Here is a 115,343-nt window from a genome sequence, read left to right as displayed (position 1 = left end):
CTTCACTGAGAGACAGTGATGTGGCGCGATGGCGTTTAAGCTGGTTATTTGCGATAAGCTGTTGCTCCCACATTGGCATAAATTTTTGGCAAAAATCATCGACGCAGCAGTAAAGTTCTTCTAAAGTAGTCATAGCCTGAGGATCCCCACGATTTTGTTTTCTAAGCAAAAACTTTGATCGTGCCTCAGGCACTTAGTTCCTTTTTTCTTTTCTTCCTTATCCAGAGTTCAGGTTACATAGTGAGAGCAGCATAATGACAGAACAAAAGTACTCTTTAGAACACGAAACAGCCGTATTGGGTAAAGACGGATTGGCTATTCAAACAGGCTGGATAAAGGTTTATCACTCGAATCAGATAACGAGAGAATTCACAATTTCAGACATTGAGTATGTCATGCTCGGTGTCAATCTATCAGCCGGTGCTTATCCCGATGCGCCACAACTTCCAGATTCTCACGATAAAGCTGTTTGTCGCAGTGAAGACGGTAAGTGCTGGCAAATCCTCCCGGATTACCGTGGCAAAACAGCTTACGACACGTTAACTCGCGCTCCGACTGAAATTACTGAAATCGGTGAACTGCCGGATACGCTAACCTTCAAGAAACCTCCCACAGATTTCGATAAGTGGGATGGTAAAGAATGGGTAGTTGATAAAGACCTTCTCAAATCTCATCAGATTAATGAAGCGAAGCAACAACAAGCAGCACTGTTACAACAAGCAAATGAAACACTCTCATTGCTACAAGACTCTGTTGACTTAGAAGTTGCTACTGACTCAGAGAAAGCCGCTCTACTCGAATGGAAGAAATACAGAGTATTGCTTACGCGTGTAGATGTGAATCAAGCGCCTGATGTGCAGTGGCCGGAAGTGCCGAAGTAAAAGACATGTTACATGTTACATGTTTGATGTTCACTGCCGTACAGGCAGAACGGAGCCGGAGATAATCCGGCTTTACGATCTCCTCCTCATCTCAGAACTGATCCCCGCATCTCCCGCTAATAGTATAAAATCAATCACTATGCTTCATATGAGTGCTTTTTCGGTTTGTACATATGTGTGTACATTCTGGTATTTTTTATTGGTTATTTTTTATTTAATTAATTGTTTTATATTAATATTTTAATTATTGAAGTATTTTTTTCTGGGATATGTTGGAATGGGTCCCCCAATTGGTGGAACTCTTGAATGGAAGGTATAATACAGTCGAGCAGCGCAATGTGGTGTTACGCTATATTTTACTAAATGGACATACTCTGGATCTCTCACACTTTGTCCATCAACTGATTGAACAATCTCCGGAGCATAAAACGAAAAAGGGCGCGAGCAAGGCCGAGAGGAAGGTAAACTGGAAACGGCTCGTGCCTTATTACGGCATGGCGTGAGTTTGGACATTATTGCCACCAGTACCGGACTGAGCCGGGATAAAATTGGAGCATTAAAGCATTAAATTAATCTTCTCTTTCATGGCAAAATGCCGATATTCAAGATCGGCATTTTTGTTATTAAACTCAGGTGGTCAGTAACTCAATATTATGTTTCAGATTCATTTTTCTCTTCAGCTAATTTATCAGGCACTTCTTTAGCAAACTAATTATCACTATCAGCATTTTTTAGTACCTGATCAATAATTTGTTTATGATCACCAATCCATATTTCTGTCATGAATGTGTACGATTAAAGGGGCATAAAAGGGGTTGATATCGTACTATTTATATGAGACAACTTCATTCGAGATCCAACCGCAGTGACGAAATTCATTTTTACTGTCCGGTCAGCGATCCTCATACGGACATGATTTGCATGGAATCAGGATGATGACTCATCATATAGACCAAACTGCCAATAAAAGTAAAAGACTCTCTGCCTTAACGGATGCGAAGCAATTCGCCCTGTATGCGCTTCCTGATTTTGATGAAGGCCTACAGTTGGAATTTCTGTCGCTGTCAGCAAGCGAACTGGAGCCTACTACAAACCGGTCGGCTCTGTATTCCCAAATTTACTGTGTCCTGCAAAGCGGTTATTTCAAAGTTAAACACGCTTTTTTCCGTTTCGCTTTGTCTGATGTGGAAAGCGATTATACATTTGTGATTAATCGCGACTTCCGTCATGCCGCCCCAGTTGCCAACCATGAGTATTACACTCAACGTAAACTAATCGCAGAATTGTTTGGATATTCTCTATGGTCTGAGAAATTTAGGCAGCAATTATCACAACGGCCTATCGCCAAATGTCTGAATACCACGCTATCGAAATGCCTGCGTCCGTTCCAGCGGACATTCGATACTGATAAAAAACCAGTCGGTCTACATTTTATTTTTAGAAGGATAAAAGTAAATGTCTTATATTCAATCGCATTTGAAGGGAGGGTGTTGGTTTACCCTCGGTGACAGTATAACTGAAAGAGGGTGGTATCAACCAATAGTGACTAAAAATTTAGATCTAAAAGAATGGAAAAACTACGGAATAGGGGGAACATGCATAGCCCAAAAAGATAAAAATGACAATTCAGCCATGTGTTTAAGATATGAAAAAATGGAAAGCAATCCAGATATTATTACAATATGGGGAGGGGTAAATGATTTTGGATTTGACTTTGGCTCCAATGGAGGAGTGGAAATAGGTGATTATAAAGACAAAACCCCTTTAACATTTATTGGCGGCATGAAATTATTAATGACTGGAATTACCAAAAAATACCCATCAACGAGAATAGGGTTTATTATAACAACGCCAATATCAGTACAAAGAGGCATGAACAGTAAAAACGCCAAAGGGTATTACTTGTCTGACTATTGCAGCGTTTGTCGGGAAATCTGCGAAAAACACTCCATCCCATATCTGGATTTGTTAAAACAATCTGGATTCAATGAAGGCAATATCGATATTATGACCAGCAATAGCTTGGGCACAGTGTCCGATGGTTTGCATCCATCAAAACTAGGTATGACCAGGCTTGCCCCAAAAATTTCAAACTTCATTTTATCTATTTAAGAGACAAAAAATGAGAATATTAGCCATAGATTTATTAAAGATAGTTTCTATATTTTTCGTTGTAATTTCTCACGTTACTTTATTTTTCTTGTTGCGCGATGATAATGACGTGGTTTTGTATTTTCTTAGGCAGGCCGGTCAGTTGGGGGTCTCGTTGTTTTTTATGTGCAGTGGCTATTTCTTACTAAACAACAAGCATGAAAAGCAGGTGGATTACATCATTAATAAATCCAAAGGGATATTAACTGTATTGTTGTTTTGGCTTATATTTTATTATCTGTATGACACATATTTTATCAGTAAATTTACAACAGTGCCTACTATTAATTTTTTAAATTATGTTAATGTTAGTATAACCACATCAGATGCTACCCATTTATGGTTTATATTTGCAATTGTCTCTCTATATATATTAACACCACTAATGCGTAACACATTTAATGAAACAAATGCAAAGGGGATTAAGAAAATACTCGTTATAATGCTTATAATTTCTAATCTTACATTGCTGAATGCACTAACAGATTACAAATTCTCTTTTTCCCTAATCCCATTCAATATTTTGTTTCCGTTCCAATCTGAGGGTTTGATTAGTTTCTTGATAGGTGGATATATAGGGCTAACGAAACCTAAAATAAAGGCTTTTTCCTGTAAGCATATAATATTTCTGGTATTTTTTATTATATCATTGATATCTTTATCAATCATTTCATCCAAGACGGGGATGACTTTCTTTTATGGGAAGTTTTATAATGTATTCCTTCAAGTTTCTTCGGTGTGCCTGTTTTTATTCTTGGTTAATTTGAATGTCAGAGAAATACCATTCTTAATAGATGACATTAGCAAGAATATACTAGGAATATATCTTGTTCACAATATTTTTGTTATTGAAATACATAACGAATTTATCCATAATTTCTTATTAAAAAAATTTAATTACATAAATATATATGTTTACATAATAGCCTATTCCTTGCTGGCTTTTATCCTGTCATATATATTATGCGCTTTGTTACGGAAATCAAAAATAACCTCAAAAATTATAACCCTATAACGTTATTGGCATGGAGAGCCGGTTTCTTCTAGCCATATTTTCTTGGTAGTAAAGTGTATTAGCTAAATGGAAGGCGTTTTACAATTATCACAGACCACAACAGTGGTTTGAAAGGTAAAACGCCTTATGAAACTCCCGTTGAAAAAATGAGAGCTTAAAAATGTTCTGTCAATCGAAGCCAGAGATCACACATCATATATTTTTATAATGAGTTCCAACACTATGAATCGTCATTGTACTGTCAGTGTTATTTAGATTGAAGGTTACCCTGTCTTTTTGGCTTAGCCTCACACTATATAAATTATTCGGCAGTTTTTCCAAGTTACTGCCGCTTGCTGTACCAATACTTTTTGCTGCTGTAAGTGGATCGTTACCCTTTTGCACCTCTTTTATAAATGAGCTATACTTTTGTTTTGCAGCACCTTCCATATTAGTAAATCCATTCCTGGATTTGTTATTTTTAAGTTCTTGTAAACTAACTCTCCATTTAGGCGGTTCTGTTGGGCCGGCCAAATAACCTATTCTGCCATCAGGTAATTTCTGCGGTGGTCGAAAGAAAGGTTTAGAAAGCTTTTTTCTCTCAATATAATTCTCTAATGATTTAGACTCTAATCCATTGTAAAAGTTTTTTGAAAAAATCCTCCTTCCTAAGGATGTCACAGCAGATAAGATAAATAAGAAATCAATTAATTTAAAAAATCTTGCGGCATTTGATTGTTGATTTTCCTCCAGTGGAATTTCCTGTGCAGAAAAAAAATATAGTGCTAATAATTTATCGTCATCTGAATAAGCACTCAATGGTTTATTTTCAAGATCAGGAATATTCCAAATATTTTGGGGATATTCACCTTCAAAATCCAGTTCATTCTTGTAAAAACCATCTGCCATATCTTTAGAAATTTGATCACCATTTTCACCTAATAGTGCAGATGAAAGATTAGACATATATTCTTGATAAATTATCTCAGCAGTCTCTTTATTCTTATAATAGTCACCAGGAAGATGAGATACATCATGAATACCACTTACAGCTAAAGCGTACGCTAATATTATTTTCTTAGCGCGATATTCAATTCCATGTGATGCAGTATAACCCTCATCTGTTTGCCTAAAGTTTAGTACACGTATTATATCTCCTGCTATTTGCTTTTCAACGGGTGGATATCCACTTCTATCATCAGGTGTTAATTGTATTAGACTAGAAGTTGTTACAGATTTTATATCCATTATATTTCTCCATCATGTTAGTGTTTATTGAACTATGAATCTTCTGGCAGATAGCTCCTAAATTTGTCGCTATTAATATAAATTGCAGCTTTAAATATAGGGTTTTCTCTGGCTCTTTAATCGTTAATTTCAATATAAAATTACTTTACATGATAATTATTAGCAAGATTTTATTTTCACATCTTATGTTGATATTTTTCTATTTAAATCATTACGTTAAGATTAGTTAAATAAATAATTTAATAAGTGAAATAAAAAAGAGAAAGCACTAAAGCCAAACGAACTTGGAGAATAGGATAACTTGATGTTAACAAAACGTTTTTAGATGGTCACGGCAGGTTGTATAAGTGTAAAATAATCATTAAACATGACAGGGAATAAAGCGCTTATTCTTTTAACCCTTGTCTGACCTAATTACCGATAAAAAGGTAGTTTTCGATTACCGAAAAAGGGAAACAAAAGTAACAAGAGAAAGTTAATTATGTGAAAAAATGATTAACCTGTAAAACGATTATCATTTACAAGATTCTATATTCTTTTAATTAAACTAACATATTAAGATCAACATCTATTTCTTTAATCATTTTTACTACTGCTAAATAAAGCCTCGTGTAAACGAGGCTATTTCTGATATACAAAGTCATATAGGTTTTCAATACACCACAAAGTGTAATATCTCAAGTCCTACGGCGCGATATGACTAGCTTATCCTTAGGACGGTCCACCCAATCGGAGGGATTATTGTTGAAGTTATCCGCAAGCAGATAAGACGGCGTTTTAGCTAACCAATCAGAAAGTGAAATATCTTGGTAGATACCGTTATCTAATACAATCAGTACCTTAAGATCATCATTGCCAATATTTTCGATATAGTGACCAAATCCCTGAGGAACGTAACCGGCGTCGGTCGGCCCATATTTTGCAGTTTGTGCGTGTCCATGAGAACTAAACACGGTCATACGTCCTTTACCTGAAATGTAGTATTGCCACTCGTTGGCATTAGGATGCCAATGTAGCTCACGTACTGCGCCGGGTTTGATGATCTCAATGAGACCAGTGATAGTTGTAGAAATGGGAAATTCCTTCGATGATGCCCGATAAATACTCCCTGAGTCGTTCTCGAAGAAAGGTTTATTTTTCAAGAGTTCATAACGGTGGGTGAGTGGAGCATCATTCAATCCGCCATCGTCAGCAGGTAGGGGAAGTTTTGGCGGGATAGCTCCACCGACGATGTAAGCTTCACCCTGTTTAATTTTAGAAAAAACGGATGCCGGCATGTTGACACTTTTCTCAAGCACTTCTTTCGGCATATGTGTTATCCAATCAGTGATGCTGAAAGTGCCAAATTCCGAGAAGTGCCCGTCATCAAAAGTCAGAATAAAATGTGCGCCATCTTCAAGCGCCTGAATGGAATGACCATGACCTTTGGGAAAATACCATACATCGCCGGGACCAAAATCAGCTACTTCACTTTTGCCCTCCGGATCGATAATGGTAATACGTGCATGGCCTTCAAGCATATATGCCCATTCAGCGGCAATAGCATGCCAATGAAGTTCACGCACACCACCCGGTTCAAGTAACATATCAACGCCCGCAATCCCTTCAGATATCGGGAATTGTTCTATCGTAGCTTCCCGCGCCCATCCATTTTCCAATACCCGTTTTTTACTATCTGTGAATTTATATTTATACAAACTTTTAGCATTTGTGGATGGTTTACTATTACCAGCGGCAATAGTATTGTGCTGTTCATCAGCAACAGCGGATTTAATCATACTACCCATACTAGCAGCCGCCGCGCCAATTGCGGATGCCCTCAAGATATCACGACGAGAAAACATATTTATTGCCTCCAAGTAAAATGGGCACCAGCAAGAATAGTTGCAAGCTGATATCTATTTGTTTGGTTTTTTTAAGTTACTGGTTGTCACAGAAGGAAAAATTAGAGGTGACTGATTAAGCATAGTAGAAAATGAGTCGTCTAGGGAAAACCAGAAACAATTCTGGTTTTCCCAGAGGTGTTATTACTTCATTTACTCTTTTTTCCGGGGTAGCGGCGAACGTATTTCATAATGCAGTCAAGTTTTTCACAAGTTTCCTGCCATTCTCTTTCTGGTTTTGAATCTCTGACCAACCCTGCGCCAGCCTGGAGCCAACAGCGACCTTGATACTGATAGAGAGAACGTAATACCAGCGCCGCATCTAGTTTACCTGAGCTATCTAATAACATGACACAACCGCTATAAAGCCGACGTGGTTCGCCTTCATAACGTGAAATTGCTTGTAAAGAAGGTTTTTTCGGTATCCCCGAAGCGGTGACTGCCGGGAACAGAGCGATGAACGCATCCCAACGATTTTTGTCTGTTTGTAGCAATCCTTTTACCCGTGATGCTAAATGTTGTACGGAACCCCGTTCACGAATCGCCATAAACTCTGATACACAAAGTGTGTCAGCCTGACAAATCGGTGCCAGTTCCTCTAATGCTAATTTAGCCGAAACAGCATGTTCAGAGATCTCCTTCGGGTCAGAAAGCAAATCTGCTCTCAATCGTTGATCCTGATCTTTATCATGTGTCAATGCTCTGGTACCAGCCAATGGTTGCGTGCTAACCCAGCCTGAACCATCCGCTTCAACCACAGTTTCCGGGCTAAAACCATAAACAGAGAAATCTTCATCACGTAAGAAGAAGGAGCGAGCAGGTGTGTTAGCTTGGCGGCCTAACCAATAACTGTGTGGCATATCAATATCCGAGCCAAGTTCAACTCGACGTGACAGGATCACTTTTTGGTAGTGACCTGCGGCAATATCCTTAACAGCATTGGCGACGTTATCTTGATAACGTTTCGCCGCATCTGACGTATTGATAATTTCCATATCTTCTGTACATGAGAAAGCAGGTGTGCCGAATTGATCAGCCCGTCTGATTTTCTCCCTCAATATGGCGAGTTGACTCTCTTCGAGAGTTCGTATCAGAACCTGTCCTTGAGTTATGCGTAATTCATGCTGTGGAATAGTGATTTTTATTAACGCTTCGTTTTGTTGTGCTAATAGCAACCCGTAGGTCATATGGGAGAATTCAAATAAAGTTCTTCCATAAGCCCGCCAATTCTGAATAGGAAGAGCATTGAGCGCCTGTTCAAGTTTTTGGCTTAACGTGTTGATATCGTATGGATGACGATTACCTTGTGGATCAATTAATTGTCCCGATGCATCTGCACTAATGGTTGCTGCACAGCCTATCCCAAGTGACCATTCACCTTTTGTTTCATAGAGCATATAAGGTTGTGCATCGTCGTCTGAAAGCAAATGTGTGATCAAATCTAACGGAGTGCTGGTAATAACAACAGTTTGTTCATGATATTGCTGCATTGGGCGACCATGTTCTGCTTGTGCCATCTGTACCAAGCGGCGTTTATCAATTTTTCCCACGGTGGTGAGTGGCCAATATGGGGCAAACAACCATTGGTCAGGAATTTTATGACGCTGAACCCCTTTCTGTTGTAGAAATGCCGCTATCTGCACCGGTTCCGGTTGATTGCCGTTGTTAGGTAAACAGGCGCAGGTTCGTTCACCCAACAGTTCATCAGGCACAGAAATGACAACGGCATCATCAATGTTAGGGTGTTGCAGCAGCAAGGTCTCAACTTCTTGGGTCGAAATTTTCTCACCACTGCGGTTAATCTGCTCTTTAATTCTGCCCTCAACGATCAGGTTGCCATCTGAGGTCATACGAACCAGATCGCCGGTGCGATAGAACCCATCGGCGGTGAAAGCCACGGTATTATGCAGCTCTGCACGGTAATATCCCGTAATAGTGTAGGGACCACGTGTAATCAGTTCTCCTACCTCGCCGGGTACTACAGGTTGTAAATTGGTATCAACAATTTTGATCTCATCTTCTTCTGATAACGGACGCCCTTGGGTATTAATGATGACCTCGTGGGGATCATCCAATCGGGTATAACAGAGTAATCCTTCCGCTGTACCAAACACCTGCTGCAAAGGCCCAAGGCGTGCTATTACTTGCTCCGCTAGTTCTGGTGTCAACCTGCCACCACCCACTTGCAAACAGCGTAAGGATGAAAGATCGCTTTGTTCCCAGTCGCGAGCCTGTTCCCAGAGCCGAGCCAGAGCTGGTACTAATGCCAGATGGGTCACTTTGTGTTGCTCGATTAGCGGCATGGCCTCATCAAAACTGGCGGTATCACTCAGAAGGACACTTCCGCCCTGGGAAAGGGTGCCCAAAATACCGGGACTGCCTAGTGTGAAGTTATGTGCCACAGGCAATACGGCTAGATAAACACTTTCTGTATTTACCGTACACAGACGGGCTGACAGCACAAAATCATAGGTATAAGCATCGTGAGTACGGGGAATGAGTTTCGGTGTACCGGTTGTTCCGCCAGAAAGCAGCAATACAGCAATATCACCATAACTTGGGCCGGGAATATTTACCGGTTCATCATCAATGGATGCCAATGCGGTAAATTCTTCCGCTTCTCCATCAACAATAATGTGTTTTAGATCGGGGCAAGATGCCACAATTTCTCGTGCCATTTTTCGGTAGTCAAAATCATGGAAGCAATCAGGGATAATGTAAGCAACCGGGAGTGCAATCTGGCAAAGAGCATGAACATCATGAGTCCGCTGTGTCGGCATTAATAACACCGGATGAGCACCGAGCCTGAACAGGGCAAAACAGGTAACGACAAAGGAGATACGGTTAGGCAGTTGTACCATAACGTTATCCCCACGACGGATCCCACGACGAAATAGTCCGCTGGCCAATCTCTCTGCGAATTGGTGCAATTCACGGTAAGTTAGTTGTTGTTCTTGATAGATCAGCGCTGTTTTATCACCCCAAATACCAGACCACCCGGCAAGTTGTTGGTCCAGCGTTTTGCCATTCCAAAGGTAGTCTGGCGCCATAGTAAGTGTTTTCCCTAGAATAGAAAAAGGTGCCATTATGCGAACTCCTGTAAACAAACATATTGTATAAATTGTGTAACGTGGCGAATAAAATTCTCAGGTTCTTGAGTAATATAAAAATGGTCGCCTACAATCTCCTTGTAGCGATATGAAAGGTGTTGCTCTCCGTCCGCAAGCCATTGTTGCCACTGCTGAACTTCTATCGCAGAAGCCTCTTTATCTTCACTGCCATAAAGCAGCAATGTTGGTGTTTGCAGTTTTATCGCGTCAGTCTGAACGAGCCGGTGATAATGTTCCGTAGCAAGAAAATCAGCCCGTAGCATCGGCAAGAACAGCGCAAGCAAGCCGGGATCTTCTCGCAAAATCGGGCTACAACCGCCGATATCAATCAATTGTTCAATAAACTCATGATCAGGTAATCCGCTAAGTTGGCGGCGGGATTGAAGATGAGGTGCATGGCACCCCGAAAGCACCAGCGCCTTGGGTAAACAATTTTGTTGCTCAAGGCGTTGGCAAGTTTCAAAAGCAACTTGGGCCCCCATACTGTGACCGACAAGTATCAGGTTCTCTCTTTGTGCGGAGGTGAATGACACCATCAGGTCAGAAAGTGATTGCGCCAATGTCGCAATACTGGTGGCTGCCTTTTCCGTCATACGACTGTCTCGTCCGGGGTAAATCACTAGTGAAACCGCTATATCTGAATTTTCTAGTGTGGACCAGTGGCGGAATGCACTGGTACTGCCCCCGGCAAAGGGGCAGATTAACAGCGTGTATTTGGGTTTGCCGTGAGTCGTCAGGCAAGGACGAATCATCGGGTGTGTAGGGAGTGACCACGTCATCAACATTCTTCCTTAGTTAACATCAATTTTGCTGGCTCAATCCAAACAGGGGACGATAAATCCTGAGTAACAGGCTCTCCCATAATACGCAAAATTTGTTGCCATAAACCTGCTAACCGCAGTTGGTAATCGTAAGCAAAAGCCGGTGGGCAGAGGGCACCGTTCAATACAGAACCTAAGGTATTGAGCAGAAATGCCACACCTTTAGCACCATCACATTCAAATGCTGTCATCCAGTTTTTGGTTGCCGGACAAAGAATTTGTGATGTTGCTTGGTACAGATAGTTATCATCCGGCTGGCTGGCATTCAGGTAGAGGCTTTGTTCGTTGTTCAGATGATCAGGTGCATGAAGAACGGGTGTCCAGATGACCGGCCCGTAACTGGCTTCCTGCGTAAGATAACCGACAGGCCAGATCAGCGTCATTTTATGCATTACCAGATTGTGCATATCGGGATCTCTCGGGTCCAGATAGGATTGCACGTTTAATGTTACTGTTGTCCCTGCGAAGCTAAGTTCAAAGCAATGAAATGCACTGCTTCGCTGACCGACATAGACTATCTCCATCTGTTCCGGACAGTGACATGCCTGTAACAACAGATCGAGCGCGGAAAATAGCAATTGGCGACTGGTTGTCAGATAACCACTTACCGGACGTTGCTGTGATAAGTGAGTGATTTGCCGCGCCGCATGTAACCAACTTCTTCCAGCATGACATTGGCTATAAAAGCTATTTACCCAAAACATTGCATCATGTTTGTTTGCGGTTAATTGATGTCTTTTAATGGCTTCGGCATCAAGGGGGTGTTCCTGAATGACAGAAATTCCATGCGCCAAAAGTGCCTGAGTGAGCTGATCGCCTTTGCCGCCAATAACCTCCGCCCGTATTACCACGCAGGCAATATCAATATCATCTGGTAGTTCATCCAGTGAGCGGAATAGGGGCACATTAAAATCACAGGCAAGTTGCTGCGAGCGAGCACTGCCCTGTGCCAAAATACCGGCTAATTCCAAACCAGACTGAGGTTGTAAGAACGCATTAAGATATAATTCGCCAAATTTCGAACCGGCAATCAGAACCCGCCGTGGCTTTATCATATGTTCTCCTTAACAAAATTAGTGGTTGGTACTGAATTCAAGATATCTTTCAGACAAGTAACCAATGAGCCAACATGTTCATGTTGGAACAAGGTGTAATGATCGCCCGCAAGTTGTGTCACATTGACTGGCCCAAAAGCCTGCCAGCCAAGATCGATTGAGGCGATAGTGGTTGGATCGAGATAATCCATAAAATCAGGTAGTGCCTGTGCTGCCCGTATAAGCCAGAAAGGCTGTGAAGTCTGCGGCGGACAGTAGTCAAGCAACGCATTCAGGTTATGACGCCACACGTCATAAAGTGCGGTCAGCGAGCTATCAATCTTGGCAGATTGCGGCAAGGCATCGTGCAACGCATTAAGGAAAGTCTTAGTATCAGCTGCGATAACATGATTATTCAACGTCAGACCAGGGAATTGCCCCTGCAAATCGAGCAAGAAATGACGATGACAAAATGTTTCATTCAGCGTCAAATCGGTGCGCACATTTGGCGCAAAGCAGTCAATCAGGATACATTGAGAAACACTTTCACCCACCGCACGTAATTGATGAGCCATTTCATAAGCCACCAATCCACCGAACGACCATCCTGCCAAGGCATAAGGTCCTTGTGGCTGGAAAGCTCGGATTTGACTGATATAGTCAGCCGCCAACGCTGCCACAGAAGGAGTATCTGTATTTAAATTATCTGGCGAAAATGCCAACCCAATCATGCGTTGGTCACCGAAATTGGCTGCTAAATGACGATACCCCAACAGATGCCCACCAATAGGATGGACGATAAACAGGACAGGTTGTTCAACGCTTCCCTCGTTCAATATCACCCCTTGGCAAGGGTTTTCTGGCTGATGTTCAATGAATTCAGCCAAAGAGTGTACGGTATCGTAAGTTTGTAACAGGCTGAGTGGATATTGACGGTCAAAAGTCTGATTGATTTTCACCATTAACCGTACCGCCGCCAGAGAGTCTCCACCTAACGTAAAGAAACTCTCATGCACACTGATAGCTTGTTGTTCCAATACTGATTGCCAAAGGTTCAACACAGCTTGTGCTGTCACACTGAGAGCAACCGACGATGCAAGATTGATTTCCTGTGCTGCCTCCTCAACCAAAACTGCCAATGCGCGTCTGTCAATTTTGCCGTTGTCGGATATAGGGATCGTATCAAGAATGATAAATCGCTGTGGACACATCCAGACGGGCAAGGTCTGTTGCAACCAATGAGGCAGAACCGGTAAAAGCTCTGTAGATAGCGGGGCTTCATCAGATAAACGTACACCCGCAACGAGTTGCAATGCACCGGTTGACGTAGTATGTGCAAACGCTAACGCTTGTTGTATATCCGGATGCTCGCATAAGCGGTGTTCGATCTCGCCTAACTCAATCCGATAGCCACGAATCTTAATCTGATGATCATTGCGTCCCAGAAACTCAATATTACCGTCTGGCCGCCAGCGCCCTAAATCACCAGTGCGGTATAACCGTTCACCGGTTTGAGGATGGGTAATAAAGGCTTGTGCAGTTTTTTCTAAATCAGCCCAGTAGCCTAGCGCTAACCCTTGTCCACCAATATAGAGTTCCCCCGTTACCCAAACCGGGCAGGGTGAAAGCGTTGCATTAAGCACATAGAAAGTCTGATTAGCCAGTGGTTTTCCATATGGAATGCTGTGCCAGTTTGGATCAACCTGAACGATAGGATAGGCAATAGACCAGATTGACGCTTCAGTTGCACCGCCCAAACTAAGAATATTCAGGGCAGGGTGAAGGGCAGATAATCTTTCTGGCAAACTGGTTGGTATCCAATCACCACTCATCAATATCCAGCGCAGACTCTCTAAGGAGTGCGGATAATCTCTGGCGTACTCCTCAAGCAGTTGTACAAATGCCGGAACAGAGTTCCAAACTGTGACTGATTCTTGTTGTAACCGCGTCAATAACTTGTCAGGTTGTCGGCTGTCACCAGGAGAAGGAATAACTAGTTTTGCCCCACAACTTAAAGTACCGAACAGATCATAAACTGAAAGATCGAATGTCAATTCTGATATTGCCAGTACGCTATCGTGTTCATTGAGAGCAATACGTTGGTTAATATCAAGAATGGTATTAACCGCACCTTGATGATCTATCATCACGCCTTTCGGTTTGCCAGTAGAACCTGATGTGAAAATCACATAAGCCAAATCCTCAGGATGGGCAGACAAACGCTGTTCACCGGTATTTTTCGGCAAGCGGTTAAGTAATATTTCATCCAGAGAGATAACCTGTACACCATCAGGCCAACTCAGCTGTTGAGCAAACTTAGGTTGAGTCAATACAATATCAACTTCTCCTGATGCCAATAGCTGATGGATGCGTTGTTGCGGGTAGCTGGCATCAATAGGTAGATAAGCCCGTCCCGCCAATAAAATCGCTATAACCGCGATAATCTGTTCCCAACCTTTTTCCATCACCACGCCAATCAGAGGCGAATGCTGATTTTCTTGTGCTTGTAGATGGGCAGCCAGCGTCAGGCTTTGTGACCACAAAGTGCGGTAATCGATTTGACGATAAGCATCGACTACAGCGGTACGTTGTGGGTAGCGATTTACCGACTGCTCAATTAACGAACAGAGTGTGTGGGGCGGAAACACATTCTTTGTCGCATTACTATCTTGGCACAAAATCCGATCACTTACCGGGAGCCACTCTGGAAGTAAGGTGCTCCATTGGTAATCGGGTTCAAGCAGGGCGACGACACTAGCCTGATAATGCGCAAACATGTTTTCTGCAACTTGTGGCTGGAACAGTTGCGGCAAAATTGCCCATTGAATGATAACGCCACCATCTGAACCGGAAATCAGCATACAGTCGAGATAAATATGCGGTGTTTGCGCACCAAAGAGATTCAGCGTTCCCAGCCCTGATGGCCCCTGGCCCGCAGTACCGGTTGTATCGTTGAACACAATCGGCATACCGGCGTTTAGATTGTGACGGTGCTGATTTTTCTCTCGGAGTACCAGTTGTCCGTCAAACAGAGCATGTTGCAGATCAGCTAACCACTGTTTCTGTATCCGACTTAGCGCGTCACTGAATCCTGTGCTATTGCGTAAATCCACTTCCAATAATGATGTAGTAGACAGATTTCCGACCAGCGTATCGCAATGTTGCGGCATTAACAGTCGGTTGCCATGCAGAACATTGATGGTGAAATGCTCGCTGTTGCTCCATACCGCTAGAATATGGGTGAATAACGTCAGCATAACCTGTGATGGTGAAGCTCGGTATTCTGCTGCACGTTGTTGCAAACGCTGCCATTGTTGCGGACTGATATATCCCGTCAGACATTGTTGATTAAGTTCTTGTGACTGATGATCTTTTAACGGTAACACAGGAGCATCAGGCAGATAAGGTAAGCGATTAAGCCAATATTGCTGGCTTTGTTGCCAGGCTTCCCCCGTTTTCTCATCCTCCAGTGCTTGAATATAGTCACTAATAGTCGCTGCCGGTGGTTCTGGCTGCCAGTTAAGTTCCTGATATCCGCGTTGCAAATCGCGTAGGATTAACGTCAGACTTTTGCCATCAGCAACCAGTAGGTCGATAGTCAAATGCAATAAACATACCCGGTCATCAGTACAATATAGCGTCAAATCAAACAGCGGCCAGTTATCGCTAGGAACACCTTTAGTGCGCAAGATATCGCGGGCATCAGCGAGTTTTGTCTCGCGTTGATCAGGCATCATGTTACGACAGTCAATTACCGTCGGGGTATAGCAGGGCACTTCCGGCAGAATATGATATTGCCCATCCTTCACATAGCCACGTAATTGCGCATGATGGCTCACCACACGGTTCCAAGCTGCGGTAAAACGTGGCAGATCAAGATCGTTGATAGCCAGTTCAGCGTAGAAATGCGCAATGCCGTTACCAAATTGGAATAGCTGGCTTTCGCCTAACCAATAGGCATATTGCAACGCAGTCAGTGGAAGCGTCTGCTCCGATGCTGGCTTAGCCTCAAGTGGAACAGCCTGTGTAGCGGGTGTTGTTTCAACTATTCGCAAGGTGCGACAAAACTCACTCAATTTAGGATGTTCAAAAAGCTGTTGCAGATTTGCCTGTTCGTAACCTTGACGACGCAATTGCACCACCATTCGGGTAGCAATTAAGCTGTCACCGCCACTTTGGAAAAAGTCACTGTGGCGCTGTATTGGCTGAGGAAGCAGTGAACACCAGAGCGCGATTACCTGCTGCTCTATATCATGGAGCTGGTTATCCGCTGTTTCCGATTGTACTGCTTCCAGAGTTGATCGCTGTGCTACTCTCTCTTTAGCGGTCATGATCAATGGTAATTGTTCTTGCTGTTGAACATGCAATGAATAAGGCAAAGTGGAAAATTGTGCCGCTATTTCACTGATATTGAGCCGTGTTTGCCGTTCAGCACGCGCCAGAATCAGTTGTTGATGCAGTTCTGGTCCATCTTGCCCCGGCCATTCCAATGAAACCCGATAGCCAGATTTCTCCAAGCACTTACGCCAGTCCGCAAGCGCCATCAATGCACTATCGCCGCGATCATCACTCCAGGCATTAATGCCTTCAATAAAACCAACACTGGCGAGTTGCATCGCACTTTCGCGTTTCGTCGATTCAATAATCAGCAACCATCCACCGGTTTTTAGTAACCGTGACAGGCGTTGCAAGGTGTTTCGCAGATGGGTTGCATCATGTAACACGTTAACCGCCATAATCAGATCATAACCGGACTCAGGATGCTGGCTAAAATCAATACGCTGATTAATATCGAACAGCGCAAATTTTACAGTTTCGCCATAATGATTGAGCAACTGGCGTGCATCATCCAGGAATAGCGGCGAAACATCGGTAAAGTGATAGCGTTCAATCGATTGTGCATTGTGCTTAAGCACCTTCGATGAGGTTGCTCCAGTTCCTGCACCGACTTCCAGTACAGTGAAATGATCAGATACTTGATTCAATTGCCGGACAATTTCAGCGGCAGTTTGGTTCAGGCATCGTAACGCTGGATTCTCACTATAGAGGCTGGCAGTGGTCTGTTTATCGGCAAACAGCAGTTCCAACGCATTACCTCGCCCGGCAAGCAGGGCATCATGTTGCTCGATACATGTTGCAACATAACGGCTAATCGTTTGACACCATACGGCATCGTCCAGTTTTGCTGTAGGAGCAAGAACATGAGTAAGCGGTTGCAGACAACGGTATCCATCAGCGGTTTTTTCAATCAATCCTTGGTTGTTTAATAACGTCAGCCATTGGGTAAGAAGACGCTGATACTGTGGTGCCAGTTGTAAACGTTGTTCAATCTCTGCACGAGAGTGACATTGCTGAGGATAAGTGAACAGATTATGACGCAGTAATGTCTGGCTCAGACCAAATAACGCTTGCTGTTCAATGTGTTGCCAGGAACGCTCAAATGACTGTTGTTCTGCCAACTCAGGCAGCGGTAACACATCGGTGTTTATTGACAATGGTTCTGGTAGCGATAATGGCAAATTATCTTCTGCCACCAGCCATAAGTTATAACCTTGCGTATCGTCCTGACGTGGCTGAATTTCTGCCAACCGTACTTCAGGTTTAGTACGCAAATATTGTTCAGCTTGATGCAATTCGGGTTGTTGCGGCCAGAAGTTATAACGGGTATGACCGGAAGGGGGGATATGAAGATCATAATGTTCTATGCAGTCAGTCTGATGGCAAATTTGCACTAACAGAGCATTATAAACGGCAAATAGTGCTTCAATAACCCCCGGTGCCAATACATCATCCATGCAGTACCAGTTAAACAGTAAATCACCATCCACTTCCATGACCTGATGATCCAGCCAGACTTGCGGGGTTTGACTCAGAACAAAGACTGGATCACCCAGTAACTGAGTGATGGATTGTTTAATGGCGACGCCTTCTTGTGCCATTCCCAACATGCTGGTGAAAACTACCGGCGTCAGCGGTTGCCTGCTTTGAGCTTCACCATTTTGTTGACGGCCAAGTTCTCGCAACACCTCAACACCATTGACATAGTTATGGCTCAGCCGTTGCCACAGCAAAGCTTGTGTTTTCTCCATGCTGGCACGCAAGGAGATTATTTTGCGCAAATCAAAATCCATCAACATGACTGAGGTAAAATCACCAATCAGATCTTGAACCTCTGGATGGAAAGGTTGCCGGTTAAAGAATGTCAGGTTGAGAGTAAACAGCGGATGACGGCTATACCATTCCAGAGTATGAGCAAACAGCGTCAGCAGACCGGCAGAAGGAGTCACGCCCCATTGTTGCCAGCGTTGTTTAAGCATTTGCCAATCAGATTGTGCTAATCGACCTTCATAAGTTGTGAATTGTGGCTGACTACGCTGGGGCAGTTGTGGATTCAGCGGTAATCTTGGCGCCGGAGGCAACGAAGGTAATTGTTCCTGCCAATATGCCCATGATGCCTGCCACTCTTTACTTGCCCGTTGAGCTTGTTCCGCCATCACATAGTCACGGAAAGTAAACACCTGCGGGATCAGGGGTTGCTGGTGGTAAGCGCGTTGCAAATCGTCCATCATGATCCGGAAACTCTGTACGTCAAACTGCAACAGATCCAGATTCATATGTAAGCGACAGCGTGCATTCGGTAGCAGAGAAACAGAAACTTCAAACAACGGCCACTGTTCTGCTGGCGGGACTTGGTAAGAAAGCGTATGACGACGCTGAACCAGCGCCTGTTGGCAAGCGATTTCATCCAACATCCGCAAATCATCTTGTGATAACACATACCAAGGCGTTTCAGGCAAAATTCTTTGTTGTCCGTCTTCATCCACGACCATGCGCAACATGCCATGACGCTGAATTAAAGCATTCCATGCCTGTTCAAAACGCGGAATATCAAAACTATCCAGTGTCAAATCCCATTCAAATAGGACGTGACACGCGACACCGCCGAAATCAATGGCCTGAGTACGACCAATCCAGTAAGCGTGCTGAATGGGTGTTAACGGGAATGGAGCATGACGTTGGGCGCTGTCAATAATGATCTCGGGCTGAGAACAGGTTACTGGTTGTTCAGGTAATGCGTCGCCAATAAGCCGATTAAGCCCCTCTAAAGTCATATTCTGATAAGCCAACTCGGCAGTTAATCTGAAACCAAATTGCTGGTGGATCACCGCATTTAGCTCCAGGAACAGCAGGGAATCCAAACCAAATTGCAGTAAGTCCTGTTGCGGTGCCAAACATTCAGGCTGTTCTAATCGTAGCAATGCAGCAATACGTTGACGCAACCAATTAAGCCGTTCTTCACTGTCCTGATACAGCGTGTTATCGACAGAGTATGAAGGAGCTGGGGTTGCCACTGGATGGATATGAGCAGTGTCAGCCTGTAAACGTCGCGAAATATCAGGATGATGCTCATCTAACCGTATTGCCAGATAGCAAGGAGATGCGGTACGCAGAGATTGATAAAAATGCCAGATACCTTCATTGACGCTGAACGGTAACATGCCATCTTGTGCCAATTTTTCCACTAATCGCCGCTCGCGGGCCATACCAACGCCACCCCAAACACCCCAAACCAGTGTTTTTACCATCAACGGACTCGGTGCTGTCAGCGCCAAAGATTCCAGGTAAGCATTGGCAACGGCATAAGCACCTTGCCCTTGAGCACCTAACATTGATGCGGCAGAAGAATGAAGCAACAGATAGTGTGCATTATGTTGCTTAAGAGCAATTTGCAATGCCGATGCACTTAGGGCTTTTATCGATAACATTTGTGACAGACGTTGAGGTTCAAGTTCTGCCAACTGGGTGTGATCAGCGATACCCGCCGCATGAATTGCCCCGGCGATACCATCCTCTTGTGCCAGCGTCTGCACTGCATTTAACAAAGCTGGCGTATCAGTAACATCAACGTTAATCCAGCGGATCTCACATTCAATATTCAGTGATAACTCTTGAACAAAAGCATCCCAATCCGCATGTTGACGACGGGCAAGTACCGCGATTCTACGTGCACCTTGAGCCAACAACCAACGGATGGAAATCTGACCAATTCCGCCCATTCCCCCAGTTACGATATGCCAACCCTGATGAGGAATCGACATCGGCTGTTGAGAAAGCAGTAAGGATTGACGTTGTAAAACGGGTACAGAGACTTGGTTGCCACGTATTCTCAGCCAACGGTTATGTTCACTTAAATATCCAAGCGCTAATGACAAAGCGTCAGCATCGTTGATATCAGTAATATCAATCGCTTGAATACGACGATGGGGATATTCTTCAACTGCGACACGTAACAATGCCCAGACAGCATATTGAGCTGGATTGATATTCTCTGGTGATAAAGTGGTTTCCGGTTGAGCGCCACAGGTGACAACGGTTAATGGTATTTCTTCATCACGTTTTAGTTCGGTAATAACTTGATTGCATAATTCAAGTACATCACTGCCAGTAAGCAGCAATAAGATATTTCCGCTTTCTGGCTGTAAATGAATACCCGCCTGACACCAATGATTAACTATCTCGTCATTCTCAGTTGAAGAACGGAGAGTATATGCCGTTGAAGATCTTGGGTTATCTGTGATGTTTATTGTACGCCAGTGTAGGGCATAGTGGGTATCGGGGCACGGTTGTGGTGCGGGAAGCCATGAGTTGGTTGCAGCTTGTGTTGATACAAACTGACGCGGCAGATCGCAACGATCGCTTAACAGGGCAAATAGACGCTCACCCGCATAAATCAAAGCAGGGAAAGCAGTGAGTAAACGTGCCTCTAATAATCTGCGTTTGGCATATGGCAGGGGACGATCAGGACGATACATTTTACTTGTTGTTGGCCCAAAAACTTCCCGGTAATAACCTTGCTGGACGCAATAGGTTAGCAATTGTTCCAACAAAGGGCGCCAACGAGGTTGCAGACGGCCAGCCCGAATAGTGTCGATAGCACTGAAACCTTGTTCAGTATCACGCCCATGACATTGATATACCAATGCATCGGTATACAACTCACGTAGTGTTGCAGCATCGGGGTTTTGCTCAATGGCAGGATCGAGCAGAGCATTGACATCAAGTCCAGTATTGATATTGGTTGTGGGCTGCACAGATTTGGTTGCAGGGAAGCGATAATGCTGCTCATCAAATGGATAGAGCGGAGCATGACATTTTTCCCCAGTAAGCGAGAAAAGATGCGGCCAGTCAAGATGCACACCAGCACAGTAAAGTTGCATAAGAGCCGTTTGCTGAGTTGTCTCTGGAGAGCCTTGGCGCTGTACGCTAGCAATCCAGGTTTCCTGTGGCAGACTGACACGCCGCCCGATGCCAGTTAATTGTGCATCAGCCCCCATCTCCATGAATAATGTCACCCCTTGCTGGCGAGCAAATTCAACCGCCGGGTAATAGCGTACGGTCTGACGCATATGGTTACGCCAGTAGTCTGGTGAACCCAATTGTTCAGCCGTTGCAATATTGGCTGTCAGGGTAGAAATCAGCGGGATTTCCCCCAATGTAGGTTGCAACTGGCTACAACGCAGAGAAAATGCCTCCAGTACGCCATCAAGCATGGCTGAATGTGCTGCACAGGCAACGTTTAGACGTTGGCAACGAATCTGCTGTTGTTCCAGACGTTGCGCCAAAGTAGCAATTTCCGTTGCTGTACCGGCCCAAACCCAGTGTTGTGGGCCATTGCAAACCGCCAAATCTAATGCCAGCGAACAAACGAACGGAAGTACTTCTTCTTCATTGGCAAAAACCGCCAGCATTGCGCCCCCTTGGGAGCAGCTTTGCATCAGTTTGCCTCGTACCGCAACGAGCGGCATCACCTGTTCAGGTGTGAGAATCCCGGCAACAACGGCAGCGGCAAATTCTCCAACCGAGTGCCCCAATACATAATCAGGCTTCAATCCAAGCGCCCGCCAATGTGCCGCCAGTGCAATCTGATGCGCCACAATTGCCGGTTGTGCGTATTCGGTGGTGGCTAATGCGGCATCATGCTCTCCGAACATCACGGCTTTTAATGGCAATGCCAACCCTGATGCACAGGCTGCACAGCAACGATCCAACATAGCGGAAAAAACAGGAGAGCTGGCATACATTGCTTTTCCCATGCCAGACCATTGGCAACCTTGGCCGCTAAATTGCCAAAGTTGCTTACTTTCGCTGTTGATTTGCCCACTGAAAACATTTTGTGTTGGTTTCTTGTTGGCAAAAGCGGATAAATTTGCAGCACTCTGTGGCGTTAGCGTCAACGCTAAACGCCAGGGTAATGAAAAATCACGCCCCTGTAATGCGGTCCATGCCAAATCTGCATGATGCTCTGGTGCACCATTGAGTGCAGCCGCATAACGTTGGGCCAATTGACGTAATGAAAATTCAGAAGCAGCAGAGAGCAATAAAGGCGAAGTCTGCGCATGATGGACACGGTGACGACGTAATTTCTCTGGCAATGATTGCACGACGACATGACAGTTAGTACCACCAATACCAAACGAAGAGACGCCCGCGGTACGTAATGCTTGTGTCCAGCGTTGCCCTTGTGTTGCCAGCTTGAATGGACTTTGTTCCAACCGTAAAGCTGGGTTGGGTTGCTGAACATTGATCGTCGGTGGAATATGTCCATGCCAAACAGACAGAACCGCTTTAATCAAGCTAGCAATGCCGGCAGCCGTATCAAGATGGCCCATATTGCTTTTCACTGAGCCAAGATAACAAGGCGGTACCGCCACACTACGGTCAGAAAATATGCTGTGTAACGCGTCAACTTCTATCGGATCGCCAAGAGGCGTTCCTGTGCCATGTGCCTCGATCATCCCAACATCATCAACACTGACATCCGCCAGTTGAAGTGCTTCGATAATAACGTTGCGCTGACCGTTAACCGAAGGGGCAGTAAAGCCAACTTTCTCATTGCCGTCATTATTAATTGCACTGCCACGTAGCACAGCCATGATGGGATCGCCATCGCGCAGAGCATCACTTAAGCGTTTTAGCGTGACAACACCAACGCCATTGCCACCATAGGTGCCATTTGCTTGGCTATCAAAAGGGCGGCAATGCCCATCAGGGGAGAAGATCATTCCCGGCTGATACAAGTAACCACTTTCTTGCGGGAAAGAAACTGCCACACCACCAGCCAACGCCATGTCACACTCACCGGCACGCAGGTTTTCACAAGCTATATGTACGGCAACCAGTGAACTTGAACACGCTGTTTGTACCGTCAGTGCCGGGCCTTTTAGGTTTAATTTATACGCGGTACGTGTCGCAAGATAATCTTTATCGTTACTGATTAACGCTTGAAGCCCTTTAACTTTGCCAACATCAGTCATGGAAAATTGTGACCATGAAGGCCAAGTACTGACTCGGCTACTACCAAAAACACCGGTTTTCAACGGGACATGGCGTGGCGCATAACCGGCATGCTCAAGGGCATGCCAGGCAGTCTGGAGAAAAAGACGCTGTTGAGGATCGAGCATCTCCGCTTCCTGACGTGAATAACCAAACAGCGAGGCGTCAAATTGCTCCGCCTTCTCTAATATCGCTGCCCGATTGACAAAATTTTCACTCTCAATAACTTCAGGAGGAATACCTGCATCTAATAATGTTTGACGGGAGAGTGGAACAGTACACTCAACTCCGTGTTGCAGGTTATGCCAGAAAGTATCGCTATCTGGCGCCTGCGGAAAGTGGCAGGCAAGGCCAATCACTGCGATAGGATCGCAATTATCGTAGTGAGGTGTTAAATCAGTCATTATGCAGCTCCTTTATGACGTCTTTCCCGTTGTTGCAAACGCTTTTGTTGTTGACGCTGACGAGGGGTAATCGACTGGCGATTTCCGTCGTGGGGATCCTTCCGGCAGCGCAAACTGAGCGTCTCTGCTGTTGGATAAGCAAATAAATCAGTCACGGCAAGATGATAAAAACCCGCATGTTGTAATTTGCTATGCAATTGAATTAGCTGTAGCGAGCTGGCTCCTGCCTCAAAAAAGTTTTGTTGTGCGTTAATAGGATGATTTGTTATAGACAAGAACAGGCGTTGAATTTCGCTGCATATTTGTGGGTCATATCCCGCTGAACTCAGTGATGGCGCAATGGCAACAGCAGTATTTTCAACCATCACGGATTGCTGGCGTGGCATCAGTTGTTCCAGTGCTGCATGCCAACTTTCTGGCTGTGCCGCAAGGGTACGCAACAGCGTCATGTAGCTATTGAACATGTTTTGCAACTGACGCGGTTCAAACAATTCTTCGACAGCATCCCAATTTAGACAAAGTTCATTATCAGATTCATAAACCTGGTGATCCAACCAGATTTGTGGCGTTTGGGAAATACCCCAAACGGGTTTCATCCATGATGAATGCGAAAGAAATTGCCCTTGGTGTGTTCCCAATGCACTGGTGAAAACGACCGGCATAATGGCCGCATCGGGGCTACGGCTCTGTGCCAATTCACGCATCACTCTAATTGCTGAAATGTGACGGTGATCCAGATCCTGCCAGAGCTGTTGTTGCAATCTACGGGCACTTGATAACCAATTTTTCTTCGGGCGCCAGGCCAGTAATGACAGAGAAGTGAAATCACCCAGAATGTGATTAATATCTTCATGCCAGTGCGGACGATCGAAAAGGGTAAGGTTGAGCGTTAGCTCCGGTTTAGTACTGAATGCAGAAAGAACCGCTGCATAAGCCGCAATTAATAGCGCGGAAGGCGTTATCTGATAAGGCGCTGCATGTTGTTTTAACTGGCTCCATTCATATGCAGATAACCGATCGCTATAGCGCACAAAACGTGGGGATTGAACCTCTTCCGGGGCAATACGCAGTGGCAATTGTGGTGCCAGTGGTAATGTTTTCACTTGCTCCTGCCAATATTGCAGCGAATGCTGGTGCGTCGGCATTTGCTGCTGGCATAACACACAATCCCGGAATGTCACTTTCAATGGTGGCAATTCATGTTGCTCGTCGAGATAGAGCTGTTCTAATTCGGCCAGCAATATCTGCATGCTCAACCCGTCTAATAGCAGATTATCCAGACTGACAAATAGTCGGGAGATAATTCCATCATCTTGCGCAAGCTGGAAATCGAATACCGGCCAGTTGCCGGCATCTAATACCTGATGTGAAAGCTGTTCACGTAATGTGTCGGCCCGCTTAATATTGGTGAATTGATGTTGTTTGACGGAGAACTGCGGGACATTTTCTAATACCTGTTGCTGCCCATTAACAACCACGGTTCTGAGCATTGGATGACGCTGGATCAGACGATTTAGCACCCGATTTAAACGTTGAACATCTAATTGCTCTATCCGGTATTCAATAAAGAAATGCGCGCCAACACCACTTAAAGCGAAACCCGGATGGCGCCCGACCAAATAAGCCTGCTGAACTTCCGTGAGTGGGAAAGGGTGGTATTCATTTTGCTCTTTCGGCAGAGCACACGCTGCTGATGAGGTTTCAGCCAGAGGAACCAGCGTAGCCGCAAATGCAGCTAATTGTGGGTTACGGAAAAGATGGCCCAGTTCACCTTTGAAGCCTTGTTGTGTCAGTTCACCAACCAAGCGTGTAGCCAGAAGACTGTCTCCACCAAGTTGGAAAAAGTCACTGTCACGGCCCAGTTGCTCTGTATTGAGCAAACGTTGCCAAATGTCAGCAACGGTTTGTTCAACTGCATTTAACAAAACCACTTCATTCCGGCGTGATGATGTCTCTGTTTTTGTCGCAGACTGTAGTTCTTGCGACAACGCCTTACGATCAATTTTGCCGTTAGGTGTCAGTGGCAGGCGAGGAATGATATGCAAACTCTGTGGGATCATATATCCCGGCAGATGCTGTGCCAGCGCAGCCTTAATTTTTTCCCGATCAGGAATGGTGACACTGTCACTTGATCGCATCAATAACACATTAAGGTTACCGATGGTAATTGGCGTTTCAGCCTGTAATGGCAATTGTTGTGGTAATAGCGATAACCACTGTGACGCAGAACGTAATTGAATACCTTGAGGTGAAAGCAATTCAGTCGTAATCAGGGAAAGAGACGATGCCTGTTGCAACTCCATTACCAATATCAACGCGCCAGGTTGAGCAAGGGGTACCAATTCCTTGACACAACATGCGGGATCTTCTTCTCGATGTAATACGTTATTCAGCAGAATAATATCAGCCTGATGTTGCAGCGCTTCAGGAACTTGTTCAGGCCAACTTCGTTCAGACCAACATTGTACTGATGCATGAGCATAACCGCTCAGCCGTGTTTGCGCCTGATTGACCAATGCTTGAGAACGTTCAAAGCCGAGATAACAGAGGTGCTGATCAGTAATATGCTCAGCCAACCACTGCGCACAGCGACCGCTGCGAGCATCAAACTCCATCAAAGTCACGGGGCGTTGTAATCGCTGAGAAAGGGCAGTGATGACCTGTTGCAACCCTGCTAACCACTGCTGGGTTTCTGGCAATACAAACAGTTGTTGTTCCGGTGCGAATTGCGGATCGTCAAGTAATGCGATCGCCGTCTGTTGCCCGGTAAGAACATCATGTAGCACAGCATGCCAACGTTCCGGGATACCTATCGCCTCATTATTGGATGTAGCAGGTAACCATCCGGCCTGATATATATGCTGTGTAGATTCAACCAGTACCTTACATTGACAAAGATATGCCAACATACGGGCAAACAAGTCATGGTATTCCGGTTGGGGCTGATAGCGCTTCAAGCAATCCGTCAGTGACTGCGGTGAAGTAAAGGTAATACCGTGACGAGATAGATGTTCCAGCAGGAACATTGCAACTTGAGGTCCACTGCTATCTGCGGTTATTGCGTGCATTGCAGGGAACAGCTCACGATAGCCCGCGGGTAACTGAGGCGCACGATTTACCCGTTGGCATAAAGAATCACCTTCCAATTCAAGGAACGCCACTAGCGACTTCTCTTTTTCGCCACTGGCGAGTGCCACCCCTTTACTGATTCCGATTACCTGATTAAGGGCAGCATCAATTTCTCCCAACTCAATTCGGTAACCACCAATTTTTACCTGACTATCACGACGTCCCAGAAATTCAAGCCAGCCCTCAGGATGGTAACAACCTAGATCACCAGTGCGGTACCAGCGTTCCCCTTGATCGACAACAAATTGAGCGGAAGTGCGTTCTTCATCATTAAAGTAGCCTAATGCGACACCGGCACCACCAATCCAAAGCTCACCGACAACCCAGTCAGGACAATCACGGCCATCTTCACCTACGACACGGTAACGCTGGTTAGCTAAAGGATAACCATACGGAATGGAGCTCCACTGTGCTTCAACTTCTTTGACGATATATTCGTTTGACCAAATAGCCGCTTCTGTTGCACCACCCATTGCACCCAAAACACCATCAGGATTGAAGGCGCGGTAACGTTCAGGCAGTGACAAGCCAATCCAGTCCCCGGACAACATCACAGTACGAAGTGCTTTCGGCGCATCGACCTCCATGCCTTCGCAATAGGTCAGTAACATATCGAACAGTGCGGGCACACTATTCCACAACGTCACATGATGACGCGCGATCAACATTTCCCAGGTTGATGGGTCACGACGCTGTGCTTCATTAATTAATACCAGCGCACCTCCCGCGGTGAGAATACCGAAAATGTCATAAACGGAGAGGTCGAAATGTAGAGCAGAGAGTGCCAATAACCGGTCGCTACTTTGGACCTGATGACGGCGATTGATATCCAAACAGGTATTGAGTGCGCTCTGGTGGCTGATAACGACTCCTTTTGGCATACCGGTTGAACCAGAGGTATAGATGATATAAGCCGGATCAGTAACCGCACGCTTAACCATGTTTGCCAAAGGTGGCCATTGCTCATCCTGATGCCAGGAAACACAGTGTACATCTTGTGACCAGTCATCACTGTGTTTTTCAAGATCAATGTGTTGTTCAGGATCAATGATAACGATACGAATTCCAGCACTTTCGCAGATAGCACGACGTCGGTTTACTGGCTGATCAACAGGAACCGGTACATAAACGCCGCCGATATAAAGTATCGCCAATACCGCAACAATTTGTCCGACGCCTTTTTCCATGCTAATGGCAACCCGATCTCCCGGTATAACCGACATTTTTTGCAACACGGTTGCTAACCAGCGAGCGGCCAAACTTAATTCACCATAACTGATTTCCTTATTATTAGTCACCAAAGCAACAATATTTGGTGTACGTTCTGCCTGCAAAAACACACCTTCATGCAGAAGGGCATCCGGCAAAGGTTCAGTTGTGTCATTGATCTGATACCGAAGCTGGTATTGTGATTTAGGCAACAGATCCGGTAATTCTTTACTCCACTGTGTGGCGTTTTCCGTTAGATGTTCAATGAACCCCTGATAAGCGGTAAATAAGGTATCCATTAACCCATCAGGGAAGAGTTCATCGTTACTATCCCACTGAATATTCAGCGTGTTTTCATGTTCAAATGCAACGAAATCCAGCCATACCTGAGGTGTTTGCGATATTCCCCAACTTGGTTTTCCCAGAACATCACGGGTATTTTCACCATATAAAGGTCGGCCTAAATTGCTGGTAAACACAATTGGCGCACCATATGGATGACTACCGCGTTTTTTAAGTTCACGTAAAACTTCTACACCAGACCAATGGCGGTGTTCGTAAGCTTCGGCAAATGTTGCCTGCGCATCTTTAGCGAGTTGGCAGAACGGCAAATTATCAGCGGGAATATCTAATAGCAGAATATTAGTAAAGTCGGCCAGCAGGCTATCAACTGCGGTGTGCAACGGCGCTCTATCAAACAATGTCAGGTTAAACAACAGGCGGGGGGCATGATTCCAGCGACATAATAGACCAGCAAATGCGGTCGCCAATGCCATCGTTGGCGTAACACCATTTTGTTGAGCAAGTTGTTTAAAACGTTGCCAATGTTCAGGAGCCAAGCGGAAACATCTGCGCTGAATGCGGACGTTTTTTATTAGGGAAGGTTCCTTAGCCAAAGGGAGTTGCGGGGCAGGGGGAAGGATATCTAACCGGTTACGCCAGAATATCTCTGCTTCTTGTCGAGCCTGCGCAAATTGAGCCTGATATTGCGCTAAATAGCTGCAAAAATCATAGTCGGAAGGGATAACAGGCAGGTTACGTTTAACAATTAATGCTGCCAGTTCAGTAAAGAACAGGCTAAAACTGGCAGCATCCATGATCAGCAAATCAATATTAGCGTGCAACCGGTGCTGATTCTCACCAAACAGACTTAGCTGAATATCGAACGTCTCCCCTTGTTCAACCTGTAATACCCGATGGCTTAGTTGTTCACGTATATTATTCAGCGCTTGTTGCTGTTCTTCTGCTGTCAAGCTGCGCAGGTCATGAACCGTTAATTTTTTCCAATAAGCATCAGCCATCCCTTTCTGGCGACCATCGGGCAAAAACCGCACTCGTAACATCGGATGTCGCTGAATCAACCTATGAATTGCCGCTTCCAGTTGTTCAGGTTCCAACCCGATACCGTCAAATTCTTGATATAAATGGCAACCTACTCCTCCCAACGTCTGCTCTGGCGAACGCCCAACAAAATAAGCATGTTGTACTGCGGTCAGCGGGAACGGACGAGCATCTGTAATCAGTGGCTGCGCCGCATCAGGCTTAAGTGCTGTGTGAGTAACAGGCGCATGACGTTGCAGAAGCTGGCTCCAGGCATACAGTGTGGGTTTTTGATAAAGTTCACGAAGGGTGACGCGATATCCTTGACGCCTCAACTGGTTTAACAATGCCATCATTTGCATTGAGTCCAGCCCTTTGCGAATTAAATCGTCGTTATCATTCACCAGTGTATTTTTTTGAGTAAACAGGCCAGATATGATCTGACGCAGTGAATCTGGAAAGACAAGATCCTTGTGCATGAAGATATCCTATAAATAATGACGGTTATAAAACGGGGGGTTACACCTTATTTGGCTTATTTGGGTATAGATGCCAGTGCTCCTCTGAGCCAAGATGGTTTTCCCAAAGGGATTGATAAAGTGAACAACGTCCTAACAATTCGTCGTGAGTGCCACTATCACAAAGGGTTCCATGATCCATCACCAATATTTGGTCAGCGCGAGTTATCGTGCTCAACCGATGAGCGATAACAAAGACTGTTTTATTCTGGGTAAGAGAATCAAACGCCTGTTGTATCAACTGTTCATTTTCGGGATCGAGAGAAGCTGTTGCTTCGTCAAGGAATAAAACTGGAGATTGCTTTAAGATAGCCCGGGCAATAGCAAGGCGCTGACGCTCGCCACCAGACAGAGTACCGCCATCCACCCCTAGCGGTGTATCGTACCCTTGCGGTAATGCCATAATCGTATCGTGAATATTGGCAAGGCGAGCAGCCTGCTCCAGTTCTAACTGGGTTGCACCGGGATCACCCAACCGGAGATTGTTAGCGACGGTATCCTGAAATAGTGCGGTTTCCTGAAATACCATAGTAACGGTGTCATACAGTGCCTGGGTTTGGTAATGATGAATATCATTCCCACCCAGACGGATTTCTCCCTTATCCAGTTGATAGAAAGAGAGCAGCAGATAAGCCAGTGTGGATTTCCCACTGCCACTGGACCCGACAATAGCGGTCATACTGCCTTGCGGCGCATAAAATGACACATTTTGGATAGCGGGTTGATTCGTACCTGGATAGCTAAATGAGATGTTATTCACTTCAACATCATATTTGTCTGGCGCGGCTAGTGGCCCGGAAGCTTGCGTTGCAACGGCTTCTATCTCTGCAATATGGGTTTCACCTACTTGCGTTAAGGCCGTAATATTGAGTAAGGGGATGATCCCACGTAGAGGGGTCATCGTGGCAAACAACAACAGAATCGTGATAAGTATTTCTGAGAGTGTTAATGCTTCTGGTGAATTAAAGCGCAGAGCGCCAGCCAGAATGCCAACGACCACGCTGGTATCAATGATGATGTAAAACAGGCTCAGTAGCGGAATACTTCTGAATACCCCGCGGCGGAATGCGACACGTAATTGGTCGATTTCGCGGTCAAAACGCTGTTCTACCGTCGTGGTCGCTGCCGCAGCACGAATAAAGGACATACCTTGGGCGTACTCAACGATAGCTTCGGATACATCAGCCATCATAGTGGCACGCAAGCGCAATATTTCATCCAGTTTTTTACGGATAGCCCCCAAGATGAACATCCCAACCATCAGCACTAATAATGCACTACCGGCAACCACCCAATCGAACCAGAATAAAGCCAGGTAGATGAGAGTCAGCATCATCACCTGACAAGCGATTTGCGGTGTGGTATAGGCTGACTGATTTTCCTGCCATTGCACATCTTCAGATAACGTCAACGCTATTTTTCCAGCACTCAATCCCCGAATAGTGGCGACAGACATACTGACAAGGTGTTGTAGCAGAGAGCGACGAATTTCTATGCCTAAACCATAGGCGGCAATGGTGAGTTTACATAATGCGCGAGCCATAAAAGTAAACCGCAGCAACAGTAAAATAACCAGTAATCCCAAAGTGATAAGCGGCAACATAGGATTGTCACTTTCCCCTAGATGGGTAATAGCCCAAGCAGCAATAGCAAGTTGAGCCATAATCGCAACGGTATCAAACTGTTTATATAACAATCCTTTAAACCAAACTCTTTGCAGTTTTGGTGATAGATGTTGCTGGAGACGATTAAATAGCCCCATGATAATTTGCTCCGGCCCCGGTTTTTTCTCCCCGCCAAGCAGCCCACTGTCTGGCGTATGCGCCTTGCTGTGCGACCAGTTCTTCATGGGTTCCTTGTTCGATAATCTGTCCTTTATCTAAAACCATTATTTGATCAAGATGACGGATAGTCGGTAGACGATGGGCAATGACAATCACTGTCTTATTGCGGCATAGAGCATTGAGCGCTTGTTGCATCTCTTTTTCACATTCTGGATCGGCATAGGCTGTAGCTTCGTCCAATACAAGAATCGGGACGTTTTTTAGAATAGCGGCGGCAACGGCAATACGCTGTTTTTCACCTACCGATAAACTCACGCCACCGTTCAGTACGGTGTCGTAGCCTTGCGGTAATTGCTGAATAAATTGATGTGCTTGCGCTGCGATAGCAGCCGTTTCAACTTCGGCCTGTGAGGCATTAGGACGGGCTAATCGTATGTTATTAGCCACCGTATCGTTGAACAGAAACACACGCTGGAAAACAAAAGAGACGTTATTGCGTAGTGTCGGTTCATCCATATTACGGATATCAACACCGCCAATAGTAACCTGACCATGCTGAGGGTCCCAAAGACGTGCGATAAGACTCGCTACAGTAGATTTACCCGAACCACTGGCACCGACTAAAGCTAATGAACTGCCCGCCGGTATAGAAAATGAAATGTTATTTAATGCATTCTCCTGCTTATCTTGGTAGGAGAAACTGACATTGTGCAGAGCGACGCTGTGATCGGCTGGTGTTTGGCTTTGGGTACAAGGTGCCAGTTCAGGTTGATTCATTAACCAACGATAGCGTGTGATCAATGCCTCTTGCTGTTGCAAACGTGTCATCACAGCAAACATAGATGAGGCAATATTGCCGAATGCCATTGCCGCCAAAATAAAGAAAGTGAATTCGAATAAAGTGATCTCTTGTCGGTTCAATAACCAGACCGCCAAAGGGAGGACAAACAACAGGTTAGCACTGGATAACACGAAAAACCGGCTGGATTTGACCTGTACTTTCTCAACCCAAACATCAATAATCCGAGTCAGGGCAGTAAACGCTTTCTCAGCGCGTTGCAACGCAACCTTGCCGCCTGAATAGGTTTTGACCACAGGAATCGCATTAATAACTTCACCCATTGTTGAAGCAATACGGTTTTGGGCTGCATAAAAACGCTGAGTTGTCGCTTGAACTTTTATCTGAATATAGACGAATAACAGGCAGGCACCCAAAGTTGGCGCGAAGGCTGCTAAGGCTAACCGCCAATCAATGGCTAACATGACACTCAATGCAATCAATGGACCGAATAAGGTAGCAGACATCTCTGGAATGATATGGGCAATACCATCTTCAAGCTGTTCGACGTCATCTAGCATCATCTTTTTTATTTCAGTGCTGTCGGTCAGCATGAAAAAACCCAAAGGGACAGACTTCAACTTACTGCTGATATTGCGGCGAACATCAGCTTGCACATCGGCAGCGATCAAATGAGCAAAAAACGTTGAACCACTAAAGGTCAACATAGCGGCAAATGTAAATCCCAATAACATAGCGCCATAATTCAATAGCGTGTCATATTGCCCGTCATAGATAGATTGGGTGATGAGCCCGGCAACCGCCGCCGGCAACATTTGCAGGCCGGCGGAAAGAATGGCAAGTGCAATAGCAACGTAACTCAACGTGCGGTATGGGCGCATCATATACCATAATTCTTTAATAACGCCGGCATCAGCCGCACGCTGCTCCGGCGAACTCTGAACAGAAGTATCATGATTACGCATTCACGCTCTCCTTGTGGAAATTATGGAATTTACGCAATGTCCAGAACAAGGCAATGAAGGTGAAGAGAAGTGCAAGAACGAAAAGGGCAGAATAGCCTGCTTTAGTAACAATCAATCCACCCAACACTGAACAGATAATTGCAATACCCATATCTGCGGATTGCATCAACGCAAAATCCACACCGGACTGAGCACCCGCAGCGAGCGACATCATCTGGGTATACAGCGCAACAAATTTGGCGGCGGTGATTAAGGTGATGAAAACATATGCGGCTGAAAGCAGGGATAACGGCGCTTCTGGTTGCCGGGCAAGCCAGAAGATACAGGCTAATACGATAGATTCAAGCAGCATGACAGACAGTAAAGTCTGGATAGCACCGAATTTACGTACAATGATACCACCAAGCAGAACACCAGATAATCCAGCTAATGCACCACCACTGGCGGCAATGATACCAAGTTGAGTTAAATCCACACCGCGATCGATCAAAAACGGCGAAAGCATACCAAGTGAAAGACGCGTACCGATCATACATAGCAATATCAAAACCAGTGCTTGTCTAACCGGCGCCCGACGGAGTGCATTTTTGAGAGAAGGGGCAACCGGGGCTTTTAAAACCGTTGGTGCTTTTTCTACCTGTGTTTCCCGTAAAAACAGGGCAGGCAGTGACATCAATAGAATCACTATGGCTAACACCCCGGCGCCAATGTGCCAACCATACAGTGAAACAAGGTATAGAAACAGACCGCTGCCGATGATAGAACCCAAATAACCGCCGCCAACTTGCATAACATTGCACCAAGGGCGATGTTTTGGCGATAACCGGTCAATAGCGTGGCCATCGGTGGTGGTATCCACCACGGTCAAACAAATGGTGATCAGAAACAGACCGACGATAATCAGCGGCATATGTTCGGCAGGTTTTGCCAGTGACATTGAACAAAAAAGCAAGGTAATTAACAGATTTCCGCAAATCATGATACGACGGGGGTTTGTATCCCCCGAACCAGATTTACGATAGCGCTCTATAACAGGCGCCCAAAGGAATTTGAATGCCCAAGGCAGCATCAGCAAGTAGAGCAAGCCGATTTTATCCGGGGTTACGCCGTGGCTACGCAAAAACGCTGGCATACTTTGTAACGTTAACATGCCGATAGTACTTTGGAGGGTGTAAACCCCCGCCAACGTCAACAATAGTAACGATATATGACGGGGATGGGAGATATTGTGCGTCATAGCGAGACACTCACATCCAACCCAACATTCAAGCCCTTATTGATCATACTGAGCGTATTTGGCCCCACGGTGAAACTGGAGACACGATACTTTTTATCACCCAGATTTTCGCCATAGAGTTTTACATTAATCCCATGTGCCATTTCTAAACTTAATGAAGCGTCATAGAGGGTGTATCCTCCCTGTTCAAGGGTATTCGCTTCATTAAAGTAGCTTTTTGAATAGTAGCGGGCACCGGCATTTAAATAGAGGTTACCGGGTAACAACGTTTGATCAATCAAGTAGTCAAAACTTGCATTGAGCATGACATCTGGCGCATAAGGCAGACGTTTATCGTTATAACTTATGCCATTCTCTGTATCGGTTGCATCAATGAAGTTTGATTTGCCTACACTTCCCCCGAGAGAAAATTTCAGCCCTTTCATTGGTTTAATTTGGCTACTCAATTCAATGCCTTTGCTCTCTGCTTTACCCACATTGCGTATAAACTGTGCACCGATCGGACCAACATAAATTTGTTTATCTTTCGAACGAATGTAGTAAACAGCACTGTCTAACGTCACTGCGTTACCAAAGAACGAGGTATGCCAGCCAAACTCATAATTATCTGAGGTTTCGGTATCGTAGGGTTTTCTATCATTGGCGGAGTAGACAATGTTATTGAATCCACCGGGTTTATATCCTTTCGTAGCAGAGAGATAGAAACGGGTATCTGGCGTCAATTGCCAACCCAATGCGGCTTTAGGCGTAAATTCATTGCTGGAAACTTGGTTATCAAAAGCTTCGATTGCTGCCATGCCAGAACGGCCAGCATAGTCTATCTGCGATTTTTCATGGGACAAACGGCCACCCAAGGTCAGATCCCACTGAGAAGCAAAGGGCAATTTCACTTCACCAAACAGTGCCAGCGATTTTCCTTTTATTGTGTTAGCCGCATTGCCATAGTAACCGGGGTAACCACTGGTATGATGTTTATTCTTTTCATCTGAAAACCAACCACCGAGAACGCTGGTAATCCCATTTGAGAAATTGGAGTTCAAACGCAGCTCTTGCGTGGTGGCATGGTGTTTCTCTTTCCATTTACCACCAATGAAATCACGGTAAATATCGCGATCCTGATAAGAAGTCACACTGGTTAATACACTGTCGCCAAAATCATATTCAGCCTTGAATGCATAACTGTTAACCCGACGGGTTAAATCAGGGATAGGGCCATCATATTCTTTCCGACGAAATTGTTCGTCGTTTAAATAGACTTCTTCATGGGAATCGAGATCTTCATGAGCAAAGCTAAGTTCAGCACTGAACGAAGAATCTTCTGGTGCAAATGTCAGTTGCCCTCGTCCAAGCCAGGTTTTGCTGGAATCAATATTTTTATCGCCACGATTTGGTACATCAATTTGCCCAAGCTCTTTTACCCAACGCAGGCTGGTACTACCATAAAGGAGATCTTCAATAAGCGGTATTGATCCGCTGAAAGAACCACCTTGTTTCAGCTTGGAGTAATTACCAGAAAGATTAAGCCAAGGGCCTTCTTGCGGCGAACGAGTGATGATATTAATAACACCCGCTTGTGCATTTCCGCCATATAAAGTCCCTTGCGGACCGCGTAATAATTCTACACGTTCCACGTTGATTAATTCTTGTGTTAGGAATTGGTGATCTTGAGGAACGCCATCGACATAAATTCGAACAGAAGGCGAATAGAAATCCGGTGAACTAATACCGCGAATGGTGGTTGCTGAATAGGTTCTATTACCTCGTGAGCGGATTTGTAAACCAGGAAAAGCGCGTTCAAGATCTTGTACTTGAGTGATACCGGCCTGTACAAGTTCTTCGCCTGTTTTAACCAGAACGCTACCATCCACTTTATTTAACGCTTCTTCCCGTTTATTTGCCGTCACAATCAAAGCATCTTCTGTCGCGCCAGACGAATGTTCTGCCCATACCATAGGCGAAATTAAACAACATAAAACAGACGCCTTAGCGTATTTTTTTCTCATATAAATAACTCGTTATGCACTGTTTAAATCATGTTTTACAAAAATTAGGTGTGGTAAAACAAAAAACATAACGGGAGACTATCGATAGTATTCCATCAGGGCTAACGGAATAGGGACAAAAGTAGCGCATTACGTACTATTGATAATGATTATCATTAATGATAAATTGCGTGATATTTACAATACAATATATACACACAGTATATATATACAGTAAAAATATAATGTCTATAATATGTAAAAACTATTATTTTAAGTACGGAAATAATTTTTAACTGGTGTCTGATGCTAATTTTATAGGGGATCTCATGAAGACAATCTATAGCAAAAAATTAGAAGTTTTCACGGCTGACCATTGCAATTGCGTGCATTCACATGCAGATAAAAAGAATACAAATACTCCCTTATTGATTGAGGAATTATCTGACGGCATTCACATAAATCGGCTATGCTTTGAACTCAACAAAGATGTCACAGAATATTGTGAAGGACCGCCAACGGTGTCAATCGCGTTTATTTTAAACGGGAGAGGAAAAATGGCGATTGAAAATGGTGATGAATTAGATATTCATCCGGGAATGATGATATTTTTCTATTCACCGAAAATGACGCGAGGCATGAACTTCTTTGGCTGCGGATCATGGCATATACTCGACATTCGTTTTTCATTGAACGAAATTGCAGCTCAGGAATTGCCACCTTTTACTCAATTAGCGGCAGGTTTTGAAAAGAACGCCAGTCACAGTGATGTATTGATGATGGCATGTCCTATCTACCCACCATTTATGCAAATAGTGAACCAAATAGAAGAGTGCCAATTAAGTGGCAATGTAAGAAAGGTTTATTTAAAGGCAAAAGCGTTAGAAATACTCGCTTGTGTGGCGTCTCAAGTTTATGATTGTCAATATAATATGGTCAGTGGGTTACAACGCCGAGCCGTTTATAATGCAATAAAAATAATTAACAGTGATTATCATTACCCTTGGACAATAAAATCATTATCAAGAGCGGTTGGTTTAAATGAACGGAAATTAAAAGAGGGATTTCGTGCTGTTGTTTTTCGCACTTTCCATCAATATCTGGAAAATGTCCGCATGACGACCGCAGAAGATTTATTGAAAAAAGGTATGAGTGTCATTGATGTTTCTACCGCAGTAGGTTACGCCAGTCCAAGCCATTTTTCTAAACGCTTCCGGCAACATTATTTGATCAATCCTAAAGCATGGCAGGCGAAATATGCCGTTGGTCACACTTTATTAACAGAAAATATCGTGGTCGGAAAATAAATGAAAATCTCTGTTTTGCCATGTTGACTATTCAGTTGATTCTAAAAAAAGATGGCCATTTTGACATGGCCACTTCATGAATAGGGGTATCGCATGATTTATATGTTATGCCAGTATTATGTTATCTACCGATAAGCTATCCATGCTGACGCCAACCAGAGTGACTGAGTTTTGCCCGAAGGTAAACACCAGATCATTGTCCACCATAGAAGCATGATCCAGATAATTACTTTTATCACTGCTGCCTTCGGTACCCAAGAACACCAGTTTATCCGTCTTGTTGTAACCATAGATGATGTCTTGTCCAAAATCACCGCTGAACAGGAAGGTATTGTTATTACCCTGACTTTTCAGAACATCATTACCTTCACCACCGACGAAGACATTATTGTTGCCGAAACCGATCAACGTATCATCGCCATCCAGACCGAACAACCAGCTACCGGAGGTTTTAGAAGTCAGAGTATCATTCCCATCGTTGCCTGTGACTGAATTGGCGTATTTCGTCAATCCATTGCTAGAATACAAACCCTCGGCTCTGACTTGAGAATCCACCTGTTTAGTCAGAAACAGCCAGGTACTTTCCTTACTTCTTATAGCCGAGATATCCGTAGCAATGGTAATGCCGCCTTGTGCATCACGCATATACAATGTACCTGCCTGGTCATAGGCTATTTCTGCATTTTTTAGTGACTTCTGTAAGTCAAAGGTATTATGGCCTTTCCCGCCGGCAATAATGTTAAATCCGCCATCATCACGGAAGATATCATTGCCGTCGCGCCCTTCCAGATAATCGTTTCCTTTACCACCTTTAATTAGGTCGTTGCCGTCGGTACCGATAATAAAAGTACTACCAGTGTGTTTCTCAGCATTCCGGTTCAAATCCTGCACCCAAGTATTTTCACGGGTGACGTTGGAAAGATTACTGACAACAATAGTAGAGTCTCTATGAGTCAGATCGTAGAACGTTGACTCCATAATACGTTGCATGCCGCTCTGGTAAAATGGCGTCACATGCGAAACCCAGGTTGACGCATTAGCAATGGAGAAGGGCAACACATTCCACCAGTTTGATGCATAGTGATCGTTAAAATTAACAATATTATTTGTCGCAGAGTCCCTTGGTGTATCGTGAACTCCCGCGGATGATGAATCAATGCTAGTGCCGTTTAATACGCGGAATACGGGATCATTCTCGTATCCCACGTTCAGCACTTTGTTACCTTTCTCATACTGTGATGGCGAAGCGAAAGTGATATAGTTCGACTGGGAGTAAAATCCCCCCCATTTCGTATCGCTAGACTCCGCCATACTATTCACAGCTAACCCACCCAAACTATGGCCGCTGACCACAACGTCATTGCCCGTCAAACCGTGAGCTTTGGCATAATTGGCTACATGATCCAGCAGCCGGCCGAAAGCGTTTGGCGCGTAGTCATTCGAATAGTCTTTCTTACCTAACGCTACTAGCACATTATTCATAATGTCGCCAAATGTATCGGTAATAATTGACTCTCGAGGACCACTCGTACCGCGAAACGCAATGCCGATAGAAATCAAATTACCATCAGCATCATATTTTCCCATTACCTCTGCCTGAGCAGTGGAATGACTTGATTTTTCGCCGAAAAAAGTACCGCGGGCATCAGTTTTTCCCTGATAACCTAACTCATCAGCACTGATAGTAAACCATCCTGCGTCATTGAGTTTATCTTGTGCCTGTTTTTCTGCGTCCGGATTCCAAGGCAATTTAGGTGTGATGCCCTGCGATGTCGTGCTACCGAGAATTGCAGTCAACAACGTTAATGGCATCCCTAAACCAAAACCATAGTTGTAATACCCCTCGGCAAATCCGCTGCCCAGATTATGATAAGCATACCCGGCGATAGTTTTTGCGTCGGAAAATAACTCTTTGGAAGTAGTGTCATCAAAGTCTTTGTACTGAAAAACACCCATGATGCATATCCTTATTAAGTTAATATAAAGTTAAAAAAGTGTTCTAAAAATATTAACCAGCTAGGTAAGTATAGATTGATGGAGATAATTTAAAGAGTAATTATCTAAAAATTTATAAATTAGTGAGCCATCATGAAAATTTAATATTTTTACAAATTTAACATTGAAAAAATTAAGTTTATATGCTAAAGGATCTCACGGGTGAGAATAAACACATTGATATATTTATTATCATCGTTGATAGTTTTATAAGGTTACTAAATTGATGGGTAACTATATTACATGATGACATGATAAAGAGAGATTGATTTTATTTAATATTCTTGAAAAATATAGATATGTGAATTTTGGTAGAAAGTTTTTATCGCTGATTCACTTAATTGATTAAAGAAAGATAATTAAAACCATTATTCCCTATAAATAATTTCAATATGATTTTTTTAATAGGAAATTCATAAAAACAATGTATTGATTTTTCATTTAACAATAAAATTCAAAATAAGATTATTATTTTAATAATTTAATTCATTAAATTACAATGATGAATTTGCATTTATATTTTTGATGCTTACTATTTAAAACGAGTTTTCTTTGATAAAAGCTGAATTTTATATTCACACATCTCATTAAATAAAAATCATTTAAAATCAATAAAATATCACCAAATAAATAGAATAAGAATACCGCAAAAATAATATAACCTATTCACATAAGGTTATTGCATTCAATTTATCACACAGGATGTAAAATGAACCAAAAATAACTAAAAAAATTTTATAACCTTTTGATCATAATTACTACCTTATTAAATAAAGGATTATTTAACATTATATTTAAAATTAAAAGCAGCGCTTATTATGATTAAAATCACCATAATAAAATTTTATTAAAATAGTGCGATATCCCTTTTTTCTCTCTATAATGCACTTTTTCTACCATCTATTTACGAGATACAAATATGAAACATTCTCCGTTTCGGCGTTCGTTGTTATTAGCCGGTATTACCATTCCATTGGTCAATTTTGCTTTTCCTGCCTAGGCTGGTGCCATTCCCTCATCCCTACATAAACAACTTGCCGAACTGGAAAACAGCATAAAAGGCCGCTTAGGCGTGGCGCTGATTAATACAGCGAACGGTCAGGAAATTCAGTACCGAGGGGATGAGCGTTTTCCTTTCTGTAGTACTTTCAAGCTGATACTTGTTGCAGCAGTATTGCACAAAAGCATGTCCCAATCAGAATTGTTAGCAAAACATATTCATTATCGTGAGTCCGACTTACTCTCTTATGCTCCCATTGCGCGCAAAAATATACACCAAGGTATGAGCGTCACACAATTATGTGCAGCAACAGTGCAATACAGCGACAACACCGCAGCAAACCTATTGATTAAAGAATTGGGTGGATTAGAGGCTGTGAATCGCTTTGTTCAAGGTATTGGTGATCCTGCATTTCGACTCGATCGCTGTGAACCCGATTTGAACAGTGCCATTCCCGGTGACCTCAGAGATACCACAACACCTGCCGCAATGGCGGCCAGCGTGAAGAAAATCGTGCTTGGAGAGGTGCTTGCAGCTCCACAACGTGATTATCAAGTCGGGAGCTTAATCAGGATGTCAGCAGGGCAAAGAAAGCGGCTAAAAACGGCACTGTGTTCATCACAGATCGTGGCAAACCGGCTCATGTCCTGCTAACCATTGAGGAATATCAACGAATCACCAAGCAGCGTAGAAACATCGCTGATGCTTTAGCAATGCCCGGTGTTGAAGATATTGAATTCAATCCACCACGTGTCGCTATCAATAGCCGCCCAGCCAATTTCTCATGATGTTTGTTCTTGATACCAATGTTGTCTCCGAACCATAATCCAAGGCACATTATTGCGCTCATGGTTCAACCACCATGTAGTACCGGAATTTACTGGTCGGATCTTGCCGGTAGATACGGCTGTGGCACAGCGGTGTGCCCGGTTGCATGTTCCAGATCCACGCTCAGAGCGTGATGCCCTTATCGCCGCCGCCGCGCTGGTTCATGGTATGACTGTCGTCACACGAAATGTAATTGATTTTGAATTGACCGGTGTGCCAATACTAAATCCCTGGGTTTAAGGATGGTGAAATATTTAAATATGCATGCTGGGTAATGGGTGATAAAACCGGTAATGGTGATTATTTCTCATTAGCCGTCATTTGTCTGATTTTAATATCCGGCCTCTTTTTGATGTCGTACAGCAAAAATTGTTGCTGTTTCACCCTCAATCCGGTACAGGGCGACATAGCCACTACTTCCAAAATCAATAAGCCATTCTCGAAATGCCGGATCCATATCGTCAGCAGGGCGCCCTGCTTCAGGCTGACGTGCCAGCATTTTCACGCCAGCACGTATTGTTTTAATGGCTCGACGAGCAGTGTCTTTGTCTTTTTTAGCAAGAAAACCATAGAGCCGCTGTATATCAGCGAGAGCAGGCGGAGACCAAATCAAACGTGGCATTCAGGTAACTCCGCATCTTCTCCTGCTTCGAGCTTAGCTAACCAGTCGTCCGCTTCTTCAAGTGTCAGGTGTAGTCCATTCTCCTGATACGCTTCCCAGGCACGCAATGCATCCTGTTTGAAAGATTCACGTTTTTCTTCACGCTCTACATAGTCACGTATAGCTTCACGCATTATCCAATGAGCTGAACGATGCCGCACTTTTGCCAAATACTGGATCCGGCTTTTCAAGTTATCATCAAGTTTTACTGAGGTTGCCATTTTCTTCCACCTAAATATTAGAAGGTAATACCTTTTAATACTATATCATGAAATCTCCGCTTTACTACCAAGTAAAGAAAACCTTCGTTCTTCACTTGCTTGGTATGTTAGCTGAATTTGAACGTAATCTAACAAGGGAAAGGACTTAAAGTCGCAGGAGCTAGAGGGAGAAAAGGAGGAAGGCCAAAGGCGCTGTATATCACCGCCACCGCGCTGGTTCATAGTATATACCCGTTATCTTTCAAGTTGTTGGCTGCACTCACTCACCCCAGTCACATAGTTCGCTATGCTCCCGGGGATTCGCTCCCTTGCCGTCGCGATCCATCTTGAAATCCATAGGGTATATATTAACTAGAAAATAAACATGGATATTGATGTATTTATTGAAAATAAAATCAAAACATAATAATATTTATTCTAATCATTGTCATCTATTTTTATCCTGTTTTTATTTACATTATTTTATTCGGATAGAAAAATTTTCATATTTTAACTTTATTGTTTTATAGGTTTTATTTTCAGAGAAATAGACAGGTAATAATTCACGAAAATTAATCAGCTTACTCCCCATTTATATAAAAATAATTAACCATGTAAGTTATAAAAACAGTCCATTATTATTTTTTTGAACTAGACTATGATTGGCACCAATAGATAGAGTTACCTATACGATAATTTAATATATTGATTACATAAGAAAACAATTTAATTAAAGAGGGGTATATGAGCCAAAAAAATGATTTTAAAGCTTTTTCCATTAGTAATAATGCTAATGTAGTGAGTCAAGAAAAATATGAAGAAAATCAGAGTTTGCAGGTAGGATTCCCACCAGAAAATATCTCTACACATGTATTAAATAAGGCGTTACGCCAATCATCAACAATAGCTTCTGTGGTAGCTAATTTTATCGCGACACAATCTGGCGATGATGTTTTGGATGATGGTGATCTAGCTAAACTCACTGCCCAATTAAACCAAGCGTTAAAACAGAAAGTTACAACAGAAATTCCCAGTGCCTCATTGACACAAAAAGGCGTTGTTCAACTGACCAATGAAATTGGCAATAATGACACATTAGCAGTGACACAAAAGCTAGTTCAGGAAATTATCAATTCATTGCGTGAAAATATTGATAGCAAAGTATCCAATAGCCGGAAAATAAATGGTAAAGCATTGACTGAGGATATTAATCTGAATGCAAGTGATGTAGGGGCTTATACTCGAACAGATGTATACACTCGCTCAGAAGTATATACACGAGCAGAAGTAGATAAACTGATTAAAACAGCCAGTGAAATTCCTGTTGGTGCTCCTATTCCTTGGCCGTTAACGCATCCACCTATCGGCTATTTCACTTGTAATGGCTCCGCTTTTAATAAATTACAGTACCCGAAGTTAGCAGAAGCTTATCCTGATGGCAGATTGCCTGATTTAAGAGGCGAATTCATTCGTGGTTGGGATGATGGGCGTGGTGTGGATGCTAAGCGTGTAATTTTAACATCTCAAGAGGATGCCATTCAAAAAATTACGGGAACATTTACAACTATCAGAGCTGTTGTTATTAACACCGCAGGAGCATTTTCACTTGGGGATAGCACACATAGAGGCAATACACTTCAAGGACTCGACTATGGAAGGGTGGTCAATTTCGATTCATCCCTTGTCGCACGCGCAGCAACAGAAACCCGCCCTCGAAATATCGCCTTTAACTACATCGTAAAGGCGGAATAATAATGGCCTAAGAATATAAAAGCTCATCAGGTAAGATGGGCTTGCTTATTTTCCAACCACGCTCGAAATTTGGATTGAGCATCATCGCCATATTTGGAAAACCCCAGATGGACAAGAATACGGTTCCGATGCTCTGAAAAAGTAGCTTTCCAGTTCGGTATGTTATTGATGAACAAATTCATCATCAGAACGAGGCACTTCTCCACCTGTCCGGACCAAGATATCCCTGAATGCTTTCATATCAGCAGCTTTGGCACGGTCTGAAAAAAATCGCTCAGTTTCCAGAGCAGAAATTTTTTCCGCAACTGCGATAGCAATAAACTGGTTAACGCTGGTATGATCGCGCTTTGCCACTCTGGTGACTTCCTCTCTCAGGGATTTCGGTAATCGCAGTGGATAGGTTGATGTTTCACTCATTTCTCACTCTCCTAATAGCAATGGCTGGTGTCAGAACCTCAATATTGAACGTTCTAGGTACAGTACCATAGTCGCGTAAATTAAAGGTCACAATGGCATTAGCTCTGCCATTAACCGCTGCTTCCAATACCATTTCATCATTGGGATCACGGAGCATTGGTCGCCATAAATAATGCGTTTTGACCGGCTCAATCAATGCTGCAAGCCCATCAACGAAAACATGAGCCTGCTTCTGAGTTAGGCCCGCCGCAATCCAATGTATAGGCATAGTACACTTTGCCTCATACTCAAAAAATAGCGGGACACTGGCCAGTGACACAATCTTGTTATCTAAGGCTGCCCCTAACAGAGCAGCAGATGCACCACTTGGGCTACGCATGGCAGCTACGATGACATCAGTATCTAAAACGAATCTATTCATACTCTGAAATATATGTCACATCACATACGATGTCAAACTTTCAAAAAGCATAAGTAAAAAAACCTCGTTTTATTAACCATCTCATGCAATCCCTAAAAATCAATGAGTTTGATTAAAGTTAATGGTTAATATAAGTCGGATCGATATTTCATTAGCACCAAACATTAACTGACCTAAAAAGACACAAGAATAATAGCGTTAAGACTTTACCATCATTAAATATTAATAAAGCGCTGTTTTTCAGTCAGTGCTTTGATTCAATAAAAACTCGTAAAGTATTTTGTTTTTCTTCTAAAGCTCATCCAATCCAAATTAAATTCTAATTCCATCTATATTTCTATTTTTCTGATTCGTCAGATTCTGATTATTAAAAACGGCGATATAAAAAATAAGACAAGTATGAAAATGCATTTTGACCATAATGCACTTTACCTATTTTTCACCATAAATACAATTGGTTATAAAATAACATAAATTTTCGGGTATTATATTTCACTCTAAGACTATTGCATTAAATTAATATCCATGAGAATTTATTCCCCGCCGAAATACGGTGGGTTTTGAATATCATTAAATGCATCACAGCATATTTACTTGCTATAAATAGTGTTAATTGATCTCTTCATCTATTCCTCATCTTATTCGGTTATTTACTGTCTATCTCATAATGCTTACTGAAATAGACCATTAATCAGGTTTGGTGCGGTTTAACGTAAGTTTGCACTTCCTGTCATATATAAAGGTAAAAGGTGCCATGAATACTCAACGTAAGCTTGATAAAGTCAGACCGCCCCGAGTTCAGATTACTTATGATGTTGAATTAGGTGACGCGGTCGAGAAAAAAGAATTGCCTTTGGTTATTGGCGTTATTGGGCAATTTGCTGAGCAATCTATTCCCATGCGTGAACGTCGTTTCATGCATGTTGATAAAGATAATTTTAATGCAGTGATGGAAGGTTTATCACCTTCATTGGAATTACAGGTTGAAAGCGCGCTGCCGGGTCAGAGCGGATTTATTAATGTCGATTTGCAATTTAAATCAATGGCTGACTTTAACCCTGAGAATTTAGCGAAACAGATAGAACCGCTTCATCATTTGTTAGAGGTACGCAGCAAACTCAGTGATCTGAAAGGCCGTGCATTGAGCAATGAAAAATTGCGAGACCGTCTGACGGAAATTCTGGCTGAACATGTGGATAAATTACCGCCGGTAAATGAAGAAGCGGAAACCGCCGCCACAGAGAATACAGCAGATGACGTCACCCCGGAAAATAGCAATATCCCGGAAAATAACAATGCACAGTGAGGGCAGTATGGAACAGAGCGTTGTTGAACAACAAGAATTGAAAACGACAGAGACAAGTGGTGATTTTCTTGATCAGATTATTGATAACACGCAGGCCATTCGTCGGGAAGCCGATCGTGATCGGGTAAAAAGCCAGCTCGACCAGTTTCTGGCCGAAGTCACCTCCGGTTCACTGGTGGTTTCCGGCGATTTGGTAAATAGCATTGAGGAACGTATCGCAGCGATTGATGCGCTGATGTCCGCTCAACTGAGTCTGGTATTACATCACCCGCAATTTCAGCGTCTGGAATCTTCCTGGGTAGGGCTTAAAGGATTACTTGACCAAAGCGAAACGGATAATACTCAAATCCGCATGCTGAACGCGACGAAAACTGATTTGATTAAAGATTTTAAATCGGCATCGGATTTCGATCAGTCAATGCTGTTTAAAAATGTGTATGAATATGAATACGGTACCTTTGGTGGTGAACCTTATTCAGCGTTTGTCGGTGATTTTGACTTTGATAACAGCCCGGAAGATCTTTACTTACTGGAACAGATTTCTCATGTGGCAGCAGCAGCCCATGCGCCGTTTATCAGTTCAGTCAATGCGGGCATGTTGGGGCTGAATGATTTTGGTGAACTACCACGTCCGCGTGATTTATCCAAACTGCTTGAAACATCCGACTATCTGCGCTGGAAACGCTTCCGGGAATCTGATGACTCCCGTTATGTCGGCCTGACGTTGCCGCGAGTGATTGGCCGTTTGCCTTACGGTGCAAAAACCATCCCGGTTGAACAGTTCTGTTTCGAAGAGCAGGTAAGGGAAGGAGATAGCAGCAGTTATCTGTGGATTAATGCCGCTTATGCACTAGCCGGGCGTATGGTGGCCGCATTTGAGCAGTATGGTTGGTGTGCGGCGATCCGTGGTGTAGAAGGCGGAGGATTGGTCGAGGCATTGCCAGCGTATCATTATACCTCTGTGTCCGGTGAAAATGTGCTGCAATGCCCGACTGAGGTGGCTATCTCTGATCGCCGTGAAAAAGAGTTAGCAGAATTAGGGTTCATTCCTCTGGTTTATTATAAAGGTACTGACTATGCCGCATTTTTCTCGGTACAGTCACCGAATAAACCAAGGAAATATAATTCTGACCTGGCAAATGCTAACGCGAAATTATCAACCCAATTGCAATACATTATGACAACTTCTCGTTTTGCCCATTATCTGAAAATGATTGTACGTGACAAAGTGGGCAGTTTTATGTCCCGCGGCGAATGTCAATCTTATCTGCAAAACTGGATCAACCAATATATTGTTGGCTCTGATACCGTCGGCGCAGAAATTAAAGCGAGTCACCCATTACGGGAAGCAAGAGTTGATGTCGTTGAAGTCCCCGGCTCACCGGGAACATATCGGGCTGTGGCTTATTTAAGGCCGCATTTCCAATTAGAAGGATTAAGTATGTCTTTACGGTTGGTGGCTGATTTACCACCGTCATCGGCTGCCTGATTTTTCTATTTATTAATATTTATCCTATTTATTACAACTAACTGGAGTAGTTAATTATGAGTTCTTCAATTTTTTTACAAATTGATAGTATTGACGGTGAGAGTACCGACAGCAAACATAAAAAGTGGATTGAGCTGGAACATGTCAATTTTGGTGCATTTAACCATGCACGTATTGCAGACAGTGGTAAACGTAAAATTACCGTTGGCGCCGCGGATTTCCGCACCATTGATTGTGTGAAGGTGATGGATTCCAGCTCGATTAAATTACTGTCTGCCGTGGCGCAAGGTACCGCGATTAAGAAAGTGAAATTGGAAATCTGTACGATTTTCAAAGGGGAAATGCACCCTTACGCGGAAGTGGAAATGGATGAATGTGTCATCTCCGATGTTCATGAAACGTGTTCACGTGGTGGTGAATTCCCACAAGAACAGATTTCTATCACCTATTCCAAAATTAAATGGACATTTACGCCACTCAAAGAAGATGGCACTAAAGGAGATAAGGTGGGGCCGGAAGGTTGGGATCTTATCGAGAATAAAAAACAGTAACAATTACCATTTACTGCCGGTTGAAGGCCGGCAGTTTCTACCGGAAATATATGATGATTCAGCCTTCATTTCTCCATCGTCTGAAAGATGATTATCCACAAGATGAAAAACGGGGTGTCACACTGGTTTGGTCACGTCAGGAAGTTATACAAAGCCTAATCGCCGATTTGAGTATGCTATTTTCATCAAGACCGATTTCTGAAATTTTCCCTTTATTTGGTGAGTTATCGAAATCCGTTTTAAATTATGGCGTTTCTGATGTCATTAATGTGGATATTTCGGATGATGAGCGTATTGATGCACTGAGCAATAATATTTACCAAGCTATTTCCCGATTCGAGCCTCGTTTGCAAGATGTCGTTATTACATTACAGAAAAATACGCCGGAGAATATTACCTTCTGGGTGAAGGGAATTTTCTTCAACGAACAAGTGGTGTTTTCTATCTCATGGAACAGTACCGCATATACCTACTCAATTTCATGGGATAAATAACAAGATGATGTTATTACCACAAAAAATACTGACTTATTATAACCGGGAATTGGGTTATTTAAGGCAATATGGCGCTGCTTTCTCTCAGCGTTTTCCTAAAATTGCTAAACGTCTTGGGTTCGCAGAAGGTGTTTCAGAAGATCCGCATGTAGAACGCCTGGTGGAATCTTTTGCATTCCTGACGGCAAAAATCCATCAGCGGATTGATGAAGATATGCCGGAACTTAGCAACGCCATGTTGGAGGTATTAGCGCCACAGTTTCTACGTCAGGTACCGTCGGTATCGTTGGTGCAGTTTCAACAGGACCCATTAGCATCCGGTGTGACTGGGATGATGACGGTAGCGCGGCATACCCCGTTGATTTCTCAACCGGTAGGCGATGTGACCTGTCGTTTCCGCACGGTATATCCGCTGGAGATGTTGCCATTGGATTTAACGCATGCAGAACTGATACCAGACCCTTACGATCGGGACTTTATCTTAACGCTAAGTTTTACCCTGTGGCCGGGCGCCAGCTTTCAGGCGCAACATATCCGGTTGTATTTACATGGCGCACCAGTGCTGACCCATAGTTTGTATGAATTGTTGTCAGCGCAAGTTAAGCAACTGGAATGTCGGTTAGGCGAGCGTACATTCAACCTGAATAACCGGGGTGTTCAGGTAGTGGGCTTTGATCCGCAAGATAACTTATGTGCCGATGATTTATTAATAAACCCGATTCATCACTTATTTCGTGATTATTTCAGTTTCCCAGAAAAGTTTTTATTCCTGGATATTCCGTTACCGGATGCCGGTTTGATCACCCGTTCATCAGGCAAGCTGCAATACCGTTTCCAGCTTAAGGATTGTGTTGCATTGCGCCGTATTGAACGTATGAGTGATAAAGTCAGCAATGAAACCTTCCGGCTAAATTGCGTGCCGATAATTAATCTGTTTTCTCATCAGGCGGAACCCATTATTCCGCTGGAAACAGAGCATGAATATCTGGTTCAACCGGATGCTCGTCGCCCACAAAGTATGGAAGTCTATACCATCGATCAGGTCGAGATTGTCAGCCGTCAACAGGAACAATTAAGTTCCAAACCAGTGCCGTCGTTATTTGGTATTGAACATACACAGTCTGACGAACAGCTCCCATTATTTTGGCAGGCAACGTCACGTCCCTCACTCAGACATAACGATCTGGGAATGAATATGTTCATCGGTTTTTCTGATAGCAGTGGTGAACATCTGAAACCCGAAACCGATGTGGTGAGCCTGAGTTTGACCTGCACTAACCGCGATATACCGCGACAGTTGAGTAACGGCCATCCTGATGGCGATTTCGAATCAGAAAGCGCGCTGCCGGGGGTAAAAATTCTGGGATTGATCCGTCCCCGATTGCCAGTGCGTCCACAACCCAATAGTGCATTGAACTGGCGATTGGTATCGCAACTCAATTTAAACCAAATGTTACTGAGTGGTCCACAGGGTGTTCAGCACTTAAAAGAGGCGCTAGAACTCTACAACTTGCTTGGCGATCCAGCCATATCGCGGTTGATTGCACAACTACAGCAGATTGCTATTGCGCCGGTGAGCGCACGCCTAAATCCCGCCGATCCCCATTCTCTGGCGCGTGGGCTGGAAGTGACATTGACATTTCAGGCGCAAGCAGGCGAGTTTGTTGATTTTTATCTGTTTTGCAGCCTGCTAGAGCGTTTTATTGCCATGTATGCGCCGATTAACAGCTTCACGCAGACCGTAACACAGTTAGAGACGCTTAATAACAGCACTCACCGTTGGCCGCGTCGCAGTGGGAGAGTGACATGGCTTTAGAAAATAAGATGCGTTTAGCTGGCGGCCGTTTTTATCAAAATGTACGTCGTTTGCTTAAACGTTGTCGCCAACGTGAAGACGCGATAATCATCCCTGATGATGTGGTGCAATTCAGCTCTGCACTGACATTAGATGCGCCGGAAAGGGAAGTCGAGTCGCTATTACCACCGCAAGAGGGGGATGAGCAGTATCGCATGGCGGTACATCACTTTGGTCTATTAGGAACCCTTGGCGCATTACCGTTGCGTTATACCGAGTGGCTGATTGATAGGCGTTACCGCTATGGCGACGAATCGGCTCAGGCATTTATTGATATTTTTACTCACCGCCTGCTTAGCCTGCGTTTTCAGGCATGGCAGAAATATCGGTTATATATCAATGCCGAATTGCAAAACCATGCAGAGTTACAAACCCATCGGGCTTTACCGGCTGTCATTCCGGCAGTTGCCGGCCAATTGATGGAGAACAAAATAGAGCGCTCTCATCCCGCTTGTGTCGGATTGCTGGCAACACCGGTCCGTTCAATGGTGAATTTGCAACATTTGTTGCAGCGGGAATTTGGTATGGCGGTCAACATCCAGCCCTTTAAAGGGCGCTGGCAATATGTTGAACAGGCGCACTGTTGCTGTTTAGGTCGCAGTTTGCTAGGCGATAACCCGATGTTGGGTCGCGCTTATTGGGATATTCAATCAGGATTTCATATTGAGTTAGGGCCGTTTGCCGCTCGGCAGCGTGCCGCCTTTATGCCGGGAAATGAACAATATCGCAAACTGACACAATGGGTATGGCAATTTGCCGGGCCGTTGCTCTCGTTTTCACTGGAATTGTTGGTACAGCATAGTGGGCAAGACAATATATTAAATGGTAGCCGTCAACTGGGGTGGGATGGTTGTTTGGGCAATACTGGCGAGAGCAATATTCAGCATATCTATCTGGCTGAATGTACAGGCCCCTACGCGGATTAAACAAGAATACAGGTAATAAAAAAATGCTGTTAGGGCAAAAGAATCGTTTTTTACAGGTTATCGGTAGCCTGTCAGACATTGTGGCACTGAGCAAAATAGAGGGTGAAGAGCACCTGTCGCGGCCTTATTCATTTTCTGCTCAGCTCTATTCCAACGCGGACTGGGATAAGCTGGAGTCTCATATCGGTAAGCCATTGGCATTTCGTCTCGGTGAAGCACCGAATCACCGCATTGTGCATGGCATATTGACTGAATTACAGCAACAAAGTTTCAGCGACGGCCAGTTTTGTTATCAGGCACGTATTGAACCCTGGCTGAAAATGCTGACATTAACGCATAATTTACGTGTCTATCAGCGCATCAGCGTGCCGGATATGGTATGTGATATCTTCCGTAAACGTGGGTTTAACGACGTTGAACTGGCGCTAAAAAGCCGTTATCCGAAGCTTGAATATTGTATGCAATACAAGGAATCAGATTTTGACTTTGTGACACGCCAACTGGAACAAGCTGGAATTTTCTATTTCTTTCGCCATGAAGAGGGGCGTCATGTGCTGGTATTGGCAGATCATCCTTCTGCGTTTATTAACGCGCCTTTAGCGGTATTGCCATATCAATCGAAAGTGGGTGATCAGCAGGGCTATGGGCTACGCGCCTGGCATATTCATCGCACACTGATTCCAGGTACGGCGGAAATGAATGGCTATAACGTTAAAAGTGCCGCGGCAATCAGTGCCAGTGCCAAAGCGAACAGCGGCTATTCTACCAATCCAAAGCTTTCTATCTATGATGATCGACGTCAGGAGGAGCGTAATCAACTGGAAGTACAGGCAACGCTGTGCATGGAACAATGGGAATCACAGTCCTATTACGCACGTGCCGTTAACAGTTATCCCGGTTTGCAAGTAGGGCATCAGTTTACCCTGAAAGGGCACGCCAGTGCCGATGGCCGTTATGCCGTGGGCCACCAGCGATTAAAAGCGGAAAACAACCTGGAGGGAGGCGAATTATTGTTTTCGTCTCAAGTGACCTTATTCCCGGCGAATAAAGCATTTCGCCCGCGTCCTTCTGTTACGCGGCCCTACATTTCCGGCGTATTGTCCGCGCTAGTAGTGGGGCCGACGTCAGAGGAGATCCATACTGATACACAGGGACGCATCAAAATCCAGTTTCACTGGGATAAAGAACATAAAAAAAATGATGACAGTTCTTGTTGGATACGCGTCAGTCAGTTCTGGAATGGCGCAAAGTTTGGTGCGCAATTTGTGCCACGTGTGGGCAGTGAAGTATTGGTGAGTTTTATTGATGGCGACCCAGATAGCCCGCTGGTGACCGGAACGGTTTATAACGGAGTGAAGATGCCACCATTCGCGCTACCGGGGCAGAAAACCCAAAGCGGGATTACGACGCGCAGTAGTGCAAAAGGCACAGTGGAGCAAGGACATCAGTTCTGTTTTGAAGATAAGAAAGGTGAAGAGTTTATTTTGCTTCACTCACAAAAAGATATGCGCCTGAAAGTGAAAAATGATTTTTCGGCGCAGATCGATCGCAACGTGTTATGGGAAATCCAAGAAAAGCGCGATACCCAAATTAAAAAGGGCAATGACACGTTAATTTTGAGCGAAGGCAACGCCTTAACTGAGGTGAAAAAAGGTGACAAAAAACAAACACTGGATCGTGGCAATTTTACCACCACCGTCAGTGCAGGCAGTTATGAGCTGGAGGTATCCAGAGGTAACGCCAAAATCAATGTAGGTCAACAATGCACAATTACGGCAAATCAGGGCATTGAACTGAAAGTCGGTGCCAGCACATTATCGATTACCCCGGCCGGGATCACCATCAAAGCGCCATCTGTTACCGTAGAAGGATCAGGAAAACTGGCGTTGAAGAGCGGTGGCATGGCGGAACTAGCAGGAACCACGGTAAAAGTAGAAGGTAGTGCAATGGCACAATTAAAAGGCGGCATTGTTCAGGTGGATGCGACCGGCATTGCTATGGTGAAAGGCACTCTGACCAAGATTGGTTAATAGCAGGATCAACGAATAATAAGAGTTTGCAATCATGGTTAAATTACGACACTGCCAGCTTTCGCCACAGGCGGAATTGGCACTACAACAACACGCGGCACATGAACAGAATCTATCGGCGCTCAATAAAGAAATATTGTGGCAAGACGCAGTGTGCTACACCATTTTTATGTTGCCTTACACTCAGGCTCTGGAACTGGCACTGACATTTATCTCCCGCGTTTACGAACGTGATCTGATGCAAGGACAACGGGCGTTATTGCAACAAGTGCGACGCTGGCGGGTTGATGGCGGTGATCCGTTGCGTCATGAACTGTTCGAACAGGCGCAAACAGTCGGGTTCGATAATCCAATTTCATGTCTGGTGCTTTCCGTTTTTTGGAGTGAAGGCAGCATGACCACCCCGGGTTTGGAAGCGGTCTATCCACAACCGTGGCAGTCACTGGCGGCATTAGCCGATACGTTGTGCCTGATATTGCATATTTATGGCGAACAACCGGAACGACAAATGCAGTACGTTGAGCAATTTTTTCAACTGGCACATGGTCAACTAAGGCAATTACCACCGTCACAAGATCAGGGACGCAAAAACTATCTGTACTATGAAGCCACATTATCAGGAGAGCAATGATGCCAATGCCAGCCGCTCGTGTGGGTGATATGCATATTTGTCCAATGGTCTCGCCTGCGGTACCGCCGGTGCCACATGTAGGCGGACCGATTATGCCGCCAGGTGTACCGACAGTGCTGATTGGTGGATTACCCGCAGCGACAATAGGCTCAATGCTGGTGTGCGTCGGGCCGCCGGATACAGTTGTCATGGGCAGCCCAACGGTATTGATTGGCGGACGGCCTGCGGCCAGACTCGGCGATCTGTGTGCACATGGCGGCACAATTACCACGGGCTACCCGTTGGTGATTATTGCTTAAAATGGAAGCCACTGTGAACTTAGCCCAAACAGATATCGCGCGTTTTTTACAACCCATTGCTGCTGACAAACCAGCGGGGTGCGATATCGAATACGAACCTATTTTTGAACAGATAAACGCAGCACGCGAAACTGACGACGATTTTCTCCAGGACGACGCATGGGGTTATGAAACTCGTCAGGCTGATTGGATGCGAGTTTCAACGTTGTGCCAAGAGGTGCTGGAAAAACAGAGTAAAGACTTGCAAATAGCCTGCTGGTTAACCCAAGCACAAGGGGAACTGTATGGTCTGGCAGGGATTAGCGGTGGTATCACATTACTTGCCCATCTACTGGAAACTTTTTGGCCGGTACTTTACCCGCCGCTGGATGATACAGAGACAAACAGTGCAGATGCTCGTCTTGGCCGGTTAAGCTGGTTGGATAAGCAATTGGTGAAACAACTAGACAATCTGACACTGACCGATGATGGCAAATTGAGCTTAAGCGTCTGGCAACGAGTGCAATATTTTGAACAACGCGTTGCCGTAAACAGCGAATTACGCAGTGCTTTGATCAGTGATGGCTATTTCGGTATCGCTGAGTGCGACGGTAGTATTCGCGCTACGCCAGTCGAACAATTTAACCAACTACTAGTGCAGGCTGAACAGGTTAGTCAGGCATTAGCAGAACTGCAAAAAATCATGGTGGAACTATTGCCTGATACCGGTAACAGCATGAGTGCCAGTACGCAGCGATTGCAAGATCTGGTGGCCTTAATCGAACGATTTCGTGAAATGGCGGCACCGGGATCAAGCCAAGAATCCAGCAATCGCAATGAAGCAATAGCGTCAGGGGAAGATGCGCCAAACGGCATGAATACGACTTTTTTAACAGAAGATCGGGCGCACCATGAAATGCGCACTATCGCTATAGGACAAATGATCAATATCGCCAATTACTTTCGTCAAAATGAACCTACCAGTCCGGTGCCCTATTTAATTGAACGTGCAGCGCGTTGGGCAAATATGGGCATGGCCGAATGGCTGGAAGAAATGATGTCAGAAAATACCTCCGCGCTACAAGAAATTATGCGCGTGATGAAAGGACCAGAAATAAATAGAGAGCAAAATGAATAACATAAATTTTTATAGCGTCATTAAACGCCGTTTTTTAATATTGACAGTAATTCTCGTAATAAGTGGTTGCAGTCATTCTATCTCCAACGATGAAAAACGCTTACAGGCAATTGAACAAGCCAAACCAGTTTATGCCAGCAATGCCATTCGTTTAAAAATAACTGCGGTTCCGCAACTGAATGTTTTTAATAATATGTCGAACAGTTGCACAATATTAATTGCTCAAGCAGAGAAACGTGAGCAATTAGATAAATTACTGGCTAATCCGGTGTTATTACGCAATTTATTTGCCGGCACCGGTGCAACAGAGCAAATATTACAGTTGGATAATTACGTGATGATGCCGGGGCAATCGGTATCTTTACACATCGATAGAGCGGAACAGGCGCGTTATATCGCATTAATTGCCGGTTACTACCCGATGCCAGATAGTACTCATACACGAGTATTATCACTGCCGCTGCGCCTTGAGCAACACGGTTGGTGGAATAGCGCCTGGAGCGCTGAATTTGTTCCCATGCGCATTAATCTGACGCTAGGACGTTACGCCATTACCCGCAGTGATTTCTCCGCAGGCAACACCGGAGATGAGGTGGTTTTCCCCGGGCAAACGACAGAATCCAGCAGTAACGAAAGTGTGTTAAGGAAGTAACCCATGTTTGAACATAAACCGATATATTGGTATTCAGGATTATATTTACAACCACAGCACTTTCAAACCCATGAATTGCAACATGAATACTGGCAAGGACGTTATCAGTTACTGACACAGCCTTATGCTTTTGGTGTGGTGAAACTCGCATTCAATCTGGCCGCACTAAGTGATGAAATACTGAGTGTTCATCACGCCGCGTTTATTTTTCCCGATGGTTGTTACGTGGATTGTGATGTCAATGGCGTACTCAGTGCCCGATCATTGCGGGATTGCTGGCCGGTACGTGACAAACCGCAGCGCATCTATGTTGGCCTGCGTATGTTCAGCCACAATCAGAGTAACGTCACCGGCATCACGGATGCCAACGGTGTCGGTAATATCACCAGCCGTTGGGTAACATGGCCGCAAGAACAGCGTATGCGGGATGCTTTTGGCGAGGGGCCGGAAGCAGAAGTGCAACAACTGACCTATAACTTACGTTTTTTCCTACACGATGAGATTGCTCAGGCAACAGGTTATACATTATTACCGGTTGGCCAACTGCATTGCACCAGTGATGGTATTGCGCTGGATAATCGCTATCTACCGCCATGTTTGACGCTCTATGCTGTGCCACCACTGGGCCAGCGCATTGATCAACTGTGTCAGGAGTTAACCGGGCGCGTCCATCAATTGGAAGAGTTGAAACGCCCGCAAACACTGGAAGGGGAAATTTATACCCAAGAAAAAAGCACATTATTGCTGACATTACGAACTCTGGCACGCTATGTCGTACAGTTGCACCATTTTCAGGAAGCGAAAGATGTTCATCCCTTACAGATTTTTGGGCTATTGCGCCAACTGATCAGCGAGCTTTCCTGTTTTACCGATCGTTGCTCCTTTTTAGGTCAATGGAACGGGCAGGAAGAAGTACTGGAGAAATATCAACATCTGGATCTGGCGCTAACTCTTGATAGTTGTGAAAGGACAATTGCCGATTTGCTTAATGCACTGGTGCTGGAACCCAATACCGTGATCCCTCTGCAACAGGAAAGCCGTGGTTATTATCATGCAACCTTCAATACAACGGGGAGCAATGAACAGCAACGGCTCTATTTGGTGCTGCGTTCTGACAGCTTTACCCATCGCGAGCGTGAAATTCCTGATGATCGCTTAATTAAACTGGCGGCGGCAGAACAGATCGACAACATTATTAACCGCGCTTTGCCCGGTGTACGTCTGTACTACCAGGAAATAGCGCCACATGGTTTACCTAACCGAGCAAATACCTGCTATTTCCGGGTAGAAAACCGCGGTGCATTGTGGCGGCAGGTAGAAGAGAGCAAACGTGTGGCAGTGCACTGGGCAGATGCGCCAGACGATTTACAAACAGAAATCGTTATAGTGAGAACATCATGATGCAGTTATTGGATTGTTATATTCCAGTATTCACTTGCGTATTGCGCATGATCCAGCAGCAGGTGAATCAAGCGGAAACACTGCGGCAAACCGTATTAGCTGAATTGACACAAGCGCAGAATAGGGCGCGTTTGCAGGGTTATGGGGCGCAAGATATCGAAGAAGCAAATTTCGCCGTGGTGGTTTGGGCAGACGAAGCCATTCTGTGCGCAGGTCAGAAAGAATTGAGTGTTTGGCGCCAATCATCATTGCAGGCTGAGCTTTATGATGCCGAACTGGGCGGAAATACGTTTTTTGATCGTCTTGCTGCATTAGTACCGGATAATTATCCGGTTCGATTGGTCTATGTTTTTTGCCTGCTTGCCGGATTTTATGGTCGTTATGGCAAACGCGATAATTTGGAATTACACAATATTATCCAGCAAGAATTAGATAATCTTCCTGATACGTTGCGTGGTTATCTCTCTTTAGAAAATCACCGATTAATGAATAGATACGATAATAAGTTGAAAAATAAGTGTTCCAATAATAAATGGCGCAGAAAATTAATATTATTCATATCATCTATTATATTAATTTATATTTTCATCACTGTCTATTTATTAAGCATTGGCCGATAAACTCGGAAATTAAACATGAAAAAATTACTTTATGCCATTGGCTGGCTTAGCGTGATGGTTATCCTTTTATTACTCAGTTTAACTATTGCGGTGGCATTCTCATGGCCGACAATAGGTGGCTTGTTATTATTTATTTTCCTACTCCTGCTGTTATTATTGCTGCGTGGGGCAATTACATTCATGCCGCAAATAATGAATAAACTGCTCTGGATAAATAAATTCTGGCGGAAAGGAAATAACCGTCTGGAATATTTACTCTATCAGCACTGGTGGCAGGGAGGATATTTACAAAGTTGGCGTCGATTCCGTTCATTATTACACCGTAACGGCCCTGTTCCACCGTGGTTTCTGGTGGTAGGCGAACGGGGCAATGGTAAACAGAAGTTGTTAACACGCTGCAATGTGGCACCCATGACGGGGAAAAATCTACCGTCTCTGACAGAAAACACCTTTACCTGTCGCTGGTGGTTCTTCCGCCGGGCAATGTACATGGTCGTTTCCGGCCGTTATACCGAAGGTCAATCCCTGTACCGGCAAGCCTGGTTGTGTCTAATAAGCTGGATCGCCCAGGTCCGAAAACCTGCTGGCGTACTCGTTTGCTTGTCAGTGGAACAGTTGCTCAACAGCGACAATCGAGCGCTCTATATCGCTGCACGTCAGGTACGTGCGCAGTTGGAACCATTACAGATACGTCTGGAACGCCGTTTGCCAATCTGGTTGATCCTTACTCATAGTGAAACATTGCCGGGGTTTGACCATTGGTGCGCCCAACTGTCAGTAGAACAACGTACTGAATTGCTTGGCGATTTTATCGAGCATCATACAGTGGGTAATGTTACCGACGTGCTGGATAAGAGTATGAGCACCATTGTCAACACGTTGAAAATGATGCGCTTTAAGTTGCTCAATCAACAACGGCAGCAACCCAATGCGGAAATCTTAGCGTTACCAGAAACGGTAGCTCAACTGCAACCTGCACTGGATTGTTACTTGAATGCACTGTTTGACCGAGACCATTATCTGGAGCATGGTCTGTTGCGTGGCATGTTTTTTACTGCCGAGCATCAAACCGCTGGCGTTTTCAGCCACCGTTTGCTGGGAGAATCTCTGCCTGATCAAGTTAAACGTAATAATAGCGTACTGCTGACCGGCTGGCGGACATTAACCAAACGCGTATTGGTTAGCCTATTGATTTTGATGCTGGTGTGTGGCGCAGGCAACGCATTGATGACGACCTGGCGTGGTGTTAAGCAACTTGAAAATATCCATGAAGTAGACCCCCTTGAACGGAGTTACTTGCGCTATCAACAAGTTGAGTATTGGTCACAGGAAACTCTGTCACCTCTGCTTTTTTATCCAGTCAGCCATACGCTGGAACAACGGATGGCGCGGCAGTACCAACAACAAGCACCTGTTGACGCATTCAACCCGGAATCGGTAGCGACACACTTGCTAGCACGCTTCCGTAACGCGGGAGCACCACAAAAACAACAGTTGGCTTTACACTGGGCACGCTTTATTAACACTGAACAGGCAATGGTGCATGGCGCTACGCTGGAAACGTTACAGCATATGCCTGCTTATTCAGCCTCACTATTAAGTGGTGGAAATGATCCTTTATCAGCAGAACAACGCGTCGCACTCCGTCTGGCGCAATATCGTCAAGGCAACGCACAGCAAGAATTTGATCAGTGGCGAAATGTCTTGCAGACACTACTGCAAGATAACAATAACTGGCAATGGCTGTTAGCTGACGAACAACCGGCAGGAACACGTTCGCTGACACTGGCTGATTTCTGGCCGCTCGCCAACGATGATACGGCCACAATTAACGCACGTATCCGTGGTGTTTATACCCAAACCGGCGAGCAAGATATTCAGGCAACTTTGGGGGAACTAGCACAAGCTCTTAACAACTCGGAATTTTTTGCTCCTTTACAGCGCTCATTCTATCAACAGTATCAAAATCAGCGCCAATCAGAGTGGTTAGCATTTGCTCAGGCTATGCCTCAAGGAGAAACATTAGTACGAGGCAAGAAAAACTGGCAAGCGTTGGTATTAGCAGCAGGTCAATATGGCAGTCCCTATATCGCCTTTCTGACCCAGTTAGAACATGATTTATCCACGGTAGAAAAGGCGGATCAGCAGTCCTGGTTGCAGGCACAGCAGCGCTTATGGCAACTGCATGGTTATGTGCAAAAAAGTAGTGTGATGCAACGAGTTTCGCTAGGTAACCTCTCTTTACGCCAGCGCATCATGTCATGGCTTGGTATTTCACCGCAGATCTCGGTACGACTGGATGACACTGCGCTGACGCGCTATCGCGCCTACCGGCAAGCAGTGCAGTTAAATAGCCAACGCGAGTTGCTTAGTGATATGGAAACCGAGGTATTGGTTAAAAATGCGCTAAGTAATGAGAAAGGAGAGTTGAATGATAACGGTTTACGCGCATTGTTTAACCGTTTCACCTTGTGGCGCCATGAAACCGAAAGCAAGCAAGACGCAGGAGTAAATGAAACCTTATGGCGGCTCTATCAGGGCGATGCTCATCTGGTACTACGTTACGCCTTCTTAAGTGCCGCCAGCCGCTTGCAAACCCAGTGGGAAAGCAAAGTGATTTGGCCGATGGAAAAATTGAGCAGACAAGAACTGTTTGATGGTCGGGAATTGAACGCGCGTTTGTATGAATACAGTAACGCATTTGTACGGGATACCGCAGAGTATGCTCTGGATATTCGTCCCGAAGGGATTAAGCGTCAGGAAATGGAAGATGTGCTCTTTCCGTTTAGCGATGATTTCATTTTCTATATTAATAACCTTATTCAACCGAATGACCTACTTTCAGCGACATCGGATATTCGCCGTCGCCTGCAAGAGAAACTCGCCTTACTGGAAAGCGGGCAACAACTGGCGACGGCACAACAGGAACCGGAACAAGAACAGAAACCATCGGCGGAAGTGACGATTGTCAGTCAACCGGCGACTGCTAACCAAGGGGCAAAGGTATTGCCAATAGGAAGTTCAGTGACGTTGAGTTGTGATGATGGCGTACAGCAGCTTAAAAGTATGAATTTCAATGACAGCATGACGCTGCATTGGAGCCCAGGAACATGCGGTAAAGTCCAAATTGATGTCTATTTTCCTCGCTTTACATTAAGCAAAAGTTACGTTGGCCCCGATGGTTTGCTGCAATTTATGCACGTTTTTTCCCGCGGTGAACTGACACTGGCAGCACAAGCGTTCCAACAGCGACGCGATGAATTAAGCGCTCTGGGTATCAATAACATCACTGTGCGCTATCAAGTCAGCGGAAGCAAAGCTGTTTCAACACTGTATCAGCAATGGCAGCAACATCAGCAACAACAAACGGCGTTGTTGGAACAACGCAACCGACTGGATAGCCAGTTGTTAAATTTAAGTGAACCAACAGTGGCAAAAGGGACCCTTTCTACTTTGCCATCACAGATCACCACCCATTGGAACGAATTAAGGAAACCTAAAAGTGAGTAATTATCTTAAACAGATCGTGAGTAAATTAACGATAGAAGCGCGTCAGTGCCTTGATGAGGCCGCTAATCTGGCAGTACGGCGCACCCATCATGAAGTGGAAATTGAACACCTGCTATTGGCTTTGTTTGAAAAACAGCTTCCGACGATGGAACAAGTGTGTCGCCACGGCGGGATTGATGCCATGACGTTGCTGAATGCCTGCCAGAGATCACTGACACTATTGCGCAGTGGTAATCATCGCTCGCCAGTACTGGCGACCAGCCTAACTGAATGGATGGAACAGACTTGGATGTACGCCAGTACTCATTGGGGCGCATCACAGATTACCGCTCAGGCGTTGATTGTGGCACTGATCATGAATCCGTCACTGCACCATTCGCTGACCTCAGAACTACAACAAGCGTTACAGGGTAACACTGATGGGATAGAACAATGGTTGCGTACACAAGCACATCCGAAACCGCAACAAACTACAACGCCTGTCGGAGATAATACTCAATCTGCGCTGGCACAATACACGCATCACCTGACACAGGCAGCACGTGATAACAAACTCGATCCGGTTTTAGGGCGTGAGCGGGAGATTCGCCAGTTGATTGACGTGCTGTTACGCCGTCGCCAAAACAACCCGTTGTTAACCGGTGAAGCGGGTGTCGGCAAAACCGCGCTGATCGAGGGGCTTGCTCAGCGGATTGTTGATGGCCGTGTACCGAAAGTTTTGGCACAGGCTGAACTATTTACGCTGGATATGGGGTTGCTACAAGCGGGTGCTAGCGTAAAAGGTGAGTTTGAAAGCCGTCTGCAAAAATTATTGGATGAAGTGAAAGGATATCCTACACCCGTGATTCTGTTTATCGATGAAGCGCATACGCTGATTGGCGCAGGCGGCCAAGCCGGGCAAAATGATGCAGCTAATCTGTTGAAGCCCGCGCTGTCACGGGGTGAGTTACGGGCGATTGCGGCAACTACCTGGTCTGAATATAAGAAGTACTTTGAAAAAGACGCAGCGTTAGCACGTCGTTTCCAGTTGATCAAAGTCGAAGAACCTTCGCTAGAACTGGCAATCGCCATGTTGCGCGCCATGACACCTGCAATGGAAAAACATCATGGCGTCAAAGTACTTGCAGAGGCGGTCACGGCAGCCGTTACGTTAGCCAACCGTTATATCATTGGACGTCAGTTGCCGGATAAATCGGTTAGCCTGTTAGATAGCGCCTGTGCCCGCGTTGCCGTTTCACAGACTGACGAACCAGCGCCGATTGAAGATCTGCGTGCCATGCTGACAAACATTGCTAGCGAACAGGAAGCATTGTTACGTGAAGGCGGCCATGAAACTCAGCTACAGAAATTGGCGCAGCGTCAGGCTGAATTGCAGGCATCACTAGAAGCAATTTTGCCGGAATATCATGCTCAACGTCAGTTGGTTAATGACATCCTCGCCTGTAAAGAACACGACGAACGGCTACCTGTGTTACGTGCAGAACTGCATCAGCGCCATCATCAGCACGCTTATGTCTTTGATTGTGTTGATGCCGCCTGTGTAGCGGACATTGTTTCCGGTTGGACAGGGATACCCCTTGGTCGAATGGTCGAAAATGAGCGTGATGTGTTGCGTCAGTTAGAAACCCGCCTCGGCCAACGGGTTATCGGGCAAGATCATGCGCTCAGCCAGATAGCGCGTCAAATTCGGATTGCTAAAGCACAACTGGCCGATCCGGTCAAACCTACCGGAGTATTTATGCTCGCAGGCCCCTCCGGTGTAGGGAAAACCGAGACCGCCTTAGCGCTAGCTCATGAGTTGTATGGCGGTGAGCATCATCTGATCACGATTAACATGTCGGAATATCAGGAAGCCCATTCGGTTTCTGGCCTGAAAGGTTCTCCTCCGGGCTATGTCGGTTATGGACAAGGTGGTGTATTGACCGAAGCGGTTCGGCGTCAACCTTACAGCGTGGTGCTACTTGATGAAGTGGAGAAAGCTCACCCCGATGTACTGGAGTTGTTCTTTCAAGTGTTCGATAAAGGCATGATGGAAGATGCCGAGGGGCAACAGATTAACTTTCGTAATACGTTGATCATCCTGACCACGAATGCGGCATCAGATTTGGTAATGCGGGCCGCAATGCACGGAGTAAAAGAGCAGGGGGAAAACCGCACGGCCACCCTGGGAGATATTCAGGAGATTATCCGGCCAGAGCTGCAACGCATATTTACGCCAGCATTTTTAGGCCGTTTGCAGGTTATTCCTTATCTGCCGGTACATGGCGAAGTTCTGCATGCCATTGTCCGCCATAAGCTGAATAAAATTGTCACACGCTATCGTCAATCAACCCAATGTGAATTGCACTATAGCGACACGCTGGTGGATTTTATCGCTGAAGGGTGTCGAATCGCGGAAAGTGGGGCACGTGAAATTGACAACCTGTTAACACAGTTTGTCCTGCCGTTGTTATCAGATCAATTGCTATTAGGTGATGTGCCAGTCAATCAGGATGTCTGGATAGATGTTATAGACGGCCAAATACAGTTACGATCAGACCAAAAGAAATTATAACTATATAATATTATCAACTAAGGGTAGTAAACGCTTATCTCTGCTATTATTATCTTACAATGTAACATCAGTGTTACGAAATGAGATCCCGATGAAAATGAAAAAGATAGTGATCTTCTGGTTTATCTTTACATTGGTCAATTTCGCGCTGGCACTGTTAAACCTACAGGTACGGGATGTATGGAGTCTGTCATCACTGGTGTGGTTTCCGGCAGGCTTGTTACAAGGCATTTTTTGCGCCAGGGCGCCACGGTACTGGCCTGTCTGGTTAATCACGGGTACCTTGATTTCGCTGACTGCCAGTCAGTGGTATGGCAGGCCAGTAAATGTATCGCTGACCTTTTCCAGCATCAATATGATGATGCTGGTAACAACAGCGCTGATCTGGCAGTTTTTTTACGGTGTCATGTGGGCGCCGAAACGGACAAGGGACATCATTAACCTGACCGTACTCTGTTCGTTAAGTGGAATCATTGAGCGATTTATCGCGAAATGGATACTTCATCTATTTGGTTATCCTACCGACATATCAGTTTCATTACCGATTGTCGTAGGCTCAGTGTTGAGTTATCTACCACTGACATTGTTTGTTATCCACTACATCACCCACGAGAAAAATGGGGTTGGGAACTGGAAAATCCATGGCTTATGGCTGGTGGCCCTATTTGCCATGACAGCATTGTTCATCAGTCCACCACCGGAAGCCGGGAAAATACACTGGCAAGGTATCGCACTGCTGTTTTCCTTTAGTTTGCCGATGCTGCTGGCACTCATCGGTAATCTGCTGGTATTAAGCAGCTTTTTATCCCTATGTACGGTGGGGATCGTGAGTGCCACCATTTTTGGTCTTGGCCCATTCTCATCCCCGTTAACCAATCTCCAACAAAATGTGCAGATAGCGGCTTGGTACAGTACAGCGTTCACTTTACCCGCGTTGTTATGCTGTAGCTATTTATCTAACATAATCAATGCATTACATCGGCATAAAGCGCGTTTTCTGTTAATGAGAGCCATGCTGGATCAAGAACAGATTAATTGCTTTCGGTTAAGTGCCAACGGACATTTGTACTGGCATCATAATGGTGCTGCCTGGATGCGGTGCGGAAAAGCGCCCGTCTCTTGGTCGCAGTTGATGGCTTGGGTACATCAGGAAGATCGGCATAAAATCGAACAGCTTAAAAATTCAGTCTCGCAAATACCACAGACATTAAAAGTTCGGATTGCCGATGGTAAAGGCGAATTTAACCCCGTCCTTATCGCCTTAATCATCCATGTAGGAGAAGATGCCGGTTTTATTGAAGGAACGATACGTGAAATAAATAGTAAATAAAAAATAGTCAATAATCTGGAGAAATAACCTATGCCCAGACGAGTCATTATTGCCGACGATCATCCGGTATTTTTATTAGGACTACGTACGATACTGGCAACATTGCCGGAGAATTACCAGATTGTGGGGGAAGCCCATGATGTTACTTCACTTTTTTCTCTGCTGGAGGAAAAAGAAGCGGATATGCTGATTACGGATTTCATTATGCCGGGTAATAACCAGATCGACGGTCTGAGGATGATTAGCCGAATACGGGAACAGTATCCGAATTTGCCGATTGTGGTGATTACGATGATCAGCGACCGAAAAATAATAGCTTCATTGATTGACTACAAAGTGAAAGCGATTTTGAACAAAAACAGTTTATCCCATGAACTGGTAAAAGGGTTGTACAGTACAACCGGACGTTATGAACCCTATCTAAGTGAGCAATTTCTCGAATCACCGGACGAAGAAGTTGTAAAAACGCTAACCAGCAAAGAGTTGGAAGTGATTAAACTGTTGGGACAAGGGTTGAGTGTGAATGATATTGCTGCGCGTTTATACCGTACTAAGCAGACGATCAGCGCCCAAAAAATTAGCGCAATGAAAAAGCTCGGGTTAGATAGCGAAGCAGCGCTTTATAATTATTTGCATCAGATTGGATTGGGGCTGTAAACCATGAAGTGCCGGTGCAAAGCATGGCGATGGTTTGCCATATTGGTATTGCTGTTACCGCTATCTGGCTGGAGCCTCAACCTGTTTGAATACCGCAATGCGCAAAAGCTACCTGCAAATGGGCTACCGGTGGAGTTTTATTCAAACATCACTCAAGAATCACAAGAATTTCTGCCTTTTCCCGTTAAAGAATACGGGGGGGGGCTTCCCCCGCGTTTTCCGGCATTAAAAGTTGGTATTCTCTGCTGTATCGGCGCGCCATTGGTGATCCATCGTTGGGACGGCAAGTTGGAAGGGATTTATGCTGATTATCTGCGCTTGATCGAAACTGTGCTGAAAAGACCGGTAGAGGTACGGCTGTTTGGCAACTGGGAATCAGCTTATAAAGCTCTGCAACATGGAGATATCCAACTGTTATCAAATTCCGCTTCATCACAATCAGGAAATGAAGCAAATGACACTTACCCGATTCTGGTACAACCCCTCGCACTAATTATGCGCAAAGAACAAGTGAATATGCCATTTGCCAAAATGAATATTATGGCAGCACCAAGCAGTGATCCAAATGTCATTAAGCAATTACGTAAACATTACCATAGCATTTTGGTGGCGAAGGATCAGCAGGAGGGGATACAGGCAGTCGTGGATGGCGAAATGGATGCCTATCTGGACGGGCAAAGTCAGATTGCCTATTTGCTGGCTTTTCGTCCATTTACCGGGTTGACCTACCGCCGGGATATCTCGTTGGGGGAACGGTATGACTTTCTCGGTCACAACGGTGATGGCATGGTTGAAGCAGTAAATCTGATTCTGACATCCATTCCTCATGCTATCAGAAATAAAGTTTACGAACGTTGGATTTCTGGGCTGGCATTGGGCAGTAATAATGACGCTACAATCTTTTCAGCTCAGGAAAAAGCTTGGATTAAAAAAAATCCTGTCGTCAATGTGGCACTGACTCGTACTGCGCCACCTTATTCCTTTCTGGATAAAAACGGTCAAATCACTGGGCTGGATGTGGACATTTTGCGTCTACTGGGAGAAAAAAGTGGCATCACCTTTAATTTTATGCCAACAGATGGCGCAATCGGCATTAAAAAGTTGTTAGAAAATGGCGAAGCGCAAATGACCTCTATGATCAACACACCCGAACGTAGCCGTTGGCTCTCTTTCAGCCATCCCTATGGTACCGTGGAATGGGTGATGATCACCCGCAATGAGCGCAATACCCCCAATGAGTTTGAACAACTTAAACACCATCGGGTGGCGATTCAGCGTGGTCATGCACTTTCGTCGCTATTGAAGCAGTATCCAGATATTTTCGTCGTGGAAGTTGACAGCGTGACACAAGGTATCGATATGGTGCTGGCCGGGGCGGCAGATGCCACTTTTGATAGCCTGATCAGTGCGGATTATCTACAAGCAAGCCATTATGGCGCCAATATTTCTATTCAGTCCTTTAAGGGCTCATTGCAACCGGAACAATACGCCATCATACCGGCCTATCCTCAACTGGTGGACATATTAAATAAAAGCATTGATGCACTGCCACCAAATGAACTGCGGGTATTACGGTTGAAGTGGTTATCGATGGGGAATGTCGCTTCCTATGACGATAATAACATTTCGCCTTGGGTAAAGTTGTGGGGAGGGGCGTTATTTGTGATTGCGCTAAGTTCAATTTTTTGGGGCAGTTATCTTGCTCATCAGATCAAACGACGTAAAACCGCGGAAAGCAACTTACAGAATTTGTTGGCGTACTGGGAAACACTCTTTAATAACATGCCTACGCCCATGTTTGTCTGCGATCCCACCATGTGTATCACGGCGGCTAACCTCTATTTCCAGCATGAAATGGGTTCTGTTGGATCTGAGGTGATTGGCCGTAGTCTTTTTTCCCTATGCTTTTTAAAACCGGTCGATGAGCAAGAGATCAGTCTAATTTTTCTACGCTGTTTGGAAGGTGCTCCTGTCCATTTTTCTGATCGCAACATTGTTATTCAAGGACAGGATAAAGACGTTTATTTGTGGCTCGAAAGTTATAGCAATACTGAAGGCGTTGTTCAGGGAATCATTGGTGGCTGGTTTGATGTGACCGAACGTAAATTGTTGGCGCAAGAACTACGCCAGGAACGTGATAAGGCGGAACTCGCCAGCCTGGAGAAATCAGATTTTCTGGCCCACATGAGCCATGAGATCCGCACTCCGCTACAAGCCATTATCGGTATTCTTGATCTGGAGGTAAAAAAGCAAACTCAGCCATCCACGCCATTACATATCGCTTGGCAGGCTGCCATATCCTTGCAAGGAATCATCGGTGATGTGCTGGATTTCTCCAAGATAGAATCTGGGCGGATGGTGCTGAATCTCAAGCCGGAATCATTGCAGGTGATTCTGGAAAATTGTGTGGCAACTTTTAGCCATCGGGCAAAGGAAAAAGAGTTATTCTTCACCTATCAATTTGATTTGCCGTCTGAATATTATCATCTACTGGACGCAACACGCGTAACTCAAGTCATCAACAACCTGTTGGGCAATGCTATTAAATTTACCGAACAGGGTGGTGTACAGATCAGCGCCAACTATCAGCCTATTCCAGAGAGTCACCAAGATGAAATTACGCTGGTGGTTGCTGATACTGGTTGCGGCATTCCAGAAACCATGTATGAAGCGGTTTTGCTACCCTATGTACAGGTGACACAAAATAATGGTGGTAAAACTGGTACGGGGTTGGGATTACCTATCTCTGTACAGTTAGTTGAATTAATGGGCGGCAATCTGAAAATCACGGGTGCGCCCAATGGTGGCGCACAGGTTACCGTGATGTTACCGCTTACGCGCAGTGTTATTGAAAAGGAGGCGATAAGTGAAAAAACCGAAAATATTGAGACGGAACTTCATGAATCTTTGAATATCTTAGTGGTTGATGATTTACCTGCCAATTTACAGGTGTTGTCATTACAGTTAGCGTCATCGGGCCATCGTATTGCGCTCGCTGAAAGCGGTGAACAGGCCATGAATCTGGTGGAAGAGGGCTATTTCGATATCGTGCTGACAGATTGCCAGATGCCGGTGATGAACGGTTACGAACTGGCTCAGTTGCTGAGAAAACATGAGCGATTACGGCAATTACCGCCATTTATTATTCTGGGATGCACTGCGAACGCATTTTCTACCGAACAGGCTCGTTGTTTGGAAGCGGGAATGAATGGTGTATTAATTAAGCCATTGGTGCAAAGCAAATTGCTGGCAGAAATTACCCGTTATTACCGGCAAATCAATGACAAAACAACGTTAAAATTCGATGAGATTCAAGCGTTGTCTCAACAAGATATGGCTGTAGAACGCCAATTACTCAGCGCAATACAGCAAGGGATGTCGGAAGATATTGCAGAATTGCAACAACAGGAAAACCAGCAATGTCATGAAAAAGTTGTGCATCACGCCCATCGTATGAAAGGCGCTTTTGCACTGATGCAATATCAGCAAGGAATACGTGTCTGCCTGCGGATTGAAAAAAGCGAACATTGTGATGTGAAAATAATAGCCGTCTTATTAACTCGTGCGGAATATTTTCAACAGCAGATTGAGCAGAAATTGGGGGAATTGCAGGGTTAGAAATCAGATGAAACGACACAAGAAAACCTTGGCTTGAAAAGATAAATGCAATTTTTGTCATCTTAAAAATTGGAAAATACACCATTTTGACGTACATTGCTCTCACATTACACCTAAGGAAGGTATTTTCTATGAATACAGCTACAGTTAGTAACTTTATCCTGACCAGTACATTAACACATGCTGAAAAAACCATTCATGAATACGAAGTTATGAGTTTGAATAACCGAGACTCAGAAGTTTTCTTCAATGCATTGGCCAAACCGGTTCGCTTCAATAAAAAGCTGGCAGATGCCTTCGAAGAACATAATCAACGCATGATCAATAAATGACCGATAATTATTTAAATCTATTATTAGGACAAAATCACTGAGGATTTTGTATGCGCACTTTATATTTTTTCTCTATTTTCTTATTTTTATCTTCTTGTTCAATAAATCTCCCACCTTATGAACGGGAAGCCCGACATTATGTTTATCGCTCTAATGATGATTTTGACCCTAATTTTGGAACACATGTAAATAATTCTATTAAGCTTATGACGCCATTCTTTGAACAATTTTATCGAGAAGGAGTTAAGGATAGAATGAATAACATCAGTTCACATGAATTTGAGCAAAAAATTAATTATTTTAAGAGTGATAATTTAATTCAAGAAATCGGCATGTCTGAAATATTCATTTCACCAAAAGTACACACAAAAGAAATCAACAATAGTCAGATTTCAAATAAGAAGAAAAAAGCATTAATTAACGGAATCATCAATTCTTACGAGGCGGGTTACTATGGCAAGTAAGAAAATTAACTCATGTAGGACTTCACAATCGAAGTCCTTTAGTTGCTATTTAAAGATATGGGTAAGCAAAATTTCTAGTATTGCGATAAACAACATACTGCATCTCAGAACACCCTATGCTATTCTTTCATGTGAAATCATAACGTCCCCAAAATGACACATTAAAACTATTATTAGCTATAATGGATAATTATTAGAACATTATCAACTGAGTTGATATGAATTGCGTTGCTAATTCACTTAATAGACATAGATTTATATACAGTTTATATTATATCTTTCCATCCGTATTTAGGCTAAAACAAGACTGTCATTTAAACCTTCGTTTAACTGACACATCAAAAGTGAGAAAAAAGGTTTATGGCGCAAAAAATTGATGTCCGGGGTATAAAAGTCTCTGTTTTTTCCGACAAACAAGATGACTATATATCGCTATCTGACATCGCTAAGTACAAAGATGGCGACCGCAGTGATTACATTCTGCAAAACTGGATGAGAAACCGCAGTACCATTGAGTTTATCGGTTTGTGGGAACAGCTACATAATCCCGATTTTAATTCCATCGAATTCGATGGATTTAAACATGAAGCGGGCGCAAACAGTTTCTCTCTCACGCCAAAACGCTGGATCACAACTACCAATGCAATAGGGATCATATCGAAAGCGGGCAGATATGGCGGAACCTATGCGCATCGGGATATTGCTTTTGAGTTTGCTTCCTGGATCAGCGCAGAGTTTAAGCTCTATCTATTAAAAGAATTCCAACGGCTCAAACAAGCAGAAAATGAACAGAAAAATCTAGAATGGAATGTTTCACGCACTCTGGCCAAAGTCAACTATCATATTCATACAGAGTCAATAAAAACAAACATTATTCCCGCCTTGGTGCTTAACCCAAAAGCAAGAAACTTTACTTACGCTAATGAGGCCGATATATTGAATCTGGCTTTGTTTGGCAAGACAGCCAGTGACTGGCGTAAAGAGAACCCGGAACTAAAAGGCAATATACGGGACTATGCCACATTGGAACAGCTTGTCGTGTTATCTAATTTAGAAAGCTTCAATGCTGAACTTATCGAGCAGGGCCTCTCTGCAAACGACAGGTTCCAAAAGCTAAATCGCGTTGCGGTCAGTCAAATGAAGATCCTGATAGAAAACAAATCCATTGAAAAACTTAAACAATTAAAATAGGTTGTTCAGATGCCTGTTTGAAATGGCGATGTGTTAATGGTATGGAAGGCTCGACAGGCTTGGCCGAAGCTTAAAACACCTAGTGAATACTATCCACAATCTTGTGGATCGAAAAATAGGATTTAAAGTAGACCGGGCAAAGTACAGAAATTGATACGACGACGGCCAGTGGCAAATTGGTCTTTGGGATTTTTGCCGCGCTGGCCGATGTTCTTTTAAATCTCAGGTTTTCCTATTCCATGAAAAGTAGAAATTGTAGCGGAATCAATACATCTAATCCAAAGGACATACCCGAATAATATGACCATCGGGATCTTCAACGAGGAAAGTACGACCAAAGATTTCAGTGTGGGGTTCCTTCACAATCTTGATATCGGGTTTCTTCTGCCATTCTTCAAATAAGCGATCTACATCTTCTCCAGATGGCAACATAATACCGATCTCAGAAAACCGAGGAGTAGAGGCATCTGGCGTTGTTCCGCCTGACCAAATAGCGAATAGCGCTTCACCGCCGGCGGCAAATGCCACATAACGAGGGCTCGAAAACACCGGTTCAGAATTAAAAAGTGTCTTGTAAAAGGCTGTCGAACGTTCAATATCAGATACGTAAACAAGTTGAAGGTTGGGCTTGGGGGATACTGTCATCATATAATTCTCATCTAAGTTAGATTCAATAAGAGAGTAAAAGTAAATCGTTATATAAATCAATAGGTAACATTTGTTACCGGATTACGCTTATCATTATAATATGATGTTAATTACCTGTATATACATACACGTGTAAAGTGATATGAAAATTCTGGACGATGAAGATGTGCCTAAGATCGGATCTTGTGGAGATAATTTGTATTAGATGGAATTGTTATCATGAAATATGAAAGTTACCTCTTGTGTTTTGGTATTTAAGGATTCGACATCCATATCAAAACCGGTGACTCTCAACCTTTTACCAAAAAAATCTTCCATTCGTACATTCAGGTAGCCTTGGGGTCATTGTTAACGTGGGTCAGACGGTATTCGGTTTTTTCACCCGTTTCTACCAGGACGACTTCTATCATCCAATCACCATCCTCTAACGGACGGAGCAATTTTCCTACTTCATATTTTGGCCCAAACACACCAAAGCTTTTTATCGTGCCAACCGGTACAAACGGTGTCGTTATCATGACCGTTCCTCATTATTAAAATTCATTGATAGTGTAGTATTTTGAGAATATTGTTTCAAGAACGACTTTCGAGAATGCTAACCCCTTGAAATTGTGTACTGTAAATTGGCAGTACAGTGCTTTCTCATAATTAAGTACTATTTTCGCTAATTTAGCCGTTCCCAATACGAAACCTGTTAGCCAATAATTAATTTAATCATAAATATAGCGATTAATAAGATTTTCGAGTAATTCTTGTTGTCCACTTCGATGTTTAGGTTCCTGAACCAATGTTTCTGCATAATGAGCCACTTCATCAAGTGTCATTTTTCCTTCAAGAATATTTCTACCTAGTTCACTATTCCAACCAGAATAACGTTGAGCGACATACTCATCTAATTTACCGTCTACTAATATTTTCACCGCACTCTTTAATGATAAAGCCATAGTATCGATGGCGCCGATATGCCCATAAAATAGATCATCAATATCAATACTTTGACGACGAACTTTCGCGTCGAAATTTAAACCACCTGTAGTAAAACCACCGGCTTTTAAGATTTCATACATTACCAGAGAATTCTCCTCGACACTATTTGGAAATTGATCGGTATCCCAACCCAGTTGAGCATCCCCACGATTGGCATCAATAGAACCAAATATTCCCAATGCAATTGCTGTGGCGACTTCATGTTGAAATGAGTGTCCAGCTAATGTGGCGTGGTTAGCTTCAATATTCACCTTAATTTCATTTTCTAAGCCAAACTGTTTTAGGAAACCATAAACGGTAGCCACATCATAATCATATTGGTGTTTGGTCGGCTCCTGAGGTTTAGGTTCAACTAATAATGTTCCCTGAAAACCAATTTTGTATTTGTAATCCACAACCATTTGCATAAAACGGCCGATTTGTTCTCTTTCCTGACGTAAATCTGTATTGAGCAAACTTTCATAGCCTTCACGTCCGCCCCACAGTACATAGTTTTCACCACCCAGTTTTTTAGTCATTTGCATAACTTGACAGACTTGTGCTGATGCATAAGCGAAAATATTAAGATCTGGATTAGTTGCCGCACCGGCAGCATAACGAGGATGTGTAAAACAGTTTGCCGTTCCCCATAACAATTTAACACCAGTCTCTGCTTGTTTATCTGCAAGAATATCGGACATGACGTCCAAATTATAAATATATTCTTTTAAACAACAACCTTCAGGGGCAACATCAATATCATGGAAACAATAAAAAGGAATATTGAGCTTGTAGAAAAATTCAAAAGCGACATCAGCTTTAAGCTTAGCCAGTTCTAAAGCGTCACCTCCTGTTTGCCAAAAACGCTCAAATGCCCCAGAACCAAACATATCCGTACCATTCCAACAGAAACTGTGCCAATAGCAGACGGCAAAACGCAGATGATCTTTCATCTTTTTGCCTAAAATAATCTCTTCTGGGTTGTAATGACGAAAAGCTAATGGATTATTACTTTGCCTACCTTCGTAACTAATTCTATTTATTCCCTCAAAATACGGCTGCATATCTGCCTCTATCTAATAGGTATATGTGTATATAAAATTTTGTTCATCAATGTCGCTATTTTCAATTGCGTTATTTTATTTCTTCATTAAGATTATTGTTAATTGTGTGATTTATCTCATAATTTATCATTAATTTAACCCTGAAAATAGAAAAATAATTATGATTAAGATTGTATAAATCAATAAGGAAATAAATGATGAATAGACGATACCATATAACACTATTATTTAACGCCAATAAAGCTTATGATCGTCAAGTGATAGAAGGGATAGGTGAATATTTACAGGCATTTCAATGTAATTGGGATATCTTCATTGAAGAAGATTTCACCACGAAATTAAATAGTTTGAAAACTTTGCAGAGTGATGGAATTATTGCTGATTTTGATGATATAGAAATCCAGCGTACTTTCAGTCAGTTAGACATTCCTGTTATTGGTGTCGGCGGCTCTTATCACCAAGAAAATCACTATCCTGCGGCTCATTATATTGCGACAAATAACTTCGCTTTAATAGAAAGTGCATTTAATCATTTAAAAGATAAAGGTATTAAACGTTTTGCATTTTATGGTTTACCTCAGACAAGTGGTAAACGATGGGCAATAGAGCGTGAATACGCTTTCCGACAATTAGTCGAAAAAGAAAAATATCAAGGTGTGGTGTATCAAGGAATGGAGACGACACCAGAAAATTGGTTTTACGCACAAAATAGATTAAAAAATTGGATTCAAACTTTACCCCCAAATACAGGCGTTATCGCAGTAACGGATGCCAGAGCTAGACATATTTTAGCCGCATGTGAACATTTAAATATTCCTATTCCTGATAAACTCTGTGTTATAGGCATAGATAATGAAGAAATAGCCCGTTTTCTTTCACGTACTGAGCTCTCTTCCGTTGTGCAAGGTACACAACAAATGGGTTACCAAGCAGCAAAATTGCTTCATCAGCTTTTTAAAGGTTACATTCCTAAAAAATATCATCGCCAATTAATTCCACCTTTAAAGGTTATTGCAAGGCAATCGACAGATTTTCGGGCATTAAATGATCCCGCAGTTATTCAAGCAATGCATTATATTCGTCATAACGCGTGTAAAGGGATAAGAGTTGAACAAGTTATTGATGCTATTGGTATGTCTCGTTCTAATCTTGAAAACCGTTTTAAAAGTGAATTTGGTCAAACAATTCATACTATCATTCATAATGAGAAATTAGGTAAAGTAAAAAATCTTTTAATCCACACCTCTATTTCAATCAGTGAAATTGTTACCGTTTGCGGCTACTCTTCTTTACATTATTTTTACTCCATGTTCAAACGAAATTATAATATGACACCTAAAGAGTATCGAGATAAATATAAAATTACCAAAAAGAGTTAAATAAGCCATCCTCAAAAAATAGGATAGCTTTTAATTTAATCAGATATCTTCGCCGTTCATTGCTATGACTTTTTTATACCAATAAAAACTCTTTTTCTTATAACGTACAAAATCCCCATTTCCATTATCATCAACATTGACATAAATAAATCCATATCGTTTACGATATTCACCGGTCGAAAAAGAGACACAATCGATACATCCCCATGCAGTATAACCGAGGATATCAACACCATCGAATAAAATAGATTTTTTAATTTCAGATAGGTGTGATGCTAAATATTCAATACGATAATCATCATTGATAACACCATCTTGAGGTAATTTATCAACGGAACCCAACCCATTTTCAACGATAAAAATGGGTTTCTGATAACGTTCATATAATTCAGATAAACTGTATCGAATACCTATAGGATCAATTTGCCACTCCCATTCAGAGGATTTTAAATAGGGATTGAGTTTTCCTTTTTCAAAGAAGGATAGGGATTGGCTATTTTTTTCTAACATCTCTGTAGATGAAGCGACGATATCACTCATATAATAGCTTATCGCTAAATAATCAGCGCAACCTTCCCGTAACCAATTTAAATCGCCATCTTCAATATGAAGTTCTATCTTTTTTCTTTCCCATTCTTTAATAAGATAAGATGGATAATATCCACGAAGTTGAACATCACTAAAAAGATATTTCTGACGCATAGCTTGTTGTGCATATAAAACATCTTCTGGCTTACAGCTCGCTGGATATAATGGCGACATATGGATCATGCAGCCAATTTTAAAATTAGGATTTATTTCATGGCCTAATTTGACAACTTTTGCACTAGCAACAAATTGATGATGAATAGTCTGATACATAACCTGTTCTGGATTGTCGTAATCCTGATAAATCACACCTGAATTACAATAACCAAATAGTGGATATTGCCAATTTATTTGGTTATTAATTTCATTAAATGTAATCCAATATTTGACTTTATTTTTATATCTTTCCATAACCACCAGGCTAAAATTCATGAAAAAGTCTATTAATTTTCGGTTATACCAACCACCATATTCCTTAACCAAATAATAAGGCATTTCAAAGTGAGATAAGGTAATAATGGGTTCAATATTATATTTCAATAATTCATCAATAAGGCCATCGTAAAACTTTAAGCCGGCTTCGTTAGGTTGTAATTCATCACCATGAGGAAAAATTCTTGACCAAGCAATTGATGTCCTAAAACATTTGAATCCCATTTCTGCAAATAGTGCAATATCATCTTTATAATGGGAATAAAATTTCACACCTTGATGATTAGGATAGATTTTATTTTCCTCAATACCATTAGTTATGACACGATCAACACCGTGCTCTCCTTTTGTCATAACATCAGCAATGCTCATTCCTTTACCATCCTGATTCCAATGACCTTCAACTTGGTTAGCGGCAACCGCGCCGCCCCATAAAAAACCGGTAGGGAATTTATTCTTCATAGGTAACTCCTGATTATTATCTTCATCAAAAATCTATTTTCTTAATTAAAGATAATAGAATTAATTGAGTTATTCTCCAAATAAACAGACCAAATATCATTATTATAACTAATATTTATTTTTTTCTTTTCTTTATAAGAGTTATTTATATTCACCACTAGGGAACCCGATTTGTTCTCGAAAGCAACGGCATTTCCTGACATATTACCTTCTAACTCAACATGTTGCGCATCAGGTAAAATTAAACCCGAAAAATGGCGCATGACATAATACTCTGGATTATATATCACTTTATTTATTCCTTTTGGAATACTTATCATACTATTCTGTTTCCAACCCCAACTACTTTCTTCCCCTGAATGTAGCACCATATTCCAGTAAAAATAACCATTAGCACCATTAGTTAAATAATGTCTGAAAAGTGTAAATACATAATGAGCATATTCCCAACTATTATGACCATCACCACATTCATTTTCAGTTTGATAATATCTTAATTCCGGGTAGCTTTGTACCGTTCTTTGGATAGCATTTTTTCCTTGCCATTGATAACCAACGCCTTTTATATATTTATAGGCGTCTATGTCACGCAATACACAATTTGCATAATCATCATAATCCTGTCCAATTTCTTTAGAGAACTCAGGGGCATTAATAGTACCTAGCCAAATCTCAGTTTTTACATTATTTTGTTCGAATTTCGGTCCGAGATGGTTTTTTATAAAATCTCTTAATTGCTCACCGTTCCATACACAAGAAGGGAACTTTTGATCCGCAGCAACCTCATTCTGAATATGAATTTGATCAATTGAAATGCCTTCTTTCTGATACTCTTCAACAAATTTTACAAAATATAAAGCATATGCATCCTGACTTTGAGCATCACTCTTTAATCTACCAAAATTATAAACTTGATGGGTTTTAAGCCATACCGGAGGGCTCCACGGTGAAGCAGATATTTTTAAATTTGGTTGCCTTTCTAAAGCCTCTTTTATATAGGGAATGAGTAAACGTTTATCTCTTTTAATGGAGAAATTAGCCATACTATAATCATCTTCAATATCGTTTAAACTATACCAAGAAACTGCATAATCACTGGCACCAATAGGCATCCTGGCCAATGTTAATTTACACTCTCCATCCGGTGAAAATAATTTATCTAGCACTACTTTTCTATTTTCTTTATCCAAACTTAATAAAGCTTTCATCCCAAGCTCATTGAAACAACCACCAAAGCCATCTAGTTTTCGACCTCGTTTATTAGTAATAACTAAATTGGCTTTTTCATCTGTTTTTATGATCGATAATCCTTCTTTCCATTGTTCTTTATCATTTGTATAGATAAGTCTAATCATGATTTATTATTTCCCATAAAAGTATCAATTCATTACAACAAATTAAACACAATTATTTTAACATTAGTATTATGTTATTTCACAAAGGGTTTAATTTAATTGTTTTATTTGAGTTTCATCACATATACTCTACCGAAATTATTTTTTTATTATAAACCACCGTGTTAATAATATATACCCTATGGATTTCAAGATGCATCGCGACGGCAAGGGGGGTATAGATGCTTAAATTAAAGGGTAGGATATAAACTACTTTTGAGAAAATAAGCGTAACGTTATGATAGTCTTGATATATTTTCACTGATATATTGCTAAACCACCTTCAACATCATAAAAAGGAAATTTTATGTCTCTCGTACCATTTAAGCAGGTTGATGTATTCACTCACCGGCCTTTTAAAGGAAATCCCGTTGCCGTTGTCATGGATGCCAAGGGACTCACACCAATACAGATGCAGGCCATTGCTAACTGGACCAATCTTTCCGAGACTACTTTTGTTCTTCCCGTAGAAAACCCTCTAGCAGATTACCGTGTACGGATTTTCACTCCCGGCAGTGAACTTCCTTTTGCCGGTCATCCTACGATCGGTACCGCACATGCTCTGCTTGAAGCCGGTTTAATTCAGGCGAGAGAAGGGCGTATTGTGCAGGAATGTGGGGCGGGGCTGATTACATTGAACATTACTGAAATGGAAAGTGGTCATAAATCAATCACCTTCGAACTGCCGGAACCCGCCATCACATTGCTTAGTGCCGAACAGATAGATCGCCTCGAAAGTATTCTGGGTTGCCCGTTAGATCGCGCGTTAACACCGGCACTTATTGATGTCGGAGCTCGCTGGATTGTCGCTCATACTACGGGAGCAGAAGCCGTGCTAGCAGCAGAACCTGATTATGCCGAATTGTGCGAGCATGACACGCAAATGAACATCACCGGGGTTTGTCTGTATGGTGCCTACCGTGAGGGGACAGAAGCTGATATTGAAGTACGATCTTTCGCCCCATCATGCGGTGTCAATGAAGACCCTGTTTGCGGTAGTGGAAATGGTAGTGTTGCCGCATTTATGCGCCACCACAAGGTAGCAATGATTGACGATAAAATCGTTCATTCATCACAAGGCAAAAAACTTGGCCGTCAGGGAAGCATATGGCTCAGCCATTCTGACGGTAAGATTTTTGTCGGCGGTGGTGCTGTGACTTGTATCAATGGCACCATTACGATATAAATTCCGAAAGAGCACTTGCAACGTCGGAAAACATCTGTTTTCCGACAGGGTACGGGGAATGAATCATTAGTAGATCCCTAATTCTTGAGCCTGATTAGCTAGTTCCCTCATAGCCTCCATATTTTCAGCGTTACGCTGCTTTTTATATTCCATCAGATCAGCAAAACGAATACGCCGGTGTCGACCTGTTTTATGGAAAGGAAGACAACCATCTTCCAGAAGTTTAACCATATGAGGTCGCGATACATTCAATATGTTTGCAGCTTCTTGAGTTGTTTCAAGTTTTGTTGAAAGGAACGCAGCAAATTCACGCAACCCCTTTTCGGCTATTTCACTTTCGTGTTTAGCTGGAAGATTTACATCAGAGAAAGTAGAAGTAATCATGTTTAGCACCTGTTAGTCATTTCACTTTAAAAAACTAAACGAAAAACACAACAAACGAAATAAACGCAACGTGACTGTTTTAAGCAGCCTATCCTCAGAATATTTTAGGAGCATAAATGGAATTAAATCGAATCGGTGATATTGCAGCCTTCGTTGCTGCGGTACGGGCCGGAAGTTATACGCAAGCTGCGGGTTCTATGGGACTTACCCGCTCCGCTATTGGTAAGAGCATTGTGCGCCTGGAGACCCGCTTAGGCGTAAGATTGCTAAACCGAACAACGCGGCGGCTTAGCCTGACAGATGAAGGACGCATTATGTTCGAACGCTGTCGTCAAATTCTTGAAGACCTCGAAGAGGTAGATAACACGATGGCGATGCGCAGGGTAAACCCGACCGGGACGCTGAAATTAACCGCACCGATCTCCTTAGGGAAGCGCCATATTCTTTCCTTGCTAGAAACTTTCCTGAAACGCTGGCCTGAACTACAGGCGGATATTGCCTTTACTGATCGTTATATTGACTTGATCGAGGAAGGATTCGATATTGCCATCCGCATTGGTGAACCGAAAGATGATTCTCGTATCCTTACACGTACCATCGCTACTCAGCGGATGATTACCTGTGCGTCACCGGATTATTTGGCCCGGCGAGGTGTACCTGAAACGCCACAAACGCTGCATGAGCATGACACCATTTTCTTCCAGAGTGCGGATAGACGCCGCACCTGGCGTTTTGGGACTGCGGAAGAAACCTACGTTTTCGACGGGCCGGGACGTCTAAACATAGATAGCGCGGAAACCATGCTCGAATCAGCGCTGGCAGGGTTCGGTATCATTCATCTACCTAGCTATGTTGTTGGTCGGGATCTTAGTAACGGTAAGCTTATCCCCGTATTGGAAAATTATCATGTTGAGCCTGAACCTATCCGAATCATTTATCCAAGTAAAAAGCATCTTTCCCCTCGCATTCGAGGATTTATTGACCTATTGGTAGAGAGCTGGGAAGACGGAGTGCCTTGGGAGTAGCAGGTGAAAGCGCTTTAATGGCAGTGATTATCACCGCCATTAAAGCGCACTGTATGATTACGCGCTTAACTGCTCTAAGGTAGGATAATCGATGTACCCTTCCGGGCCATTAGCATAGAAGAATTCTGGACGCGGCTCATTCAGGGGCGCATCAATTCTCAGGCGCTCAACTAAGTCAGGATTAGCGATAAAGTTTCGTCCGAATGCCACAGCATCAATTAATCCTTTTTCAATCAGTCTCTCCGCTTTCTCGGCAGTATAGGCGCCTGCCGCAACAATCACACCAGGATAAACCTCGCGAATAGTTTGACGAAATGCTTCACTGAAAGGTTCTCCTCCAGTCCAATCAAGCTCGGAAATGTGTAGATAAGCCAGATTACGTTTTGCTAACTCGCGGATCAGGTAAAGTGCTGCTTTCTCCTTATCTTCATAATGACTTAGACCATCATATGGCCCTAACGGATAGATACGGATGCCAATCCGATCAGAGCTCCAACTTTCAATGGCAGCATCCACCACTTCCAAAGCGAATCGCGCACGGTTCTCAATACTGCCACCATATTCATCATTACGCTGATTGGCAGCGGGCGACAAGAACTGATGAATAAGGTAACCATGCGCAGCATGGATTTCCATCATGTCAAAGTTAGCTTCTTGTGCATTGATGGCTGCCTGACGGAAGTCATTGACAATCTGATGAATTTCATCTCTCTCCAGAGCACGTGGCTTAGAGGTGTTGATTCGAATCACATTGCCTTTAGCGTCTCGCACCGAAGTCCGCGCGTTAGCCGATATCGCAGAAGGTGCCACAGGGGCTAGTTGCTCCGGCTGGAGAGAAGAGTGAGACATTCGCCCCGTATGCCATAGTTGCACGTTGCTAAGACCGCCAGCCTGATGAATTCCTTCATTAATTTTTTTCCAGGCACTTATCTGTTCAGGAGTATGCAGCCCCGGTGCGCCTGAATAACCTTTTGCCTGAAATGAAACCTGCGTCGCCTCAGTGATGATCAACCCAGCACTGGCACGTTGACGATAATATTCAGCCATCATTGGCGTGGGAATATCGCCGGGTTCAGTATTTCGTAAGCGAGTGAGCGGCGCCATAAAAATACGATTGGGCGTAGTAATAGCACCTACTTTTAATGGATTAAACAGATGGGGAAACTTCATAAATCCTCCTTTATATGAGACTGCGAAATATCCAGACAAGAAAACGTAATTGCATTATTTTTTGGTGAGAAGAAGGGTAATTGGTAGGAAAGTTAGGTTCAATAGTTTTAATTTGACGCACAAATCCAGGTTATTCATAATGCATTGTTTTAATTGACTTTAATTTCAATTAGGGAGAGTGCGTACCTTAATATGGGAGCGATATTCCCCAAGTTACTAATAATCAAACCTCAGCATTGACTCAATGGCATTAAGTAACATCGGAAGAATTTAATATGAAATTCATCTGATTTCACTGAATAATGAAGGGAGGGGGAATTAAGAGTAGATATATTGAAATAAAGTCAAAGGCTGGCTACAAAATAAAATTACGCGCTTCTGGTTTTCGCTTGGTTTATGAGGTCATGGATAATGTGTTGATTATCGCCGTGGTAGCAGTTGGTAAGCGCGAACGGAGTGAAGCGTATGAACTGGCAAGTAATAGACTAAGATAGGTAAGGAAATGTCAGATACACTGTCGTTAGTTATGATGCAAAATTCAAATGAAGGAGATAAAGATTGTTGAATCTAGTATTAAATTCACAGTTGGCTGCACTCGCTCACCCCGGTCACATAGTTATCTATGCTCCCGGGGATTCACTCCCTTGCCGTCGCGATGCATCTTGAAATCCATAGGGTATATATGTAATTTAGTTATTTATCGTTGGCGAAAATAGGAGTGTTGAACTAAACTCAAATTTTACTTTTGTGAGAGGAAGTTAGCTATGTCTGAAACTCGTTTTTCTGAATCGTTAAACCTGCAATCTCACTGGATGCCATTCAGTGCCAACCGAAATTTCCAACGCGATCCACGCCTTATCGTTGCTGCCGAAGGGCAATGGCTAAAGGACGATAAAGGGCGCCAAATTTATGACAGTCTCTCCGGTCTTTGGACCTGTGGAGCGGGCCATACCCGGACAGAAATTCAGCAAGCTGTCGCTACCCAATTGAGCACCCTCGATTACTCACCAGGCTTTCAGTTCGGTCATCCCTTATCGTTTCAACTGGCAGAAAAAATTGCCAATTTAACACCCGGTGATCTCAACCACGTCTTTTTCACCAGCTCAGGTTCTGAATCTGTAGATACCGTGGTCAAAATGGCACGAGCTTACTGGCGAGTAAAAGGCCAACCCGAGAAAACTAAACTGATTGGCCGTGCACGTGGTTATCACGGTGTCAATATTGCGGGTACCAGTTTGGGGGGGATTGGTAACAACCGCAAAATGTTCGGACAGTTAATGGATGTAGATCACTTACCCCATACATTGCAGAGCGGTATGGCGTTTACACCGGGTATGGCGGAAACCGGCGGCGTGGAATTGGCCAACGAGATGCTCAAGTTGATCGAACTGCATGATGCCTCCAATATTGCGGCAGTTATTGTCGAGCCTGTGTCCAGTTCCGCCGGTGCGATTATTCCGCCCAAAGGGTATCTACAGCGTCTGCGTGAAATTTGTGATCAACATAATATTTTGTTGATTTTTGATGAAGTTATTACTGGTTTTGGTCGCATGGGACGCTGGACTGGCGCTGAATATTTTGGTGTGACGCCAGATCTGCTTAACTTTGCCAAACAAATTACCAATGGCGCCATTCCTCTGGGAGGCGTAGTGGCAAGCAGTGAAATTTATGAGGCCTTTATGTCCCAGCCTCTACCGGAACACTCCGTGGAGTTTAGTCATGGTTATACCTATTCGGCACATCCCGTAGCCTGTGCTGCCGGGTTAGTAACTTTAGATCTGTTGGATAAAGAACATCTTATCCAACGCTCTGCTGAACTTGCTCCTCATTTCGAAATGGCACTTCACTCTCTCACAAACTGCCCAAATGTGACCGACATCCGCAATTGTGGCTTAGTGGGAGCAATTGAATTGGCTGCCCGTGACGGTGATGCCGCTATACGTCCTTTTGATGCCAGCATGGCGCTTTGGAAAGCAGGTTTTTACGTACGCTTTAGCGGTGATACGCTGCAATTCGGGCCTATGTTCAATGCTGAACGAGCCGATTTGGATCGGCTTTTTGACGCCGTTGGGGAAGTATTGCATCACATTGGCTGAGGTGAGGGACGAATAGAAGGGTGACAATGTGCCGTTATAGAAATTTATAACTGACGTAAAATTTAACGCTCACTTGATAGGTGAGCGTTTAGAGATAATGCGAGAAATAATAATGATTCCGAACAACGAATTGGCATGTTGTGGGTGCCGCACTACGTCTGCGCTCTGGCGAAATTGTAACACTTAAGGCAAATGTTGGCCGTATTGCAGTTTGTGCAGAAGCCCATGTGGTATGTGCCGAGAACTGATTTCTGACTATACTTCCTGCTAAATATCAGCGGAATATCACAATAAATTGTAAACTTAAATAATATAATTACGTAATAGTGCAAAAGGGTATATCGACTGGTCAAAAACCAATCCCTTTCGTATTGGATCTTCATGTTCTGAATCTTAAGCCTTCGAGTTAATTTGGTATAACAAGGAGTAGTTATGAAAATATTAAATATTATAATTTTATCTCTATCGTCAGTGATAGCTTCTAATTCTTTAGCCGATGAGATTAGAGCAAGGGATTTAGGCATTCCTTTCTCTGGAGTAACTGGGAAATATAATGCGATTACAGATGTTAGTGGTGTAGAAGTTGGCTATTCAACCATAATAGAAGGCGATGGAAAGCTAGAGGTTGGAAAAGGCCCAATAAGAACAGGCGTGACAGCTATATTGCCAAGAGGAAAGAAATTTAGCCCGGTATTTTCCAGTACATTCTCTTTAAATGGAAATGGAGATATGACAGGCAATCAATGGGTCAAAGAAAGTGGTTTTCTGGAAACGCCAATATTAATAACCAACACTCATAGTGTTGGTGTTGTTAGAGACTCAACAATTAGCTGGATGTTTGATAATAATCTAACATCACCACTAAAAGATGATTTATTTTGGTTATTACCTGTGGTAGCAGAAACGTGGGATGGAATATTAAATGATATAAACGGTATGCATGTAAAAAAAGAACATGTATATCATGCGTTAAATAGTGCTAAATCAGGGCCGATAGAAGAGGGTAATGTTGGCGGCGGAACTGGAATGAACCTTTTTAAGTTTAAGGGAGGCACAGGTACTTCATCAAGAATTCTGGATAAGAAAGATGGCGGATATACTGTTGGCGTTCTCGTTCAAGGCAACTTTGGCGATAGAGATGACTTGATTATTTCTGGAATTCCGGTTGGTAAAGAAATAAAGGATCTCAACCCGATATATCATGGAGACAAGAAAAAAATAAAGGATGCCGGCTCTATAATAGCAGTGGTAGCCACAGATGCACCATTAGCTCCTCACCAATTAGAAAAAATAGCTAAAAGAGTATCTCTTGGGCTTGCAAAAGTAGGTGGGGTAGCCAGGAATACGAGCGGTGAGATATTTATTGCATTTTCAACCGCAAATAATGATGTTTTCTCTAGAAAGGATATAAGAACAATAAAAATGCTGTCAAATGACAAACTAGATCCTTTGTATGAGGCCACAATAAATGCAACAGAAGAAGCAATAATTAATGCTATGATCACCGCAAAAAAAATGGTTGGGAGAAATGGCAATACTTCGTTTTCTATTCCTAAAGATAGAGTTAAAGAGATATTGAAAAAATATAATGTCTTAGTATCACCTGAAATGTAATTTTTTAAACCTCGACTGACCATTTTATGTATATTTAACATGTGTTGGTTGAGGTTAACATGAACAAGGAAGGGTACACAAACTCCAACAAAGTCATCGGTGCCTTCATCGAGAAATGAATATTATGTTTAAAGTCAATCAACACTTTTAATACATAGCCAATAAAGGAAAAATAGGAAATATAATTATTCATGATAAAAGAAAAAACCCCGCTATTTTAAACAGGGTTTATCTGTATTCTTAAAAAGCCTTTAATTTAATCTACCTTCATAGAGAGCTTGGAAAGCGTTACCTCCAGTGTGGAGTTCACAAGGTCCAACAAGATAGTAAAGATTCCATGTCATCCATCCAAATTTAGTATTCTCCGAAAATGAAATAGGCAAATTATCATCAGGATTAACAACATATCTAAAATATATACCGTTAACAACATATTCTGGTTCCTGAGAATTACAAGGTGCTGCCGATACAGTCCCAATTCCTCCAATTAATACTGTTACTAATGCCCCAACTGTTAATAATTTCTTGAACATAAAACTTCTCCTCAAATAGTTTCAGAATTTATATATTTAATTTAAACGTATTACTTACCAAAATCATATGTGATAATGCATGCAAAATATAAATCACCACATCGATGATGTTACAATTTTAAAATTCAAAAACTGCTTATATTTTTCATCCTAGATTGGATTAGGTTGGAAACCTAACTTCCATTTATCATAATAGTACCAGAAATCAAAAAAGCAAATCTAATCTATAAGGATAATTTATTTTCCTATAGTTTTATATGAAACTATCTTTAATGCCAGTATATTTAATTTGTTTTGTATACAATTAGTTTCCCGAAAAACTTTTTTATACTTAATTGTTTTCTTATTATTAATGGCATAGGAAAAATCTTCTATTGGAATATTTTAGAACAACCCATAATCCTACAGAATTAGGGCATGTTATAATGAGTTTAATTTATGAGTAGTAGAGAAAGGTGATACTTCAGGATATTCAGAAAATAATAATCAAATTGCTTAAATACCAAAACATAGTTAAAGTGAATCCGAATTGTCCACTAATTCTCGCAAATATTGAGCCAACTGACTGACAGTTTTCTCACCGGTAGCAGCTTCTACAGTTAAGTTTTCCAGAGTATTGTTGTTATCACGAATGCGAATACCATTACGCCAAAGAAAGCTCATGGTCACGAGAAATGCGGTCCGCTTATTACCGTCATTAAAGATATGACCACGAGCAATCGCTACCCAGTAAGTTGCGGCGAGTTCAAAAAGGTCAGTAACGCCTTCATAGTGAACTCGGTTTTGCACACGATAAATCAATGCCTGCGCTCTACCAGGATCTGCTATCCCGGCAATGCCGGGAAAACGTCGCAGTATGCGATCATGGAAGGCAATAACTTCTTGAGCACTTACCCAAATCATCGGTCAGTCAACGCCGCTATTGTGTGACCATGACGTTGCATCATGGCATCAAACTCGGCATCCAGCTTTGCATTCTGATACACCTCGAATTCCGCTTTACTGATCACTACGGCAGCGCTGCCATCCCGACGGGTGATTTCAACGGGCTCACCATTGACTGCGATATCCAGCACCACAGAAATATTGGCTCTGGCCTGAGTTGAAGTATAGGTTTGCATGGTTATCTCCTTAGGTAGAAGTAGGTGTACACATGCAATGTACATATAAAACGTACATCATTCAACTCACCGTAACACTGGAAAAGGGAGGGATGTCAAAAATCACCTAGTCTATGCGAAGTTGTTTATTGTCTAAGGTTATTTAACATAATATACATTATGCGCATCATGATAGCCAAATAAGAAATAAGTGATGAAGGCGCTTAACAACTAGATAAGATGAAAACGCCTGCGTCGCCATGATGCAGCAAACTAATATTGAAGACTTTTAAACTTAGAGTAACAATCATCACCATGGACTTATTCTGGAAAATCGAATATATCAACGTCCATCGACTGGTGAATGACGCGTGAAATGAAGATATCGTCATCCTGCAACATGTAATAGATGGAATGCTTCTTGAACTCGAAGCGGCGCATTCCTGCGCATATCCAATCACATTCCCTGCCAATCCAGGGAGATGTGGCTAATAGCTCGAAAGTTCTTTTCAGTTCATCGTGATAACGCCTCGCCTGATTTTGACCAAACTGCTGTATCGTATAACGGGCAATATGAAATATGTCTTCATCAGCCAACTCAGAGAACTTATACATTTAAGTCCTTCGCGGCCATTACAAAAATATCATCCATGCTGTTTTTGCTGACAGAGGAATTCAGACCAGCCAGCACCATTTCACGAACATTCTGAATACGTTGCTCGCGAGCCTCCATCAGGCGCAAAGCATCGCGGACAACTTCGGATGTGTTGCCATAACGACCAGATTGGATCATATCACCAACGAACCCGTTGAAGTGCTCACCAAGGGTAACACTAGTTACTCGTGCCATAAAATTCGTCTCTTCATGTATTACTGAGTAATACAATTATAGCAAGGCATAATAATGATCGCCAACGGACTATGTTTGTACACTGCCCGCTAACCATGCGTGAATACATCGAAAAAAATGGAAAACCTGCCTCCGTTCCTACAGCGACAAACACGCCGGACCGGCACGACGCAGTTTGGACGGGTTTAACACCGAGTTTATCTGTACTAACAGCTCTCAGGTTGTTAAAGGTCGTCTCCGAGTATACCTTATCGTACCTGAGTGATTTTTACTCAACAGGTTTAGAAAGAGGGATCCCTTTTTGTCCCGCGTAGAAGACCACGAGAGTAGCACCCTCTTTACCTGTGTAACCGCGATGAATGCTGTCAACCATCTCCGGTACCACCTCTCCCGCCTTTATAAGGCGTTTTTCGCCACTGGATTTTTTCTCTTCCGTTAACACCCCGTCCAGCACGTAAGCTGCATTGGGTATCGGGTGCTCATGCCAGGCAAGGCTGGTATTTGGCGCAATAGTAATTTTGAGAACTGAAAGCTGAGGAGTGCTTTTAGGGTATCCCTGATAAGGCACGCCATCCCAAGATTTTTCAGTCTCAAGCAATTTTTCAACTTTAATACCAGCAGTATTGCTGCTATGTGCTTGAGTGAAAAACGGAGCAATGAGGAAAGCAAAAGATGTAAAGGCTGATAAAGTTCGAATAGATAGCCGCATATGGGATCCTTGTGCATAGTGCATACAGACGATTTACTTGACCAGTACAAAGGATACGAGTATATATTTTTTCATAATTTTTTTTTATGTATTTGTATTTTCAGCCTCATATTCATTTATCTAGATGGATACCCTAGCTTTATTAAGAAGTTGATTTTTGTTATATATCTTTGTTTTATATCATAATTTATTAAACCAGAAAATATGAATGGAGGAAAAATGAGCAACGTTATCAGAGAAATAAGTGACGCTAATATTGCATATGCAGCAACTTTTGGTGATAAAAAAACCCTTGGTTTACCTGCTGTCAGACGATTTGCCATATTGACGTGTATGGATGCTAGGTTAGATCCAGCAAAATTTGCAGGTTTATCTGAAGGTGACGCTCATATTATTCGTAATGCAGGCGGAAGGGCCAGCGATGATGCTATTCGCTCACTTATCATTTCCTATAAACTTTTTGGAACAAAAGAGTGGTTTGTAATTCACCATACTAATTGTGGGATGGAGCTTTTTACAGACAATATCATGGGCGATCTACTAGAAAGCAGCCTGGAAAGCGCGATAATGACGGAAGAGGGATTTAAAGATGTCGGCAACGGTACAGGATCATCTGAGGGAAAATATATCAAATGGCTTACCATTAACAATCAAGTTGATAGCGTAGTTGAAGATATTCATCGTATTCGTACCCACCCTCTTGTCCCCGCAAATATCTCCATATATGGGTACATATATGATGTGAGGTCAGGAAAATTAATTGAGGTCCCTGAAGCAACAAGCATTGCAGAAAGTGATTGATTTTTCAGAAAATGAGGACGTTCTGGCTAGAATGAATCTATGCTCATCTCCGTTTTTGTAACTATTGATCTGAATTTATGATGAGCTTATTTAAATCTATCGGCATCAATGTGGACAAGGATGTCCATGCCTCAATGAGTTTCCATCAGCACTAATCCTCATCCTCCGTGGGTAAAATAGCATTGGGTAAAGCACTAAAAGTTCCCCAATAGAAGGCGATTAGAGAGATCACTGCTACTGCAACAATATCCCAAGGTGCAGGAATAATGCCTTTACCGCCAAACGTTCCTAAATAGGATAGAATGATCATGGCACTGTAAAAACTAATCAACCACAGGGCCGAGGTTATTTGTTGGCGCAAACTCACTTTGCCTATAGGAACTTTATTTTTGAATAACAAGTAGATAAAGAACAAGACAATTTGTAATCCGAGCAACCAGGAAACGGTTTTCCAACCAGACCAGTAAACAATAAAAGCGGAAATAATAAAAGAAAGCGGGCCAACGAGCGCAAACCATTTAACATAAAAAGGACGTTTTATCTCCCTGGCATTACGGCGTAAGGCAGAAGCGGTTACTGGCGCTAATGCGTAGCTCAAAATTAACGCGGCAGAAACAACACTGATGAGTTTTTCCCATGAAGGAAAAGGCAATGTCCAGAAAACAGAAAGAATAAACGTCAACCAAAGTGCAGGACGTGGTATCCCCGATTTTTCATCAACATGGGTAAACACACTAAATAACGTCCCACTTTTTGCCCAACCATAAACTACACGGGGAGTGGCATTCATATAAATATTCCCGGTACCGCTTGGAGAGATCACCGCATCACATACCACCAAAAAAGCGAGCCACCCCACACCGAGGATTAAGGCTATGTCACGAAACGGCAATGAAAAATATTGCCCAATGTTATTCCAGCCACCGAAGAGTAAATCAGAGGGTATCCCGCCAAGGAAAGCTAACTGTAATAAAACATAAATAACCGTAGACAGTGAAATAGAGAGAATAAGAGCAATAGGAATTGTCTTTTGGGGTTTTTCCACTTCACCAGCGACAGAAATAATGGGCGTTAGACCAAGATAAGCAAAGATAATGCCCCCCGTTGAAACCGCCGCTTCAACACCCGATACCCCAAAAGGAGAAAATCCGTGAACTTGCAGATTACTCGGATTGAAATAATTAAACAGGACAATAATGACGAGCAGCGGAACGATAAACTTGAAAATACTAATAATATTGTTGGATTTCGCAAAGGTTTTCACGCTGTTGTAATTAAGATAAAAGAAAAATGCTAATAAAATAAATTGAACCAGCCAGCCTGTCAGTGTCGGATCACCAGAACCAGGTTGACTCAGAAATGGAAACCACGCCGCCGCATATTGTCGAGCGGCGACGACTTCGATGGCTATTAAGCTGGAAAACGCAATTAAGGTGATGGAACCCATTAAATACCCCATGAGTTCACCGTGAGAAAACACCGGATAACGGATAATGCCACCTGATTTCGGCAGTGCTGCCCCCAGTTCGCAATAAACAATACCAAGTAAGAGCACGGCGATACCGCCAATTACCCAAGAAAAAATCCCTGCCGGTCCCGCAATAACAGACACATGACTGGCCGCAAATAACCAGCCAGAGCCAAAAATAGCCCCTAATCCAATGAAGGTTAAATCCGTGAGTGTTAACTGTTTCTTAAATTTACCCTGCCCTGAACCGGATTTTGGACGTGAAGAGGCTTCGTATAGCGCCATAATTATTCGCCCTTTTCTGTTTCTTATTTGATATACGTCAACGTGGAGTAACTGCGCGTTTTACAATACTTTCCTACTCATCACCCCATTGATTAATCGAGAAATATTTAACGGATTATGGTCTTGAAGTGCGAGTGGAAGTAAGGATTTGGGATAGTTTTGGAAACAGACCGGGCGCAGAAAACGCCAGATTGCCAGTGTGCCAACTGAAGTCCCTCTTGCATCTGAAGTCGCCGGGTAAGGCCCGCCATGAACCACGGCATCACAGACTTCAACGCCTGTTGGGTAACCATTGACAACCACCCTGCCCGCAATGTTTTGTAATCGTTGACTGAGCTCGTGTGCATTCGCTAATTCATCGTGCTCACCAATCAAGGTAGCGGTAAGCTGCCCCTGCAAACAGTCAATTGCGTGTAAAAGCTGATATTGGCTTTCGACTTCGACCACAATAGCAACAGGACCAAAAACCTCCTCTTGTAACAGGGCATTTTTATTCAACAACAAAGCAATATCTGCGTGATACAACATCGCACTTGCCTGATTTTCATGATGTTCGCCAATGGCTAACTGGGTCATTAAAGGTTCATCATCCAATTGATGAATACCTTTTTGGTAGTTGAGTAATGTGCCTTGGTTCAGCATGGACTGTGCCGGTCGAAACGTGATCTCCTGCGTCAAGTGAGTAATAAATTGATCAAATTCTGGTGAACGAATACCCAAGATTATTCCTGGCTTGGTACAAAACTGCCCGCTACCTAATGTGAATGAATTTGCCAATTCTTGGGCGATCTGTTTTCCTCGCTGTGCTAAGGCGTTTGGCAGCACAATGACCGGGTTGATACTCGACATTTCAGCAAAAACCGGAATAGGTTGTGGTCGCTGCATCACCATATCGAACAGTGCACGCCCACCAGCGAGCGAGCCGGTAAAACCAACGGCTTGAATAATGGGGTGTTTGACGAGATCTGCCCCCACGCTATTGCCATAAATCATATTGAATACACCTGCGGGCATTTGTGTGGCGATAATAGCTCGTTCTATCGCTTCTGCTATGACTTCAGCGGTAGCCATATGGCCACTATGTGCTTTAAAAACAACGGTACAGCCCGCAGCTAATGCTGACGCCGTGTCACCACCAGCAGTTGAAAAAGCCAAAGGGAAATTACTGGCGCCAAAAACCGCAATAGGACCTAGAGGAATATGGCACTGGCGAATATCAACTCTGGGAAGCGGTTTTCTCTCAGGTTGCGCAGTATCAATACGGGCAGCATGAATATCACCACGGCGTAACAGCGTGGCAAACAGCCTCATTTGCCCGCTCGTTCTCGACCGTTCACCTTGCAGTCGAGCTGGGGGCAGAGCCGTTTCTTCTGATACAAGGGTAATGAAGTCATCACTGAGAGCATCAATTTCATCGGCAATTTTATCTAAAAAAACAGCACGTTCTTCCAACGATGTTTGGCTATAACGGGTAAATGCATTGGCGGCTGCTTGGGCGGCGAGATCGACCTCATGTCGTGTAGCTTGATAAAACACATAACCCGTTAACGAGTTATCCACCGCCCGCCGGCTGTGCAAACAGCGTTCTCCCTCTGCTTGCCTGCGACCTCCAATAAACTGCATACCTGAATGTACCAACATAACGATTCCTCCCAGGGTATCAGAAACAAGTTACAGCCCAATTCAGAGACCTACATCAGGCAATGAAGGACGATTAGCGAGAGCTTTTTCTACAATGGCGCGGACTTCTGCCAATGTTTCCCCTTCGAGTGGTAAACGCGGTGGGCGGGTAATGGCACTACCACGGCCAACCATTTCTTCACACAGTTTGATGCATTGCACCAAATCAGGGCGGAAATCCAAATGCAACAGAGGCATAAACCAGCGATACAATTCCCGAGCTTCTTCATAACGTTTCTGTTTAGCCAGACGGAATAAAGTCTCTCCTTCCCGTGGAAAGGCATTCGACATACCTGAAATCCAACCTTCTGCGCCCACTGCGACTGACTCTAAAACGACGTCATCCAAACCGGCAAAAAGAATGAAGCGATCACCTGCTTCGTTGGGAATATCACTAAAAGGACGGGTATTGCCTGATGAATCTTTAAATGCAACGATATTTTCGCAATCGGCCAGAGACGTCAGAATTTTCGGCGTAATATCATTTTTATACAGCAGAGGGTTGTTATATAGCATGACGGGTAAATCGGTAGAGGTTGCAATTGTACGGAAATACGCCCTATTTTCTTTCGGTGTTGGGGTATAAATCAGAGGTGGCATGACCATTACCCCATTAGCGCCTGCCTGACGGCATTCAGAGACCATTTTACACGCATTATCAGTTGTCAATTCTGCGATACCCGAAAGAACGGGAACTTTTCCACCAGCAACATCTACTGCGAGGTCAACGATAGCACGCTTCTCCTTCATAGACAGAGATGTGTTTTCTCCCACAGAGCCATTGACGACTAAACCGGAAACCCCATCTTTAATCAAGTTCGTCATTACCTTCTGTGTGGCGTCCAAATTAATGGAAAAATCGGGGTTAAATTGTGTCGTCACTGCCGGGAAAACACCCTGCCAGCTAACCTTTCTCTTGCTCATAGCCCTATCCTTTAATCGTCATTGATTTACTTGATATTTAAAAGGCAAATTGTTTTTATTTTGTTAACAAAGTGTGACTCATTGGTTTTAGTGGAATGATGGCTATTTCACTACAGAGAAGCTTGTCATTTTTCACAGTGAACAATGACGAAATTAGCATAATGGGAATGGCAAACTTAAAGCTGAGGAGCTTTTACTGAACCAGATAATTCCTGAAAACATCATGTATACACATATGTACAAACTTATCCAAGCATTATGACCGCCATGACTACCGGAAAGCATTGAAGCCGGACTAACCGGCTTACTTATTACCTCAGCACCTTCGGCTACCCAATAATAGGAGTCTGTGAAGAGTCTTGCCCATTTTTACCTAATACTGCCACTGCAGGTTCTAAAGAATATTTTTGTTCTTATTATGCTGCTCTCACTATGTAGTTAAATGCGACGTTGCGGGGACGGTTCTCTGAGGCTACAAGAACAACCCTTGACGCATCGAATCCGAAGCCGTATGGATTATCCGGGTTACGAATATTCTTTGACTTGGTAGTACCATCTGTTGCTATTCCAAGATTAATTTTACCGTAGAAAGCTTCTTTTGTTGCAAGATGATAATTATCTGCGATAGCCCCAGGGAACGAACCTGTAATGTTCCTAATCGCGTCACCTTGCCACGTACTGCAAACCCGACCCGGATCAACACCACGGCCATTATCCCAACCACGAATGAACTCACCTCTTAAATCGGGTAAATAACCACTAGGATAAGCCTTTGCTAATTCCGGAAATTTCGACTTATCAAAGGACTCACCGTTACATTGCAACCACCCAACTGGCGGTATAGCAGTAGGCCAGGGAATAGGAGTACCCACGGGTATATCATTGGTTTTACTACTATTAATATCTTCACGCAATGAATTTATTATTTCCTGAACAAGCTTTTGTGTAACCGCCAATGTGTCGCTATTACCAATTACATTTGTAAGCTGAACAACACCTTTTTGTGTTAATGAGGCATCGGGAACTTTTATTGTGTTTTTTTGTTCTAAAGCTCTATTTAATTGTGCGGTGAGTTTAGCTATATCCCCATCATCCAAAACATCATCACCAGATTGTGTCGCAATAAAATTAGCCACGACAGCTGATATGGTTGACGATTGACGCAATGCCTTATTTAACATATGAGTGGAAACATCATTTGGTGGAAACCCAGTCAGTAAATCCTTACTTTCTTCATATAATCTCTGACTCACTACATTAGCATTATAACTAATAGAAAAAGCTTTAAAATCATTTTTCTGACTCATATATACTCCTTAAATTAAATAATATTATAGATTTATAGATGACTTATCACAATTCAGTGTATTTCAATAAAATAATAATAAAACACTCTTATAACTCAGAAGTCTTATTATTTTTATATAATCCCAAGAGTAAAAATCTAATATTTTTAACCAAAGATATACTAAATCCATTTATATTTAACATCTAAAATTCATTAAAAAATATGATTTAAAAATCAATTAATTAAATTTATTCTCATGATTAGAAATGACCATTAATATCTAAAGATGATTATAAAATCGAATTTATTTAATAAATGAATTAACCCAATGTCGTGGCGGTAAAACGACAAATTGGATCACAAAAGGACGGATATATCAGGAAAGTGGCAAATGACTCCTGCCCATTGACTGACGAAAATCACTGGGCGTGATTCCAGTTAACGCCTTAAATTGCCGGGTAAATGCGCTGTGATCCGTATAACCACATTGCAAGGCAACATCTGTAATAGGTAATTTCGTAGCCAGCAATTCCGAAGCTTTTTCAATTCTGATTTTGTGGATCATCTGCCGAGGTGTCAGGTGAAAGATGCGTTTACAGTAACGTTCCAATTGAGCAACCGAGAGACGTGTTAAATGAGTTAGCTCTTCGAGACGAATTGTCCGATCAAAATTTTCACGAATATAATCATCAACGATAGCTAACTTTTGGTACACAGGGTGATTTTCCTTAACTTCCATTAAATCATGAGAAATTCCTGCCATACCAATAACTTGATTATGTTGATTATACAATGGCAATTTATATGTCATGCACCAACCTGCCTTGCGTCCATGATAAAAATGGAGCTCCAGTTGGTTTTGGATAATTACCCCTTGATGCAGCACACGTAAATCCTGTTCGGTGTAACAACTGCCCATCTGAGCAGGAAAGATTTCGGAAGAGGTTTTACCGAGTAGCGAAGAGATCGACTTAAATCCGCAGCGTGTGGCCAGCGTAAAGTTTGCAATTAGATAACGTGCTTTGATATCTTTGATAAAGAAAACCACGCTGGGAATCGCATTTAACAATGGTGTAATTAAAGCAACCGCATTGAGAATATCTTGCAGGTTACTGGGTTTGTGATTAACTAATCCACTACAAAGCGCCGATAAAAACTCAACATTGCAAACATCATAACCATTTGTGCCAATGCTGTTTTTTTCATTGTTCTGGTATATATTCATCATCGATATCTCCAATCTATTACCATTAAAATGGGATTTTTGACTCGTGTTTAGTTATTTACCTTGATTCTTTCATTGTGCTGATTTCAGCATATTGCGGTATGAAATTCATCAAGCGACAAACGAAATACTACGCCACCATTTATTAAAAATACGTTAATTGGGTGGCTTTATGGCAGATAAGCATGATTATCAGATGGTTCGCGTCATTGATTCACATACAGGTGGAGAACCCACCCGTACAGTAATCGAGGGATTTCCATCTCTTGGCAAAGGAACCGTTGCCAAACAGCGTCAACGCTTTGAAGCCAAATTTGATCACTGGCGTAAGGCTCTCATTCTTGAACCAAAAGGGAATGATATGTTGGTCGGTGCACTTTTATGTCCGTCTACTGTACCTGACGCCGATATGGGGGTGATCTTCTTTAATAACGCGGGATATTTAGGCATGTGCGGCCACGGCACTATGGGCCTTATTGCTTCGCTCTATCATCTGGGTTGGTTGAACCCTAGCAAGTATAAAATTGAGACCCCTGTTGGGATTGTAGAGGCAGTGCTCCATAAGGATGAAACAGTGTCTGTTTATAATGTTCCCTCTTATCGTTATCAGCAAAATGTCACCGTGAACGTGCCTGGTGTGGGTGATGTTAATGGAGATATTGCTTGGGGAGGAAATTGGTTTTTTCTGATCGGTCAACATAACCTGTTTCTAACCCCTAACCATATCGATGAACTTACGCAATACAGTTGGGCAGTTAGGCAAGCGCTGGAACAAGCGGGGATAACCGGTGAAAACGGTGAGTGTATCGACCATATTGAATTGTTCGCTCCTGATAACGATACAGATAGTCGTAATTTTGTGTTATGTCCGGGGAAAGCCTATGACCGTTCACCGTGTGGCACTGGAACAAGTGCTAAATTAGCCTGCCTGGCGGCGGATGGAAAATTGCAGCCGGGTGAAATTTGGCGCCAATCCAGCATTATTGGAAGTGTTTTTGAAGCCCAATATCAGTGGGTTGGTCAAAAAGTTGCCCCAGTGATCCGGGGAACAGCGCATGTTTACGGTGATAACAAGTTAATCATTGCCAAGAACGATCCTTTTGTCTGGGGAATCAATGTATGACCCCCTCCCAAATATCGGATGTCATTATCGTTGGTGCTGGCATCATTGGAGCAGCATGTGCTTATCAGTTGGTACAAGATGGTTTGAGAGTTGCTGTAATTGATGATGGTGGTAAAGGGGCAACGCAGGCAGGGATGGGGCATCTCGTGTGTATGGACGATAATCCTGCTGAATTGGCACTGAGTAGTTACTCATTAGATATATGGCGAACATTCACCCCCCATATGCCAAAAAATTGTGCATGGCGTAGATGCGGCACACTTTGGCTGGCAGATGCAGAGGACGAAATGGAACTGGCTGAGGAAAAAAGCGCACGTCTTACCTCCTATGAAATCGAAAATATTCCGATGACAGCAACACAGATTCACCAAATGGAACCGATGGTGAGGCGTGGGATTGCCGGCGGTTTGTCTGTTCCTGCGGATGGGATTGTCTATGCACCAAATGTCGTACACTGGTTTTTTGCTAGCTGTAATCAAAAGATTCAGTTTATTACAGGACAAGTGCACGCCTTAGAGCCTCAGACCGTTGTGCTGCGTGATGGAAAGAAATATTGCGCGCCGAGAATATTGCTAGCAAATGGGCTATGGAGCACACATCTGTTACCTGAATTACCGATTGTCCCTAAAAAAGGGCAACTGGCGATTACCGATCGTTACCCTACCTGTATCACACATCAACTGGTGGAATTAGGGTATAGCGCCAGTACACATACCTTGGATGGTACGTCAATCGCTTTCAATGTTCAGGCCCGCCCTACCGGTCAGCTTGTAATTGGCTCTTCACGCCAGTTCCATAACGAACAACACACTATTGATCTCTCCCTACTCCGCTCTATGCTCCAGCGCGCACTTTATTTTTTACCTCAACTTGGTCAGATGAATATTTTACGTTGTTGGTCTGGCTTTCGTGCTGCGACTCCAGATGGCTTGCCGCTATTGGGGCAACATCCTGATTACGAATGGCTATGGCTGGCTGTGGGCCATGAAGGATTAGGTGTGACGACCGCACCGGGCAGTGCCAAAATCATCTCTGCATTGATGCTGAACAGAAAAACAGAGATTGATCCATTGCCTTACCAACCTGCACGTTTTACTGCTATGGCCTGTCAGAGGTTGCTATGACACTCAACAAACCACCATTTATTGCTCTGTTTATTGATGGCGAACTGATCACAGTTCCTACGGGGATTACTGTAGCGGCGGCGCTAGCTTATACCGGTGATGAGCATTGCCGTATATCTGTATCACATCAATTGAGAGCACCTTTTTGTGGTATGGGGATCTGTCAGGAGTGCCGTTTGATGATCAATGGTCGCCGCTGTGTAGCGTGCCAGACAGTTTGTGAAATGGGTATGAAAGTCGAGAGGATCTGAACATGGCAACATCATCTTCTTCTACAGTATTACGCTGTAATGTGCTGGTTGTTGGCGCAGGACCGGCAGGATTGGCTACCGCACAGGCTGCGATACAAGGGCAACAATCCGTTATCCTGATTGATGACAATCCCAAAGCAGGCGGACAAATTTGGCGTCAAGGGCCATTTCATACATTGCCACCGATGACGAAACGTTATTTATCGGTACTATCAGAAGATGCATTAATCTATTTACCGGGTTGTAAAGTCATTGCAGTAGACAGCCAATGTGTGATTGTTGAAACGGCAAGTCGGCACCGAATAGTTCACTACCAACGCATCATTCTTTGTACTGGAGCTAAAGAAAAATTACTTCCCTTTCCTGGATGGACATTACCGGGTGTCACGGGCGCAGGCGGATTACAGGCGTTGATAAAAAGTGGTCTCCCCATGATTGGTGAGCGTGTTGTTATTGCAGGTAGCGGTCCCCTTTTGCTCGCGGTTGCCGAAACGGTAAAAAAAGCAGGAGGGAACGTGGTCGGTATCATTGAACAGGCGCCTTTACACCGCTTATTTTCGTTTGGCTTACGACTGCTCCGCTGGCCTAACAAGTTGCATCAAGCCATCATGCTCATGCCACTTAAAAATTACTACAAAAACAGTATGGTGTTAGGCGTGGAAACCTCGGTAGAAGGCAGGTTAACTGGAGTGTATATCAGTAATAAAGGGCAGAAGCAGAAATTATCCTGTACGCGTTTAGCTTGTGGTTTTGGTTTAAGACCCAATACGGAATTGGCACAATTGCTTGGTTGCTTGCTGGACGAACAAGGAAATATCCAAGTAGATGCGTGGCAACAGACTACTATACCTGGTGTATATGCAGCGGGAGAATGCACAGGTATTGGCGGCAGTGAGCTTGCACTTTGTGAAGGATTTATTGCCGGGTTTGCAGCGAGTAGTAAATACGCACTAGCTGAAAAATGGCAACAGAAACGAAGAAAATGGCGGTGTTTTGCCACCGCAATAGCACAAACGTTTAAATTAAATAGAGAGATCACACAGGCACTTCCCCCAGATACCTTGATCTGTCGTTGTGAAGACGTAAGTTTAAACGAACTTGAACTATTTCAAGATTGGAATAGCGCAAAAATGGCAACACGGTGTGGCATGGGAGCTTGTCAGGGAAAAATCTGTTCTGCCATTCTCCACGATATCAAACATTGGGCAATACCATCCCCTCGCATTCCACTATCACCTACCCGTCTTGAAACGCTGGCAGCAGGAGACACGGAAAAGTTTGTTTAGTCACCCTTTGCTATGATTCATCTCGATAAACATTAAAACTTGTAATGTATTACTTTAAAAATCAAGGTGTGGACACATTTATGTATAAGACAAATGGAACCATTTTGGATGTACCGGGTGTTAAGGTTGGGCATGCTGAAGATAAATTGGAGCAAACCGGTTGTAGCATCATTATTTTCGACGACGGAGCTGTTTGTGGCGTTGATGTCAGAGGTTCTGCGCCGGGGACAAGGGAAACTGAGCTTTTAGATCCCATTAACACTGTTCAGAAAGTCAATGCAGTGGTGCTAAGTGGAGGGAGTGCTTTTGGATTAGATTCCGCCTCTGGCGTAATGCGCTATCTTGAAGAAAGAAAAAAAGGTTTTGATACCGGTGTCGCTATCGTACCTATCGTTCCTGCCGCAATAATTTTTGATCTAAATTTTGGTGATCCTGCTGTTCGTCCTGACGCTGAAATGGGCTACCTTGCGGCACAAAACGCTTCTGTAAACCCTTTTCCATCGGGAAATATTGGTGCCGGCGCTGGAGCAACTATAGGTAAGATGGCTGGTTTTGACAAAGCTATGAAAGGTGGACTTGGAACAGCATCGGTTAAATTACCTGGCGGGCTGACAATTGGCGCAATGGTTGTTGTAAATGCTGTTGGGGAAATCAGAGACCCTAAAAATGGTAAAACCATTGCAGGTGCATGTGATAAAAATGGTCATCTTATCGATCTCCCTTCCTACGTTTTAAAAAATTATAAAGATAATAATTTCACTCAGGGGATAAATACGACCATTGGCATAATCTGTTGTAACGCCAATATGAATAAAAGTCAGATGAAAAAAGTTTCCCAGATGGCTCATGATGGTCTTGCGAGAACGATATATCCCGTTCATACCATGAGTGACGGGGATACTATTTTTGCGGCGACAACGGGTGGTGTAGATTCATCGGTGAATATTGTTGGTATGCTTGCGGCGGAGGTCATGGCTGTTGCAGTTTTAGATGCGGTGAAATCAGCTAAATCAAAATTTGGTGTTAGAGGTTATGCCGATTTATCACTGTTAAGGTGATGCTGGTAGCCGCCATACATCAGTAGCCTTCCGAACCTGAACTACCCTACAAACCCAATAAAAAGGTTAACATTATGTCAGACATTCGCCTGTATATGCTGCAAACCGGAACCATCAAATGTAAGGTTCACTACATCAAGATGAATCAAGGCAACGGCGCCGATTATGAAATTCCAATTCCATTTTTCTTACTCACTCATCCTAACGGTCATACGCTAATTGACGGCGGCAATGCAGTTGAAGCCGCAACTGACCCCAAAGGCTACTGGGGAACTATCACCAAAGCTTACTGGCCGGTGATGCGTGAAGATGAAGGTTGTGTCGCTCAAGTGAAAAAGTTGGGTATTGATCCCGCAGATATCCGCTATGTGGTGCAATCCCATCTTCATCTCGATCATACTGGCGCAATAGGACGTTTCCCTAACGCGACACATATCGTACAGCGACGTGAGTATGAATACGCCTACACACCAGATTGGTTTTCCGCTGGCGGTTATATCCGCAAGGATTTTGATCGTCCTGGTTTGAAATGGGAGTTTCTCGATGGGGAACGCAATGACATGTTTGATGTTTACGGAGATGGCACATTAAAAACGGTATTTACTCCGGGACATTCACCAGGACACCAATCACTACTGGTGACCCTGCCGAACAGTGGTAGCCTGCTGTTAACGATTGATGCCGCTTATACCCTCGACCACTGGGAAGAACGGGCATTGCCAGGGTTTCTCACCTCTACCACTGAAACCGTCCGTTCGGTGCAAAAACTGCGACATCTAGCCGAACGTACGAATGCAATCGTGGTAACGGGGCACGATCCAGATGCCTGGCCAACATTCCGTAAGGCACCGGAATACTACGATTAACTCTAATTTGTCAATGCAAAATATAGCCAGAAACTAGAAAGTGGATGTTTCTGGCTTGGTACTCATTTTACGAAAGTTTAATCTACCGTCCGAGAATAACCGTTATTCCTCCCCTCCCCCTCTTAACCAATCATTGACAAAAGACTGGGCATTTTCAGATTTAAACCCAATTGAAGATATGCCGGTTGGCTTCCATAAGAGCTCGATAACACGCACTTTATGGTTATAATCAAGGGCATCAAACAGTTGACTTAACTGTTCATCTAAAAGCAAATCTCGATATTGAAGAAAATATTCATCATTGAATTGATCGCAACATCCAGCAAAAAGCTTATTGCCGTTTTCACGATTGAACCCACAACATCTCACACGCTTAAAACCAGCTTTATAATAAAAATCGCATATTTCATTATATCTGTATGCGTTGACGATAGGATTCAAAAATGCATCCACATTAACAGCAACCTGATCAACACTATCATCTAAATGATTAGCTGTACTATCGCCATATTGATTTTGGCTTAAGTTTTCGCACAGCTTATTCATTAAATCAGTATTTAAAAAATATTCTTCTGCATGATTTTGTTTTACAAAAATCTGCAAAAGTTCTCGCTGCCTCAATCGTTCATATTCTCCTATAGCGTTGTATAGCCAAATGAGCGCTATACCCTCTTCATTTAATGAACGTGAAGCTGCTAAAAAACCCTCTTGTGGACATTCCATATGATGGATAACACCGGTAGAAACAACAACATCAAATTGATTATCTCGTGTTAGCTTCTCAATCGTATTATTTTCTAGCGTGACGTTATCCAACTGATGATAAGATATCAGCTTATCTGCCACCTCTAACGCTTTATCCGTCATATCAATACCCACAAATTGGGTATCGGGATACATACTTGCCAGCCCTAGCAAACGATGTCCCGTTCCACACCCTAAATCGAGCACATATTTTCCCGTTAAATAATCCGGCTTAAATATAAGCCCTATCACCGTGGCCATATCATAAATAAGATTGTCTCCAATGGCGGAACTAGGATATGGATATCGGTTATACATCGCTTTGACGTCCTGATTACTCATATTTATTTCTCCGAACAAAATGACAAATCAGTAGTAATAGCCCATGATCACGAATAATAGATTACAAATAATAGTATAGAAGTCACCCTCATAAAATTCATGACAAAGAGTAATAAAATATTTCATAATTGGGAGAAAAACATATTAAATTCAATTAGGATGGAAATAATTTCATATTAATAAATATCTTAAATAGTTGAAGATCGAAACAAGATGAATATTAATTTATTCACACAAACATCATTTACTGTCATGTTATCTTGAATACGTAAAACAAACACGAAGTTAGGTTAACACATATCACTATAAAGTATTAATTTTATGAAAAAATATAAAATATAAAAATTCACTTTAACAATTTAAGCGATCAATTTTTAATTAAATATCATTTAATAAACAGACACATAACTTTTTTACCAAATATTTTTAGAAATAAAACCCCAAGCTTTCTTGCTCTATTTCTATGTACAGTATATTTTTATTTTAAATACTATAAAAAAGTCATGGCTGTGATTAGATATAATCACCACGATTTAGCCAGAATCGCTCATATCTATACCCTATGGATTTCAAGATGCATCGCGACGGCAAGGGAGCAAATCCCCGGGAGCATAGGTAACTATGTCACTGAGGTGAGTGCCGCCAACAAAGAGGCAACTTGAAAGATAACAGGTATATAACAGGAGAAATATTATGCACGTCGGTATTATTGGGGCGGGGATTGGTGGTACATGTTTAGCACATGGATTACGTAAAAATGGAATCAAAGTGACAATTTACGAACGCAATCCTATTTCATCAATCGATCTTCTTGGCTACGGAATTCATATCGATATATTAGGTCAGCAAGCAATGCAAGAGTGTCTTACTAATGAAAGCTGGCTCGCCTTTAAGCAGGCGTCAAAACCTATTGGTGGACAGTCGCGATTTTACAATGAGCGTCTGCGTCTTCTCGCTGTTCACGGCGGTATTTCTCCAATGGCAGGACGGATTATTTCTGAACGGCGTCTGTCAACTAGCAGATTTGAACTCAAGGAAATACTAAGTAAGGGACTTTCAGATATAACTCAATGGAGCAAAACATTCGTTCATTATGAACATATCGAAAATGGAGGTATTAAAATCTTCTTTGCAGATGGCAGTCATGAAAATGTCGATGTTCTTGTCGGCGCAGACGGCAGCAATTCAAAAGTACGTAAGCAGTACCTTCCTTTTATCGAAAGATTTGATGTCGGTGTTAGCATGATAATGGGTCGTTCACGCCTTACTCCGGCTCTCGCAGCTTTGCTGCCCCAAAATTTCCTGGATGGAACACCCAACAGTATCGTACCTAAAAGCTCTGATTGGTTGTTTATTACCATGTGGCGTGCCCCAGTTGATATCCATGCAGAGGCTACCTCGACAGAAATGGGTGATTTTATAATTTGGGTTTACGTAGCAGCAACAAATAGTTTTCCCAACGATATCACTGCTTTTTCCTCTGAATCCCTCTGCGATCTGGCCCTATCCCGTATGGTTTCATGGGACTCAAATTTACATGCTTTAATTAAGCACAGTGATATGGAAAACGTATCTTCGATAAATTTACGCAGCATGCCTCATCTTCCCTCTTGGAAATCCAGTAACATTACCTTACTTGGAGATGCTATTCATAACATGACGCCAATGGCAGGCTTTGGCGTCAGTACTACACTTCGAGACGCTCTTTTACTCACACAGAAACTTGCCAGTGTAGCGTTGGGCCACGAAGAGTTAGTCAAGGCAATTTCAGATTATGAGCAACAAATGCGCACATATGCTAATGAGATCGTTGGAATTTCACTACGCAGCGCTCAGAATGCTGTAGAACATTTTTCAATACCACCATTAAAACAACGGCATTTGAACATAAGAAAAAATACATCTCAAGGTTATCAGCACCGACGTTAATATTTCGAGTAAATTGTCATACCTGAGCTAATTCCATATCATTACTTTAGATATACTGATTACAACAATAAAAACGAGGTGAAGATAAAAAAGAACTGCCACCAGTATATATAATACTGGTGGCTTGGTTTAATTAATTATGCAATCTTTACCCAAGGATAAGTATCAGATGCCCCTCCACCGTCTGGCACGGTACCTCTATTCCACCATTTAGCTTCCCAATTTTGATTGTTCCAACTCACTCTATCACCGGCCTGATACACCTTATTTGCATCCCAAACAGGGTAATCACTCCCGTCATCTGGATTAACTGGATCAACCGGTTCAACATTAATACCCTTGAAATAGAATGGTTCCATATCTATCTTTTTCGTAATTAATTCACAACCAAGACCTTCTCTAGCCGCATTGACTAATAAACCTCGGTCTTGATCTGCAGTCCATGTAAATATTCCTCCCAGATTCTTTTCTAGTACATATTGCGCTTTAGATTTAACCGAACGCGGGGTATCAAGAGAAATAAACAACTGACTATCCTTATTATAGAGATAATCCGCTTCTGCTATTTCATCGGTATATAAGTCAAAATTATTTCTTCCCCTCTTTTCTTCCAAATCCAGATAATTATATATCGTGTCGTACCATTCTGTGGTTCCTGATTCAAACGAACCGGTTGTTGTAATCTTCGGTTCTTTTTTCGGGACATAACCAGGATCATAACTGCCGGATAATGGAGAATAACTATCAATAACCGTATTTCTGGCATTGCGTGAATAGCCGGTGTAACCAATATTGATGGCAGATGCAGGTACACCAAGACTCAATAAATATTCAACCGCCTTTTCTACACTATTCTCACCACCAAGATAATTACGGAGATTCGTGTGATGTAACAACTTTTCAGCCCACGGAGTACCAAAGAAATCATAGGTCATAACGTTAATACCATATAGTCCAATTTGCAGTAATTCAGGTATTTTTGATTTTTCCATTTTCTCTGGTACCGCCGAACAAGCGATACTTATTTTTATATCTGAACGCCCTGCTTCTTTAAAAGCAGCAGTTAAATCTTTAATTAAACTAACATAATAATCGCCATCGTCTGGCGCATACATGTTACCTTCATTTCCAGCAACGCCCGGATACTCCCAATCAATATCAATTTCGGTAAACATAGGGAAACGTTGGAATATATCAACTAAACTCGAACAGAAATAGGATTTTAGTGTTTCGTCTCTGACCATATTATAAAAGCCATTACTCATGGTCCAACCACCAACACTAAATGACATAATAAGATCGTGGCCTTGAGCTTTTGCTGCTTGTTGAACTTTAGCCAATCCACCTAATACGCCCATACTTTTAGATTGATCAAAATCCCTTGGCATTTGGATATCTTGCCAACCAGAATAAGTACAATTCTGATAAGATTGGCAATCTCCCCAAGCATCTGTGAATGTCACTTCTCCATTATTGGTGCGGGCAAATAATGGCGCTTGCTCTTTAATTTGCTGCTTTTTTTCGCCCTCATCACCTAATATTCCACAGAAACCAATAACTAATTTATCATAAGCAAAAGGATTATCTAAAAGGTGCTGTAAATCTATTCCTCTACCTCGACGAATGGGATCTTGATTTCCTTGTAATCTACCGTCATATTGCGACCAATCTGTATAATAACCAAAAACTTTAGGTTTATTTCGGGTATCATACTTATTATAGACTGGTAATGCGGCTCTTCCCGATGTGTAACTAAAATTTATCGTTTCAGTTGATGGATTGAAATTATCTATCTGATAAGACTGTTCACTAAGAAAATCTGTCTGGATTATTTTTGACATAAATCACCTCGACTAGATATCAATTTATTTTTCGATGAACACTCCAATTGCTTTACTTGCGTGGTAACATAATTACATTCTAGTTTGTATTCTTAGGAAAACAAATAATTGTTATTTGTTTGATTGTTAATGGTCAACTCAAATTTATGTCAACGTAATTTATATTACCAACCATTTATTATCAAACGGTAAAAACAAATTATTGCAAATTGCAAATATATTAATTGTCATTATTACAATTGACTTCTCAATTAAACTTGTAAATTAATTTTTACGAACCATTTATTTTAATTTTATTTCAAGCTGACTATTTTTTATATTTTATATCTATACTGATTTGTATCCTTAGGGTGTTCGTTTCTTCAAAATATTATTACCATCCTTATATATGGAGATTAAAATGAAAGCTAAAGATGTTCAGCCAACCATTATTATTAATAAAAATGGCCTTATCTCTTTGGAAGATATCTATGACATTGCGATAAAACAAAAAAAAGTAGGAATATCAACGGAGATCACTGAGCTTTTGACGCATGGTCGTGAAAAATTAGAGGAAAAATTAAATTCAGGAGAGGTTATATATGGAATCAATACAGGATTTGGAGGGAATGCCAATTTAGTTGTGCCATTTGAGAAGATCTCAGAGCATCAGAAAAATCTGTTAACTTTTCTTTCTGCTGGCACTGGCGACTATATGTCCAAACCTTGTATTAAAGCGTCACAATTTACTATGTTACTTTCTGTTTGCAAAGGTTGGTCTGCAACCAGACCAATTGTCGCTCAAACAATTGTTGATCATATTAATCATGACATTGTTCCTCTGGTTCCTCGCTATGGCTCAGTGGGTGCAAGCGGTGATTTAATCCCTTTATCTTATATTGCACGCGCATTATGTGGTATCGGCAAAGTTTATTATATGGGCGCAGAAATTGACGCTGCTGAAGCAATTAAACGCGCAGGATTGACACCATTATCGTTAAAAGCAAAAGAAGGTCTTGCTCTAATTAACGGCACACGGGTAATGTCCGGTATCAGTGCAATTACCGTCATTAAACTGGAAAAACTATTTAAAGCCTCAATCTCTGCGATTGCCCTTGCTGTTGAAGCATTACTTGCATCTCATGAACATTATGATGCCCGAATTCAACAAGTAAAAAATCATCCTGGTCAAAAAGCGGTGGCAAGTGCATTGCGTGATTTATTGGCAGGTTCAACTCAAGTTAATTTATTATCTGGGATTAAAGAACAAGCCAATAAAGCTTGTCGTCATCAAGAAGTTACCCGACTAAATGATACCTTACAGGAAGTTTATTCAATTCGTTGTGCACCACAAATATTAGGTATAGTGCCAGAATCTTTAGCTACCGCTCGGGAAATATTGGAACGGGAAGTTATCTCAGCTAATGATAATCCATTGATAGATCCAGAAAATGGCGATGTTCTACACGGTGGGAATTTTATGGGGCAATATGTCGCCCGAACAATGGATGCATTAAAACTGGATATTGCTTTAATTGCCAATCATCTTCACGCCATTGTGGCTCTTATGATGGATAACCGTTTCTCTCGTGGATTACCCAATTCACTTAGTCCGACACCCGGCATGTATCAAGGTTTTAAAGGCGTCCAACTTTCTCAAACCGCTTTAGTTGCTGCAATTCGCCATGATTGTTCTGCATCAGGTATTCATACCCTCGCCACAGAACAATACAATCAAGATATTGTCAGTTTAGGACTGCATGCTGCTCAAGATGTTTTAGAGATGGAGCAGAAATTACGTAATATTGTTTCAATGACAATTCTGGTAGTTTGTCAGGCCATTCATCTTCGCGGCAATATTAGTGAAATTGCGCCTGAAACCGCTAAATTTTACCATGCAGTACGCGAAATCAGTCCTCCTTTGATCACTGATCGTGCATTGGACGAAGATATAATCCGCATTGCAGATGCAATTATTAATGATCAACTTCCTCTGCCAGAAATCATTCTTGAAGAATAAAAAGAAAATCACTGAAAGTTTTTCAATCATCTCTTGACTAAAAATACAGAACCCCATTTACTGATGACAGAAACAGTACGAGTAAACAAGGGGTTTTGTATGATCGTTTTTGTGACAGGAGCAACTTCAGGTTTTGGTGAATCAATTGCCAGAAAATTCATACAAAACGGTTCTAAAGTTATTGCGACTGGACGCCGTAAAGAGCGGTTAGAAAAATTAAAAGCTGAACTGGGTGATAACTTTTACTTTGTTCAACTTGATGTCACTGATCGGGCCGCTATCAATCAGGTTGTAGAACAATTACCAGAATCACTCCGCCATATCGATATTTTAGTCAATAATGCCGGTTTAGCGCTTGGATTAGAACCCGCTCATCTGGCTAATCTGGATGATTGGGAAATAATGATTGATACCAATGTCAAAGGGCTCGTCAATATGACCCGTGCTCTACTGCCTAAAATGGTAGAAAGAAATCATGGGCATATTATTAATATCGGTTCTACCGCTGCAAGTTGGCCATATTCCGGTGGAAATGTTTATGGCGCAACTAAAGCCTTCGTCAAACAGTTTAGTTTGGGCTTACGAGCAGATTTGCAGGGAAAAAATATCCGAGTGACTGATATAGAACCCGGTTTAGTTAGTGGAACTGAGTTTTCTTTAGTACGTTTTAAAGGCGACAATGATAAAGTGAATAAAACCTACGATGGCACGCAGGCATTAACCGCCGAAGATGTCACTGAAGCTGTTTTTTGGGTCGCTAATTTACCTGCTCATGTCAACATTAATACATTAGAAATGATGCCAGTTTGCCAGTCATTTGCCGGGCTTAGTGTACACAGAAATGAATAATGACACTCTTCTTGATAATTTGTTGAACATCTTAATGCTATCTTATAATTTATCTATCTGATAGTTTCTTATTGTGCTATCTAAATTGGCCCCACTTACTCTACTCTCAAGAGGATTCAAGAGGATAAAAGATGAATATTTGTAATTCTTTGATATTAAAAGCAATGCCAGCTATCGCTCTGGCAATACCATTGTTATGGCAAACGCCGGCATTGGCGGCAACTTGTACTGCCGGAAGTACCTGCGTCACAGTGAATGGCAGCGGAGATTCTGTGCTCGATAAAGAAGCCGCCCGCCAAAGTAAAGAACAATGGGATGAAACAAAGAATCTTCGCACTAAAGTTAATAAACGTGCTGAGAAAGAGTTCGACAAGTTCGATAAAGCCATTGATGCTCGTGATGCATGTATGAAAAGTACCAATATCAATGCTTATTGGGAACCCAATACCGAACGTTGTTTAGACAGCAATACAGGTATGCCCATCAGACCGTAATATAAGGTGATGACAATGAAGATGAAGAAAGCGCTTTTATTTAGCGCATTGATCTTTACCCTATCCCCATTCGCACTTGCTGCACAAGCTTCATGCGAAAGCGTGAAAGAGCAAATTGCGCAGAAAATTATCAATAATGGTGTGCCGGAATCTGGCTTTACATTGGAAATTGTTGCTAATGACCACATTGAACAAGCCGGTGGTAAAATCGTTGGGCATTGTGAAAATAATGCCAAAAAGATTGTGTATACCCGGCAAGGAAGCCAATCTCAAGCTCATCTGACCTCCAAATAAACCCGCATTATCTTTCTGAAGGAAGATACACAAAGTTCAGAGAAAATATTACGCCAATATTTTACCGTTGATGAATGATGAGATGAATAGAGGTCGAGGCTATACGCCTTCGGCCCCTTTTCACGTTATACCCGTTATCTTTCAAGTTACCTCTTTGTTGGCTGCATTCGCTCACCCCGGTCACATAGTTATCTATGCTCCCAGGGATTCGCTCCCTTGCCGTCGCGATGCATCTTGAAATCCATTGGGTATATCTCTATGTGAACAACACACGAATAATGCCCCTTGATAAGCTGACCTGAATGATAGCCTTAATATAGTTTCCTATATATACCCGTCATCTTTCAAGTTGCCTCTTTGTTGGCTGCACTCGCTCACCCCGGTCACATAGTTACCTATGCTCCCGGGGATTCGCTCCCTTGCCGCCGCGATCCATCTTGAAATCCATAGGGTATAAACCATTAGCTTTTTTAAAACTGACAATTTAAATAATTAAATCTAACATTATAACGTTTTGGAATATAAATATTTTCTGAATATCATCATATTGAAAATTTAAAATAGGAAACGTTATGGGTGATCTTATCACTAAGAAAATTCGCTTTGTCGTGGTGTTTTTTATAGCATTAGCCATATCAGGATGTAGCGCTGTCCCAGGAAATCAAACAGAAGCCCAGAATTTTAATGGCAACAGCAATGCGCAATATGTAAAAATTTATTTGCATAATAATACATCACATTCATTAGTAGCTGAAAAAACAGACTTACTTTGGGGGAGTTGGATTGAAAGACCGTCGTCATCAATATCCGCATATAGTCACGATTCATTTGCCTCAAAAGGTAAGATTTTTAGTGGCACCGAGGGCAAAATTATTTATCGTTTACCCAATGGTGAAGATAAGCTAAATGTTCACTGGAACCTTTCATATTGGGGTGTTCAGAACCACAATATCCATCTCTCCGAGGCATCAACTAATTATAAACTTGAGAAAACAGTTAAAAGCTCATCTTCTTTAGGCATACAGATTGATATTTATCTCACTGAAAAAAGCATAGACAGCAATTATAAAATTGCCGTGATGTCAGATCCTCAGCCGTGGCGTTTAGATCCTGAACAAGGCGATCCTAATGCCGACAAAAAACCGTGGGAAGAATTAAATAGAAAAGTAGCAAACAGTATCAATAATATTTATGAACGCAATCATCTTGCTTTTGGCATCGTTAATGGTGATCTTACCGAATTTGGACGCGCTAGCACCAGAAGAAGCCTTGAGGAGATATATACATCAAAAATCAAATTCCCGCTATTTATGGGATTAGGAAATCATGATTATGCAAATAATGTTAATGATTGTACTTACCCCGAAGGCTTTGATTTCAGTCGTAATGCCTGCGCCAGATCCGCTGTATTTGATATGGCAGAGAGAATAAGTGGTTATAGTAAAAAATTGAATAATTTCTCCTATGACTATGACAATAAAGCATGGAAAGGCAGTTTATCTTATTCATGGGATTTCGGTGATATTCATTATGTTCAATTGCAAAACTATCCTACCTATAGTGTCAATTTGGACCACTATATCAGCCCAACCGTTTATATTACAAAATCCCTTGATTGGTTGGAAAGCGATCTCAAATCTGCTCAAACAAGAGGAAAAGCAGTAGTTTTAAACTTTCACGATGGGTATGACCATTTTATCGATAACAGCAGTTCCGCTGAAAAAGAGCGATTTAGATCATTGATTGAACAGTACAATGTTATGGCCGCTTTTGTTGGGCATTCACATTACCTTAGAGAATACACCTCCTATGTATTTGGAAGCGCAAGAGTCTATGACAGTGGCGCACTATTTCAAGGTGATTTCTTTATCATTAATGTTAACAAAAAATGCATGGAAATATCTGCATATAATGGAATAGACGGTATTCCCAAGTTTGTTAAAAAAATGACGAGTGTTTGTGGTAAATAGAGAGCAAATCTATTTATTAATGTAATGATAAACCTCACTTTTTCGCCAGTGAGGTTTTTTGTTAATCGACTACAGTTCGCAATTAGGATATTTATATGTATTAGCAATATCCAGATAGCAGGATAAATCTTTCTCTTCAGGACGTAAAATATACGGAATTTCACCTAACTGTGGCGCATTAATATGACGGCGTAACCTATCCATCACTTTCGTATAGTGCGATAAACCAGGATTAATTCTGTTAGCTACCCATCCTACTAATTGCAATCCATCATTTATTATTGCCTGCGCGGTTAAAATTGAGTGATTTACACAGCCAGGCTGAATACCAACAACTAAAATGACAGGGATTTTTTCCCGAATCACCCAATCAAAATAAAAAGTTTCATCATCCAGTAATACACGCCAGCCACCGTTACCTTCAATAATAACGCGATCTGCTTTATTACTAAGATTATTTAATCCTTTTTTCATCTGTTCGAAATCAACCTGATTACCTTCATAATACCTGTTTTTCCAGATAACTGGATTAATTTCTTCATATTTAAGCGGAACGGGAGAAGATTTTTGTAGAATCACACCATCTCGATTACGCATACCTTCTTCTGTTTCATACCCTTCTGTGGCTATAGGTTTATACCCTACTGCCGTTGCTCCATCACGATTAAAAGCTTGTAATAATGCACGGGTAACAATTGTTTTACCTATGTTGGTATCTGTCCCCGTAACAAATAGGCGCGTTAACATAAATTCTGTTTTCCATAATGACAGATAGAACCCGGTTAATGAGCGCTTAAGTCTAGAGGATGCGACTATAAGGGAGATTGCGTTAGCTCAATGTTTTGTTTAATTGCTACGCCAATTTAGTGAAAAAATTTATACCTAATAGATTTCGAGTTGCAGCGAGGCGGCAAGTGAACGAATCCCCAGGAGCATAGATAACTATGTGACTGGGGTGAGTGAAAGCAGCCAACAAAGCAGCAGCTTGAAAGATGAAGGGTATATATATATTCTATGGATTTCAATATGCATCGCGACGGCAAGGGAGCGAATCCCCGAGAGCATAGCGAACTATGTGACCGGGGTGAGTGAATGCAGCCAACAAAGAGGCAACTTGAAAGATGACGGGTATAAAGTTAATATTACAACCAGAGAACTTCTATCAAGTATATTATCCTTTCATTAAACTGATCAATAATGAACCATCATATAAAGCTTTTTTAACTGATACTACCGTGGATAATGTACCTGAATTATTGAATTTTGTTGCAACCAATTCAATCTGTTTACTATAGGCAGGCAAAGCGTGTTGTTGAATACATTCACTAATCACCGGATACAAAACTTGTTGTGAAGCATTAAGAGGAGAACCCATCAAAATTTTTTCTGGGTTAAATAAATTGACCATCATTGCGATAATATGCCCAATTTTTACTCCGATATCACGAATAATATCTACTGCCAAAGTATCACCGTTATTAACCGCCTGAC

Annotated in this window: 84 protein-coding genes and 6 pseudogenes (2 of these 90 cut by a window edge); 51 read left to right on the top strand and 39 right to left on the bottom strand. The window is 42.9% G+C overall.

The window, feature by feature from the left end; all coding sequences use genetic code 11:
• Positions 1–133, bottom strand: the start of a protein-coding gene (locus ACGF5R_RS06495; protein WP_387690176.1) for an IS982 family transposase. 614 nt of this gene lie to the left of the window's left edge; only the first 133 of its 747 coding nucleotides appear in the window; its start codon is at positions 131–133; the stop codon falls past the left edge of the window.
• Between the two features lie 121 nt (positions 134–254).
• On the opposite strand from ACGF5R_RS06495, the gene ACGF5R_RS06490 reads away from it, so the two are divergent.
• The 5 genes and pseudogenes from ACGF5R_RS06490 (at position 255) to ACGF5R_RS06470 (ending at position 4,047) form a co-directional block, all read left to right on the top strand.
• Positions 255–881 (top strand): tail fiber assembly protein, encoded by a 627-nt coding sequence (locus ACGF5R_RS06490; RefSeq protein WP_112879118.1) that lies wholly within the window; start codon positions 255–257, stop codon positions 879–881.
• Positions 882–1,147: 266 nt separating this feature from the next.
• A pseudogene (locus ACGF5R_RS06485) lies at positions 1,148–1,449 on the top strand (ISNCY family transposase); the annotation flags it as partial.
• 367 nt (positions 1,450–1,816) lie between these two features.
• On the top strand, positions 1,817–2,389 hold the full coding sequence (locus ACGF5R_RS06480; protein WP_387690174.1) for a DUF4158 domain-containing protein: 573 nt from the start codon (positions 1,817–1,819) through the stop codon (positions 2,387–2,389).
• Positions 2,337–2,993 (top strand): SGNH/GDSL hydrolase family protein, encoded by a 657-nt coding sequence (locus ACGF5R_RS06475; protein ID WP_387690172.1) that lies wholly within the window; start codon positions 2,337–2,339, stop codon positions 2,991–2,993. The genes ACGF5R_RS06480 and ACGF5R_RS06475 overlap by 53 nt, the downstream gene beginning before the upstream one ends.
• A gap of 10 nt (positions 2,994–3,003) precedes the next feature.
• Positions 3,004–4,047: an acyltransferase gene (locus ACGF5R_RS06470; RefSeq protein ID WP_112879121.1), complete on the top strand. Its 1,044-nt coding sequence runs from the start codon at positions 3,004–3,006 to the stop codon at positions 4,045–4,047.
• 192 nt (positions 4,048–4,239) lie between these two features.
• Here ACGF5R_RS06470 and ACGF5R_RS06465 read toward each other — a convergent pair whose 3' ends face one another.
• From ACGF5R_RS06465 to ACGF5R_RS06415, 11 genes are all read right to left on the bottom strand, one after another.
• Positions 4,240–5,274, bottom strand: coding sequence for a Txp40, insecticidal toxin (previously name A24tox) (locus tag ACGF5R_RS06465; RefSeq protein ID WP_387690170.1), 1,035 nt, complete (start codon positions 5,272–5,274; stop codon positions 4,240–4,242).
• A gap of 677 nt (positions 5,275–5,951) precedes the next feature.
• Positions 5,952–7,118 carry a cupin domain-containing protein gene (locus tag ACGF5R_RS06460; protein WP_387690168.1) on the bottom strand — a complete coding sequence of 389 codons (1,167 nt, stop codon included), beginning with the start codon at positions 7,116–7,118 and terminating at the stop codon, positions 5,952–5,954.
• A 188-nt stretch (positions 7,119–7,306) separates the two neighbouring features.
• On the bottom strand, positions 7,307–10,207 hold the full coding sequence (locus ACGF5R_RS06455) for a salicylate synthase (RefSeq protein WP_387690180.1): 2,901 nt from the start codon (positions 10,205–10,207) through the stop codon (positions 7,307–7,309).
• Between the two features lie 35 nt (positions 10,208–10,242).
• Positions 10,243–11,046, bottom strand: a complete 804-nt coding sequence (locus ACGF5R_RS06450) for a thioesterase II family protein (protein ID WP_387690166.1) — start codon at positions 11,044–11,046, stop codon at positions 10,243–10,245.
• The gene (locus ACGF5R_RS06445; RefSeq protein WP_112879125.1) at positions 11,046–12,143 is read right to left on the bottom strand and encodes a Gfo/Idh/MocA family oxidoreductase; all 1,098 of its coding nucleotides are present in this window, start codon (positions 12,141–12,143) and stop codon (positions 11,046–11,048) included. Before ACGF5R_RS06445 ends, ACGF5R_RS06450 begins: the two co-directional genes overlap by 1 nt.
• The gene (locus ACGF5R_RS06440; protein WP_387690164.1) at positions 12,140–23,860 is read right to left on the bottom strand and encodes an amino acid adenylation domain-containing protein; all 11,721 of its coding nucleotides are present in this window, start codon (positions 23,858–23,860) and stop codon (positions 12,140–12,142) included. The genes ACGF5R_RS06445 and ACGF5R_RS06440 overlap by 4 nt, the downstream gene beginning before the upstream one ends.
• Complete coding sequence (locus ACGF5R_RS06435; RefSeq protein ID WP_387690162.1) at positions 23,860–29,997, bottom strand: amino acid adenylation domain-containing protein; 6,138 nt, start codon at positions 29,995–29,997, stop codon at positions 23,860–23,862. The genes ACGF5R_RS06440 and ACGF5R_RS06435 overlap by 1 nt, the downstream gene beginning before the upstream one ends.
• A gap of 40 nt (positions 29,998–30,037) precedes the next feature.
• The gene (locus tag ACGF5R_RS06430; RefSeq protein WP_387690160.1) at positions 30,038–31,885 is read right to left on the bottom strand and encodes an ABC transporter ATP-binding protein; all 1,848 of its coding nucleotides are present in this window, start codon (positions 31,883–31,885) and stop codon (positions 30,038–30,040) included.
• On the bottom strand, positions 31,785–33,584 hold the full coding sequence (locus ACGF5R_RS06425) for an ABC transporter ATP-binding protein (protein ID WP_262980051.1): 1,800 nt from the start codon (positions 33,582–33,584) through the stop codon (positions 31,785–31,787). Before ACGF5R_RS06425 ends, ACGF5R_RS06430 begins: the two co-directional genes overlap by 101 nt.
• Positions 33,577–34,821, bottom strand: coding sequence for an MFS transporter (locus tag ACGF5R_RS06420; protein ID WP_112879129.1), 1,245 nt, complete (start codon positions 34,819–34,821; stop codon positions 33,577–33,579). The genes ACGF5R_RS06425 and ACGF5R_RS06420 overlap by 8 nt, the downstream gene beginning before the upstream one ends.
• Positions 34,818–36,824 carry a TonB-dependent receptor gene (locus ACGF5R_RS06415; RefSeq protein ID WP_387690157.1) on the bottom strand — a complete coding sequence of 669 codons (2,007 nt, stop codon included), beginning with the start codon at positions 36,822–36,824 and terminating at the stop codon, positions 34,818–34,820. Before ACGF5R_RS06415 ends, ACGF5R_RS06420 begins: the two co-directional genes overlap by 4 nt.
• 308 nt (positions 36,825–37,132) lie before the next feature.
• Between ACGF5R_RS06415 and ACGF5R_RS06410 the strand changes: the two genes are divergently transcribed.
• Entirely contained in the window at positions 37,133–38,110 is a 978-nt protein-coding gene (locus tag ACGF5R_RS06410; protein WP_112893771.1) for a helix-turn-helix transcriptional regulator, read from the top strand.
• A 105-nt stretch (positions 38,111–38,215) separates the two neighbouring features.
• Here ACGF5R_RS06410 and ACGF5R_RS06405 read toward each other — a convergent pair whose 3' ends face one another.
• Positions 38,216–40,066 carry a polyurethanase gene (locus tag ACGF5R_RS06405; RefSeq protein WP_262980053.1) on the bottom strand — a complete coding sequence of 617 codons (1,851 nt, stop codon included), beginning with the start codon at positions 40,064–40,066 and terminating at the stop codon, positions 38,216–38,218.
• A gap of 958 nt (positions 40,067–41,024) precedes the next feature.
• On the opposite strand from ACGF5R_RS06405, the pseudogene bla reads away from it, so the two are divergent.
• The 3 pseudogenes from bla to ACGF5R_RS06390 form a co-directional block, all read left to right on the top strand.
• Positions 41,025–41,759: pseudogene (bla, locus tag ACGF5R_RS06400) on the top strand (class A beta-lactamase).
• A pseudogene (locus tag ACGF5R_RS06395) lies at positions 41,654–41,893 on the top strand (type II toxin-antitoxin system prevent-host-death family antitoxin); the annotation flags it as partial. The pseudogenes bla and ACGF5R_RS06395, both read left to right, overlap by 106 nt.
• A gap of 40 nt (positions 41,894–41,933) precedes the next feature.
• Positions 41,934–42,173, top strand: a pseudogene (locus ACGF5R_RS06390) (PIN domain-containing protein); the annotation flags it as partial.
• 91 nt (positions 42,174–42,264) lie between these two features.
• Here the strand turns inward: ACGF5R_RS06390 and ACGF5R_RS06385 are convergent.
• Positions 42,265–42,555, bottom strand: a complete 291-nt coding sequence (locus ACGF5R_RS06385; protein ID WP_112875912.1) for a type II toxin-antitoxin system RelE/ParE family toxin — start codon at positions 42,553–42,555, stop codon at positions 42,265–42,267.
• Complete coding sequence (locus tag ACGF5R_RS06380) at positions 42,543–42,815, bottom strand: CopG family ribbon-helix-helix protein (RefSeq protein ID WP_074020760.1); 273 nt, start codon at positions 42,813–42,815, stop codon at positions 42,543–42,545. The genes ACGF5R_RS06385 and ACGF5R_RS06380 overlap by 13 nt, the downstream gene beginning before the upstream one ends.
• A 723-nt stretch (positions 42,816–43,538) precedes the next feature.
• Here ACGF5R_RS06380 and ACGF5R_RS06375 point away from each other — a divergent pair.
• Positions 43,539–44,546 carry a tail fiber protein gene (locus ACGF5R_RS06375; RefSeq protein WP_387690154.1) on the top strand — a complete coding sequence of 336 codons (1,008 nt, stop codon included), beginning with the start codon at positions 43,539–43,541 and terminating at the stop codon, positions 44,544–44,546.
• A gap of 162 nt (positions 44,547–44,708) precedes the next feature.
• Here the strand turns inward: ACGF5R_RS06375 and ACGF5R_RS06370 are convergent, their stop codons facing one another.
• The gene (locus tag ACGF5R_RS06370) at positions 44,709–44,963 is read right to left on the bottom strand and encodes an Arc family DNA-binding protein (protein WP_112875914.1); all 255 of its coding nucleotides are present in this window, start codon (positions 44,961–44,963) and stop codon (positions 44,709–44,711) included.
• Entirely contained in the window at positions 44,956–45,384 is a 429-nt protein-coding gene (locus tag ACGF5R_RS06365; protein ID WP_387690152.1) for a putative toxin-antitoxin system toxin component, PIN family, read from the bottom strand. Before ACGF5R_RS06365 ends, ACGF5R_RS06370 begins: the two co-directional genes overlap by 8 nt.
• 754 nt (positions 45,385–46,138) lie before the next feature.
• Here ACGF5R_RS06365 and tssB point away from each other — a divergent pair.
• From tssB to ACGF5R_RS06255, 22 genes and pseudogenes are all read left to right on the top strand, one after another.
• Positions 46,139–46,690: a type VI secretion system contractile sheath small subunit gene (gene tssB, locus ACGF5R_RS06360; protein ID WP_112875916.1), complete on the top strand. Its 552-nt coding sequence runs from the start codon at positions 46,139–46,141 to the stop codon at positions 46,688–46,690.
• Positions 46,691–46,697: 7 nt separating this feature from the next.
• Positions 46,698–48,179, top strand: a complete 1,482-nt coding sequence (tssC, locus tag ACGF5R_RS06355; protein ID WP_112876093.1) for a type VI secretion system contractile sheath large subunit — start codon at positions 46,698–46,700, stop codon at positions 48,177–48,179.
• Positions 48,180–48,235: 56 nt separating this feature from the next.
• Complete coding sequence (locus tag ACGF5R_RS06350) at positions 48,236–48,730, top strand: type VI secretion system tube protein Hcp (RefSeq protein WP_112875917.1); 495 nt, start codon at positions 48,236–48,238, stop codon at positions 48,728–48,730.
• A 50-nt stretch (positions 48,731–48,780) separates the two neighbouring features.
• Positions 48,781–49,224: a type VI secretion system baseplate subunit TssE gene (tssE, locus tag ACGF5R_RS06345; RefSeq protein WP_112875918.1), complete on the top strand. Its 444-nt coding sequence runs from the start codon at positions 48,781–48,783 to the stop codon at positions 49,222–49,224.
• 4 nt (positions 49,225–49,228) lie between these two features.
• Positions 49,229–51,040, top strand: a complete 1,812-nt coding sequence (gene tssF, locus ACGF5R_RS06340; protein ID WP_387690149.1) for a type VI secretion system baseplate subunit TssF — start codon at positions 49,229–49,231, stop codon at positions 51,038–51,040.
• Positions 51,031–52,005: a type VI secretion system baseplate subunit TssG gene (tssG, locus tag ACGF5R_RS06335; protein ID WP_112875920.1), complete on the top strand. Its 975-nt coding sequence runs from the start codon at positions 51,031–51,033 to the stop codon at positions 52,003–52,005. The genes tssF and tssG overlap by 10 nt, the downstream gene beginning before the upstream one ends.
• A gap of 23 nt (positions 52,006–52,028) precedes the next feature.
• On the top strand, positions 52,029–54,035 hold the full coding sequence (locus ACGF5R_RS06330; protein ID WP_387690147.1) for a type VI secretion system Vgr family protein: 2,007 nt from the start codon (positions 52,029–52,031) through the stop codon (positions 54,033–54,035).
• Positions 54,036–54,069: 34 nt separating this feature from the next.
• Complete coding sequence (locus ACGF5R_RS06325; protein WP_387690145.1) at positions 54,070–54,666, top strand: DUF6931 family protein; 597 nt, start codon at positions 54,070–54,072, stop codon at positions 54,664–54,666.
• Positions 54,666–54,965, top strand: a complete 300-nt coding sequence (locus ACGF5R_RS06320) for a PAAR domain-containing protein (RefSeq protein WP_192880957.1) — start codon at positions 54,666–54,668, stop codon at positions 54,963–54,965. Before ACGF5R_RS06325 ends, ACGF5R_RS06320 begins: the two co-directional genes overlap by 1 nt.
• A 13-nt stretch (positions 54,966–54,978) precedes the next feature.
• Positions 54,979–56,082: a type VI secretion system protein TssA gene (gene tssA, locus ACGF5R_RS06315; protein ID WP_387690143.1), complete on the top strand. Its 1,104-nt coding sequence runs from the start codon at positions 54,979–54,981 to the stop codon at positions 56,080–56,082.
• Complete coding sequence (locus ACGF5R_RS06310; RefSeq protein WP_387690141.1) at positions 56,075–56,734, top strand: type VI secretion lipoprotein TssJ; 660 nt, start codon at positions 56,075–56,077, stop codon at positions 56,732–56,734. The genes tssA and ACGF5R_RS06310 overlap by 8 nt, the downstream gene beginning before the upstream one ends.
• Before the next feature lie 3 nt (positions 56,735–56,737).
• The gene (tssK, locus tag ACGF5R_RS06305; RefSeq protein WP_387690139.1) at positions 56,738–58,135 is read left to right on the top strand and encodes a type VI secretion system baseplate subunit TssK; all 1,398 of its coding nucleotides are present in this window, start codon (positions 56,738–56,740) and stop codon (positions 58,133–58,135) included.
• The gene (locus ACGF5R_RS06300) at positions 58,132–58,755 is read left to right on the top strand and encodes a DotU family type IV/VI secretion system protein (protein WP_387690137.1); all 624 of its coding nucleotides are present in this window, start codon (positions 58,132–58,134) and stop codon (positions 58,753–58,755) included. Before tssK ends, ACGF5R_RS06300 begins: the two co-directional genes overlap by 4 nt.
• 15 nt (positions 58,756–58,770) lie before the next feature.
• Complete coding sequence (locus ACGF5R_RS06295; RefSeq protein ID WP_387690135.1) at positions 58,771–62,265, top strand: type VI secretion protein IcmF/TssM N-terminal domain-containing protein; 3,495 nt, start codon at positions 58,771–58,773, stop codon at positions 62,263–62,265.
• Positions 62,258–64,819 carry a type VI secretion system ATPase TssH gene (gene tssH / locus ACGF5R_RS06290; protein WP_387690133.1) on the top strand — a complete coding sequence of 854 codons (2,562 nt, stop codon included), beginning with the start codon at positions 62,258–62,260 and terminating at the stop codon, positions 64,817–64,819. Before ACGF5R_RS06295 ends, tssH begins: the two co-directional genes overlap by 8 nt.
• Before the next feature lie 91 nt (positions 64,820–64,910).
• Entirely contained in the window at positions 64,911–66,149 is a 1,239-nt protein-coding gene (locus ACGF5R_RS06285; protein WP_387690131.1) for a hypothetical protein, read from the top strand.
• A gap of 30 nt (positions 66,150–66,179) precedes the next feature.
• Entirely contained in the window at positions 66,180–66,806 is a 627-nt protein-coding gene (locus tag ACGF5R_RS06280) for a response regulator transcription factor (protein ID WP_112875929.1), read from the top strand.
• A 3-nt stretch (positions 66,807–66,809) separates the two neighbouring features.
• Positions 66,810–70,424: a transporter substrate-binding domain-containing protein gene (locus ACGF5R_RS06275; protein WP_112875930.1), complete on the top strand. Its 3,615-nt coding sequence runs from the start codon at positions 66,810–66,812 to the stop codon at positions 70,422–70,424.
• A gap of 131 nt (positions 70,425–70,555) precedes the next feature.
• On the top strand, positions 70,556–70,756 hold the full coding sequence (locus ACGF5R_RS06270) for a DUF1778 domain-containing protein (protein WP_112875931.1): 201 nt from the start codon (positions 70,556–70,558) through the stop codon (positions 70,754–70,756).
• Between the two features lie 50 nt (positions 70,757–70,806).
• Positions 70,807–71,220, top strand: a complete 414-nt coding sequence (locus tag ACGF5R_RS06265; protein WP_112875932.1) for an Exc2 family lipoprotein — start codon at positions 70,807–70,809, stop codon at positions 71,218–71,220.
• A gap of 360 nt (positions 71,221–71,580) precedes the next feature.
• Positions 71,581–72,411 (top strand): KilA-N domain-containing protein, encoded by an 831-nt coding sequence (locus ACGF5R_RS06260; RefSeq protein ID WP_088372935.1) that lies wholly within the window; start codon positions 71,581–71,583, stop codon positions 72,409–72,411.
• A gap of 21 nt (positions 72,412–72,432) precedes the next feature.
• Positions 72,433–72,620, top strand: a pseudogene (locus ACGF5R_RS06255) (recombinase family protein); the annotation flags it as partial.
• 64 nt (positions 72,621–72,684) lie between these two features.
• Here ACGF5R_RS06255 and ACGF5R_RS06250 read toward each other — a convergent pair.
• From ACGF5R_RS06250 to xylA, 3 genes are all read right to left on the bottom strand, one after another.
• Complete coding sequence (locus ACGF5R_RS06250) at positions 72,685–73,059, bottom strand: VOC family protein (protein ID WP_112875933.1); 375 nt, start codon at positions 73,057–73,059, stop codon at positions 72,685–72,687.
• Positions 73,060–73,385: 326 nt separating this feature from the next.
• Positions 73,386–73,577: a DUF5397 family protein gene (locus ACGF5R_RS06245; RefSeq protein WP_112875934.1), complete on the bottom strand. Its 192-nt coding sequence runs from the start codon at positions 73,575–73,577 to the stop codon at positions 73,386–73,388.
• 192 nt (positions 73,578–73,769) lie between these two features.
• Positions 73,770–75,089 carry a xylose isomerase gene (gene xylA / locus ACGF5R_RS06240; RefSeq protein WP_262980062.1) on the bottom strand — a complete coding sequence of 440 codons (1,320 nt, stop codon included), beginning with the start codon at positions 75,087–75,089 and terminating at the stop codon, positions 73,770–73,772.
• Between the two features lie 194 nt (positions 75,090–75,283).
• Between xylA and ACGF5R_RS06235 the strand changes: the two genes are divergently transcribed.
• Positions 75,284–76,468 (top strand): XylR family transcriptional regulator, encoded by a 1,185-nt coding sequence (locus ACGF5R_RS06235; protein ID WP_387690128.1) that lies wholly within the window; start codon positions 75,284–75,286, stop codon positions 76,466–76,468.
• Positions 76,469–76,507: 39 nt separating this feature from the next.
• On the opposite strand, the gene ACGF5R_RS06230 is transcribed toward ACGF5R_RS06235, so the two are convergent.
• Both ACGF5R_RS06230 and ACGF5R_RS06225 read right to left on the bottom strand, forming a co-directional pair.
• A complete protein-coding gene (locus tag ACGF5R_RS06230) occupies positions 76,508–77,950 on the bottom strand; it encodes a 6-phospho-beta-glucosidase (protein WP_387690126.1) in 1,443 nt (480 codons plus the stop codon).
• 41 nt (positions 77,951–77,991) lie between these two features.
• Positions 77,992–79,305: a glycoside hydrolase family 30 beta sandwich domain-containing protein gene (locus ACGF5R_RS06225; RefSeq protein WP_112875938.1), complete on the bottom strand. Its 1,314-nt coding sequence runs from the start codon at positions 79,303–79,305 to the stop codon at positions 77,992–77,994.
• A 346-nt stretch (positions 79,306–79,651) separates the two neighbouring features.
• Here ACGF5R_RS06225 and ACGF5R_RS06220 point away from each other — a divergent pair, with 346 nt between their 5' ends.
• A complete protein-coding gene (locus ACGF5R_RS06220) occupies positions 79,652–80,530 on the top strand; it encodes a PhzF family phenazine biosynthesis protein (RefSeq protein ID WP_387690124.1) in 879 nt (292 codons plus the stop codon).
• A gap of 66 nt (positions 80,531–80,596) precedes the next feature.
• Here ACGF5R_RS06220 and ACGF5R_RS06215 read toward each other — a convergent pair whose 3' ends face one another.
• Positions 80,597–80,914, bottom strand: a complete 318-nt coding sequence (locus ACGF5R_RS06215) for a helix-turn-helix domain-containing protein (protein WP_387690122.1) — start codon at positions 80,912–80,914, stop codon at positions 80,597–80,599.
• 116 nt (positions 80,915–81,030) lie between these two features.
• On the opposite strand from ACGF5R_RS06215, the gene ACGF5R_RS06210 reads away from it, so the two are divergent.
• Entirely contained in the window at positions 81,031–81,939 is a 909-nt protein-coding gene (locus tag ACGF5R_RS06210; protein WP_387690120.1) for a LysR family transcriptional regulator, read from the top strand.
• A gap of 57 nt (positions 81,940–81,996) precedes the next feature.
• Here the strand turns inward: ACGF5R_RS06210 and ACGF5R_RS06205 are convergent, their stop codons facing one another.
• Positions 81,997–83,109, bottom strand: coding sequence for an alkene reductase (locus ACGF5R_RS06205; protein ID WP_387690118.1), 1,113 nt, complete (start codon positions 83,107–83,109; stop codon positions 81,997–81,999).
• A gap of 356 nt (positions 83,110–83,465) precedes the next feature.
• On the opposite strand from ACGF5R_RS06205, the pseudogene ACGF5R_RS06200 reads away from it, so the two are divergent.
• The 3 genes and pseudogenes from ACGF5R_RS06200 to ACGF5R_RS06190 all read left to right on the top strand — a co-directional run.
• Positions 83,466–83,603: pseudogene (locus ACGF5R_RS06200) on the top strand (type II toxin-antitoxin system RelE/ParE family toxin); the annotation flags it as partial.
• Between the two features lie 270 nt (positions 83,604–83,873).
• Positions 83,874–85,205 carry an aspartate aminotransferase family protein gene (locus ACGF5R_RS06195; RefSeq protein ID WP_262980069.1) on the top strand — a complete coding sequence of 444 codons (1,332 nt, stop codon included), beginning with the start codon at positions 83,874–83,876 and terminating at the stop codon, positions 85,203–85,205.
• A 432-nt stretch (positions 85,206–85,637) separates the two neighbouring features.
• Complete coding sequence (locus tag ACGF5R_RS06190; RefSeq protein WP_112875944.1) at positions 85,638–86,819, top strand: P1 family peptidase; 1,182 nt, start codon at positions 85,638–85,640, stop codon at positions 86,817–86,819.
• A gap of 251 nt (positions 86,820–87,070) precedes the next feature.
• On the opposite strand, the gene ACGF5R_RS06185 is transcribed toward ACGF5R_RS06190, so the two are convergent.
• From ACGF5R_RS06185 to ACGF5R_RS06160, 6 genes are all read right to left on the bottom strand, one after another.
• Positions 87,071–87,352 carry a hypothetical protein gene (locus tag ACGF5R_RS06185; RefSeq protein ID WP_387690115.1) on the bottom strand — a complete coding sequence of 94 codons (282 nt, stop codon included), beginning with the start codon at positions 87,350–87,352 and terminating at the stop codon, positions 87,071–87,073.
• A 513-nt stretch (positions 87,353–87,865) separates the two neighbouring features.
• Positions 87,866–88,255 carry a type II toxin-antitoxin system death-on-curing family toxin gene (locus tag ACGF5R_RS06180; protein ID WP_112875946.1) on the bottom strand — a complete coding sequence of 130 codons (390 nt, stop codon included), beginning with the start codon at positions 88,253–88,255 and terminating at the stop codon, positions 87,866–87,868.
• The gene (locus tag ACGF5R_RS06175) at positions 88,252–88,473 is read right to left on the bottom strand and encodes a type II toxin-antitoxin system Phd/YefM family antitoxin (RefSeq protein WP_112875947.1); all 222 of its coding nucleotides are present in this window, start codon (positions 88,471–88,473) and stop codon (positions 88,252–88,254) included. Before ACGF5R_RS06175 ends, ACGF5R_RS06180 begins: the two co-directional genes overlap by 4 nt.
• Before the next feature lie 300 nt (positions 88,474–88,773).
• Positions 88,774–89,067, bottom strand: coding sequence for a type II toxin-antitoxin system RelE/ParE family toxin (locus ACGF5R_RS06170; RefSeq protein ID WP_162119924.1), 294 nt, complete (start codon positions 89,065–89,067; stop codon positions 88,774–88,776).
• Positions 89,060–89,302, bottom strand: coding sequence for a type II toxin-antitoxin system ParD family antitoxin (locus ACGF5R_RS06165; protein WP_112875949.1), 243 nt, complete (start codon positions 89,300–89,302; stop codon positions 89,060–89,062). The genes ACGF5R_RS06170 and ACGF5R_RS06165 overlap by 8 nt, the downstream gene beginning before the upstream one ends.
• A 268-nt stretch (positions 89,303–89,570) precedes the next feature.
• Positions 89,571–90,011: a cupin domain-containing protein gene (locus tag ACGF5R_RS06160; RefSeq protein WP_112875950.1), complete on the bottom strand. Its 441-nt coding sequence runs from the start codon at positions 90,009–90,011 to the stop codon at positions 89,571–89,573.
• A 219-nt stretch (positions 90,012–90,230) separates the two neighbouring features.
• Between ACGF5R_RS06160 and ACGF5R_RS06155 the strand changes: the two genes are divergently transcribed.
• Complete coding sequence (locus tag ACGF5R_RS06155) at positions 90,231–90,812, top strand: carbonic anhydrase (RefSeq protein ID WP_112875951.1); 582 nt, start codon at positions 90,231–90,233, stop codon at positions 90,810–90,812.
• A gap of 151 nt (positions 90,813–90,963) precedes the next feature.
• Here the strand turns inward: ACGF5R_RS06155 and ACGF5R_RS06150 are convergent, their stop codons facing one another.
• From ACGF5R_RS06150 to ACGF5R_RS06130, 5 genes are all read right to left on the bottom strand, one after another.
• Positions 90,964–92,565, bottom strand: coding sequence for an APC family permease (locus tag ACGF5R_RS06150; protein WP_262980074.1), 1,602 nt, complete (start codon positions 92,563–92,565; stop codon positions 90,964–90,966).
• A gap of 60 nt (positions 92,566–92,625) precedes the next feature.
• Entirely contained in the window at positions 92,626–94,206 is a 1,581-nt protein-coding gene (locus ACGF5R_RS06145) for an aldehyde dehydrogenase (NADP(+)) (RefSeq protein ID WP_387690112.1), read from the bottom strand.
• A 42-nt stretch (positions 94,207–94,248) separates the two neighbouring features.
• Positions 94,249–95,169 (bottom strand): dihydrodipicolinate synthase family protein, encoded by a 921-nt coding sequence (locus tag ACGF5R_RS06140; RefSeq protein ID WP_112875954.1) that lies wholly within the window; start codon positions 95,167–95,169, stop codon positions 94,249–94,251.
• Positions 95,170–95,585: 416 nt separating this feature from the next.
• Complete coding sequence (locus ACGF5R_RS06135) at positions 95,586–96,476, bottom strand: tail fiber protein (protein ID WP_387690110.1); 891 nt, start codon at positions 96,474–96,476, stop codon at positions 95,586–95,588.
• A 357-nt stretch (positions 96,477–96,833) separates the two neighbouring features.
• Positions 96,834–97,685 carry an AraC family transcriptional regulator gene (locus tag ACGF5R_RS06130; RefSeq protein ID WP_262980076.1) on the bottom strand — a complete coding sequence of 284 codons (852 nt, stop codon included), beginning with the start codon at positions 97,683–97,685 and terminating at the stop codon, positions 96,834–96,836.
• A 169-nt stretch (positions 97,686–97,854) separates the two neighbouring features.
• On the opposite strand from ACGF5R_RS06130, the gene ACGF5R_RS06125 reads away from it, so the two are divergent.
• The 6 genes from ACGF5R_RS06125 (at position 97,855) to attM (ending at position 103,390) form a co-directional block, all read left to right on the top strand.
• On the top strand, positions 97,855–98,805 hold the full coding sequence (locus ACGF5R_RS06125) for a 4-hydroxyproline epimerase (RefSeq protein WP_112875956.1): 951 nt from the start codon (positions 97,855–97,857) through the stop codon (positions 98,803–98,805).
• A complete protein-coding gene (locus ACGF5R_RS06120) occupies positions 98,802–99,929 on the top strand; it encodes an FAD-binding oxidoreductase (RefSeq protein WP_112875957.1) in 1,128 nt (375 codons plus the stop codon). The genes ACGF5R_RS06125 and ACGF5R_RS06120 overlap by 4 nt, the downstream gene beginning before the upstream one ends.
• Positions 99,926–100,180 (top strand): (2Fe-2S)-binding protein, encoded by a 255-nt coding sequence (locus ACGF5R_RS06115; RefSeq protein WP_112875958.1) that lies wholly within the window; start codon positions 99,926–99,928, stop codon positions 100,178–100,180. Before ACGF5R_RS06120 ends, ACGF5R_RS06115 begins: the two co-directional genes overlap by 4 nt.
• 2 nt (positions 100,181–100,182) lie before the next feature.
• Positions 100,183–101,466, top strand: a complete 1,284-nt coding sequence (locus ACGF5R_RS06110; protein ID WP_112875959.1) for an FAD-dependent oxidoreductase — start codon at positions 100,183–100,185, stop codon at positions 101,464–101,466.
• Between the two features lie 80 nt (positions 101,467–101,546).
• Positions 101,547–102,524 (top strand): P1 family peptidase, encoded by a 978-nt coding sequence (locus ACGF5R_RS06105; RefSeq protein WP_112875960.1) that lies wholly within the window; start codon positions 101,547–101,549, stop codon positions 102,522–102,524.
• 74 nt (positions 102,525–102,598) lie between these two features.
• The gene (gene attM, locus ACGF5R_RS06100) at positions 102,599–103,390 is read left to right on the top strand and encodes an N-acyl homoserine lactonase AttM (protein WP_192880958.1); all 792 of its coding nucleotides are present in this window, start codon (positions 102,599–102,601) and stop codon (positions 103,388–103,390) included.
• Between the two features lie 102 nt (positions 103,391–103,492).
• On the opposite strand, the gene ACGF5R_RS06095 is transcribed toward attM, so the two are convergent.
• Positions 103,493–104,476: a class I SAM-dependent methyltransferase gene (locus ACGF5R_RS06095; RefSeq protein WP_387690108.1), complete on the bottom strand. Its 984-nt coding sequence runs from the start codon at positions 104,474–104,476 to the stop codon at positions 103,493–103,495.
• Positions 104,477–105,169: 693 nt separating this feature from the next.
• On the opposite strand from ACGF5R_RS06095, the gene ACGF5R_RS06090 reads away from it, so the two are divergent.
• Positions 105,170–106,405: an NAD(P)/FAD-dependent oxidoreductase gene (locus ACGF5R_RS06090; RefSeq protein WP_112875961.1), complete on the top strand. Its 1,236-nt coding sequence runs from the start codon at positions 105,170–105,172 to the stop codon at positions 106,403–106,405.
• Between the two features lie 137 nt (positions 106,406–106,542).
• On the opposite strand, the gene ACGF5R_RS06085 is transcribed toward ACGF5R_RS06090, so the two are convergent.
• Positions 106,543–108,246: a glycosyl hydrolase family 18 protein gene (locus tag ACGF5R_RS06085; protein ID WP_387690106.1), complete on the bottom strand. Its 1,704-nt coding sequence runs from the start codon at positions 108,244–108,246 to the stop codon at positions 106,543–106,545.
• 400 nt (positions 108,247–108,646) lie between these two features.
• Between ACGF5R_RS06085 and stlA the strand changes: the two genes are divergently transcribed.
• The 5 genes from stlA (at position 108,647) to ACGF5R_RS06060 (ending at position 113,852) form a co-directional block, all read left to right on the top strand.
• Complete coding sequence (gene stlA / locus ACGF5R_RS06080) at positions 108,647–110,245, top strand: phenylalanine ammonia-lyase StlA (protein WP_387690104.1); 1,599 nt, start codon at positions 108,647–108,649, stop codon at positions 110,243–110,245.
• Positions 110,246–110,344: 99 nt separating this feature from the next.
• The gene (gene ydfG, locus ACGF5R_RS06075; protein ID WP_387690102.1) at positions 110,345–111,094 is read left to right on the top strand and encodes a bifunctional NADP-dependent 3-hydroxy acid dehydrogenase/3-hydroxypropionate dehydrogenase YdfG; all 750 of its coding nucleotides are present in this window, start codon (positions 110,345–110,347) and stop codon (positions 111,092–111,094) included.
• A 131-nt stretch (positions 111,095–111,225) separates the two neighbouring features.
• The gene (locus ACGF5R_RS06070) at positions 111,226–111,588 is read left to right on the top strand and encodes a DUF1283 family protein (RefSeq protein ID WP_112875965.1); all 363 of its coding nucleotides are present in this window, start codon (positions 111,226–111,228) and stop codon (positions 111,586–111,588) included.
• A gap of 21 nt (positions 111,589–111,609) precedes the next feature.
• Positions 111,610–111,882, top strand: coding sequence for a DUF1161 domain-containing protein (locus ACGF5R_RS06065; RefSeq protein ID WP_162119937.1), 273 nt, complete (start codon positions 111,610–111,612; stop codon positions 111,880–111,882).
• Between the two features lie 572 nt (positions 111,883–112,454).
• Positions 112,455–113,852, top strand: a complete 1,398-nt coding sequence (locus ACGF5R_RS06060) for a metallophosphoesterase (RefSeq protein ID WP_387690100.1) — start codon at positions 112,455–112,457, stop codon at positions 113,850–113,852.
• A 69-nt stretch (positions 113,853–113,921) separates the two neighbouring features.
• Here ACGF5R_RS06060 and bioD read toward each other — a convergent pair whose 3' ends face one another.
• Positions 113,922–114,599, bottom strand: coding sequence for a dethiobiotin synthase (gene bioD, locus ACGF5R_RS06055; RefSeq protein WP_112875968.1), 678 nt, complete (start codon positions 114,597–114,599; stop codon positions 113,922–113,924).
• Between the two features lie 424 nt (positions 114,600–115,023).
• A protein-coding gene (locus tag ACGF5R_RS06050; protein WP_262980086.1) for an ROK family transcriptional regulator crosses the window boundary here: on the bottom strand, positions 115,024–115,343 show its 3' portion. It continues 892 nt past the right edge of the window; 320 of the gene's 1,212 nt are visible here — the last part of the coding sequence; its start codon lies beyond the right edge, outside the window; it ends in the stop codon at positions 115,024–115,026.

The sequence above is a fragment of the Photorhabdus sp. RM71S genome (genome assembly GCF_042879355.1).
Lineage (GTDB): Bacteria > Pseudomonadota > Gammaproteobacteria > Enterobacterales > Enterobacteriaceae > Photorhabdus > Photorhabdus kayaii.
The sequence above is the reverse complement of the archived record's forward strand: the minus strand, read 5'-3'. Positions and strand labels throughout refer to the sequence as shown.

Coding starts and splice junctions, on each gene's coding strand:
- ACGF5R_RS06430 (WP_387690160.1), bottom strand. CDS start 31,885: ATGAAGAACTGGTCGCACAGCAAGGCGCATACGCCAGACAGTGGGCTG.
- ACGF5R_RS06420 (WP_112879129.1), bottom strand. CDS start 34,821: ATGACGCACAATATCTCCCATCCCCGTCATATATCGTTACTATTGTTG.
- ACGF5R_RS06460 (WP_387690168.1), bottom strand. CDS start 7,118: ATGTTTTCTCGTCGTGATATCTTGAGGGCATCCGCAATTGGCGCGGCG.
- ACGF5R_RS06140 (WP_112875954.1), bottom strand. CDS start 95,169: ATGAGCAAGAGAAAGGTTAGCTGGCAGGGTGTTTTCCCGGCAGTGACG.
- ACGF5R_RS06470 (WP_112879121.1), top strand. CDS start 3,004: ATGAGAATATTAGCCATAGATTTATTAAAGATAGTTTCTATATTTTTC.
- tssE (WP_112875918.1), top strand. CDS start 48,781: ATGATGATTCAGCCTTCATTTCTCCATCGTCTGAAAGATGATTATCCA.
- ACGF5R_RS06465 (WP_387690170.1), bottom strand. CDS start 5,274: ATGGATATAAAATCTGTAACAACTTCTAGTCTAATACAATTAACACCT.
- ACGF5R_RS06415 (WP_387690157.1), bottom strand. CDS start 36,824: ATGAGAAAAAAATACGCTAAGGCGTCTGTTTTATGTTGTTTAATTTCG.
- ACGF5R_RS06145 (WP_387690112.1), bottom strand. CDS start 94,206: ATGTTGGTACATTCAGGTATGCAGTTTATTGGAGGTCGCAGGCAAGCA.
- ACGF5R_RS06450 (WP_387690166.1), bottom strand. CDS start 11,046: ATGACGTGGTCACTCCCTACACACCCGATGATTCGTCCTTGCCTGACG.
- ACGF5R_RS06120 (WP_112875957.1), top strand. CDS start 98,802: ATGACCCCCTCCCAAATATCGGATGTCATTATCGTTGGTGCTGGCATC.
- ACGF5R_RS06150 (WP_262980074.1), bottom strand. CDS start 92,565: ATGGCGCTATACGAAGCCTCTTCACGTCCAAAATCCGGTTCAGGGCAG.
- ACGF5R_RS06205 (WP_387690118.1), bottom strand. CDS start 83,109: ATGAAGTTTCCCCATCTGTTTAATCCATTAAAAGTAGGTGCTATTACT.
- ACGF5R_RS06180 (WP_112875946.1), bottom strand. CDS start 88,255: ATGATTTGGGTAAGTGCTCAAGAAGTTATTGCCTTCCATGATCGCATA.
- ACGF5R_RS06425 (WP_262980051.1), bottom strand. CDS start 33,584: ATGCGTAATCATGATACTTCTGTTCAGAGTTCGCCGGAGCAGCGTGCG.
- bioD (WP_112875968.1), bottom strand. CDS start 114,599: ATGTTAACGCGCCTATTTGTTACGGGGACAGATACCAACATAGGTAAA.
- ACGF5R_RS06310 (WP_387690141.1), top strand. CDS start 56,075: ATGAATAACATAAATTTTTATAGCGTCATTAAACGCCGTTTTTTAATA.
- ACGF5R_RS06385 (WP_112875912.1), bottom strand. CDS start 42,555: ATGCCACGTTTGATTTGGTCTCCGCCTGCTCTCGCTGATATACAGCGG.
- ACGF5R_RS06435 (WP_387690162.1), bottom strand. CDS start 29,997: ATGCACAAGGATCTTGTCTTTCCAGATTCACTGCGTCAGATCATATCT.
- ACGF5R_RS06195 (WP_262980069.1), top strand. CDS start 83,874: ATGTCTGAAACTCGTTTTTCTGAATCGTTAAACCTGCAATCTCACTGG.
- ACGF5R_RS06295 (WP_387690135.1), top strand. CDS start 58,771: ATGAAAAAATTACTTTATGCCATTGGCTGGCTTAGCGTGATGGTTATC.
- ACGF5R_RS06330 (WP_387690147.1), top strand. CDS start 52,029: ATGCTGTTAGGGCAAAAGAATCGTTTTTTACAGGTTATCGGTAGCCTG.
- ACGF5R_RS06245 (WP_112875934.1), bottom strand. CDS start 73,577: ATGATAACGACACCGTTTGTACCGGTTGGCACGATAAAAAGCTTTGGT.
- ACGF5R_RS06230 (WP_387690126.1), bottom strand. CDS start 77,950: ATGAAGAATAAATTCCCTACCGGTTTTTTATGGGGCGGCGCGGTTGCC.
- ACGF5R_RS06170 (WP_162119924.1), bottom strand. CDS start 89,067: ATGTATAAGTTCTCTGAGTTGGCTGATGAAGACATATTTCATATTGCC.
- ACGF5R_RS06090 (WP_112875961.1), top strand. CDS start 105,170: ATGCACGTCGGTATTATTGGGGCGGGGATTGGTGGTACATGTTTAGCA.
- ACGF5R_RS06405 (WP_262980053.1), bottom strand. CDS start 40,066: ATGGGTGTTTTTCAGTACAAAGACTTTGATGACACTACTTCCAAAGAG.
- ACGF5R_RS06475 (WP_387690172.1), top strand. CDS start 2,337: ATGTCTTATATTCAATCGCATTTGAAGGGAGGGTGTTGGTTTACCCTC.
- ACGF5R_RS06490 (WP_112879118.1), top strand. CDS start 255: ATGACAGAACAAAAGTACTCTTTAGAACACGAAACAGCCGTATTGGGT.
- ACGF5R_RS06060 (WP_387690100.1), top strand. CDS start 112,455: ATGGGTGATCTTATCACTAAGAAAATTCGCTTTGTCGTGGTGTTTTTT.
- ACGF5R_RS06115 (WP_112875958.1), top strand. CDS start 99,926: ATGACACTCAACAAACCACCATTTATTGCTCTGTTTATTGATGGCGAA.
- ACGF5R_RS06350 (WP_112875917.1), top strand. CDS start 48,236: ATGAGTTCTTCAATTTTTTTACAAATTGATAGTATTGACGGTGAGAGT.
- ACGF5R_RS06185 (WP_387690115.1), bottom strand. CDS start 87,352: ATGTTCAAGAAATTATTAACAGTTGGGGCATTAGTAACAGTATTAATT.
- ACGF5R_RS06270 (WP_112875931.1), top strand. CDS start 70,556: ATGAATACAGCTACAGTTAGTAACTTTATCCTGACCAGTACATTAACA.
- tssB (WP_112875916.1), top strand. CDS start 46,139: ATGAATACTCAACGTAAGCTTGATAAAGTCAGACCGCCCCGAGTTCAG.
- ACGF5R_RS06165 (WP_112875949.1), bottom strand. CDS start 89,302: ATGGCACGAGTAACTAGTGTTACCCTTGGTGAGCACTTCAACGGGTTC.
- ACGF5R_RS06125 (WP_112875956.1), top strand. CDS start 97,855: ATGGCAGATAAGCATGATTATCAGATGGTTCGCGTCATTGATTCACAT.
- tssF (WP_387690149.1), top strand. CDS start 49,229: ATGATGTTATTACCACAAAAAATACTGACTTATTATAACCGGGAATTG.
- ACGF5R_RS06370 (WP_112875914.1), bottom strand. CDS start 44,963: ATGAGTGAAACATCAACCTATCCACTGCGATTACCGAAATCCCTGAGA.
- ACGF5R_RS06440 (WP_387690164.1), bottom strand. CDS start 23,860: ATGACTGATTTAACACCTCACTACGATAATTGCGATCCTATCGCAGTG.
- ACGF5R_RS06250 (WP_112875933.1), bottom strand. CDS start 73,059: ATGATGACAGTATCCCCCAAGCCCAACCTTCAACTTGTTTACGTATCT.
- ACGF5R_RS06160 (WP_112875950.1), bottom strand. CDS start 90,011: ATGCGGCTATCTATTCGAACTTTATCAGCCTTTACATCTTTTGCTTTC.
- attM (WP_192880958.1), top strand. CDS start 102,599: ATGTCAGACATTCGCCTGTATATGCTGCAAACCGGAACCATCAAATGT.
- ACGF5R_RS06190 (WP_112875944.1), top strand. CDS start 85,638: ATGAAAATATTAAATATTATAATTTTATCTCTATCGTCAGTGATAGCT.
- ydfG (WP_387690102.1), top strand. CDS start 110,345: ATGATCGTTTTTGTGACAGGAGCAACTTCAGGTTTTGGTGAATCAATT.
- ACGF5R_RS06105 (WP_112875960.1), top strand. CDS start 101,547: ATGTATAAGACAAATGGAACCATTTTGGATGTACCGGGTGTTAAGGTT.
- ACGF5R_RS06135 (WP_387690110.1), bottom strand. CDS start 96,476: ATGAGTCAGAAAAATGATTTTAAAGCTTTTTCTATTAGTTATAATGCT.
- ACGF5R_RS06130 (WP_262980076.1), bottom strand. CDS start 97,685: ATGATGAATATATACCAGAACAATGAAAAAAACAGCATTGGCACAAAT.
- ACGF5R_RS06070 (WP_112875965.1), top strand. CDS start 111,226: ATGAATATTTGTAATTCTTTGATATTAAAAGCAATGCCAGCTATCGCT.
- ACGF5R_RS06275 (WP_112875930.1), top strand. CDS start 66,810: ATGAAGTGCCGGTGCAAAGCATGGCGATGGTTTGCCATATTGGTATTG.
- stlA (WP_387690104.1), top strand. CDS start 108,647: ATGAAAGCTAAAGATGTTCAGCCAACCATTATTATTAATAAAAATGGC.
- ACGF5R_RS06320 (WP_192880957.1), top strand. CDS start 54,666: ATGCCAATGCCAGCCGCTCGTGTGGGTGATATGCATATTTGTCCAATG.
- ACGF5R_RS06215 (WP_387690122.1), bottom strand. CDS start 80,914: ATGATTACTTCTACTTTCTCTGATGTAAATCTTCCAGCTAAACACGAA.
- ACGF5R_RS06210 (WP_387690120.1), top strand. CDS start 81,031: ATGGAATTAAATCGAATCGGTGATATTGCAGCCTTCGTTGCTGCGGTA.
- ACGF5R_RS06085 (WP_387690106.1), bottom strand. CDS start 108,246: ATGTCAAAAATAATCCAGACAGATTTTCTTAGTGAACAGTCTTATCAG.
- ACGF5R_RS06235 (WP_387690128.1), top strand. CDS start 75,284: ATGATGAATAGACGATACCATATAACACTATTATTTAACGCCAATAAA.
- ACGF5R_RS06325 (WP_387690145.1), top strand. CDS start 54,070: ATGGTTAAATTACGACACTGCCAGCTTTCGCCACAGGCGGAATTGGCA.
- ACGF5R_RS06065 (WP_162119937.1), top strand. CDS start 111,610: ATGAAGAAAGCGCTTTTATTTAGCGCATTGATCTTTACCCTATCCCCA.
- ACGF5R_RS06300 (WP_387690137.1), top strand. CDS start 58,132: ATGATGCAGTTATTGGATTGTTATATTCCAGTATTCACTTGCGTATTG.
- ACGF5R_RS06410 (WP_112893771.1), top strand. CDS start 37,133: ATGAAGACAATCTATAGCAAAAAATTAGAAGTTTTCACGGCTGACCAT.
- ACGF5R_RS06365 (WP_387690152.1), bottom strand. CDS start 45,384: ATGAATAGATTCGTTTTAGATACTGATGTCATCGTAGCTGCCATGCGT.
- ACGF5R_RS06380 (WP_074020760.1), bottom strand. CDS start 42,815: ATGGCAACCTCAGTAAAACTTGATGATAACTTGAAAAGCCGGATCCAG.
- ACGF5R_RS06445 (WP_112879125.1), bottom strand. CDS start 12,143: ATGATAAAGCCACGGCGGGTTCTGATTGCCGGTTCGAAATTTGGCGAA.
- tssK (WP_387690139.1), top strand. CDS start 56,738: ATGTTTGAACATAAACCGATATATTGGTATTCAGGATTATATTTACAA.
- ACGF5R_RS06110 (WP_112875959.1), top strand. CDS start 100,183: ATGGCAACATCATCTTCTTCTACAGTATTACGCTGTAATGTGCTGGTT.
- ACGF5R_RS06480 (WP_387690174.1), top strand. CDS start 1,817: ATGACTCATCATATAGACCAAACTGCCAATAAAAGTAAAAGACTCTCT.
- ACGF5R_RS06220 (WP_387690124.1), top strand. CDS start 79,652: ATGTCTCTCGTACCATTTAAGCAGGTTGATGTATTCACTCACCGGCCT.
- ACGF5R_RS06175 (WP_112875947.1), bottom strand. CDS start 88,473: ATGCAAACCTATACTTCAACTCAGGCCAGAGCCAATATTTCTGTGGTG.
- ACGF5R_RS06265 (WP_112875932.1), top strand. CDS start 70,807: ATGCGCACTTTATATTTTTTCTCTATTTTCTTATTTTTATCTTCTTGT.
- ACGF5R_RS06280 (WP_112875929.1), top strand. CDS start 66,180: ATGCCCAGACGAGTCATTATTGCCGACGATCATCCGGTATTTTTATTA.
- ACGF5R_RS06285 (WP_387690131.1), top strand. CDS start 64,911: ATGAAAATGAAAAAGATAGTGATCTTCTGGTTTATCTTTACATTGGTC.
- xylA (WP_262980062.1), bottom strand. CDS start 75,089: ATGCAGCCGTATTTTGAGGGAATAAATAGAATTAGTTACGAAGGTAGG.
- ACGF5R_RS06260 (WP_088372935.1), top strand. CDS start 71,581: ATGGCGCAAAAAATTGATGTCCGGGGTATAAAAGTCTCTGTTTTTTCC.
- ACGF5R_RS06455 (WP_387690180.1), bottom strand. CDS start 10,207: ATGGCGCCAGACTACCTTTGGAATGGCAAAACGCTGGACCAACAACTT.
- tssC (WP_112876093.1), top strand. CDS start 46,698: ATGGAACAGAGCGTTGTTGAACAACAAGAATTGAAAACGACAGAGACA.
- ACGF5R_RS06375 (WP_387690154.1), top strand. CDS start 43,539: ATGAGCCAAAAAAATGATTTTAAAGCTTTTTCCATTAGTAATAATGCT.
- ACGF5R_RS06095 (WP_387690108.1), bottom strand. CDS start 104,476: ATGAGTAATCAGGACGTCAAAGCGATGTATAACCGATATCCATATCCT.
- ACGF5R_RS06155 (WP_112875951.1), top strand. CDS start 90,231: ATGAGCAACGTTATCAGAGAAATAAGTGACGCTAATATTGCATATGCA.
- ACGF5R_RS06225 (WP_112875938.1), bottom strand. CDS start 79,305: ATGATTAGACTTATCTATACAAATGATAAAGAACAATGGAAAGAAGGA.
- tssG (WP_112875920.1), top strand. CDS start 51,031: ATGGCTTTAGAAAATAAGATGCGTTTAGCTGGCGGCCGTTTTTATCAA.